Source organism: Rhizobium sp. R693 (genome assembly GCF_002211315.1).
Taxonomy (GTDB): domain Bacteria; phylum Pseudomonadota; class Alphaproteobacteria; order Rhizobiales; family Rhizobiaceae; genus Rhizobium.
The window spans coordinates 336,305-448,380 of sequence record NZ_LOKY01000012.1 but is presented as its reverse complement, the minus strand read 5'-3'; the positions used below and the strand labels follow the sequence as shown (position 1 = coordinate 448,380).

The following is a 112,076-nucleotide window of genomic DNA, read 5'->3' as shown; positions in this document are numbered from 1 at the left end:
TGCAGGCCAAGATGGAGAAGATGCAGGCGGAGATCGCCGAACTCCATGCGGAGGGCAAATCGGGTGGCGGTCTCGTTACCGTCATTCTCAACGGCAAGGGCGAGATGCAGAGCCTGAAGATCGACTCGTCACTGTTCAAGGAAGACGACGTCGAGATTCTCGAAGACCTGATCGTTGCCGCTCACAAGGATGCCAAGGACAAGGCTGAAGCCGCCGCCGCTGAAAAGACCAAGGCGCTGACCGCCGGCCTGCCGATTCCTCCCGGTTTCAAGATGCCGTTCTGATCTCCGGCAGAGATCAAGAGAGAGGTGTCGGCTGCGTCGGCATCGCTTCCGTCACGCAGTAGGGAGGATTGCCGATGACGTTGACCAGTCTATTTGTCTTTGCCTGCGCATTGTTCGTGGCGGCCGGTTCCCCGGGGCCAAGCGTCGCCGCACTCGTCGCCCGCGTGATTTCCAAGGGTGCGCGTGACGTTCTGCCGTTCCTGGCGGCCATGTGGCTCGGCGAAGCAATCTGGCTGACTTGCGCCGTCGCAGGCCTCGCGGCGATTGCCGAAACCTTCCACTACGCCTTCGTTGCCATCAAGTGGCTTGGCGTTTGCTATCTGTTCTACCTCGCCTGGAAGATGTGGTTTGCGTCGCCTGATAGTGAAGGCGAGGCGCTGCCGGATGCGCAGTCGCCGCTGAAGCTCTTTCTGGCTGGTATGACGGTAACGCTCGGCAACCCGAAGATCATGATGTTCTATATGGCGCTACTGCCGTCGATCATCGACATCCACGCCGTGACCGTCGTCGGTTGGGCCGAACTCGTTGCGATGATGTTTCTGGTGCTGATCGTGATCGATATCAGCTGGGCGCTGGCAGCCGCCAAGGCAAGAAGCTTCCTGAAGAGCCGCCGCGCGGTGCGCATGGCCAATCGTGCCAGCGCCGGTACGATGGCCGGCGCTGCTGTCGCAATCGCGATGCGCTAGGCTACCTCTTACCTCTGCGAGATATGCCGCTTGGGGGCTCGTGGCGGAGGTGCCGGTGGCACCCAGGTCAGGATCATATTCGCAACGCCCGCTGCGATATTGAGACCGGACGTGCCCTCAGCCGAGACCGGTTGTAGAGCAATCGAGCCCTCGAATCCCCCGATCAGGACATTGGCCCCAACACCGAGCCCGACCGTCGCATTGGCTGCGACCCCGGAGTAGCTGCCCTGCAGGGCACCGTCGAGCCGGTTGGTCGGTGCGTAGACGAGCCAAATCAATCCGCCGCCGGCGAGAGTCCCGATATCAATGCCAAACTTGGTGATCGTGCCGGTATAGTGTTCGCTCGGTCGATCAGGGGAGGACGGTGTGAATATGCAGTTGAGCGTCCGCTTGGAGCCGATGATGACACCGAATCCCGGAGAAATATCACAGCCCAGCGAGCCAACTTTGACGCGGGCTGCCGCCGGCGTTGCTGATAGGAAGGCAGTGGCTGTTGCGGCAATGACTGCCGCCGCGATAAGTCTTGCGATGGACATGCGAGCCTCCTTCGATTTGCACCCCGTGCGTGAAAATCTAGGAGTGTTGTCCTCGTCAGCAAGTGGTAGTGGTCGAAATCCGTCTCAGGGGTAGTTGCGGGGCAGTTTCATCAGTTCGCGACCGATCGCCTTCATAGGCTGGCTGCGCAACACGAGGGATGTTGTTACCGCACCATAGCGCGCTATGCTGTCGACGATGATTTCAAGCTCGGACGGTGAGGGAACCAGGACTTTCAACACGAAGCAGTCCTCTCCGGTCAGCCTCAGAACCTCGATAATCTGCGGCATTTCAGAAAATTGCTTGAGGCAGGCACGAATATGTTCGTGGGTGGTGCGCAGCCGGATTATGGCCATCATGCCCAGCCCGAGTGCCGCCATGTTGATGCGGGCACCGTAACCCTCGATGATGCCTCGCTCTTCCAGGCGTTTCAGCCGCTCGGAGGCGGCCGGTTGTGACAGGCCGACCTTTCGGCCGAGTTCGGAAACGGAGATGCGTCCGTCCGCCTGCATGATCTCGACAATCAGCATGTCGGTGGGGTCAAGTTGCCGGTTCACGAAGCCAGTCATTATTGTTCGCCTTCAATTCATCGGCTGGAGGATATTTTGTCCGATGATTTCCTATGTCCGTTGCCGACTATCTCATGCAGCTTACGCGTCGAGCAACAGGAAGGAATCGATGCGAGATATCATTACCTTGCCCGGCATCGGCGGGTCTGGCGAAGCACACTGGCAATCCCGATGGGAGGCGAGCGATTCTCGCTTACGGCGCTTTTCGCCCTCGAATTGGGATCAGCCAGACCTTGAGGATTGGATTGCAGCGCTGGACCGTGCCGTCGCACAGTCAAAGGCCGAACCGGTTCTCGTCGCTCATAGCCTCTCCTGTCTGCTCGTTGCCCATTGGGTTCGGCGGAGCAAGCATCGCGCCCGTGGCGCTCTGCTGGTCGCTCCCCCGGATCCGTCTTCGCCGGCTTTTCCGTCAGAGGCTGCCGGCTTTGCCAGTCCACCGGCAAGTGCGCTCCCGTTCGCATCCCTTGTCATAGCTAGCAGCGACGACCCTTTCGGCTCGCTCAACCATGCGCGCACCACGGCCAATGGATGGGGCAGCGAATTCATGGACATCGGTGCCCGCGGTCACATCAACGGGACGAGCGGGCTTGGCGAGTGGCCGCAGGGAAGGGCCGCTCTGGCAGCCCTTGAGGCGCGCTTGCGCTAGACCTCTGCCTGCGCTTCCAGGATGTTGCGGAGCTTGTAATGGATCGGAGCCGAGAGATAGCGGTTGCGATCTTGCGTCGCGAGCGTCTTGCCGAATGTCGCGATCATCTCGGGCATCGTGACCTTTTCGCCGCCGTAGGGGAGATGGTCGACTGGCATTCCGGCCGCGATCGCTCCATTTTTCAGAACGCGGCAATAGACGCCCGGTCGCGCCGCTTTGGTGTAGCGCTTGGCGAAGTGCGGGTCGGCCATCCGGGCGGCAAAGGTCGCGCAAGGGATACGAGCGCTGGTGACCTCGAGAACAAGATCGCCGGCTATGAATCGATCACCGACTGAGACGATGCGGTTATCGAGACCGCCGATCACCATGTTCTCTCCGAACGTGCCCGGCTCGACGATTCGTCCCAGTTCCTTCGACCACCACTCGAGCGTCAGCGACCCCTCGAGATAGACGGCCTGGTCGACGCCGCCATGGTGCTTCCGGTTGCAGATTGCATCGCCGACGAGCCCCTCGGCATCGACAAGCACATTGCCGCCGATCGGATGCTTGTAGATGCCCGTCTTGTAGCTCTTGCCGGGCAGGCGCTCGGCACTGCCGATGCAGACGGCGAGGATTTTCATTCGCTCCGCACTCCCAACATGTTTCCGTTTTGGCACCATATGGGCTAATAACCGCTCATGGCAAAGCGAGTCACTGGTCCCGAAATCGAAAAACTGATCCAGCTGCTGGCGAAGGTGCCGGGCCTCGGCCCGCGCTCCGCGCGCCGCGCTGCGCTGCATCTCATCAAGAAAAAGGACCAGCTGCTCGGCCCTTTGTCGAATGCGATGGGCGAGGCCTATGACAAGGTCAAGATCTGCTCGCGTTGCGGCAACGTCGATACGGTGGATCCCTGCACTGTCTGCACGGACGACCGCCGCGACCAGTCTGTCATCATCGTTGTCGAAGATGTTTCCGACCTCTGGGCGCTGGAGCGTGCCGGCGCGCTGAACGCCGCCTATCATGTCCTCGGTGGTACCTTGTCTCCCTTGGATGGGGTTGGACCCGACGACCTCAACATTCGCGGCCTGATCGAGCGCGTCACTGCCGGCGGCATTCGTGAGCTGATCATCGCGGTCAATGCGACTGTCGAGGGGCAAACGACAGCACACTATATAACCGACCAGCTGACCGGGCTGGACGTCAAGATTACGCGCCTTGCCCACGGTGTCCCGGTCGGCGGCGAACTCGACTATCTCGACGAAGGAACGCTGCAGGCGGCGCTCAGGGCACGCACGGCAATCTGGGGGGAAGCATGAGCAAGCGCATTTTCGGCCGCCTTTTGATCGCGACGGCAGCGCTGCTGACGCTGTCATGCGGGCCGGCGCTTTCAGCGTCCAAGCCCGATGTCGAGGCGCAGTTCGAGAAATGGGTGCAGACCGACCTCTGGCCCGAAGCGCAGAAGAACGGCATTTCGGAGCGGGCGTTTCGCGCATCCTTTGCGGGCGTCGAACTCAATTGGGACCTGACTGATCTCGCGCCTCCCGGCTTCCCGCCGCCGAAGCAGCAGAAGCAGACTCAGGCCGAATTTTCATCCCCAGGTCCCTATTTCAATGAGGACCGGTTGGCGCGGCTGGCCGCCACCGGCCGAGGCTTTGCCTCGCAATATGCCTCGGCGCTGAGAAAGATCGAAAGGACCTACGGCGTTCCCGGTTCGATCGTGCTGGCCGTCTGGGGGCGCGAAACGGGGTTCGGTGCCGCCAAGATTCCGAACTCGGCAATCGAAGTGCTGGCGACCAAGGCTTTCATGTCGACGCGCAAGGAAATGTTCCGCACCGAACTTCTTGCTGCCCTGCACATCATCGATCGCGGCGACGCAACGCCGGCTGAATTCAAGGGGTCGTCTGCCGGTGCGCTCGGTCAGCCGCAGTTCATGCCCACCAGCTACCTCAAGTATGCCGTCGATTTCGATGGTGACGGCCATCCCAATATCTGGACGTCTGTACCCGACACACTTGCCTCGATTGCCAACTTCCTGGCCCAGAAGGGCTGGCAGCGCCGTCGTAGCTGGGGCTATGAAGTCACGATTCCCGATCAGGTTTCCTGTGCTCAGGAGGGGCCGGATCTCGCCAAGCCCGTATCGCATTGGGCCTCGCTTGGCATCACGCGCATATCGGGCAAAGCCTTCCCCTCCGACGAAGGCAAGGCATCCGGCATGATGCTCGTCCCGGCGGGCCGCGACGGACCGGAATTCGTGGTCACGCCGAACTTCTACGTGATCAAGGAATACAACAACTCCGATCTTTATGCGCTCTATATCGGCAATCTCGCGGATCGGATCGCCTATGGTTCGGGCGCCTTCCAGGGGCCGTGGGGCGATGTCGGCAAGATGCTGCGTTCCGACGTGGCGGCCATGCAGAAGGCCTTGGAGAAAAAGGGATATGATGTCGGCGGCTCCGACGGGCTGCCGGGCTACAAGACGCGCCGGTCCATTGGCCAGTGGCAGGAAAAGAACGGCATAAAGCCGACCTGTTATCCCGAGGCGTCGATGATCGGCAGGTTGAAGTAAGTCTGGACGGCGCGCTTCAGGCCTTGGTGGCTCGCGACGAACCCCAGCTTCTCGTAGAAGCGGATCGACTCCGTCCGCGATTTGTCGGAGGTCAATTGTACCAGGCCGCAACCGCGCTCGGCGCAGCGCGCCACCGCCCATTCGATGAAATCGGAGCCAAGGCCCGACCCTCGGGCGTCCCTAGCGATGCGCACGCTTTCGATCTGTCCGCGCCACATGCCAGTCCGCGACAGACCGGGAATGAAGGTCAGCTGCAGGCAGCCGACGACGCGATCGCGCTCATTGACGGCGACGGCCAGCAACTGGTTGGGATCGGCCTCGATCGCCGCGAATGCTGCGACATACCTGGCATCCGGCGGATCCGAGACGATCTCGCGCGTCGCTCCTAGATCGTCGTCGGCAAGCAGGTCGATGATATCAGGCAGATCGGAAGAACGGGCAGGGCGAAAGGAACGCATGACTTGCCTCAATGGTGCAGGTCGATCGGCGCCTTGTAGAAGACGTCGTCATTGGGAGGAATAGCCTGACGCTCGATCAGCCGGTGCACCTGCGGTAGGTCCTTGCCGCGGTGGAGATCGCGCAACCGTTCGATGTTTTCCGCATCGGCCTGGGTGCGGCGTTGATTGTGTCTGATGTATTCGACCCAGGTCGGCGTGTGGTAGGTCTCGGTCCATCGGCCTGGCTTTTCGAGGTCGCGCATCAGCGCCCAATTGCGGGCGCCATCGCGAAGGCGAATACGCCGCCGCTCGCCCATCAGTGCCAGAAACTCGCGAACATCCGCATCAGCGATTTCGTAGTCGATCTGGACGACGATCGGGCCGCTGCGTGGCGTAATATCGAGACCGAGCGCCGGTTCGGTGAAGCGGTTCAGCGGGTCGAGGTTGAGTGAGGCAAAGGCCGGCATGGCGAAGCGCAGCCCGACGACGATGCCGAAGAGCATGACAACGGCGGAGATCAGCAGGGCGTTGGAGACACCGTAACGGTCGGCGGCCACGCCCCAGATCCAGCTGCCGCCCGCAATGCCGCCAAAGGTCACCGTCTGATAGAGCGACAGCGCGCGACCGACGACCCAGCGCGGCGTCGACAGCTGCACGATCGTATTAAACAGCGAAAGCGCCAATACCCAGCAAGCGCCCGATATCACCAATCCAGCACAGGTCAGCGCGGCAATCGGGCTGAAGGCGGCGATCGCGGCGCTCAGTGCAAAACCGGCGAAGGAGATACGCACGATCGTTTCGCTCGAAAAGCGTTCGCGCAGCCAATCATTCAGCATCGCGCCGCCGATCGCGCCAATACCAAAGGAGCCGAGCATGAGGCCATAGGTCAACGGGCCGCCGACAACGAGGTTGATCGCCACGATCGGCAGCAAAGCGAGTATCGAGCTGGCACTGATCCCGAAGATGAGACCGCGCAGCAGCACTTTCTGCAGGTTGGGCGACATCGACACATAACGAAGGCCAGCAAACACCGCGCTGCCGAGCGTCTCCCGCGGCAGGGTGGAGGTCGGCAAGCTCGGTTTCCAGCGCATCAGGGCATAGATCAGTGCGAAATAGCTCAGTGTGTTAACGGCAAACGCCGCCGCGGCGCCGGCGGCAGCGACGATGACACCACCGATCGCCGGGCCGACGCTGCGGGTGATGTTGAAGCCGACGCTGTTGAGCGTGACGGCGCCCGGCAGATCCGCACGCGGGACCATATCGCCGACTGAGGCCTGCCAGGACGGATTGTTTAGCGCTGTGCCGCATCCGATCAGAAACGTGAAGAAGAGGAGCAGCCACGGCGAAAGCCAGCCGAAATAGGCCGAGATGCTAAGTAGCGCCGAAACGGCAAGCATGAAGTATTGCGCCGTCAGCATCACCCGGCGCCGGTCGAAGCTGTCGGCAAGGGCGCCAGACACGAGCGAAAAAAGCATGATCGGCAACGCCGTCGATGTCTGCACCAGCGCGACCATATTCTCCGATGCCGTGATGGTCGTCATCATCCAGGCGGCGCCGACCGCCTGGATCAATCCGCCGAAATTCGAGGCGAGGCTTGCAAACCAGATCGTCCGGTAGGTTTCGTGCCGCAACGGCGCCAGTGTCGACGAAGTGTAAGGCACGATCCCTCCCGATGCCGGTCCCTCGAAACCAATATATGGCGCAAGATGCCTCTGGCTAGCGCCGGGGCGCATCCGGAACGTTGGCGACGGAGCTTGCAATTTCGGAAAAACCGGCCTATATGGCTCTCAAATCTTGATCGTTTTGATGAAGAGTGGGCCGCAAGGACCCGCTCTTTTTTATTACCGCGATCACCCAAAATGCATGAAATTGCTAGGAGCGCATCGCTTGTCGGATCCGACGAAAGCAGACAATGAACTTGAGCCGCGGCTGATCACCGAAACCGGTCTCGACCAGCGTCTTGCCGACATTATCGAGCCTGTATTGGTGGATCTCGGGTTTCGCCTGACCCGCGTGCGGATGCTCAATCAGAACGGCGCAACCCTCCAGATCATGGCCGAGCGCAACGACGGAACGATGACTGTGGAGGACTGCGAGGCGGTCTCGATGGCCATTTCTCCGGTTCTGGATGTGGAAGATCCGATCGATCGGGAGTATCATCTCGAGGTGTCTTCGCCGGGTATCGATCGTCCGTTGGTGCGGAAATCGGATTTCACCCGCTGGCAGGGACACCTTTTGAAGTGCGAGACGTCGATCATGATCGGCAGCCGCAAGCGCTTCCGCGGCAAGATCGTGGAGAGCGATGCGGACGGTTTCACGCTCGAGCGTGACCAGGTTGCCTATGGCGAAGAGCAGAAGGTTGTCATCCCTTTCACTGCGCTCAGCGATGCGAAGCTCATTCTGACCGACGATCTGATCCGTGATGCGCTGCGCGCCGACAAGCTGGCGAAGGCAGAGGCCGCGAACCAGAACGAAGCGGAAGACGAAGAATAACCGATCAACTTGTGGCTCCAGGGACGGGAACCCGGGACGTCTAGACGGAGAGAAAAGACAATGGCAGTCAGTGCGAACCGGCTCGAACTTCTGCAGATCGCAGATGCAGTGGCGCGCGAAAAGGTCATCGACCGCGAGATCGTGCTTGCCGCAATGGCGGACGCGATCCAGAAGGCAGCGCGCTCCCGCTACGGCACCGAGTCCAACATCCGCGCCGACATCAACCCGAAGACCGGGGAAATCCGTCTTCAGCGTCTGCTCGAAGTTGTCGACAAGGCTGAAGACTATTCGACCCAGATTCCGCTTGAGCTGGCCCGCGACCGCAACCCGGACGCAGCGCTTGGCGATTTCATTGCCGATCCGCTGCCGCCGATGGATTTCGGCCGTATCGCTGCCCAATCCGCCAAGCAGGTCATCGTCCAGAAGGTTCGCGAAGCCGAGCGTGACCGCCAGTTCGACGAGTTCAAGGACCGCGTCGGCGAAATCGTCAACGGCACCGTCAAGCGCGTCGAATACGGCAACGTCATCGTCGACCTCGGCCGTGGCGAAGGCATCATCCGTCGCGACGAAATGATCCCGCGCGAAAACGTCCGCTATGGCGATCGCGTCCGCGCATACGTATATGATGTTCGTCGTGAACAGCGCGGCCCGCAGATCTTCCTGTCGCGCACGCATCCGCAGTTCATGGTCAAGCTCTTCACCATGGAAGTGCCGGAAATCTACGACGGCATCATCCAGGTGAAGTCGGTTGCCCGCGATCCGGGTTCGCGCGCCAAGATCGCCGTGATCTCGAACGACAGCTCGATCGATCCGGTCGGCGCTTGCGTCGGTATGCGCGGTTCTCGCGTTCAGGCCGTCGTCGGCGAGCTTCAGGGCGAAAAGATCGACATCATTCCGTGGTCGCAGGACCCGGCGACCTTCGTCGTCAACGCCCTGCAGCCGGCTGAAGTCGCCAAGGTTGTTCTCGACGAGGATGCAGAGCGCATTGAAGTCGTGGTTCCCGACGAGCAGCTGTCGCTGGCCATCGGCCGCCGCGGCCAGAACGTCCGCCTGGCATCGCAGCTGACCGGCTGGGATATCGACATCATGACGGAAGCCGAAGAGTCGGAACGCCGTCAGAAAGAATTCAACGAGCGCACCAACCTGTTCATGGATTCGCTCGACGTTGACGAAATGGTCGGTCAGGTTCTGGCCTCGGAAGGTTTTGCGGCAGTCGAAGAGCTTGCCTATGTCGACCTTGACGAAATTGCCTCAATCGACGGTTTTGACGAAGACACGGCACAGGAAATCCAGACGCGTGCCCGCGAATATCTGGAGCGCCTGGAAGCCGAAATGGACGAAAAGCGCAAGGCGCTCGGCGTTTCCGACGAACTGCGCCAGATCGACGGCATGACCGCGCAGATGATGGTCGCGCTCGGCGAAGACAGCATCAAGACGATCGAGGACTTCGCCGGCTGCGCCGCTGACGATCTCGTTGGCTGGAGCGAGCGCAAGAACGGCGAGACCAAGAAATTCGAAGGCCTGTTCTCGAAGTTCGACGTTTCGCGCGTCGAGGCTGAGCAGATGGTCGTCCAGGCTCGCCTCGCGGCTGGCTGGATCACCGAAGAAGACCTCGCCAAGGACGCGGAAGCTGAAGAAGCTCCCGAGGCCGAGCAGGAAGTATAATGTCCGCGCGTGAGCCGACCGTTTCTCCTGAGGACGACGATCTTGCAGGATATGACGTGAATGGTCGCATGTGCATCGTGACGCGCGAAAGCGGATCGCCGGATGAGCTGATCCGCTTCGTTGCCGCTCCGGATGGGACTGTCATCGCCGACCTGAAGCGACAGCTTCCGGGACGCGGCTGCTGGGTCAAGGTCGATCGCTCGTTGGTCGACAAGGCGGTGGCGAAGAAGCTCTTCGCCCGCGCGTTGAAAGCGGATGTGAAGGCGGCAGCCGATCTTGGCCAAGCCGTGGAGACGCTGCTTGGACAGCAGTTGATGCAGATGATGAACATGGCTCGCAAGGCGGGCCAGTTCGTTACGGGTTCCGCGAAAGTGGATGCCGCAGTCAGGAGTGGAGCCGCGATCGCAGTGTTCCACGCAACGAATGCCGCCGAGGATGGCGTGAGAAAGATAGACCAGGCTCGCAAGGCTTGGCATCTCGGAATGGAAACCGAGGAAGAAATACCTTCCTTCCGTCTCTTCTCGGAGGACGAAATGGAAGGGGTGATGGGCCAGAACGCTTTTATCCATGCTGCAGTGCTTGCAGGGCAGGCGGGTGAGGGTGTAGTGAAGCGCGCAAAGATGCTCGAACAGTACCGTAATGGCGGTCAGTCCCGGGCACCGGGCGGCGCTGGCCGGCAAAAACAATGATACGGTCACCGGCATCGGCCGGCTGCTACATCATTGATCGACAGTATTTGAACGACAGGGTCTGATGACGTCATCGCTCCCTGTCCGAAGGAACGGGAACGAATGACCGATAGCAATGACGACAAGACACTGAACGGACCGGGCAAGAAGACTTTGACCCTGAAGCCGTCGGGAATGAGCCAGGGCACCGTGCGCCAGGATATGGGCCGCGGCCGCACCAAGGCGGTCGTTGTCGAGACCCGCAAGCGGCGTCCGATGCGTCCGGAGGACGAGCGCCCGATCACCCCCGTAGGCTCCAGCGCTCCGGTTCGTGCCGAAGCAGCTCCGAGCGTGCACCAGCCGCGCGCGCCGCAGGCGCCACAGCCGCGCATTCAGCCGACGGGCGGCCAGCAGTCGCGTCCGCAGCAGCCTTCTTCTCAGCCTCCGCGTCAGCAGGATCGCCCCCGTCCGGTGGTCCTGAACCATCTGTCGCCTGAGGAAATGGATGCGCGCCGCCGCGCGCTCGCCATGGCACAGGTTCGCGATGCCGAGGATGCGGTTCGCCGCGCCGAGGAAGAAAAGCGCCGCGCCGCGGAAGAAGCCGTACGCCAAGCCGCTGAGGTTGAGGAAGCCAAGCGCCGCGCTGCGGAAGAAGCTGCTGCTCGGGCCGCTGAAGCCGCCGCCGCTCCGACTGCCCCAGCAGCACCTGCTGTTGTCGAGCAACGCACTGAGGCGCCGCGCGTTCAGCCGGCTGCGCCCGTCGCGCGCCGTCCGGATGCTGCGCCATCTCCGGCCGTGGCACGCCCGGCACCTGGCGCAGTTGCGCCGGCTGGACGCGGTCGTCGCGACTCTGACGACGACGATCGCTCTGCGCCGCGTGGCGGCGCGCCGGTTCGTGGTCGTGTCGTTCGTCCCGAGCCCGCAAAGCCGGTGACGACTCGCCCCAAGGGTGAGGAGGATCGTCGCCGCGGAAAGCTGACGATCACGACCGCAAGCGAGGATGAAGACAGTGCACGCGGCCGTTCGCTCTCGGCAATGCGCCGTCGTCAGGAGAAGTTCCGCCGCAGCCAGATGCAGGAAACCCGCGAGAAGATTTCGCGAGAAGTCGTTCTGCCGGAGACCATTACCATCCAGGAACTGTCGCAGCGCATGTCCGAACGCGCGGTCGATGTCATCAAGTACCTGATGAAGGAAGGCCAGATGATGAAGCCGGGCGACGTCATCGACGCCGACCTTGCTGAACTCATCGCTGGCGAATTCGGCCACACAGTCAAGCGCGTTTCTGAATCCGACGTCGAACTTGGCATCTTCAACGTTGCCGACGATGAGGGCGATCGCGTTTCGCGTCCGCCTGTTGTGACCATCATGGGCCACGTCGACCACGGCAAGACCTCGCTGCTCGACGCCATCCGTCATGCCAATGTGGTTGCTGGCGAAGCCGGTGGTATCACGCAGCATATCGGCGCCTATCAGGTCGAGCAGAACGGTCAGAAGATCACCTTCATCGACACCCCCGGCCACGCCGCCTTTACGGCAATGCGTGCCCGCGGTGCGCAGGCGACCGACATCGCGATCCTGGTCGTTGCAGCTGATGACAGCGTCATGCCGCAGACGATTGAATCGATCAACCACGCCAAGGCGGCTGGTGTTCCGATCATCGTGGCGATCAACAAGGTCGACAAGCCGACCGCCGATCCGCAGAAGGTGCGCACGCAGCTCCTGCAGCACGAAGTCTTCGTGGAATCGATGGGCGGTGAAGTTCTTGACGTCGAAGTTTCGGCCAAGACCGGAAAGAACCTCGACAAGCTGCTGGAAGCCATTCTGCTGCAGGCCGAAATCCTGGACCTCAAGGCCAATCCGAACCGCACGGCGGAAGGTACGGTCATCGAAGCCCAGCTCGACCGCGGCCGCGGTTCGGTTGCCACGGTTCTCGTCCAGAACGGTACGCTGAAGCCCGGCCAGATCATCGTCGCTGGTGATGTCTGGGGTCGTGTCCGCGCCCTCGTCAACGACAAGGGCGAACACATGAAGGAAGCCCCGCCGGCCATGCCGGTCGAGGTGCTCGGCCTTTCCGGCACGCCGCAGGCAGGTGACAGGTTCGCCGTCGTTGAAAACGAAGGCCGCGCCCGCGAGATCTCGGAATATCGCCAGCGTCTCGCTCGCGACAAGGCTGCCGCCCGCCATTCGGGCCAGCGCGGCTCGCTGGAACAGATGATGACGCAGCTGCAGTCGGCAGGCGTCAAGGAGTTCCCGCTGGTCATCAAGGGTGACGTGCAGGGTTCGATCGAAGCGATCGCCGGTGCGCTCGAAAAGCTCGGTACGGACGAAGTTCGTGCCCGCATCGTTCACTCGGCTGTCGGCGGTGTAACGGAATCGGATATCTCGCTTGCCGAGGCATCGGGTGCTGCGATCATCGGCTTCAACGTTCGTGCGAATGCACAGGCCCGTACGCTGGCAGAACGCCAGGGCATCGAAATCCGTTACTACAACATCATCTACGATCTGGTGGATGACGTGAAGGCGGCGATGTCGGGTCTGCTCTCGCCGGAGCGCCGCGAAACCTTCCTCGGCAATGCCGAGATCCTCGAGGTGTTCAACATCACGAAGGTCGGCAAGGTCGCGGGTTGCCGTGTTACCGAAGGCAAGGTCGAGCGTGGAGTTGGTGTCCGCCTCGTCCGCGACCACGTCGTCATCCACGAAGGCAAGCTCAAGACGCTCAAGCGCTTCAAGGACGAAGTCTCGGAAGTGCATTCCGGCCAGGAATGCGGTATGGCTTTCGAGAATTACGAAGACATCCGCGCCGGCGACACGATCGAATGCTTCCGCGTCGAGCACATCACCCGTACGCTCTGATCGTGTGATATTGGAAATTTGGACGGGCGCCGGATCAACTGAGGCCGGCGCCCGAACCTTTTGAGGCAAAGAAAAATGGCAACAAGACCAACAACCTCCGCACCTTCGCAGCGTATGCTGCGCGTCGGCGAGCAGGTTCGCGCCGCTATCACGCAGGTTCTGCAGCGTGGCGAAGTGCGCGATGACGTGATCGAGAAGACCGTCATTTCCATCTCCGAAGTCCGCATGTCGCCTGATCTGAAGATCGCGACGGCCTACGTGACGCCGCTCGGTGTAACGGATCATGATGCAGTGATCGCTGCGCTGAACCGCAATGCGAAATACATCCGTGGCCGCCTTGGCCCGCAGCTTCGGCAGATGAAATACATGCCGGATATCCGCTTCCGCGACGATACGAGCTTCGACAATTACAAGAAGATCGACGAGTTGCTGCGCTCACCCGAGGTGAGCCGCGATCTCGACCACGGCGATACCGAAGAAGAATAGTAGAAGAGACTGATGTCCAAACCACGTAAACCGAAGGGCCGCCCGATCTCGGGCTGGCTGATCCTCGACAAGCCGGTCGATTTCGGCTCCACCGAAGCTGTTTCCAAGATCAAGTGGCTGTTCAAGGCGCAGAAATGCGGTCACGCCGGCACGCTCGACCCGCTGGCCTCGGGCATGCTGCCGATCGCGCTTGGTGATGCGACGAAGACCGTTCCCTACGTGATGGACGGCCGCAAGATCTACGAATTCACCGTAACCTGGGGTGAGGAGCGCGCAACCGACGATCTCGAGGGCGATGTAACGCAGAGCTCCGACAAGCGCCCGAGCGAACAGCAGATCCGCGACCTCCTGCCAAAATACACCGGCGTCATCAGTCAGGTGCCGCCGCAGTTTTCGGCAATCAAGATCGCGGGCGAGCGGGCCTACGATCTGGCGCGCGATGGCGAGGCGGTGGAAATCCCCTCCCGTGAGGTCGAGATCTTCCGCCTGACGCTGTTGTCATGCCAGGACGCCAATACGGCGCATTTCGAAGTCGAATGCGGCAAGGGCACCTATGTACGCGCGTTGGCGCGCGATTTCGGCCGCGAACTCGGCTGCTACGGCCACATCTCGGGCCTGCGCCGCAGCTTCGTTGCACCGTTTGCCGAAGAAACGATGGTACCGCTTGCCGACCTCGTCGCGCTCGAGGCGATCGAAGACGCCGACGAACGGCTTGCTGCCCTCGATGCCCTGCTGATCGACACCAGCGAAGCGCTCTCCTCGCTGCCGCATCTCGTCGTCAATGACGACCAGGCACATCGTCTGAAGATGGGCAACCCGATCCTCGTGCGCGGTCGCGACGCACCGGTTGCCGAAAGCGAAGCCTATGCTACGTCTCGCGGCAAACTGGTTGCGATCGGCGAGATCGGCCAAGGTGAGTTCCGCCCGAAACGCGTCTTTGGCTGAGCTTCTATAAACTTCTGGTTTTGGCTCGCTCTAGCGCCGGCAAAACCATAGATGGCAGTTGTCAGCCTTTGGCATTGAGATATGTTTCCCTGATCCGGGCCGTGGAGCCCTTTGGATCAGGGAGACAGTCATGGGCAGACTTGCAGCCGGCATCCTGATGTTCTTCTCGGCGGTTTTGATGGCCGCGAGCGCTTGCTCGGCAGAGCGCTGGGCAACGTTGCCAGCCTTCCCGCCAATGCCGACAGCAAAGACGAGCGGCATGGCACCCGTCAACGACATCAAGATGTATTACGCCGAGTATGGTGAGGGCGATCCGATCCTGTTCATCCATGGTGGGCTCGGTAGCGCGGACGTCTGGGGCTATCAGGTGGCTGAGTTCGCGAAGGATCATCGGGTAATCGTGGCTGACAGCCGCGGACACGGCCGCTCGACGCGCAGTAAGCAGCCGTTCGGCTATGACCTGATGACGTCGGATTATGTCGCTTTGCTGGACTATCTGAAGCTCGACAAGGTGACCCTGGTCGGCTGGTCTGATGGCGGCATCATCGGCATCGACATGGCGATGAAGAACCCTGAGAAGCTGACGCGCGTGATCGCGCAGGCGGCGAACGTCACGACCGACGGCTTAAAGGCCGACGTTATGACCAACGAGACCTTCAGCAATTACATCAATGCCGCCGGCGAGACTTACAAAAAACTCTCGCCGACACCGAACGAATATGATGCCTTCGTTACCGAGATCTCGGCGATGTGGGCGAGCCAGCCGGCCTGGACTGCCGACGACCTTGGCAAGATCAAGGTACCCGTCACCTTGACGATCGGCGACCACGACGAGGCAATCAAGCTCGACCATACCGAGATGATGGCCAAACAAATTCCGGGATCGAAGCTGGTGATCCTCAAGGACGCGAGCCACTTCGCCATGCTGCAGGACCCAGAGGGCTACAATGCCATGATCCGGGATGCGATGGCCGGAAAGTGACGAATCGGCGATCTGTGGCATACCTCTTTCCATTGCAGCGCATTTGGTTTATACGCAGCGCCAGCAATCGGGCTCGGCCCGAATGCATTCGCGGCCGAAGCTGGACGACATCCCGGCTTTTGGCGACCTAATCTCCTCTCATAGAAAGGAACATCCGATGTCGATTACTGCTGAGCGCAAGACGGCTCTCATCAAGGAATACGCAACGTTCGAAGGCGACACCGGTTCTCCGGAAGTTCAGGTTGCCATCCTGACCGAGCGTATCAACAACCTGACCGGCCACTTCAAGGACCACAAGAAGGATAACCATTCCCGCCGTGGTCTGCTGACGATGGTTTCCAGCCGCCGCTCGCTTCTTGACTACCTCAAGAAGAAGGACGAAGGCCGCTACACCAAGCTGATCGGCAGCCTGGGTATCCGCCGCTAATGATTTTTCGGCGGGCGCTCCCCCTTGGGACGCCCGCCGGATTTTTTCGGGGAACCTTTCCCCACCCGCCGCTCATGGCGATTGCCCGGCAGACCCGGATGGGCCGGTTCTGCCAAACCAACCGTTGACCTGTCATGGGGCAGGATTGCCGGATGCTTTCGGCCAGAGCTCGAGGAGCTTTGGCCCGGTCTCTTCCGGGGCCGTCGATGTAAAGCCTCCCGTTGTCTTGCCCATGATGCGTCACACCGATTGCGGTTGACCGTGCGCCGTGCCTTGGAAGGCGGGGCGCATGTTCCCGCATTGAAGGACAAGACATATGTTCGATACTCATAGTGTGGAAATCGAGTGGGCAGGCCGCCCGCTGAAGCTCGAAACTGGCAAGATCGCCCGCCAGGCCGATGGCGCCGTTCTCGCGACTTACGGCGAAACAGTGGTTCTCGCCACCGTCGTTTCCGCCAAGGCACCGAAGCCGGGCCAGGACTTCTTCCCGCTGACCGTCAACTACCAGGAAAAGACCTACGCAGCCGGCAAGATTCCCGGTGGCTACTTCAAGCGTGAAGGCCGTCCGAGCGAAAACGAAACCCTCGTTTCCCGCCTGATTGACCGCCCGATCCGCCCGCTCTTCCCGGAAGGCTACAAGAACGACACCCAGGTCGTCGTCACCGTCATCCAGCATGACCTCGAAAACAACCCCGACATCCTTTCGATGGTTGCGACCTCGGCGGCACTCACCCTTTCGGGTGTTCCCTTCATGGGCCCGGTCGGTGGCGCCCGCGTCGGCTACATCAACGGTGAATACGTTCTCAACCCGCATCTCGACGAGATGGACGAGTCGGTTCTCGACCTCGTTGTAGCAGGTACGCACGACGCCGTTCTGATGGTTGAATCCGAAGCCAAGGAACTGAATGAAGAAGTCATGCTCGGCGCCGTCATGTTCGGCCACCGCGGCTTCCAGCCGGTTCTCGACGCGATCATCAAGCTCGCCGAAGTGGCTGCCAAGGAACCGCGCGACTTCCAGCCGGAAGACTATTCGGAACTCGAAGGCGAAATGCTGAAGCATTTCGAAGCCGAGCTGCGCACCGCCTACAAGAACACGCAGAAGGCCGAGCGCTACGCTGCCGTCGACGCCGTCAAGGCGAAGGTCAAGGCGCACTTCCTTCCGGAAGAAGGCGAAGCCAAGTACACGGCCGAAGAAGTCGGCGCGATCTTCAAGCACCTGCAGGCAAAGATCGTTCGCTGGAACATTCTCGACACCAAGAGCCGTATCGACGGTCGTGACCTCGAAACCGTTCGTCCGATCGTCTCGGAAGTCGGCCTCCTGCCGCGCACCCACGGTTCGGCGCTCTTCACCCGCGGTGAAACGCAGGCGATCGTCGTTGCCACGCTCGGCACCGGCGAAGACGAACAGTACGTTGACAGCCTCACGGGCATGTACAAGGAGCGCTTCCTGCTCCATTACAACTTCCCGCCCTACTCCGTTGGTGAAACCGGCCGCATGGGCTCCCCAGGCCGCCGCGAAATCGGTCACGGCAAGCTCGCATGGCGCGCTATCCACCCGATGCTGCCGTCGGCTGAGCAGTTCCCCTATACGCTGCGCGTTGTCTCAGAAATCACCGAGTCGAACGGCTCGTCCTCGATGGCAACCGTCTGCGGTACCTCGCTCGCTCTCATGGACGCCGGCGTTCCGCTTGCGAAGCCAGTTGCCGGTATCGCCATGGGTCTGATCCTCGAAGGCGATCGCTTCGCCGTTCTCTCCGACATCCTCGGCGACGAAGACCACCTCGGCGACATGGACTTCAAGGTCGCCGGTACCGCTGACGGCATCACTTCGCTGCAGATGGACATCAAGATCGCCGGTATCACCGAAGAGATCATGAAGGTCGCGCTCAGCCAGGCAAAGGGCGGTCGTGCCCACATCCTCGGCGAAATGGCCAAGGCCATCACCGAGAGCCGTGGCCAGCTCGGCGAATTCGCACCGCGCATCGAAGTCATGAACATCCCGGTCGACAAGATCCGCGAAGTTATCGGCTCCGGCGGAAAGGTCATCCGCGAAATCGTCGAAAAGACCGGCGCCAAGATCAACATCGAAGACGACGGCACGGTTAAGATCGCTTCCTCGTCCGGCAAGGAAATCGAAGCGGCCCGCAAGTGGATCCACTCGATCGTTGCTGAGCCGGAAGTTGGTCAGATCTACGAAGGTACGGTCGTCAAGACCGCCGACTTCGGCGCATTCGTCAACTTCTTCGGCGCCCGGGACGGCCTCGTCCACATCTCGCAGCTCGCTTCCGAGCGTGTTGCCAAGACGCAGGACGTCGTCAAGGAAGGCCAGAAGGTCTGGGTCAAGCTCCTCGGCTTCGACGAGCGCGGCAAGGTCCGCCTGTCGATGAAGGTTGTCGACCAGGCAACCGGCCAGGAACTCCCGGCTGCCGAAAAGTCCGAAAAGAAGAAGGAAGATGCGGCTGAGTAAGCAGCGCCTTTCAACTCGTTCGAGGGCGTGGGAGTTTTCCCGCGCCCTTTTTGTATCCGAAGGTGAGAAGAGATCATGAGCCGCGAAACCCTGAAGACCCTGTTCCATCCCTTTGCCAGCGGCACCGTCGACGCGCCCGGCGAGGGCGAGCGTGTGCTCTTTCTGGGCGCCGAGGCAGGCTTCGCAGTGCCGGAGGGCTTTGCCGCCTCGCTGAGCGCCGTACAGGGCCTCCGGCCGCTGTACCGGCAGCTTCTCTCCCAACGCATCGAAACCACGCCTGAGATTGAAGGCGAGGACTACGATGCCGCCTTGGTCCTCTGCAACAAGCACAAGGGCGAGAACGAGGCCAACATCGCTGCCGCGCTTCAGCGTGTAAAGGTCGGTGGCCTGATCGTCATCGCCGGCGGCAAGGAGGATGGCATCCAGTCGCTCCGCAAGCGCATGGAGGGTTTCGGCTTCGACATCGAGCATATGCCGAAATATCACGGCGTTGCGTTGTGGTTCGCGCGGCCGGCCGATCTCAGCGAGATTGTCGGCAAGTTCGCCAAGCCACCCGTTCGCGTCGATGGCCGCTTCCTGGCCGCGGCTGGCATGTTCTCGCACGACCGCGTCGATGATGGCTCGGAATTGCTCGCCTCGCGCCTGCCTGCCGATTTCACCGGCGACGTCGCCGATTTCGGTGCTGGTTGGGGGTATCTCTCCGTCGAATTGGCAGAGCGGTCTCCCGGCGTCAGCCGTCTTGACCTCTACGAAGCCAACTACGCCGCTCTGGAAGCGGCAAAGGCCAATCTGGAGGAGAACTGCCCTGACGTGCCTGCGCGCTTCTTCTGGCACGATCTGGCCGGCGAACCGGTGAAGGACAAGTACGATCTCGTCATCATGAATCCGCCCTTCCACGAAGGCCATGCGGCAGAGCCGTCGCTCGGCCAGGCGATGATCAAGACGGCCGCGTCGGTGCTGCGTGGCGGCGGTCGCCTGCTGTTGGTTGCCAATCGTGGCTTGCCTTATGAGCCGGTGCTCGCTGCGAACTTCAAGGAAAGCGGAGAGACCTGCCGCAATGCCCGCTTCAAGGTGCTTTGGGCGAAGAAGTAGGCTGCCGACATAGGCAGCCTTGGGGGATCTGCTAGACTTGCTGCAGATGGAGAGACAACAGGGGGAGAGACATGGAGACGGAAGCCAACAAGACGCTCGTAAGGGCCTATGTTGAGGCATTCAATCGCTTCGACATGGCCGCACTGCGCGAGCTGTTTGCCGCCGATGCGCGGATTTACGGTGTTCTGGGGTATGGCGGTCTCGATGACGTCGAGCCCATCTGGCGCGAGCTTCACGAGGGTATGAACATAAACCTCGAGATCCTCGATATCGCCGCCGAGGGAGCGAATGTCGTGGTTCGCTATCGGGAAAGCGGGCGCTATTCCGGTTTCTTTCGCGGTCTCGTGGGTCATGACCCGACCGGCAAAAGCTACGAAGTCACTGCAATGGAATGGTTCGTGGTCGAGAACGGAAAGATTGCGACTCGCTGGGGCGCCAGGGATTCGGCGGCCATCTTGCGGCAGGTCACGCATCCCTAGCGGATGCATCTTGAAAAAAAGCCGGGCTCGTCATCAAGCCCGGCTTTCAGTGTCTATTCCACGTCTGCCTTGCGTAGCGTCTCGAGCGCCGGCATCGAGGTAATGTTGAAGCCGGCATCGACGAAGTGGATTTCGCCGGTGACGCCTGCTGCCATGTCGGAGAGCAGGTAGAGGGCCGAATTACCGACGTGATCGATGGTCACGGTCTTGCGCAGCGGCGAGTTCTGCTGGTTCCACGACAGAATGGCGCGGGCGTCAGAGATACCGGCGCCAGCCAGCGTGCGAATCGGGCCGGCGGAGATCGCGTTGACGCGAATACCACGCGGGCCGTAGTCGGCGGCCAGATAGCGCACGGAGGCCTCGAGAGCGGCCTTGGCAACGCCCATGACGTTGTAGTTCGGGATGACGCGCGTCGAGCCGTTATAGGTCAGCGTCAGCATCGATCCGCCTTCGTTCATCAGAGGCGCGCAGCGCTTGGCGATCTCGGTGAAGGAGAAACAGGAGATGACCATCGTGCGGCTGAAGTTGTCGCGCGTGGTGTCGGCGTAAAGGCCCTTGAGCTCGTTCTTGTCGGAGAAACCGATGGCGTGAACGATGAAGTCGAGCGCGCCCCAGCGTTCCTTGATCGCTTCAACTGTGGCATCGACGGAGGCAATGTCCTCGACATCGCAAGGCAGAACGAATTCGGATCCGACTTCGGCGGCCAGCGGCTTGACTCGCTTGCCGAGCGCATCGCCCTGATAGGTAAAGGCGAGTTCGGCACCCTGCGCTGCCAGCGCCTTCGAAATTCCCCAGGCGATGGAATGGTTGTTCGCGACACCCATGATGAGGCCGCGTTTACCCTGCATAATTCCCGTCATATTGTTATCCGTTATAGCGCTGGAAGACGAGCGTGGCGTTGGTGCCGCCAAAGCCGAAGGAGTTGGAAAGCGCAATGTCGATCTTGGCATCGTCGATGCGCTTGCGAACGATCGGAACACCGTCGAATTCCGGGTCGAGCTCGGTGATGTGGGCGCTTTCGCCGATGAAGCCGGCCTGCATCATCAGCAGCGAGTAAATCGATTCCTGCACGCCGGCTGCGCCCAGCGAGTGGCCCGTCAGCGACTTGGTCGACTGGATGTGCGGGATCTTGTCGCCGAAGACTTCGCGGATTGCACCAATTTCCTTGCTGTCGCCAACAGGGGTGGAGGTGCCGTGCGTATTGATATAGTCGACATCGCCCTTAACGGTGGCGAGCGCCTGACGCATGCAGCGGATCGCGCCTTCGCCCGATGGAGCGACCATGTCGTAACCATCGGAGGTCGCGCCGTAGCCGACGATCTCGGCGTAAATCTTTGCCCCGCGCGCCTTGGCACGCTCCAGTTCTTCCAGCACGAGCACGCCCGCGCCGCCGGCGATGACGAAGCCGTCGCGGCTGACATCATAGGCACGCGAAGCCGTGTTAGGCGTGTCGTTGTATTTGGAGGACATGGCGCCCATGGCGTCGAAGAGGTTCGACATCGTCCAGTCGAGGTCTTCGTGGCCGCCAGCGAACATCACGTCCTGCTTGCCCCACTGGATCATCTCGGCGGCATTGCCGATGCAGTGTGCCGAGGTCGAGCAGGCCGACGAGATCGAGTAGTTGACGCCGTGGATCTTGAACCAGGTCGCGAGCGTTGCCGATGCCGTCGAAGACATCGCCTTCGGGACGGCAAACGGGCCGATGCGCTTCGGGCTGTTGTTCTTAATGGTAATCTCGGCCGCTTCGATCAGCGTGCGCGTCGACGGGCCGCCAGAGCCCATGATGATGCCGGTGCGCTCGTTGTTGCTGATGTCGCTCTCTTCGAGGCCGGAATCGGCGATCGCCTGCTTCATCGCAACGTGGTTCCAGGCACCGCCCTGCGACAGGAAGCGCATGGCGCGGCGATCGACCAGATCAGTCGGATCCAGCGTCGGGCGACCCCATACCTGGCATTTGAAGCCGTGCTCGGCAAAATCGTTGGAGAAGGAAATGCCGGACTTGGCATCGCGCAGCGAGGCAGTGACCTCGGCGGCATCATTGCCGATCGAGGAAACAACGCCCAGACCCGTGACAACTACCCGTCTCATGTGTTTCGACCTTTTCGTTTTTTCTAACTTGGAAACCGGGCAAAGATGCCCGGTGCAATCAGGCTTCTTTGTCCTTGGACAGGCCGACGCGCAGGTCGGTGGCCTGGTAGATGGTTTCGCCGTCGGCCTTCAGCCAGCCATCGGCGGTGCCGAGAACCAGGCGGCCGCGCATGACGCGCTTGAAATCGATGCCGTACTCGAGCAGCTTCGTCGTCGGGCGGATCATGCCCTTGAACTTCACTTCGCCTGTCGAAAGCGCCATGCCGCGCCCGGGCTCGCCCAGCCAGCCGAGGAAGAAGCCAGTCAGCTGCCACATGCCATCAAGGCCAAGGCAGCCTGGCATGATCGGGTTGCCGGCGAAGTGGCACGGGAAATACCAGTCGTCTGGCTTCACGTCGTACTCGGCGCGGATGTAGCCCTTGTCGAAGGCACCGCCGGTTTCGGAAATGTCAGTAATGCGATGAACCATCAACATCGGCGGGAGGGGAAGCTGCGCGTTGCCCGGACCGAACAGTTCGCCGCGGCCGCAGGCCAGAATTTCCTCGTAGTTGAAGCTGGATTGTTTCGTCGCCATGAAAACTCTAATTCCCCCCGCAACTGTGCCGATGGATGTGAACGTTTAGTCCAAGTTCAGCAGAAAATGAAGCATAAGCATGACTGAGCTTCACCCACCTTCGGAGGACCGACTGCGCGCCTTATTTGGTGGTCGCATACAGGAAGGCCAAGCCCCCGGCCAGCACTAATTGCGCCAAAAGCCCGATTTTGCGGCGCTTTCGCACTCTTTGTCCCCATTGAAACTATTGAAACGCTTTTGCGCAAAAGTTATATGGCTAATGAAACCTGATTGCTTGACGCTAGATTAACCGGAGTTTGTCGGATGGTGGCAGAGGCCCCGCTTACCATTGAGGCACGGCTGAGACACGCCGGCCTGCGTCCGACGCGCCAGCGCGTCGCACTCGGTGACCTGCTCTTTGCCAAAGGCGATCGGCATCTGACGGTTGAAGAACTCCATGAGGAGGCCGTGCAAGCGGGCGTGCCGGTGTCGCTGGCGACCGTCTACAACACGCTCCACCAGTTCACCGAAGCCGGCATGATCCGCGTTCTCGCCGTCGAAAGCGCCAAGACCTATTTCGACACCAACGTCTCCGACCATCACCACTTCTTCATCGAAGGCGAAAATGATGTGCTCGATATTCCGGTCAGCAATCTGACCATCGGCAATCTTCCGGAGCCGCCGGAAGGTCTCGAAATCGCGCATGTCGACGTGGTGATCCGCCTGCGCGCCAAGCGGCGCTGATTTCACATCACATCGTCAGGGTGCCGGCCGGGCTTGGCCTTGTACGTCGGAAATGTCCAGCCGAAGTACAGCGCGCCGCCACGCACGAGGAATGCCGCAAGGACACCGACTGCGGAGGCTGCGTAGAGCGGCAGATTAAGTGCATTCGCAGCCGTAAAGATGCTACCGCCGACCAATGCTGCCGTGATGTAGATTTCCGGCCGCAGCAACACGGACGGCTCATTGGCCAAGAGATCGCGGAGGATGCCGCCGAAGGTCGCCGTCAATGTCCCGGTAACGATGCCGATCGTCGGTGAGCCGGTAGCGGCAAGACCCTTCGCCGCACCCATTACGCAATAGGCGGAGAGCCCGACGGCATCCAGCCAGATCAGTAAGCGATAGCGCGACTCGACAAGGTGGGCGGTAAAGAACACCAGGACGCCAACGGCGCAGCAAACGATGACGTAAGTCGGGTTCAGAACCCAGAATACCGGCACGCGTCCAAGAATAATGTCGCGTACCGTGCCGCCGCCGGTGCCGGTGACGATCGCAAAGAAGAGAAAGCCGATCAGGTCGAGCTGCTTGCGCGACGCCGCGAGCGCGCCGGTCGCCGCAAAGAGCGCAACGCCGGCATAATCAACGTAGACGAACGGCGACATGCAGTCCTCCAGAACCGACGAGTATCTTTCCGAAATATGAATCACGGCGGCAAGGGCGGCGCAAGGCGGATCAGCCAAACTGTGCGGCCAACAGCGTCCTTATTCGACCAAAAGAGAAACCCTCGTGAAAACGCTTCTGATCGCTTTGAACATTGCCGCGCTACTCGCCGTACCAGTTGCGGCCTTTGCCCAGCAGTCGCTTATCTCGGACCCGGAGATTTATGAGAAGAAGCACTTTCAGGAACAGTGCACCAAGGCCGAGTTTTCGGATGGCTACGTCATCCGCCAGGATATCAACAACGATGGCTTGGTCGACGCCGTCGTCAATGAGGGCGAGTTGACCTGCGACGGCGAGAAGGGGCCGCAGTGCAATGACGACGGCTGCACCTACAATTTCTATCTGCAGGTGGCCGAGGGCGGCTATTTCATGATCGCGACCGCCCAGATCTATGGCTACGACTTCGTGAAGCGCTTCGGCAACATGGTGCTGGCGATGAAAATGCACCCGCGCTTCTGCGATCGCCCGGATGCCGACAAGACGAAAGAGCCCTGCATCGTCACGGCCCGCGTGCGCGGCACCAAGTTCGTGACGATCTCCAAGAAATAGCGCGTTCAGCCAGGATAGAGCTCCGAGGTGCGACCGGCGAGATAGTAGCCGACAAGACCGAACCACTCGCGGATCGCTGTTGCGAGGTTCTGGGAATTTCGGCTCGGCTGCGTGAAATCGAGGCCAAGACCCTCTCGTCCGTCGGTCCGATAATCTGTCGGCCAGGGCACGATGTCGATACCAAGCTTGCGGAAAATACCGACCGACCGCGGCATATGATAGCCTGAGGTGATCAGCAGGCAGTTCGAGAGGCCATGGCTCACCAGGAGTTCCTTGGTGTTCATCGCGTTTTCGAACGTCGTCCGTGACGTCGTTTCCTTAACCAGGCGTTCCCTGCCGATGCCGAACATCGGGAAGAAGCGCGCCGATATCACCGCGTCGCCTTCATAGATTCCGGAAATCGAACCATCACCTCCTGAAATCAAGATTCGCGCCTGCGGAAATTTCTGTGCCAGCCGCAGCGCCTCGACGAAGCGATCAGCGCCGGCATTGAACTCGACGCCGTGTCGGGCGGTATTCACCTCGTTCTCGAAAGCGCCGCCCAACACGATCATGCATTGCAGGTTTGCCGGATCCTGCGGTTTCATAAACCGATCCTCGAGACCTTGCAGAAGGTAGTTGCCGGCAGTCGTGTAGAGCGTGATGAACAGGATGAGGCCCGCAATCGCGGACGAAACGAGGCTTGTCGCACGCCAGCGGACAAGGCCCGCCAGCACGGCAAGCACGACGAAAAGAAAAGCGAGCGACAATGGTTGCCCAAACAGCCAGACGAGCTTTGAAAAGAGAAACAAGGATGCCTTCCTTCCGCGGTTTTCCGCGCACCCGTTATCTGATTCGGTGGGGTTCTATTGTGACCGTGACTTCATATGCGCTGGCGAACGTGGCGCGGCGTTAAACCGGCTTTGGGTGCGTTTGGGAATCAACAGGGCGGCGAGCGCAACCAGCATCGCAAAAACGGCAATCAGCCACAGCGCCGCCGCCCCCGCGATCTGTGTCAGCAGCGCCCCAACGATAGCCCCAGCCAGCATGCCGGCCCAAGGCACGATCTGGATGGTCCAGTCCATTCGCCTGTCGCCGATGATCCAGCGTCCAAGACCGCGTCCGAAACGTGAAAGTGCCCCTGTGACATAGGTCAGCCCGATCGGCAGCCCTTCGATCTGCTCGACCGCCGCGTTCACCATCCCCATCGAGGCAACGATGAGATAGAAGCGCGGCATTTCCACACTCTCGCCCATCATAAGCGAGGCGGTTGCCAGCGCGATGCTGACGCATGACAGTACGGCGAAGGTGCGCCGGTCCGAGAAATGCGCGATCACGATGCCGACGGCGTTGCCAAGCACGAAGACCATGATCGCCGAGAGAAGAATGGCTGCATGCCGCAGGTTGCCCTCTCCGAGCGACAGGGCTGCACGTGTCGTGTTGCCCGTCATGAACGAGACGAAGTCCCCTGTCAGTGAAAGGCCGGTCGCATCGGTCATCCCGGCCAGAAAGGAGATCGCGCCGGCAAGCGTCAGGCCCGTTGCGGTTCTGCGCGTATGGATAAGCCGCCGCCGTCTTTCTCGCGTCATTAAAATCAAGGCTCCAGTCCGCCGGAAAAGCCGGCGTCGACACACATAGCCGCTGTTGCTAAAAAATTGGCAAAGCATCGGCAAGCGAAGCGCCGTGGCAGCCGACTCTTCAGTTGATCGTGACGGTCGATATCGCCAAATCCGGCCAGGCGGGCGCTAAGACACAAATGTTCGATGCAATAAGAAAGCACTATATATTCGGAAGATATGGTGGAGCTAAGCGGGATCGAACCGCTGACCTCTTGCATGCCATGCAAGCGCTCTCCCAGCTGAGCTATAGCCCCATCAAGGCGGTCCGGCGAGCCGGTCCTGGGATGCTTCGCGAAGGCTTGCCTCGCGGAGTGGCGGCTTATTACTTCCGGTTTTTGGAGATAGCAAGCCAAAAAAATCGGCCCGGCGAAATTTTCTCGTCCGGGCCGAGACTTAATCCGATCAGACTTCGTCTTCGTCGCCGGTGACGCCGATGATGTCGCTCATGTCGTCATCGTCGTCGTCTTCGTCGGCTTCCAGGAAGGTGTCGTCGTCGTCGCCTTCGATTTCGACGTCGTCGTCGCCCATATCAGGAATGTCGTCGCCGGATGCGCCTTCATCGGCGTCCTCGAGCGAAACCATTTCGACTTCCGTGTTTTCCGTATCGACTTCCGCCACTTCCTCTTCATCCTGGGCTTCGGCCGCTGCGGCAGCGGAGGTTTCCTCGAAGAAGGAGAGGGGATAGGACTTGCCTGTATAAGGAGAAACAATCGGATCCCGGTTCAGGTCGTAGAACTTCTTGCCGGTTTCCGGATCGGTACGCTTCGTTCCAAGTTCAGCTTTCGCCACTGTAAGCCTCGTGAGAATGGCCGAATCAAGATTCGGCAAATGCCGTGAAAACCGGCGTTCTATTCGGAATTTATAAGCCGGTCCCCATAATCGTTGCAGCACGGCATGTCAAAGCCAAACTTCACGCATCGCTCATGCGCGACGGATGACCGGCGCCGCCGTTTGTGGTACTGAGCCGGCGATTGTTCATTTGCAGGGCAGATCGGCATGTCGCCGGCTGCCGGAATGGGTGCGAGACAATGTACCAGCCGCCGCATTTTCGTGAGGAAGACCTGAGCGTCCAGCACGCCTTGATCCGGGCGCATCCGCTCGGCTTGCTGATCACTGCGGGTGCCTCGGGCCTGATGGCGAATTCGATTCCTTTCCATCTGGATGCCGCGGCCTCCCAGAAGGGTACGCTGCGCCTTCACCTCGCCAAGGCCAATCCGCAGTGGCGCGATATCGAGGCCGGCGCCGACGTGCTGGCCGTCTTCCAGGGCGCCGATGCCTACATCACGCCATCCTGGTACCAGACGAAACAGGAGACCGGCAAAGTCGTGCCGACCTGGAACTACGCGATCGTGCAGGTGAGGGGCAAGGCACGTGTCATCGACGACGCGGCCTGGCTGCTTCAGCAGATCAACGCGATCACGACGCAACAGGAAGGGCCACGCGCTAGGCCCTGGGCAGTCGGCGATGCGCCGGATGATTTCATCCGCGCGCAGATGAAGGGCATCATCGGCGTCGAAATCGAGATTGCCGCGATCGAAGGGAAGTGGAAGGTAAGCCAGAACCGACCGGTTGCCGATCGCGAGGGCGTTGCTGCTGGCCTCGGCGAAGACGCCGGGCAGGCGGATATGGTCGATCTCGTCCGCCGCTACGGCGGACTGGCGGAAAAATGAACGGACAGATGACCTCAAGACACTTTACCATTGCCATCGATGGACCGGCGGCCGCCGGCAAGGGAACACTTTCGCGCCGCATCGCGGAGACCTACGGATTTCATCATCTCGATACGGGCCTCACTTATCGCGCCACCGCAAAGGCCTTGCTCGACGCTGGCCTGACGCTCGACGATGAGGCGGTGGCGGAAAAGATGGCTCGCGAGGTTGAATTGGCCGGTCTCGATCGCGATATACTCTCGAAACACGAGATCGGCGAGGCGGCCTCGAAGATCGCGGTTATGGCCGCAGTGCGGCGTGCACTGGTGGAGGCGCAGCGGCGGTTTTCGGAAAAGGCGCCGGGAACGGTGCTCGACGGCCGCGATATCGGCACCGTTGTCTGCCCGGCTGCGCCGGTGAAGCTCTATGTAACGGCACGTCCCGAGGTTCGGGCGAAGCGCCGCTATGACGAAATAACAGGCAAGGGAGGAATTGCCGATTTCGATGCCATTTTCGAGGACGTCAAGCGCCGCGACGAACGCGACATGGGACGGGCCGACAGCCCTTTGAAACCAGCCGAAGACGCGCACTTGCTTGATACGTCGGAAATGAGTATAGAGGCCGCGTTTCAAGCTGCGAAATCGATCATCGATGCAGCGTTGAGCCGAAATACCTAATTCGAGCGATTTGCCCAAGCTTTGCCTGGGTCGCTTTCGAAGACTAAGCCTGAAATTCCGTCCAAGCGCCGGATTGCTTCCCGACAGGAAGCGGACTGGGTTCAGGCCCGTTCAACACGAACCAACCGGCGCATACGTATCCGGATTCGGATATGCAGGAGATTACATGTCAGTAGCTACTCCCTCTCGCGAAGATTTCGCGGCCCTTCTCGAAGAGTCCTTTGCCAAGCACGACCTGGCTGAAGGCTATGTCACCAAGGGCATCGTAACGGCAATCGAGAAGGACTCTGCCGTTGTCGACGTCGGCCTCAAGGTCGAAGGTCGCATCCTACTCAAGGAATTCGGCGCCAAGGCCAAGGACGGCTCGCTCAAGGTCGGCGACGAAGTCGAAGTTTACGTTGAGCGCATCGAAAACGCTCTCGGCGAAGCTGTTCTGTCGCGCGAGAAGGCTCGCCGCGAAGAAAGCTGGATCAAGCTCGAAGCCAAGTTCGAAGCCGGTGAGCGCGTTGAAGGCGTTATCTTCAACCAGGTCAAGGGCGGCTTCACGGTTGACCTCGACGGCGCGATCGCCTTCCTGCCGCGTTCGCAGGTCGACATCCGTCCGATCCGCGACGTCACCCCGCTGATGCACAACCCGCAGCCCTTCGAAATCCTCAAGATGGACAAGCGCCGCGGCAACATCGTCGTATCGCGTCGTACGGTTTTGGAAGAATCCCGTGCCGAGCAGCGTTCTGAAATCGTTCAGAACCTCGAAGAAGGCCAGGTTGTTGACGGCGTCGTCAAGAACATCACCGACTACGGTGCGTTCGTTGACCTCGGCGGCATCGACGGCCTGCTGCACGTCACCGACATGGCATGGCGCCGTGTGAACCATCCGTCGGAAATCCTGTCCATTGGCCAGCAGGTCAAGGTTCAGATCATCCGCATCAACCAGGAAACCCACCGCATCTCGCTCGGCATGAAGCAGCTCGAGTCGGATCCGTGGGATGGTATCCAGGCCAAGTATCCGGAAGGCAAGAAGATTTCCGGTACCGTCACGAACATCACCGACTACGGTGCGTTCGTCGAGCTGGAGCCGGGCATCGAAGGCCTGATCCACATCTCGGAGATGTCCTGGACCAAGAAGAACGTACACCCCGGCAAGATCCTGTCCACGAGCCAGGAAGTCGAAGTCGTCGTTCTCGAAGTCGATCCGTCCAAGCGTCGTATTTCGCTCGGCCTCAAGCAGACCCTGGAAAATCCGTGGGCGGCATTCGCTCGCAGCCATCCGGCTGGCACTGAAGTCGAAGGCGAAGTCAAGAACAAGACCGAATTCGGCCTGTTCATTGGCCTCGACGGCGATGTTGACGGCATGGTGCACCTCTCTGACCTCGACTGGAACCGTCCGGGCGAACAGGTCATCGAAGAATACAACAAGGGCGATGTCGTTAAGGCTGTCGTTCTCGATGTAGACGTCGAAAAGGAGCGCATCTCGCTCGGCATCAAGCAGCTCGGCAAGGACGCTGTCGGCGAAGCTGCTGCTTCGGGCGACTTGCGCAAGAATGCAGTCGTTTCCTGCGAAGTTATCGCAGTCAACGACGGCGGCATCGAAGTGAAGCTCGTCGACCACGAAGACATCACCTCGTTCATCCGCCGTGCAGACCTGTCGCGCGACCGCGACGAGCAGCGTCCGGAACGCTTCTCGGTTGGCCAGGTTGTTGACGCCCGCGTCACCAACTTCTCCAAGAAGGACCGCAAGATCATGCTGTCCATCAAGGCGCTGGAAATCGCAGAAGAGAAGGAAGCTGTTGCTCAGTTCGGTTCGTCCGACAGCGGCGCTTCGCTCGGCGACATCCTCGGCGCGGCTCTGAAGAACCGCGGCGGCGAATAATCGTCAGCCTCAGGCTTGAAGACTAAAAGAACCCGCCGGAGTGATCCGGCGGGTTCTTTGCATTTGTGCTGTCCATGCAAGTGTGGCTGGCTATTCCCAGTCGACCTTGCGCCGGTAGAGCATATAGGCCTCGTCCGCATTTGCAGCCATCGGCAGCGGCGGCGCCGGTCGGTGAGGCGGTATTCCCGCCTTGATCTGACTTTCCCGGGAGGTCAGAGCCTCTGCGACTTCGTCGTCGGTGGCGAGACCCGTTCCTTCCTCCTCCGACGGTTCGCCGTGCTGCTCCGCATCTTGCTCCGACGGCTCGCCGCCATTGTGGTCTTCGCGGTACATCTCGCGGGCACCGCTATCGTCAACCTCGTCCTTTGAGAATTCGTAGGGCTGCATCGCGTAGGGTACGCCCTCGACAATCTTCATCAGCACCGGCACATAGGTTTCGTCGATGGCCTGCTGCACGATCAGCGGGCCCTGGACTTCCGGAGCCTGATGTTTTTTCGCGGTTGCGATAGCTGCTTCGCCTGCCGGCTGTTCTGCCACGAGCGGTGACTGGCGTGCCATGCCTTCCGGCAGGGGCAGCGCGCGATCAGGCAGTGCAGTCAATTCCTCCGGCAGATCGGCCAGGATCGTCTCATCGAGGATGATGTCGATTTCGACTGCCGGATCCGGTTCGGCTGCCTCGAGCAGTGATTCCGTTTCCTGGTCCTGAATAATTGTCACGATCAGTTTCGTTGTATCGTCCGACAGGGATGCAGGTATCGCCGCCCAACTCTTCGGAATGATGGGATCGCCCTTGGATACCGTTCCGTTCGTGTCTGCGTGCATGGTTTCATGGGCCGCCTCGGCCTTTTCGCTGGACGCCACGCTCTCCAGCAAGACTTCGCCGAGCTCGGGGAGCGCTTCTTCGCCGGTCGCCTCGACAGCCGCTTCGGCGATTGGCCTGTCGGTGGAGACAGATCCTTTGATGAGTTGGACGGGCTCGCCATCTGCATTGAGATACGCGGCGGCAACGAGCGCCGTCCGCGGTTGCGGAGCTTCCGGCTCCTGCCTCGCCGTAACCGGAGCCCGCGCCGCGTCAGCAAGATTGTCCCGATGGATGCTGATTTCGGTCCGCTGCTCCTGGCGCACCGGCGAGGCATCGTTCTGGCCGTAGGAGCGAACGACGGCGCGGGCAGCCAGATCGCGATCCTTGTAACGAATGGTTTCGAGATAGGTGGCGATGCGGGCGGCTTCCGGTCCGGCCGGGTTTCGCAGTGCCTCGGCGAGCAACCGAAGCGGGACTGCATGGCCTTGCATTGCAAGCTGACGCTCTACCTGTTCGATTTTCGCCGACGGCAATTTCTGAATCGCGGCCGCCAGACGGGAGGCAAAGGCCAGATCGGTTTCATCTTCCTCCCGCGGGATTGAAAGCACCTCGCTGGTCGCATTGAGGACATCAAGAAGGGCGTCGACCATGCGTGCACGCACGGCCAGCAGCAGGATGTTGAGTTTGCCGGCAACGGAGGAATTAAGATCCGCGCCCTGGATCTGGTGGACCGGAGCAACGGTGCTGGCAGCGCGCACGAGGCCGTCAGTGCTCACGGCGGCCGTCTGCCCCTGGGAAGATAAACTTGCATTTGACGCTGCACGAACCGGAACCAACATGTCATGCTCCTTCTTTCGTAAAGTGCGATGAAAGCAGGTTACAAGAAGGCCGCGCTCATCCGGCCCGTCGCATTCCCCGGCAGTTCCTTGCTGCGCGACGTGACGCTCCATTGCGCCGTCGAATGCATAAAAATTGGTAAACAATTTAACGACGCGGCGGTTAACGAATCGCTAATGGCCGGTGCGCGGTTGGGCCGTACCCCCGGTCCTGTCTGTCCAAAATCCAGAAATGTCTCAGCTATGCGCGAAGATGTCGGCTTCTTCCCAGCCGAGCAGGTCGAGCTTGGCCCGTGTCGGAAGGAATTGGAAGCAGGCATTGGCGTGATCCATGCGACCGTCGCGCACCAGCCGTTCAGTCAGCTTGTCACGCAACGCATGCAGGTAGAGGACGTCGGAGGCGGCGTACTCCAGCTGGGCTTGCGACAGAGTTGCTGCCGCCCAGTCGGAAGACTGCTGCGCCTTGGAAATATCGACCTCAAGCATTTCCTTGAGATTATCCTTGAGGCCGTGCCGATCGGTGTAGGTGCGGCAAAGGCGCGAGGCAATCTTCGTGCAGAACACCGGCTGGGCGGTGACTCCGAACGTATGGAACAGAACCGCGATGTCGAAGCGGCCGTAGTGGAAGATCTTCTGGCGGGAAGGATCCGCCAGCATCGCAACCAGGTTCGGTGCGTCTTTCTGGCCGGCAGCGATGCGGATGACATCAGCCGAACCGTCGCCCGGCGAGAGTTGGACGACGCAAAGCCTGTCCCGGCGCGGCACGAGGCCGAGCGTTTCGGTATCGATCGCAATGGCTCCGGTGTAGCGCGCAGCATCCGCCGCGGAGATATCACCTTCATGGTAACGTATGGTGGCTGCCATCGATCTCGTCTCTCACTCAAACTGTCACTTGTGGCGCTATAGCGCAAAGTCACCGCAGACGATACCGCCAAGGTTTCAGAATGTCGGCGGCGTATTGATCCAGAGGACGATAGTTTCGCCGTCGTGACGGTTGCGCCAGGAATGGTAGCGGCGGCTCTCGAAGTAGAGCGAATCGCCCGGCCCAAGGTCGAAGAATTGATCGGAATCTAGCACCAGTTCCAGCCGCCCGGAGAGCACGTGCATAAACTCCTCGCCCTCGTGGCGATAGGCGCCTTCGCTTGCCGCGCCGGGCGCGAGCACGAAACGGTGGCAATCCATCATCGTGCGCCCTTCGGCCAGAAGCTGGACGGTAACACCGGGCGTCGTTTCCGGCCATGTGCGCCAGGCGCCGGCACGAACGACCGCAGGCACGTCGTCGCGTTCCTCCCCGGACAGGCGAGAAACCGTGGTGCCGTAATATTCGGCGAGGTCGTGCAGCGTCTTGAAGCTCACCCCCTGGGACGTGCGCTCCAGAGTCGACAGCGTCGAGGCAGCAAGGCCGATGTCGCCCGCGACCTGATCCAGCGTCTTACCCGCGCCATGGCGCAGGCTGCGCAGCCGCCGTCCGAGATCCGAAGCTGTTTCCGAGCTTTCCGACGGTTCCTCGCTTTCCAGCGCCTCGCGAATGGCCGCCGGATTGAGTCCGCGCTCGGTTCGATACCAGGCTATCTTCTTGATTCGCGCGACGTCTTCGGTGCTGTATTGCCGGTGTCCGGTGTCCGAGCGGTCCGGAACGACAAGCCCCTGGCTTTCCCAAAGACGCAAGGTGGATGCGGAAACGCCCGCCGATTTTGCCGCCTCCGCTACCTTGTAGCGCACGGGCGTCCCATTGTTCATAAGCCAAATATTCCCGGTTCGTTTGTCTTCTTGAGGCCGTCTCCGGCCTTCTTTTCTTGAGTCGACCATCGCCGAAAACGGCCACGGTTTGAAGCGGAAAATGCCGCTTGCTTTCTTGCAGGAAAAATGTAGGAGTTTTGTACATATCTTGCAGAAGTTATGCAAGATCGTTTTCAACTCATTCCAAAGCGCAGGAACGCACCGATGACCGCGACCACTCTTACAGACCGGAAGAATGCTGCCATTTCGCGCGGCGTTGGCATGACCACGCAGATCTATGCCGATCGCGCAGAGAACGCCGAAATCTGGGACAAGGAAGGTCGCCGCTATATCGATTTCGCGGCAGGTATCGCCGTTCTCAACACCGGTCATCGCCACCCGCGCGTGATCGCTGCCGTCAAGGAACAGCTTGATCACTTCACCCATACCTGCCATCAGGTCGTCCCCTACGAAAGCTACGTACATCTTGCCGAGCGCCTGAATGCGCTGACGCCCGGCAATTTCGAGAAGAAGACGATCTTCGTCACGACGGGCGCCGAAGCCGTCGAGAATGCCGTGAAAATCGCGCGTGCCGCGACCGGTCGCTCCGCCGTCATCGCCTTTGGCGGCGGGTTCCATGGCCGCACCTTCATGGGCATGGCGCTGACAGGCAAGGTCGTTCCCTACAAGGTCGGTTTCGGCGCAATGCCGGGCGATGTCTTCCACGTTCCGTTCCCGGTCGAACTCCATGGCGTGACGCCGGATCAGTCGCTCGGCGCGCTGAAGAAGCTGTTTGCCGCCGATGTCGATCCGCAGCGCGTCGCCGCCATCATCATCGAGCCGGTCCAGGGCGAGGGTGGTTTCTACTCGGCCCCGGCCTCCTTCATGAAGGCGCTGCGCGAGATCTGCGACCAGCATGGCATCCTGCTGATCGCCGATGAGGTCCAGACCGGCTTTGCCCGGACCGGCAAGCTGTTTGCGATGGATCATCACGAGGTCGCGCCCGACATGATGACAATGGCCAAGAGCCTCGCCGGCGGCTTCCCGCTCGCAGCCGTCACCGGTCGCGCCGAGATCATGGATGCGCCGGGACCGGGCGGTCTTGGCGGCACCTATGGCGGCAATCCGCTCGGCATCGCGGCCGCTCATGCGGTTCTTGACGTCATCAAGGATGAGGATCTCTGCAACCGTGCCAATCAGCTTGGCAGCCGGCTCAAGCAGCGACTGGAATCGCTTCGCGAAAGAGCGCCCGAGATCGTCGACATCCGCGGTCCGGGCTTCATGAACGCCGTCGAATTCAACGACAAGACGACGAAGCTGCCGAGCGCCGAATTCGCCAACAAGGTGCGCCTGATCGCGCTGGAGAAGGGCCTGATCCTTCTGACCTGCGGTGTGCACGGAAACGTCATCCGTTTCCTCGCCCCGATCACGATTCAGGACAGCGTATTCGGCGAAGCGCTCGACATTCTGGAAGCCTCGATCCTCGAGGCAAGCGGCAAGTAAGGCGATAACCTCTTTGCCTGGAGTTACATGACATGGCATTCACGACTGCACTGACAAAACACGTTTCCTTCTCCTCGCCTTTCCTGCGCGACGCCGGTTACATTAACGGTATCTGGACGGCTGGTGGGGCGACCAAGACCTTCGACGTCCTCAATCCTGCTACCGGTGAGGTTCTCGCCTCATTGCCCGACATGGGCGCTGCCGAAACGCGGGAAGCAATCGATGCCGCCTATGCCGCGCAGCCGGCCTGGGCGGCCCGTCCCGCCAAGGAACGCGCCGGAATCCTGCGTAAGTGGTTCGATCTGATGGTCGCCCATGCCGACGAGCTGGCGGCGATCCTGACGGCTGAAATGGGCAAGCCCTTCGCGGAGGCTCGCGGCGAAATTCTTTACGCCGCAGCCTATGTCGAATGGTATGCGGAGGAAGCCAAGCGTATCTATGGCGAAACGATCCCCGCGCCCTCGAACGACAAGCGCATGATCGTCATCAAGCAGCCCGTTGGTGTCGTTGGCACCATCACGCCCTGGAATTTCCCGGCCGCGATGATCACCCGCAAGATCGCTCCGGCGCTCGCCGTTGGCTGCACCGTCGTTTCCAAGCCGGCCGAACAGACGCCGCTGTCGGCGCTGGCGCTTGCCGTTCTCGCCGAGCAGGCTGGTATTCCCGCCGGCGTCTTTAACGTCATCGTTGGCGAAGACGGCGCGGCGATCGGCAAGGAACTCTGTGGCAACGACAAGGTGCGAAAGATCAGCTTCACCGGCTCGACGGAGGTTGGCCGCATCCTGATGCGCCAGTGCGCCGATCAGATCAAGAAGATCAGCCTCGAACTCGGCGGCAATGCGCCCTTCATCGTCTTCGACGATGCGGATCTCGACGCTGCAGTCGAAGGCGCTCTGGCGTCGAAGTACCGCAATGCCGGCCAGACCTGTGTCTGCGCCAACCGCCTCTACGTGCAATCCGGCGTCTACGATGCCTTTGCCGCCAAGCTCGCCGCGAAGGTGGGAGAAATGTCCGTCGGCGACGGCTTCAAGGCTGGCGTGACGATCGGCCCGTTGATCGATGAGCAGGGACTGGCGAAGGTGGAAAGCCACGTCGCGGATGCGGTGTCGAAGGGCGCGAGGATCGTCACGGGCGGCAAGCGCATCGAGGGTGCAGGCACCTTCTTCACGCCAACAGTGCTCACCGGTGTTACCCGCGAGATGACGGTCGCGCGCGAAGAGACCTTCGGTCCGGTCGCCCCGCTCTTCCGTTTCGATACTGTGGAAGATGTGATCGCGCAGGCCAACGACACCGAGTTTGGCCTCGCCGCCTACTTCTTCGCCGGCGACCTGAAGAAGGTCTGGCGTGTCGCCGAGGCGCTGGAATACGGCATGGTCGGCATCAACACTGGCCTGATGTCGGCGGAAACGGCGCCATTCGGAGGCATCAAGCAATCCGGCCTTGGCCGCGAAGGCTCGCGTCACGGCGCCGACGACTATCTCGAGATGAAATATCTCTGCATGGGCAATGTCTGATCGCTGGATCGCTCACGCCTTGAAAATCAACGGGATCGCTGGCAACGGCGGTCCCGTTTTCTTTTGGCCAGCAAAACGGGCCTATGATTCCTCGGCGGCTGGCTGCCAGTCCGGCAGCGGGAAGACCCGGTCATAGGCCCAGTTGAAGACGAAGGCGTAGACCACATAGAAAAGCGCGAAGGATAGGTCCATCATCAGCGCTTGAACGACACTGATCCCAAGGTACCAGGCGATCATCGGCAGAAGCGCCAAAAGCAATCCCGTCTCGAACATCACGGCATGCAACAGGCGCATTGCGACACTCTTTTGCGTGCCGCCGGTCAGACGCTTAATCAGGTGATCGAAGCCGAGATTGTAGATGTAGTTCCAAACCGTCGCCAGCGTCGCGCCGGCAACGCCGACCACGCCGATATCGGCCATGGGCATGCCGAAGGCGAGTGCCCCGAGCGGCGTGACGAGCGCTAATCCGATGATTTCGAAGCTGATGGCGTGACGGATACGATCCGCGGTCTTCCGCATGATTACCCCAATGGGAATATTCGGGTCGTCCCGAGTTGATGCCCATGGAGGGGGAGGTCGTCCTCACGCCCCTTTTTAATAGGCATTCCGGCTGCCAAGAACAAGGGTGGGAGCTTTGCTTAGTAGTGCGGCGGCCGTGTAATTGCCGGGGCTTCCAGCGATTGCTCCTCAAGCGACAAAAACCGCTCCGTCAGCCTATCGAGCTTGGCGCGCGTTTGCTCAACGACCTTCCATTGTTCGGCCAGCTGGTCGGACAACTCTTCGATCGTCTTTGCCTGGTGAGCGACGATTTCCTCGAGCTTCGTCACGCGGCTTGTCTCTTCGGACATGGAACCTCCTTGCCGCAAGCGGCCAATTTCGTCCGCATCTGAAAAGCGGAAATAGTTCGCGCGGTCAATCGTTTCGAGGGTTGAACGGAGCGATTCGCGAAAGCGAACTGTTTGGTTACTAAAAGCCCTTGCCGCGTCCCGTCTTGTGGGGTAGGCCGATAGCTCTCAGGAGGAATTCTAGATGGATGTTGGAAACGGCTTTCTTCATCCGGACCGGCTCTTTCCGGCCGATCCGGCAACACGCACGATCGCGCGGGATCTTTACGAGATGGTTCGCGCGCTGCCGATCGTAAGCCCGCACGGGCATACCGAGCCGTCATGGTTTGCCGACGACAAGCCGTTCGAGGATGCCTCCTCGCTGCTCGTCATTCCGGATCACTATCTCTTCCGTATGTTGCATAGCGTCGGCGTCAAGCTCGATGATCTCGGCGTTCCGCGCCTCGACGGCAAGCCGGTCGCCAAGGGACGCGACATCTGGCGCGCTTTCGCCGCGCAGTACCATCTCTTCCGCGGCACGCCCTCCAGCCTCTGGGTTGATCACGCGATGTCGGCCGTTCTCGGCTGCGAAGAGCCGCTAACGCCTGAAAATGCGGATGCGCTTTACGACCATATCAATGCTCAGCTGGCGCTGCCGGAATTCCGCCCGCGTGCCCTGCACAGGCGTTTCGATATCGAGACGATCGCGACGACCGAAGGCGCGCTCGACCCGCTGGTGCACCACCAGAAGATGGCGCAAGACGGCTGGATCGGCCGCGTCCGTACCACCTATCGGCCAGACAGCGTCACCGACCCGGATGCCGTCGGCTTCCGCGAAAACCTCGTTCGGCTCGGCGAATTGACCGATTGCGACGTGACGAAGTGGGGTGGGCTGATCGATGCCCACCGCAAGCGCCGTGCCTATTTCCGCCAATTCGGCGCGACCGCCACCGACCATGGGGTCCCGACGGCCTTCACCGCGGACCTGCCGCTGGCCGACAAGCAGCGCCTGCTCGACAAGGCGTACAAGGGCACGCTGAGCGCCGACGAAGCGGAGCTTTTCCGTGGCCAGATGCTGACCGAGATGGCCGGGCTTTCGGCCGAAGACGGCATGACGATGCAGATCCATGCCGGGTCGCGCCGCAACACCGATCGCGAACTGTTCCAGACCCGCGGTCCGAACATGGGTGCGGATATCCCGACACCGACCGATTGGGTTGGCGGACTTTCCGCCATGCTCGCAAAATACGGCCATGCGCCGGGCCTGCACGTGCTACTGTTCACGCTCGACGAGACGAGCTATGCGCGCGAGTTGGCGCCGATGGCCGGCCATTGGCCATGCCTGATGATCGGTCCGCCCTGGTGGTTCCACGACAGCCCGAACGGCATCCGCCGCTATCTCGATCAGGTGGTCGAGACGGCGGGATTCGCCAATCTGGCGGGCTTCAACGACGATACGCGCGCGCTTCTGTCGATCCCGGCCCGCCACGATGTCTGGCGCCGCGAAGTCTGCCGGTTCCTGGCGCAGTTCGTGAGCGAACACCGCATGTCGCGCAAGGAAGCCGAGATCGTCGCCGGCGAACTCTCTTATGGAAACGCAAAGAAGGCATACAAGCTGTGACCGAACGTCTGACGAGCCTTTCCGGCCTCGCGCCGACAGCCAAGCTTCCCGGCTACGATCGCAAGGCATTGAAGACGGGTATCCTGCATCTCGGTCCGGGCGCCTTCTTTCGCGCCCACTTCGCGCCCTTCACAGATGCCGCGATTGCGGCAGCCGGCGGCGACTGGGGCATCGAGGTCGCAAGCCTGCGCACGGCCGATGTTGCCGATCACCTGAACGAGCAGAACGGGCTCTATACGATGCTCGTGCGCGACACCTCGGGCACGACGGCGCATGTCATCGGCCCGATCCTGCGCGCCCATGTGGCGACCCGCAATCCCGGCGATCTCCTTGCCCGGCTTGAGGATCCCGCGATCAAGATCGTCAGTCTGACGGTCACCGAGAAGGCTTACGGCTTCGACTCCGCGACAGGCGGGCTCGACTTGAAGCACCCAGATATTGCCGCCGACCTTGCCAACCGCCATGCGCCCCGCGGCGTTATCGGCTATCTCGTCGAAGGTCTTGCGCGCCGCCGCGCCAAGGGTATCGCACCGTTCACACCGCTCAGCTGCGATAACCTGCCGAGCAACGGCGCCGTATTGAAGCGGCTCGTGCTCGAGTTTGCCGCTCGCATCGATCCGGAACTGAGGCAGTGGATCGAGGAGAATGTACCCTTCCCATCGACCATGGTCGATCGCATCACGCCGGCAAGCACGGATGCTACCTATCGCGATGCCGAAAGGCTCACGGGCCGGCAGGATCTGGCGGCGATCGAGACCGAACCCTTCACGCAATGGGTGATCGAGGATCACTTCGCCAACGGCCGCCCGGAATGGGAAAAGGCCGGCGCGCTGATGGTCGAGGAAGTCTCGGCTTACGAAAAGATGAAGCTGCGGATGCTGAACGGCGCGCATTCGCTGCTCGCCTATCTAGGTTACATAGGCGGCTATGAATTCATCCGCGACGTCATGGATGATACCGGCCTTGCAGCTCTGGCACGCCGTCACATGAATGCGGCCGCCGCCACGCTCGATCCCGTTCCGGGCATCGATCTTGATGCCTATGCCGACGAGTTGATCGCACGCTTCGCAAACAAGGCGATTGCCCACCGCACCTATCAGATCGCCATGGATGGCACGCAAAAGCTGCCGCAGCGTCTTCTGGAGCCTGCGACCGAGGCTTTGACGCATGGCGCGAAGGCTGAGACCTACGCGATCGCGGTGGCTGCGTGGATGCGCTACGCCCTTGGCGTTGACAGGAAAGGCGAAAACTACGAATTGCGCGATCCCCGAGCGGTGGAAATTGCCGCATTGCTGGCCAATGTGCCGCGCAATGGCGGCGCCGTGTCGAAGGCCCTGTTCGGGTTACCAGGCCTTTTCCCGGCAGCGCTGACCGGCAACGTAGCCTGGACGGAGGATGTGGTAAACAAGCTGGAAATCCTGATCCAGGACAACAAGCTGCCGCTGTTTTGACAAGGGTGCTGCGATGAGAAGGATCGTCGCAGCATGGATTTTCGAGGCACGCGATTGGCGCATCCGCGGTGATAATCCGTTTCGGCGGGGGTGCCCTCCAACGCGTCGTCCCTGTGCTTGTCAAAGGGATCGAACACACCCAAGCCCTCAGGCTCCGGAGGCTCTTTTTCGCGGCTTGTAAATCATTCACCGCGCCGACGCGCGGTGGCTGGATTTTTATGAAAAGCACAGGAACGAGGGCCCAAGGCGCGATGCGCGCTTGATCAGGCCTTCACCCTCACCATCTCCGGATCGTACAACGGTTTCAGCGAGACCCGGCAGGGGACACGCTCGCGAGCCACGTCGAGTTCGTAGCGGCCTGACAGAACGAAGTCTTCGCTTACGCCTTCCACATTGCGCACATAGCCGTAGCCGATCGACTTGCCGACCGTGTAGCCGAAGCCGCCGCTGGAGAGCCAGCCGATGCGCTTGCCGTCGCGGTAGATCGTCTCGCGGCCGAGCAGCACGACATTGGGATCATCGGGCACGAAGCAGGCCAGCATCTTCTTGACGCCTGACGCGAGCTGCTGTTCGATCGCTTCGCGGCCCCGAAACGGCGTGTTCTTTCTCGTCTTCACGGCCCAGCCAAGCCCGGCTTCGATGGGCGTATGGTCCGGGCCGATATCCGAACCCCAGGCGCGATAGCCCTTCTCAAGGCGGCAGCTTTCGATGGCGCGGTAGCCGGCATTGGTGAGCTGCAGCGGAGCACCCGCCGCCATCAAGGCGTCATAAACAGTCGTTGCGTATTCGATCGGCACATGCAGCTCGTAGCCGAGTTCCCCGACATAGGTGATGCGCAGCGCCCGAACGGGGCAGCCGGCGATACCGATGGTCTTGATGCGGCCGAACGGGAATGCGGCATTGGAAACGTTGCTGTTTGTGACCTTCTCGAGCACTGCGCGCGCATTCGGCCCCATCAGCGAAAGGACGGAATAGGCGGAGGTGACGTCGACGAGCTCCGCGTGCATCCCGTCAGGAATATTGCGTGCGATCCAATCGAAGTCATGCGTCGCGAAACCGGTGCCGGTCACGATGTAATACTCGTCGTCGGCCACGCGCGCGCAGGTGAGATCGCATTCGATACCGCCCTTGTCGTTTAGCATCTGCGTGTAGACGAGCGAGCCGACCGGTTTTGCTACATCGTTGGAGGCGATCCACGAAAGCGCAGCCTCGGCATCGCGCCCCTTCAACACGAATTTGGCGAAAGACGTCTGATCGAAGATCACGGCGGCTTCACGCACGGCCTTGTGCTCGCGCCCGACGGCCTCGAACCAATTCTGGCGATCGTAGGTGTAGATATCCTTCGGCTCCTCGTTGGCGAAGAGATCGGCAAACCAGTTCGGCCGCTCCCATCCAAGCTTTTCGCCGAAACAGGCGCCCTGCGCCTTCAGACCGTCGTAGAGCGGCGATTTGCGGCACGGCCGACCGCTGGAATACTCCTCGAAGGGGAAGGCCAGCGTGTAGTGCTTGCCGTAGGCCTCAAGTGTGCGGGTACGCACCCAGTCCGTATCGAAGTGCGGGCGGCCGAAGCGGCGGATATCGACCGGCCAGAGATCGTAGGGCGGCTCGCCCTTGGCAACCCATTCGGCGAGCGCCATGCCGGCGCCGCCACCGGACGCGATACCGAAGGCGTTGAAGCCGGCGCCGACGAAGAAGTTCTTCAGCTCCGGCGCTTCGCCGAGAATGAAGTTGCCATCGGGCGTGAAGCTCTCCGGCCCGTTCAGCAGCTGCTTGACGCCGACGTTCTCCAGCGCCGGAACTCGGCCAAGCGCCTGCTCCATGATCTGTTCGAAATGATCGAAATTGCTGTCGAGCAGCGTGTAGTGGAAGCCCTCGGGAATACCATCCTTCGCCCATGCGATCGGGTTCGGCTCGTAGCCGCCCATGACGATGCCGCCGACCTCTTCCTTGTAGTAGGTCAGCCGGTCGGGGTCGCGCAGCGTCGGCAGGTTCGAGGGAACACCAAAAGACTCGGTGATGATATACTGGTGCTCGACGGAGACGAGCGGCACATTGACGCCGAAGCGGGCGGCAAAGGCTCGCGTCCACTGCCCGGCGCAGACGACGACGCGTTCACATTCGATCCGTCCATGCTCGGTGATGACAGCGCGGATCCGACCCTTTTCGATCTCGAGGTCGATCACCTCGGTATCCTCGAAGATCGAAACGCCGGACATGCGGGCGCCTCTGGCAAGTGCCTGGGTGATGTCCGACGGGTTGGCCTGGCCATCGGTCGGTAGGTAGGCGGCGCCGACGAGGTCATCGATTGTCATCAGCGGCCAGAGATCGAAAGCCTCCTGCGGCGTCAGCAGCTGCATGTCGAGCCCGAAGGATTGCGCCGTCGTCGCCTGCCGCTTGACCTCGGTCCAGCGCTCCTCGTTGCAGGCAAGGCGCAGGCCGCCATTCATCTTCCAGCCGGTCCCGAGTCCTGTCTCGGCTTCGAGCTTCTTGTAGAGATCGACGGAATAGCCGAGCAGTTGCGTGATGTTGGCGCTGGTGCGCAACTGGCCGACGAGGCCGGCCGCATGGAAGGTCGTACCCGAAGTCAGTTTCTTGCGCTCGAGCAGCACCGTATCCGTCCAGCCGAGCTTGCCGAGATGATAAACCGTCGAGCAGCCGATGATCCCGCCGCCGATGACGACCGCCTTGGCGGTCTTTGGCAATTCCTTCGTCATACTATCGATCCTGTTCAAAAGCGTCATAGGCGCGCTCGAAGCGCGCTAAGTTCTCGGCCGTATAGCCGGCGTAGTCGAAGTCGATGATGGAGTGGATTTCGGAGACCATGCTCCATAATGTCTCGCGCAGCAGCGACGCGCATTTCATGGCCTGGTAGCGCCGCCAGAGATCAGCACTCAGCGGCATCCGGTAGTAGGCCTCGAGCATGGATCGCTCGGTCGCCTCGGAAAACTCGCTGTTGGAGGCAAGGCCGCCCAGATCGAAAAGCGGTGTGTTGAACCCCGCATAGTCCCAGTCGATCAGCCACAGGCGCTTGCCGTCATCGAGGAAGTTGGCGGCCAGCATGTCGTTGTGGCCGAAGGCGATTTCGAACGGGCCGCCCGCGGCCTCCAACGTTTCGGCCTTGGCGAGTAGATCCGGGAAAAGCCGGCGATAGGCGCTGTTTGCGGCCTCCAGATTGGCGATGTAATCGCGAATGACATGGAATACCCAGAAGATCGCCGCCGCACCGCGAAATTCGCGGGCGATGTCATGATGGCAGGCCCGCACCAGCGGGATGACGCGCTCCAACATCTCGGGGCGTCGAATGTCCTCGGGGGAGAGCGCCTTCGACTCGATATAGTCGAGGACGAGCACACCGGGCGCGTGATGAATGACTTCAGGCGAAAGCCCAGCAGCATGTGCAGCCTGGCTTGCGGCAAGCTCGTTCTGCCGGCTGATGTGGTGGACCGGGATATCTTCTCCGAGCCGGACAACGCGTCGAACCGTGCGATCCCGCACCAGATAGTTCCGATTGGTAATGCCGCCGGTAATAGGCACAATTTCGATCGGACCCTGCCATATGCCAAGCGCATGAATCCGATCTTCAGGCGTCACGCTTTTCCCCTTCGCGGCCTATCCTATTGAAATCATGGCCAGAGCGGGATCAGCTGTCAAGCGCGCTAGATGGCGGCGCCTGATGCGTCAAAGACGTGACACCGCGCCGGGTCGAAGGACGCTTTCACGTTCGTTCCGCGTTCGACCTTCTGCTGTCCGTCGAGCGCAATCGTCAACTGCTGTCCGTCCGGGGTCTTCGCATAGAGCATGGTGGCGCCGCCAAGGTTCTCGACGAGGTCGATGTTGACAGTCGCAAGCGTGATGCCGCTATTTTCGAGTACGGAAAGATGTTCCGGACGGATGCCGAAGGTGATGGTCTGGCCGGCTTCGGCCTTCAGCCGCCGCGGCAGGCGAACGGCGTTGCCGCAGACGTTGATGATCGTCTCGGCCTCACCGACCTGCTCGACCCTCGCCTGCAGGAAGTTCATCTTCGGGCTGCCGATAAAGCCCGCCACGAAGCGGTTGGCGGGATTGTTGTAGAGGTCGAGCGGCGCTCCGACCTGTTCGATGCGGCCGGAGTTCAGCACCACGATCTTGTCGGCCATGGTCATGGCCTCCACCTGGTCGTGGGTGACGTAGATCATGGTGTTGCCGAGGCTGCGATGCAGGCGGGAGATCTCGACGCGCATCTGCACGCGCAGTTCCGCGTCGAGGTTGGAGAGCGGCTCGTCGAAGAGGAAGATGCGCGGCTCGCGCACGATCGCGCGGCCGATCGCTACGCGTTGGCGCTGACCGCCGGAGAGCGCCTTCGGCTTGCGTTCCAGCAGCTTCTCGATCTGCAGGATTTCGGCGGCGCGCTTCACCTTCGGCTGGATCTCGGCCTTCTTGTAGCCGGCGGTCTCAAGCCCGAAGGCAAGGTTCTTGTAAACCGACATATGCGGGTAGAGCGCATAGGATTGGAAGACCATTGCGATGCCGCGCTTGGCCGGCGCAACTTCGTTCATCCGCTCGTTGTCGAGCAGAAGCGCGCCGCCGGTGATCTCCTCAAGGCCTGCGATCATACGCAGCAGCGTGGACTTGCCGCAGCCCGAGGGGCCGACAAAGACCGCGAACTCGCCGGGATCGATCTTCAGGTCGATGCCGTGGATAACATCAAGGGCGCCGTAGCGCTTTTCGACCTTCTGGAGAACGACGCTTGTTGCCATGATCTCAGGATCCTCCCTGGTCCGTTACTTCGTGCGAGCACGCCAATCGGCGTACTTCGGGCTGTCCGATCCGATCGGCAGGATGACTTCGTTGCCGGTATCGGACGATTGATAGATCGCGGTGACGAGTTCCAGCGCGCGGCGCGCGTCCCTTGTCGTCACCGGTAGCGGCCCGTTGCCGCTGAGATAGGCATGGAAATGCTCCATCTGAGTGGTGAAACGCGGCGCCACCGGCTGCCAGTCGCCGATGACGGCGTCGATGCGCGCCTGAACCTCGTCATTGGCGGCGATGATCTTCCACGGATCCTTGCCCGGCGAATAGGGCTCGTGGTTGCTCTCGAAGGTGACGTTCTCGAAATGCAGCCGCAGGCGGCTTATCTGCTCCTGCGAACCAAGCGTGCACGAGAGCGATACGAAGGCGCCATTCTGCATCAAAAGGCTGGCGGAGGCGCAGTCCTCGACCTCGATATCGTTGACCCGGGTGGCGACGCGGCCGAAGACCTTCGAAACCGGGCCCATCAGATGCAGCAGCATGTCATGCAGATGCAGCGCGTGCGTCACCAGCACACCGCCGAGCTCGGTCGCCCATTTGCCGCGCCACGGCACGGAATAGTATTCGGGCGTGCGCAGCCAAAATGTCTCCACCGAGCCCATATAGGGCTTGCCTGCGATACCGGCCTCAATGATCCGCTTCGCCTTCTCGATGCCGTCGCCGTAGCGATACTGGAAGATCGGCATCAGCGTTCCCTTGGCTGCCTTCTCCGCCTGCATGATCGTGTCGACCCCGGAAAGTGAGCCGGTCAGCGGCTTCTCGCAGATGACATGCTTGCCCACTGCCAGCGCCGCGACCACCTGCTCCAGGTGAATGCCGGGCGGCGTGCAGATGTCGACGATGTCGACGCTCTCGTCATCAAGCACATCGGCAAACGAGGTCGTGCGCTTGGCGATGTCGAACTCGTCGCCGATCTCGCGCAGCCGCTCTTCGTTGAGGTCGCAGATCGCCACGACCTTGAACTTTTCCGGATGCGGCAGGTAGCCTTCGACGATGTGGGAACGGCCGATGCCGCAGCCAACGATCGCAACTCTCTTGATACTCATTGATCTATATCCGTAACTGCATCAGCGCTTCATGCCGGTCGTGGCGATGCCTTCGATCAGCAGCCGCTGGAAGAACAGGAAGAACAGGAACACCGGCACCAGCGTCAGCGTCGACATGGCAAACAGCCCACCCCAGTCCGATGCGCTGGTCGAGTCGACGAAGGTGCGCAGACCGAGCTGGATCGTATAGGTGTTCATGTCGTTCAAGTAGATCAGCGGGCCGAAGAAGTCGTCCCAGGTCCAGATGAAGGAGAAGATCGCGGCGGTCGCGAGAACCGGTAGCGACAATGGCAGCATGATCTTCCAATAGATGCGCCAGGCACTGCAGCCGTCCATCATCGCGGCTTCGTCGAGTTCGCGCGGAATGCCGCGGAAGAACTGCACCATCAGGAAGATGAAGAAGGCGTCGCTTGCCAGGAATTTCGGCACCACGAGCGGCAGGATGGTGTTGACCCAGCCGAGATTGAGAAACAGCACATACTGCGGAATGAGCGTCACGTGATACGGGATCATCAGCGTGCCGAGCATGATTGCGAACCAGAAGTTCCGGCCGGCAAAACGCAGGCGTGCAAAGGCATAGGCTGCGAGCGAACAGGCGACGACATTGCCGATGACAGTCAGCACCGAGATAACGAGCGAGTTCCAGAAGAACCGGCCGAAGGTGATGTCGAGCCCTGTCCACCCGCGCAAATAGGACGAGAAATCGATCGACGACGGAATAAGCGAGGTCGATGAGAAGATCTCGTTTTCCGGGCGGACCGAGGCCGAGACCATCCACAGCAGCGGATAGAGCATCAGCAACGAGCCGAGGATCAGCAGCGTATGGATCGCAATTGACGCCGGAAGGCTGCGCTTGGTGATATCGGAAGGTGGTGCCGCAGCAGCTGATGTGATCCCGTTAGTCATCGTAGTGCACCCAGTAACGCGAGGTCAGGAAGGAAAACGCCGTGAAGATCGCGATGATCAGCACGAGAATCCAAGCGAGCGCCGAGGCGTAGCCCATACGGAAGTTTCCGAAAGCCTCCTGATAGAGATAGAGCGTGTAGAACAGCGTCGAGTTGATCGGTCCGCCGGTGCCGCCGGAGATGATGAAGGCCGGCGTGAAAGCCTTGAAGGCATCGATCGTCTGAACGACGGCGTTAAAGAAGATAACAGGCGTCAAAAGCGGCAGCGTGATCTTGTAGAATTGCCGGAACTTGGACGCGCCGTCGAGGCTGGCGGCCTCATACATGTCGGTCGGAATCTGGCGCAGACCGGCAAGGAAGATGATCATCGGCGAACCGAACTGCCAGACACTCAGCGCCACCAGCGTGTAGATCGAATAGCTCGGATGCGAGATCCAGCTCGGTCCCTCGATGCCAAAATGGGCAAGCGCGGCATTAACGAGGCCATCGCCGGCGAAGAGTTGTCGCCAGAGGACAGCGATCGCCACGCTACCGCCGAGCAGTGACGGCAGGTAGAAGATCGCGCGGTAGAGCGGCAGTCCGCGGACGCCTTTGTTGAGGGCCATCGCGACCAGCAGCGCGAAGGTCAGCTTGAAGGGCACCGACAGAACCACATAAGTCAACGTGACCCTCATTGCCGCGGCAAACTTGGGGTCGGCGGTTGCGATGCGCACGTAGTTTGCCGCTCCCACCCACTCGGCCGACCGGATCATGTCGAAATCCGTGAACGAGAGGTAGAGCGAGATGACGGCCGGTCCGAGCGTCAGCCCGAAGAAGCCGATCAGCCACGGCAGAAGGAAGAGATAGCCGGGGGCATTGGCGGCCCAGAGGCGTTTGAAACGCCCCTCGGCCGCCGCCCCGTATTTACTCTTGATTGCGTCCGGGGCGGTCGTGCGCATCACATCACTCATCCGCGTCAGCCTTTGGCGAGAATGCGGCTGATCTCGTCGACCAGTTGCTTGCCGCCATCGGCGGGGGAAAGCTGACCAAATGCGACTTGCTCAGCGATGGTGCGTAGCATCACCTGGCCCTCGCCAGCGCCCGAGGGCGGCGGCGGCGGCAGCTTGCCGGCAAGGTCACCCAAGCCGCTGACATAGGCGAGGGGGATCTTGCCTGTCGCATCGAGCTTGGCTGCCACGACGTCGCGCATCGCCTTCGATTCCGGAATGCCGCGTTCGACATCGAGCGCCAGAGCCGCATCGGGGTTGGTGACGAAGAAATTGACGTAATCGACGGCCTGGTCGACGACCTTCGACTGCGCGGATACCGAGAAGAACATCGAAGGCTTGCGGTAGTGGCCGCCCTTCGAATCCGGCTTGATGCGTGGGTAGTTGTTCAGTGCTAGCTTGTCCTTGCTCATGGCCTGGAAGCCCACGAACTGGTTGCTGTGCGCGTAGTCGGCAGCCGCCTTGCCGAGCGTGACGGGGCTCGTGTCGATCGTGTCCTTGTTGAGAGCCTGAACGTCCGGCGGTACGCAGGCCTTGGCCTCGCGGAACTTGCTCCACATATCGAACCATTCGGAAGCCTCTTCGGCGCCGAAGGCGATCTTGGAATCGGCTGAGTAGAGCGCCTTGCCGCGCTGGCGCAGATAGTTTTCCAGCAAAGGTTCGTTGCCGCTGCCGTCGGCGAAACCATAAAAGCCCTTGCGCTTGCCGGCCTTGGTGATCTCGGCACCGATCTTGCCGAATTCCTCCCAGGTGGTGGCCTGCGTCGGCAGATCGACACCGGCTTCCTGGAACGCGACGGTATTCAGCACCGTTGATGCGGCGTTTGCGCCGAGGCTGACACCATAGAAGTGCCCGTCAACACTGCCGCCCTCGATCTGCGCCGGATCGAAATCGCCGAGATTGAGCTTGGCAGGCATGTAGGACTCAAGTGGAGCAAGTGCGCCGCGGCGCGCATACTCGACGATGTAGCGATAATCCATCTGGATGACGTCGGGCGCATTGCGGCCGGCGACCTGGGTCGCCAGGCGCGGCCAGTAGTCTGCCCATCCCAGGAATTCGCCGGTGATCGACGTTCCCGGATTCTTCGTCTGATAGAGCTGCGAAACCTTGTTGGTACGGTCGGCGCGCGGCTGCGAACCCCACCACAGAAGCCGCAGGCGGGTATCGGCGGCAAATGCCTTCGAACCCAGTGCGGACATCGAAAGAAGTGTTGCTCCCCCCGCCATGAAATTACGTCTGCTTACGCGTAGTGTCATCTGTTCTCCTCCTCCCTTGGGGAACGCCTCCACACGTTCCTTGCTGGTTTCTCTTGCAACAAATAACTAATTGGTTACAAGCTATGGAGAAGCATTGAGGCTGTCAAGCGCTGATATGATAGTGCTCCTCATGCTTCTCGTTTTTTACAATTCGTTCGCAACGTACTATGAGCGCAATGGGGAAATAAGAAAGGTGGGCCGATGGAAGGCGCCGGCGGAAGTGGGGAAAAGAAGCGAGTGAGGCGCCAGTCGCCCGAGCGTGTCTTGCAGCGCGATCCGGAACGGACGCGTGCGGCAATCCTCGAGGCGGCGACCAAGGAGTTTGCCGAAAACGGCATGGGCGGGGCTCGTGTCGATGCGATCGCCGAGCGCGCCGGTACAAACAAGCGGATGCTCTACCACTATTTCGGCGACAAGGAGCAACTCTATCTCAAGGTGCTCGAGGAGGCCTATGTCGGCATTCGCACGGCCGAGCGCGAGCTCAATATCGGTGATCGCACGCCGCAGGAAGGTATTGGCGAGCTGGCGCTGTTCACCTGGCGCTATTTTCTCAAGCATCCGGAATTCCTCAGCCTGCTCGGGACCGAAAACCTTCATCGCGCCCGCTGGCTGCGCCAATCCGTCCGGCTCAAGGAACTGCATTCGCATTTGATCGGGGAGCTTGCCGAGGTGCTCGAGCGCGGCAAGAAGGCCGGTGTCTTTATTGCCAGCGCCGATCCGCTGAATGTCTACCTGACGATTGCCTCGCTCGGATACTTCTACCTCTCCAACCAATATACGCTTTCGACGATCTTCGGCCGTGATCTGGTCGAACCGGGAAATCTCGACGCCTGGGAGCGGCACATCGTCCACGTCACCCTCGCGTCGATTACTGCCTGACTTGCGAAATTCGCGATCGGCTATTGACAGTGGATGGCGTCTGCCATCAGGTAACTATTTAGTTACAGCCTGATATGGACCGCTAGTTGGGGAGCCGCGACGTGTTGGGCACCGGACCAATTTTCGTTTCATGACGCATGAAGGAGGATCATACGATGGAGAAACGTCGCTTTGCCTTGATCGGAACGGGAAACCGCGGCACCACCATGTGGGGCAAGGAACTGCTTGCCGGCTGGCGCGAGCATGTGGATCTCGTTGCGATCGTCGACACCAATTCGCTGCGTGCCGAACGGGCCCGCACGATGATCGGCAGCAATGCGCCGATCTATGAGAATATCGACGCCATGCTCGCCGAACAGCAGGTCGATCTCGTCATCGTCTGTACGCCTGATCACACCCATGACGATATCGTCGTTCGTGCGCTCGAAGCCGGCATCGACGTCATCACGGAAAAGCCGATGACCACGGCAGTCGACAAGATCCGTCGCATCCTCGACGCCGAAAAGCGCACAGGCAAGCGCGTCGATGTCTCCTTCAACTATCGCTATGCGCCGACGGCCGCCAAGATCAAGGAACTGCTGAACGCTGGTGAGATTGGCCGCGTCACCTCGGTCGACTTCCACTGGTACCTCGACACCAAGCACGGCGCGGACTATTTCCGCCGCTGGCATGCCTATGCGGAAAATTCCGGCAGTCTTTTCGTGCATAAGGCGACGCACCACTTCGATCTCCTGAACTGGTATCTCGACAGCGATCCGGATGCCGTCACCTCCTTTGCAGATCTGCAGAATTACGGCCGCAAGGGGCCGTTCCGCGGCCCGCGCTGCAAGCTCTGTCCGCACACCGGCGAGTGTGATTACTATCTCGACCTAGAAGCCGATCCTTTTCTCGACTCGCTTTACGAAGATCCTTCGAAGATCGACGGCTATTTCCGCGACGGCTGCGTCTACCGCGAGGATATCGATATCCCCGACACGATGGTCGTCAGCATCCGTTACAAGAACAATGTCCATGTCTCCTATTCGCTAAACACCTTCCAGCCGATCGAAGGCCACCACATCGCGTTCAACGGCACGCGTGGGCGAATCGAGTTGCGCCAATACGAGAAGCAGCCCTGGGAAACGCCTGACGAGGACACCATCCTGCTCGTGCGCAATTTCCCGAAGGACAAGCCCGCAGTCGAACGCATCGTCGTGCCGCATTCGGCGGGCGGCCACTACGGCGGCGACAACCGCATGCGCAACATGATCTTCAAGCAGGGTATGGAAGACAAGCTCGGTCAACGTGCCGGCACGCGCGCGGGCGCCATGTCCGTGCTGTGCGGCATTGCCGCTTTAACAAGTTCGCGCACCGGCAAGGTCGTGAAGATCTCCGACCTGATGCCGGAGATTGTCGCAGGCAGTGCGCCGGCCGGTTTGAAAGCCGGCTAAGCGATAAGTGCCAGATCGCGGCGCAGGATCTGAAAGAGGAGCGGTTCGCCTTTGATGAACCGCTCTATTTCATCGACTGCCATGTCTCCAAGCCGCCCGCGCTCCAATCCGACGGCGCCGGCGATGTGCGGTGTCAGGAAGACATTCGGCAGATCGTAAAAGGCCGACATCGGCTCCGGTATTTCCGGCTCGGTGACGTCGATGACCGCGTCGATCCGTCCGGTGGCAAGCGTCTTCAGCAGTGCCGTCTCGTCGACCAGGGAGCCGCGTGCCGTGTTGATCAATGTCGCGCCGTCCTTCATCAGCGACAGCTCTTCGGCTCCAATCATATGACGCGTTGACGGCAATGATGGCGCGTGCAGGCTGACAATATCCGATTGCTTCATGAGCGTGATCAGATCGACCTTCTCTGTTCCAAGGCCGATCGCCTCACCGGGATCGATCGTGGGATCGAAGAGAAGCACGCGGTATCCAAAGGGCCGCAGTCGTTCGATGACGCGCCGACCGATGCGTGACGCTCCGACAATACCGACCGTTCGGCGATAGTTGCCGATCGCCAGCCGCTGCATCGCGTGTGTCCGGTCGCGATTGCGATCCGCCACATAGAGGTCGCGGAAACGGAACACCTGCTTGCCGGCAAAGATGATTGCCGCAAGCGTGAACTCCGCAACCGGAACGGAGTTCGCCTCGGCCGCATGGGTCACGGCAATGCCGGCATCGAATATCTGTTCGTCGACAATTCCTTTCACGGTTCCGGCCGCATGCGCAATCAGCCGCAGGCGTGGAGCAGCCGCAATAACCTCCCGCCCGACATAGGGCGAGCCCCAACCGGTAACCAGCACCTCCGTCTCGGCGAGAATGCGCTTGGCCCGGTCGCTGTCGAAGCACTCGAGCGGTTCGGGGTCGAGCACGCGTCCGACTTCGCAGAGCCGACGCAGGGCGTCAGGCGAGAGAACATGTTCGGTGCGCGAAGGCTGCATCGCAAGCGCGATCGAGGGGTGCTTCATGGCATCTGCCCCGGCGCCTCGATGGCACTGACGTTGATCCCTGCTTTTGCGACAAGCGCTTCGAGTTCGCCAGTATCAGGGGCTTTCGGCGGGCGGGTCCAGGCACCAGCCAGGGTGCCGGTGTCGTTTGCAGCGAGGACAGCACTCATCAGCATCGTCTGGCCTGCCGGTATCTTGCCACGCAATTGCGGCACAAGCGTCTTGGCGACGATCATGTTGGTATTCGGCGGCGCCTTCTGCGTCAGGCCCGTGCGCGCCACCTTCGAGCCGATGTCGAGAATGCCGCTGAAGTCGTCTTCGCCGATCGCATAGGCGCTCGAGCCCTCAGCGACCAGTGTGTCGAGTTCGAAATCACGGCGCGCGATCGCAAAGCCGCCTTCCGCCGTCTGTAGCGGTCGCGGGGTGTTGATGCGGTGAATACGGATGTGCCAGGGGGCTGCGGGTACCAGCCAGGTTTCGACATCCACATCCGGGAACGGCGACCACTTGGAGTAAAGAACCTCACCCGCAAGCTTGGCTTCCCGGTTGGTCTCGCGAACGCGGTAGTGCAGGCCATCGTCGCTGAAGGCGAGGGCAGAATCAAAGGCTGCGCCAGCGAAGTTGCGCTCGTCGGACTCGACGCTGAATCCATAGCGGCTGGAATAGGCGAATTTCGCGTATTTCTCTGTGCCGAACCGCATTTGCAGGTTCTCCTGGCCGGAGGAAAGCGCGACGACATCGCCACGATCACGCATCAGCACCATGCCGGGATGGCGCTGCGGCAGGACGCTGGCCGATTCAACCGGTGGCGCTTCCGCGGCTGTCCAGAAGGGATGATCCTCGGCGAGCGCAAGCGGCAGGAATGCTTTGAAGGCCCAGTAGGGCGAACCGGCCGAATTGTAGTTCTCCGACATCAGCAGGTTGGGATAGCCGAACCCGATCGACAGAATGCCGTCGCGATTGGTCATCGGCTTATCCTTCCACCAGCGCAGGTGCTGAAGGCACAGGCTCTTGATCTCGCCCCAGGGCAACGCTTCAAGATCGGCAAAGGCAAGCGCCGACCAGAAGCCGGCGCAAGCGAAGCGATAGGTCAGGCTGCGGCCAAACGGGATGGTCGCCCCATCGGCGCCGAACCAGTGCCTGAAGTCGTTTGCAAAGAGGTGGGCGCGTTCGCGGTAACGCCGTGCATAGTCGTCATCCACGAGCTTGGAATAGATCAGGCCGTAGAAGTGCATGGCGAACGGAATGTAGTGATCGATCCGGCGGACGTTGCCGTCACGGTACCAGCCGTCGCCAATATAGAAGCCCTCAAGTTCTTCGAGATATTGCTTGGTCAGGCTGCGATCGAAATTGGCGCCGACGCGGTCGAGCGCGATGTCGACGAAGATGCGGAAGAATTTCCAGTTGTTGTCGGCATAGTCGAACTGCCGCGCATGCTTGAGATAGGCGACGACGTTGTCGCGCGCCTTTCCGCCAAGCGGCTCCCAGACCCTTTCCGGCACGAGCGCCAGAGCAAAACCGAGCGCCGCGAGCTCGACCATGCGCTGGTCGCGGCCGTTGACCGTTCCCCAATATTCCGGATGCTTTGGATCCGTGCCGTTAGCAATGCCCTCGGCAAAACGATGCCATTCGGCAAAGTCGCCACCGCCGGCACCGAAGGGTGCCAGCCCCCAGAGCGGCCGCGCAAAGCCCTCGAGATCCGCTGCAGCGCGGTCGAAATGCGCAGCGGCGCCGTCGAGCCGGACGCGGGCATTGCCTGCGGAAAAGTAGGGGAGTAGCGGATCGAAGAGGTCGCGAAGCGCGCGTGCCATGTCCTTACGCGTCTTCAGCGGATTGGTGGCAAGCGGATTTGCACTGGCGGGATCATAGGTCATCGGCATTGCTCATGTCAGGAGTTCGGGACGGTGCCGCCGGCAATTGGGACAACGGCATGGCAAATCTGGCGGGCAGGGGCGGTGCGATCCTTGAAACGCGCAACCATGAGACTGACAGCCTCCCTGCCGAGCGCCACGCGGTCGACGCGCATGGTCGACAGCGGCGGGTTGGTCATCAGCGCGCAGGGAAGGTCATCAAAGCCGACGATGGCGAAATCCTCAGGCACCCGCAGTCCAGCCTCGGTCACTGCTTCCAGAACGCCGACGGCAATGAAGTCGTTCATGCAGAAAGCGGCAGTGAAGCCAGCGTTCTTAGCAAGCACGCCAGCCGTCAGCTCATGCGCCTCGTGTGTTGCGCTGCCCTTGAAAGCCATCGACACAAGATGCCCTTCGGCACCGTCGACCTCGGCAATTGCTGCCTTGAAGCCCCGCACGCGCTCGCGGATGGTGTTTCGGTGCGAGCCCGTCAGATGCAGAATCTTGCGATGGCCGGCATTCAAAAGGCGGGTTGTCGCTTCATATGCGCCGAAAAAGTTCGAGGGCGAAACGCCGTCGATCTTCAATTGCGGATCGGTGCCGTTGACCAGTACCGTTGGTATCGCTGCGTCCTCGAACCAGGCGCGCAACTCGGCGCTCGGATCGATTCCGACCAGAAACAAACCACCGGCGCCGGCCGTCTGCATATACTCGTGAACCACGTCGGGTGTTGCCCTGTGCTCGCGGATCAGCCGCACCTCGAAGGGGAGACCGGCGTCGAGGGCGCCGGCGCGCAACCCTTCGACGATTCCTTCGTAGAAGACGCTAAGCCCGCCTGTGACCCCGTCGCTTGCAATCAAGGCGAGGGCGCCGCGCAGCGCGCCGCTTGCGGTGCGCGCAGAGTAACCGTTTTCGGCCGCCACCTTGAGAATATGCTGGCGCACGCTTTCGCTGATGCCGGGCTCGTTTGCGAGCACGCGCGATACGGTCGATACAGATACGCCGGCCATGGTCGCAATGTCGGCCTGTCTCAGTTTTTTCGTCTTGATCTCATTCATACGAAGAAGATTATGCAAATTATGCAAATTTGCAAGAAAAGATAATTTGTTGCATTGAAAATTTTTTTGCGTAATCTACCCCGCATAAGCCCAATGAGCCGTTGGAGGACGGCGGGCGATGAAAGAGGAGGATGAAAATGCAGGTCAATCGCCGTTCATTTCTGATGGGTTCGGCCGGCGTCGCTGCCGGGCTAGCCTTCGGTGCCGGAAGCGCAATTCCCGCCTTTGCGGAAGACGCCAAGCTGCGCGCCATGTGGTGGGGCTCAAACGATCGCGCCAAGCGCACGCTCGATGTCGCGAAGCTCTATGAAAGCAAGAACGCAGGCGTATCGATCGTCGGCGAGTCGCTGAGCGGCGATGGCTACTGGACGAAGCTGTCGACGCAGATGGCCGGTCGCGCGATTGCGGACGTGTTCCAACTCGAGCCGGGAACGATCTCGGACTACTCAAAGCGCGGCGCCTGCCTGGCGCTGGACGAGTTCGTGCCCACGACATTGAAGGTCGATTCCTTCGGCAAGGACGTACTGAAGCTGACAACGGTGGATGGCAAGCTCTACGGCGTCGGTCTCGGCCTCAACTCTTTCGCACTGTTCTTCGACCAGACTGCTTTTGACAAAGCGGGCATCCCCGTACCGACCGCGGATCTAACCTGGGATGAGTACGCCAAGCTCGCGGTCGAACTGACGAAGGCCGGTGGCAAGGATAACTACTGGGGCGGTCCTTACGGTGCACGCTACGCTTACGTATTCGATGCATGGCTGCGCCAGCGCGGCAAGAGCCTCTATGCCGACGGCAAGCTCGGCTTCAATGTTGACGACGCAACGGCCTGGTTCACCTACTGGGAAGACCTGCGGAAGAAAGGCGGCACGGTTGCAGCTGATGTTCAGACGCTGGACCAGAACACGATCGACACGAACTGCCTCGCGCTTGGCAAGTCAGCCATGGGCATGGCGTATTCCAACCAGCTCGTCGGCTATCAGCTGATCTCCAAGAACAAGCTGGCAATCACACTCCTACCGCGCGAGAAGAAAGGTGGCCCGTCCGGCCACTACTATCGCCCGGCTCTGATCTGGAGCATCGGCGCGACGACAAAGAACGGCGTGGCTGCGGCCAAGTTCATCGACTTCTTCGTCAACGATGTGGACGCTGGCAAGATCCTTGGCGTCGAGCGCGGCGTGCCGATGTCGCCTGTCGTGCGCGAGGCGATTCTCCCCCATCTCAATCCGACCGAACAGGACACTGTGAAGTACATCAACCTGCTGAAAGATCAGGTCGGCGAGTATCCGGCGCCTGCCCCGCTCGGCTCGACGCAGTTCGACCAGCGCGTCTTCCGTCCGATCGCCGATGAGCTCGCATTCGAGCGCACAACGCCTGCGGAGGCAGCGGCACGTCTCCTGGAAGAAGGCAAGGCGACGATCAAGGGCTGATTGCACCCTACATCGCTTAAGTTTTGGATCGCGGCGGGCGTCAGTCTGCCGCGATTTTCTTTGTTGCCGGTCGTTCTCGATGCCTCGATGACAATTGTATGATTTTTGCGTGAGAAAACCTTTTCTCACTTGACGATGAAGATGGGAAAAGCTTTTCTCATCCACAAATGAGGAGGAGCGCGGTGAACATCGCGGGAGGAAAAAGAGGCCGGATCACCATCCACGACGTCGCGGCGGCGGCGGGCGTCAGCATTTCCACCGCCTCGAAGGCGCTAAACGAAACCGGCCGCATGAGCGCCGAAACCCGGGAGCGGGTAAAGCGCATCGCCGGCGAAGTCGGTTTTCGTCCGAACGCGCTCGCCCGCGGTCTGCTGAGCAAGCGCAGTTTCACGATCGGGCTTTTGACCAACGATACGTATGGGCGCTTCACGCTGCCTGTGATGGCCGGCATTTCCGAAGCGCTCGTCGATCACGGTGTGTCGGTCTTTCTTTGTGCAATCGAAGATGATCCAGCACTTGGCCAGACCCATGTCGATGCCATGTTGGAAAAGCAGGTGGATGGGATCATAGCCACCGGAAAGCGACTGGACCGGCAGCTTCCGGTCGATCTGTCGAACCTGCACGTGCCTGTCGTCTACGCGTTCACGGAAGGGACGCCTGCAAGCGTCACCTTCAGCTCCGATGACGCGCAGGGTGCGCGGTTGGCGGTGGAATGGCTGGTGAAAATGGGCCGTCGGCGGATTGCCCATGTGACTGGGCCTGAGAGCTTCTTCTCAGTTCGCGAGCGCGCCGACGCCTATCGCGAGGTGATCGGTGGGGAAGGGCTCGTCAGGTTTGGGCATTGGGCGGAATCCTGGGGCCACGAAGCCGTCGCGGAGATCTGGAACGGAGAGGGTGAAAAGCCGGACGCGATCTTCTGCGGCAACGATCAGATTGCCCGTGGCGCGGTGGATGCGCTGCGCGAGCGCGGTATTCGGGTGCCTGAGGATGTTTCCGTGGTCGGTTTCGACAATTGGGAGATTGTCGCTGACCAGACGCGGCCGCCGCTCACTTCCGTCGATATGGAGTTGAAGGAACTGGGGCGCCAGGCCGGGTTGACGGTCCTGGCGCTGGCGGAGGGTCGCCCGGTGGAACCGGGTGTCAGGAAATTGCCGTGCCGGCTTGTGGTGCGGCAGTCATGCGGGGCCCAAAGCCCCAAGAGATGAGGAACCGGCGCTAAGGAGTGCGCCAATTTGGGAGGAGTGCCATGATTAAGCGTCTGTTGGCTGCGACAAGCGTTGCCACCCTATGCCTGGTGTCCGGAGCATCGGCCGCCGAAAAGGTCGAAATGTGGGTTCGCACAGGTATCGGCGAGTCCTTCAAGAAGGTTGTCGAAGCCTACAACTCCAGCCACGAGAACCAGGTTGTCGCGACCGAAGTGCCGTTCTCGGAACTTGTCCAGAAATACGCAACCGCCATCGCTGGTGGCCAGGCGCCGGATGCGTTGTCGATGGACCTTATCTACAACCCGGCTTTTGCCGCTGCGGGACAGTTGGAAGATCTGACGGACTGGGCAAAGAAGCTGCCCTATTTCAACTCGCTGTCGCCGTCGCATGTGCGCCTCGGCACCTATCAGGATCGCGTCTACGGCCTGCCGTTGTCGGTCGAAACCTCGGTCTTTGCCTGGAACAAGGACCTCTACAAGAAGGCAGGTCTCGATCCTGAAAAGGCGCCCGCGACCTGGGAGGAAATCACCGCCAACGCCGAGAAGATCCGCAAGCTCGGTGATGACACCTACGGCTTCTATTTCTCCGGCGGCGGCTGCGGCGGCTGCATGATCTTCACGTTCACGCCACTCACCTGGGGTGCAGGCGCCGATATCCTGTCGGCTGACGGCAAGACGGCGACGCTCGACACCCCGCAGATGCGCAAGGCGGTCGATTACTATCGCGACATGGTGAAGAAGGACCTCGTTCCGGCGAGCGCTGCCAGCGACAACGGCGCCAACTTCCTGACCTTCACCAACGGCAAGATCGGCCAGCAGAGTCTCGGCGCCTTTGCAATCGGCACGCTCGTCACCGAGCATCCCGACATCAACTTCGGCGTGACCCTCATTCCGGGCGTTGACGGCAAGCCTTCTTCGTTTGCCGGCGGTGACAACTTCGTCATCACCAAGGGCACCAAGAAGATCGACGCCGTGAAGGAATTCCTCGAATACATCTATTCGATGGACGGCCAGAAAGTCATGGCGAAGTACGGCAGCCTGCCGACCCGCGGTGATATCGCCGACAAGGTGCTCGAGGGGCTCGATCCGCGGATGCAGGTCGGCTTGAAGGCCATTTCGGTCGCCAAAACGCCCTACACGCTGCAGTTCAACGATCTGATCAACAGCGCCAACGGTCCGTGGGCGACCTTCACTAACGCCGCCATCTTCGGTGACGATGTCGACGGTGCCTTCAAGAACGCGCAGTCGGAGATGCAGTCTATCATCGACAGCGGCCAGTAATCTCCCAAGGCCGTGGCCGGAGGATGGTGGCAGTCCTCCGGCCGATTTTATCAGGAATGATGCGGAGTGTTTCGATGACCGTGACGGGTCGAAAGCAGACAGCATGCGTGCGCAGACGTGCCCCACGACCGGAATGGACGGGCCTTCTCTATATCGCTCCGGCGATGCTTTTGGTGATCGTGTTCTTCGTGCTGCCGGTGGGCTTCACCGCCTGGATGAGCCTTCACAACTGGCCGCTGATGGGGGCCCAGCGCTGGATCGGCTTCAACAACTATCTCCGCATGTTCAATGACGGCCGCTTCGTCGCGGCGCTGAACTTCACGGCCTATTATACGGTTATCGTGACGATCCTGATCTTCGCGGTCGCCTTTCCGCTTGCGCTTTTTGTCGAGCGGCAGCGGGCCTTCGTCAGCACTTATCGCACCGTTATCTTTCTACCCGTCGTCGTCGGTCTGGCGTCGGCGTCGCTATTGTGGGTGTGGCTCGCCAATGTCGACAGCGGTTTCATCGGTCCCGCCCTGAAGGCACTCGGACTGGTCGAGAAGAGCCCCAATCTGCTTGCTACCTTCGACAGCGCGTTCCTGACGATCTGCGTCATGGTCGTGTGGAAGATAGCCGGCTTTACAATGATCATCCTGCTGACAGGCCTACAGGCGATTCCGACCGATCTGACCGAGGCGGCCGTCGTCGATGGCGCCAACTGGTGGCAGCGCTTCCGCTTTCTGACGCTGCCGCTGATGCGCCGCACGATCGCGCTTGCGCTGATCATTTCCGTGACCGGCTCGATTCTCGCTTTCGATCAGTTCTACATCATGACCTCTGGCGGACCGCAAAACCGAATGATCTCCGTCGTCTACTACATCTTCAACCAGTCGTTCGTGTCCTTCAATCTAGGATACGGCGCGGCCCTCTCCATTGCACTTCTGGCCATTCTCGTGGTCATCAGCGTTGTGCAGCTCTGGCTGCTGCGTGTCGGGGAGGAGCGCTGATGAGCCTCGTCACTGGTCGCAAGCGAAGCCGTGTTATCCGTGCGCAGGCCGCCTATCACGGCACGGGTATAGCCATCGCCATCTTCTTTCTCGCTCCGTTTGTTATCACCCTGCTCGCCTCGCTCCGGCATGGCACGGAGGCGCGGCTGCCGCCGCTGCCGCCATGGCCGACGAGCGGCATCAGCTTCGATTCCTATCGCTCGCTCGACAGTTTCGGTGCCGGCATTTTGCAGCACACCCTCAATTCGCTCATCGTGTCCGTTGCGACAGTGGTGCTGACCGTGGTCATCAGCCTGCTCGCCGGCTACGGTTTCTCGCGCTATCGTTTCCCGATGAAGAACGTCTTCTTCATCCTGATCATCGCGACGCTGATGATCCCCTTCCAGTCGATCCTGACGCCACTCTTCATCATCCTCGCCAAGCTCGGGCTCAACAATTCACTGTTCGGTTTGACGCTGGTCTATGTGACCCTGCAACTGCCGTTCTCGGTGTTCATGATGCGTAACGCCTTCGACGCGGTGCCGAAGGAGATCGAGGAAGCAGCCCGTATCGACGGCGCCCATGACCTGAAGATGCTTGTGTTGGTCCTGCTGCCGCTCGTGCTGCCGGGGGTCGCGACGGTGGCAATCTTTGCCTTCCTCAACGCCTGGAACGAATTCCTGGCTGCGCTCGTGCTGCTTTCCAGCAACGAGAAATACACGCTGCCCGTCCTGATGATGGCCGTGCGCGCCGGTCGTCTGGGCGCGATCAACTGGGGCGCCGTGCAGGCGGGTGTCGCCGTCATGACGATCCCCTGCCTCATCGTTTTCCTGCTTCTGCAACGCTACTACATGCGCGGGCTCATGGCCGGCGCAGTGAAATGACTTTTGAAGAAAGATGGATCAAGCCATGAACAAGTTGAAAAGAGACCGCCAGTTTCGTCCGCTTCCCGTGCCTGATGTCGATGTGCATGGCCTGTTCGGGGAGCGCCAGGACGCGATCTGCGACGGCACCGCTGAAACGCTGCTCGACCGCTGCGTCGAAGCGGGCATGCTGCAGGCGATCGACGTCACCAAGCCGAGTCCCGGCGTTGTCATCCCGATCGGTCCCTGGGGTGGCTCGACGCAGATGTTCTGGGACAGCGACCTCGGCAAGTCGATTGAGACGGTTGCCTATTCGCTCTATCGCCGCGCCAATCCCGCACTGGAAGCCCGCGTCGATGCCATCGTCGACATGTACGAAAAGCTGCAGGACAAGGACGGCTATGTGAACGCCTGGTTCCAACGAGTTCAGCCCGACCGCCGCTGGACCAACCTGCGCGATCATCATGAACTTTATTGCGCCGGTCACCTGATGGAAGGTGCGGTTGCCTACTATCAGGCCACCGGCAAGCGCAAGTTGCTCGATATCATGTGCCGCTTTGCCGATTACATGATTACCGTTTTCGGCCACGGCCCAGGCAAGATGCCGGGCTATTGCGGCCACGAGGAAATTGAGCTGGCACTGGTCAAGCTTGCGCGTGCGACCGGTGAGAAGAAGTATCTGGACCTTGCCAAGTTCTTTGTGGACGAGCGTGGCACGGAGCCGCATTTCTTCACCGAAGAAGCGATCCGCGATGGCCGCAGTGCAGCCGACTTCCATCAGAAGACTTATGAATACGGCCAGGCGCATCAGCCGGTTCGCGAGCAGAAGAAGGTCGTCGGCCACGCCGTTCGCGCCATGTATCTCTATTCCGGCATGGCCGACATCGCGACCGAATACAATGATGACAGCCTGACCGGCGCCCTCGAAACCCTCTGGGACGACCTGACGACCAAGCAGATGTATGTCACCGGCGGCATCGGGCCGGCCGCCGCCAACGAGGGCTTCACCGACTATTATGATCTGCCGAACGAAAGCGCGTATGCCGAGACCTGCGCCTCCGTCGGCCTGGTCTTTTGGGCAAACCGCATGCTCGGACGCGGCCCGAACCGCCGCTATGCCGACATCATGGAGCAGGCGCTTTATAACGGCGCAATGGCCGGCCTCTCGCTCGACGGCAAGACGTTCTTTTACGAGAACCCGCTGGAAAGCGCCGGCAAGCACCACCGCTGGATCTGGCACCATTGCCCCTGCTGCCCGCCGAATATCGCCCGCCTGCTCGCCTCGATCGGCTCCTATATGTATGGGGTCGCGGACGACGAAATTGCCGTCCATCTCTACGGCGAAGGCAAGGCCCGGTTCAAGATTGCCGGCACGGATGTCGAGCTGACCCAGAAGACCCGCTACCCCTGGCATGGCGCGGTTCACTTCGACATCAAGGCAAGCAAGTCGGCGCGGTTTGCCGTTTCGCTGCGCATTCCTGAATGGGCAAATGGTGCTACGCTTGCGGTCAATGGTGAGCCGATCAGCATTGGCTCTGTCGACGTCGATGGCTACGCCCGCATCGGGCGCGAATGGCGCGATGGCGACAAGATCGACCTCAACATCCCACTGGAAACGCGCGCGCTCTGGGCAAACCCACTGGTGCGTCAAGATGCCGGCCGCACCGCCCTGATGCGCGGCCCTCTCGTCTATTGCGTCGAGGCGACGGACAACGGCGCGGGCCTGAACGGGATCCGGCTTGGCGAGGACATATCGGTGAAGACGGCGGAGATCGCCGAGCTCGGCGGTGCGGTCGCGCTCGATATTCCTGTAACCAAGGATGAATCGGATTGGGGAGCGACGCTCTATCGAACCAAGCCGCCGGCTGCCGAGAAGGGGACCGCGCGCTTTGTGCCCTATCATCTGTGGGACAACCGCGCGCCGGGCGAAATGCTCGTCTGGATACGCTCCGCCACTTAATTCTGGCTAGGGCATGTCAGGTCGCCGACTTACGCGTCGGCGACCACCGCCTTGGGCAGTGATCGCGCTTCGGCGCGGATCATGCGCACCCAGTTGCGGCCGATGGTAAGGCCGGCGGCATCTGATGCCGCGGCATGGGCAGCGGCCAGCGCCGGGTAGCGTTCATGCCAGCCCGGCTCCATCTCCTCGATCGATTCCGCAAATTCGCCCTTCCAGCTATCGATGACAGATGCGCTGGCCTCGAAATGGAACTGGGTGCCGTAGGCCGCGCGCCCGATACGAAACGCCTGGTTCTGCGTGAGCTCGCTGACTGCAAGCCGCGTCGCGCCCTGCGGCAGCGTGAAGGTGTCGCTATGCCACTGGAATGTCTTGAAATCGTCTGTGAGCCCCGATAGCAACGGATCCGCCTGCCCATCCTCTGACTTGGCGACCGAGTGCCAGCCAAACTCCAATCCGGCATTCAGGTGGTTTTGCGCACCGTAGGCGCGCGCCAGGATCTGCGCCCCGAGGCAGATGCCGAGCACCGCCTTGTCGGCCTCCGTGAAATCCCGCATCAATTGTGCAAGCGCCGGCAGGTAGGGATAGTTCGCGTCGTCGATCGCATTCTGTTCGCCGCCGAGCACCACGAGCGCGTCGTGATCAGCAATGCTTGTCGGCAGCTTGCCGTCGATCCACGGATGGAAGCGCTCGATCTCGGCGTTCGCCTCCAAAAGCGCCGTCCCGAGCGACCCGAGCGGCGTGCTCTTCATGTTCTCGATGACGGCAACCCGCATCAGCGTCTCCTGTCCGATCTTTAACCAGGAGAGGAACACCAAGCGCTTCGTCATTGCAATATGGATTGCGGAAGGACACTGCAGTTCTTAAATCGGGATGACGAAAGGAAGCCCTGCCATGAGCGACAAGAAAGCCCGCGTGACGATCCTCTACTGCACCCAATGCAACTGGCTGCTGCGCGCCGGCTGGATGGCGCAGGAGCTTCTGCAGACCTTCACCGACAGCATCGGCGAGGTGGCGCTCATTCCTGGTACCGGCGGCAACTTCGAAATACGCGTCGATGATGCGCTGATCTGGGAGCGCAAGCGTGACGGTGGCTTTCCCGGTCCGAAGGAGTTGAAGCAGCGCGTCCGCGACATCATCGAACCCGGCCGGGACCTCGGCCACGTCGATCGCGCCTCGCTGGAAAGCTGAGCCTAGTCGTAAGGTGAATTGCAGGTCTTGTAGATGCCTTCGTAGGTCAGGAACCGGTCGGTCTTCGGATTGTAGGTCCGATACTGATTGCGGCACCAATCGACGTGGAATTGTCGTCCTTGCGTCTTCGGCTGCACCGTGCGCACTGGCGGCGGATCGTAATAAAGCGGTGCCGGCCCCCGTGCGCCTGGCCGATAGTAGGTCGGGCCGGTGGCCGTCGGCGGTCGATAGTTGGGCTGGACGTAGGACGGGCGGAACGATTGCACCGGCCCGAAGGTAAAGCAGCCGCGCGCATCGCACATGGTCGACCCCACACGGACGATGTCCGATTGGCCGGTGGCGGATGAAAAGGCGCCAAGCGGCATCGCAAAAGCCGCACAGGGCAGCAGTGAGAAGAGCGCAATCAGGCAGAGGTTGTGAAGGCCGGGCATTTAGACGATCCTTTCTTACTGCACATATAGGGCGGATTGTGTCGATCGCTACCGCCGCCTCAGATTGCACCGTCGTCAGCATGCACCGGCATCAACGAGTTTTTTGCTGCCTGTCAGGAAAACTTCAAAAACCCTGTTGACAGCAAGGTGCCGCGCCCGTACATGGCTCTCCGTCGCCCAGATGGCGGAATTGGTAGACGCGCAGGTTTCAGGTACCTGTGCCGCGAGGCGTGGAGGTTCGAGTCCTCTTCTGGGCACCATTTCCTTTTGATCACTGCCAGGATCAAATACTCAAGTCTTCCCAAGAAGTTGCGCATTTAATACCTTGTAACAAAGGTTCGCAGCAATGCGCCTGGGCTTGGCAAGCCCGATGATCTCCAAAGGCTCTTCAAAAGCGAATACCTGCCACATGGCTCTGCCGCAAAAATCTTGCTGATGTCCGAAAGAGCGCCGAAGATTTCAGCGAGATTTCTGATGAGCGATTTCAAGTGGTGCCCTTTCGAGGTGAGGTGATTTTGTGGGCGGTGCGGTGGTATTGCCGTTATTGGTCCTTCGTTACTCCTAACTCTGGCATTGACGAAATCTCGAAGGCTGCGAGGAGGGTTGGTAAGGGGAACGCCCTGCGCCTGTGCTGGCGATCGTTGCGCATCTCGACGACCGGACGCTGACGGTTCGCGTTTGCCGATCACCCACACGCCGCCTGACAATGGAGAAGATGCGATCGAAATTCCGCCGGCGACGAAGCGACAGCTCCGGCTCGACGACGAGCGTTCCTGGATCGTCCTGACCGAGAGCAACCGCTTTGTTTGGCCGGGGCAGGATATCCGACCGGTCGATGGCGGGATGGGGTATATCGGGCTTTGCCGCCGGCGCGTCGGTGAGGTAAAGCGCCGCTTCGTCGAACTGGCACGATCGCAACGGGGCTGCTCCTCGCATATTTGCTTTTGAATCATTCACTTCCGATAAGAGGTACTTATCGAAAGCGAGGGGTCCCGGAAACTGGAGTTCGGGGTCCGATCACAAACCTGCCGTGCTTCAGGTGAGTTTAGCGAGGATATCGTCGACGACACTTGGGACGGTATTCGCCGTGTCGATATTATTGCCGGCAGGAAGATGCTCCCGGTTACGATGGTAGCGGAGTACCAGCTCCCGCTCGGCCGGCTCGAAGCCCGGCTCATTCGGCCGCCCATCTAGTCGTCGGTTCAACGTCTCAACGTCGATGTCGAGTACGAAAACCTCATCGAACAGGTCCAGGAATTTGTGAAAATTGCGCGAACCGCCACAAAAGAACGTGGCAGGATGGGTGGTGTCGGCAGCGATAGCTCGGACCTTGTCGACAGACCAGATCCAGTGAGTGTATCCCCAAGCGATGCGGTCTGCCCCTTCGGGTGGTCCTGCGAGCGCCTGGCCTGTCTCGGGGTCGCCGACATAGGCCAAAACGCGGTCACCATGGACGACATGGTAGCCCCGCCGCTCCAGTTCGGTAGCGACTGACGTCTTTCCAGTACCCGAGCCGCCTTCGATTAGATAGTTCTTGATGCCCATGGGCCCTTTTTATCACGGCCTTCAATCCGGTGAGAAGACACTCTGCCTGGGTGTGCTCCGTCAACGAGCTCACCTGATAAAGGTTAGCATTCGGTACATTCGGATTAAGGGTGAACGTCTGGCGGGAACGCGCCCCATGTCGGCCCTAGAGGGAGGCTTCGCACCTTCCTGGACGCAGACCTTGCTGTCGATCACACCCGCACTGGCTATTGCTCATCCTCCGTGCAAATGGCGGCAACAGGTTCAAGATCGGACACATGCACCCGTCATTGTATGATCCCGGCATTGCGTAGCCCCTCCAAGACGAGCTCGAAATGGGCGGGGTTCTTGAAAGGCAAGACTTTGCGACGGTATTCCAATGAATAGTCGGGATTGACGCGCAACACCTCTTGCCACCTCGCGCGAGCCTCTTCGAAACGGCCGAGGTGTCCGTAACAGGCGGCCAGAAGCGCGCGCGAGACATCGGTGACGGGGTTGCGGCTCACGCGCTGCAGCAACAGTTCGACGGCCTCTTCGTACCTTCGCAGTTGAAACAAGGCCAAGGCCTGAAAGTGGAGAACGACATCCGGAAAGTACGGGTTCAGGACCCTCGCCCGATCGAAATAGGCGAGTGCCTCCTCGGATCTGCCTGAATAGATTAGTGCCTCGCCGAGGCTGACCTGCCCTTCGGCGAAGTTCGGATTGAGGACTATCGCACGCAAGGCCTCGCTGATGGCTCTATCGTGCTGTCGCGAGTAAAGCTTGACCACACTCAGTGCCCAGTGGGCCACGGGATCGCTATCATCCCGCGCTACCGCCAGCGTCGCAGCCTCTTCGGCTTGCTCGATAGAGCGTTGCGGCGACTCGCTCCACCGGTTCAGGTAGTCGAGCCCGTGGGTAAGGGCGAGGAAGGCGTGCGCTGAGGCGAAGTTCGGGTCCAGTTCGACGGCATGTTGCAAAAGGTCGCGGGCGTCTCTGTTCGTTTGCTTGGTCAGCCGGTGCCACAGCTCCCTGCCACGCAAGAAGCAGTCATACGCCTCAGGGTGCCGGGTCTGCCCCGGCGCCAGTCTTTGCCGATCGCCCTCTGTCAGATTGACCGCCAGCGCGCCGACGATCTGCTGCGTGACATCGTCCTGAACCGCGAATATGTCGGTGAGCTCGCGATCGAACCGCTCCGCCCACAGATGCCCGCCGGTGGTTGCGTCGATGAGCTGCGCGGTGATGCGTACCCTGTTCCCCGATTTGCGTACGCTGCCCTCAAGTACATGCCGCACGCCGAGCTTCGTGCCCACCTCCTGCACCTGGACGTTCTTGCCCTTGAAAGTGAACGACGAATTGCGGGCGATGACGAAGAGTTGCGACAGCTTCGAAAGCGCCGTGATGATGTCTTCCGAGATGCCGTCGGCGAAGTAATCCTGTTCGGCGTCACCGCTCATGTTGGCGAAGGGCAGGACGGCGATCGACAGCTTCGGCGAGGCTGCAGTCGCCGGTTGACTCGTCGCGAATTCCGAGGTTGCGACTGCCTTGGTCCGGGCGCTGCCGACTTGCAGCGAATAGACCCGGATCGGCTCGGCGATGTTCTTGAGTTGCGTGTTGCCGAGATCGCTGACCGAGAGGTCAAGCCTCGCTTTGACTTGGCGATAGGCATCCTCGGACAGGCAGATCGCGCCCGCTGCTGCGACGCCCTCCAATCGCGAGGCGATGTTGACGCCGTCGCCCATCAGATCGCCGTCGCTTTCCTCGACGACGTCGCCCAAATGGATGCCGATCCGGAACTCGATGCGACGGTCCTGCGGCACGCCGTCATTGCGCTCCACCATACCGTTCTGCACCTCAAGGGCGCAGCGCACGGCGTCCACCACGCTGCGGAACTCGACCAGCGCACCATCGCCGGTGCGCTTCACCACCCGGCCATGGTGCACGGCGATCGTCGGATCGATGAGATCGCTGCGCAATGCCCGCAACCTCGCCAGGGTGCGGTCCTCGTCGGCGCCGGCAAGTCGGCTGTACCCAACCACGTCCGCGGCCAGGATTGCAGCCAGCTTTCGGGTCTCGCTCATGGCGCCGTCTCCTCACTTCCACGATAGCAGGGAGACAGAAGGCGAGAAAGAACTTTGAGCCGCTGCTCGGAGCGATCTTGGTTGAGATCGTGTTGGCCATGGTTCATGTGGACGCAGCCGAGTGTAGCCCCACGCAATTGACTGCCGCACATCATCACTGCCGACGAGATTGCAGCGGGCGCCAGCGCTCAACGTAAATTGGCAACAGCAACGTTTCTCAACACCGCACAGAGCGCGGCGGCCAGCCTGTCGACCTGATCCGGCAGCAGCCCGGCGATATTGATGCGGCCGCTTGCCGTGCCGTAGACGCCGAATTCCTCGCGAAGCCTGGTCATCTGATGGCTGTCGAGGGGCAGCAGCGAAAACATGCCTTTCTGCCGGCACAGCGCCTGGAACTTGGCGGGTGCCCCGTGTTCGCGGAGTGCTGCGCCGAGGTCGCGGCGAATCCCAGCGACCCGACGGCGGCTGATCTCCAGTTCCGCAAGCCATGCCCGAGGGTTTTCGAACAGGGCGGCGGCAATGGCGGCGCCGTGCTCAGGCGGCATGGAGTAGCTGGCGCGCGCTATTCGCTCCAGCGTGGCGCGGATGTTTGAGAGCGGCTTGCTGTCGGGCGCAATCACCATAGCCGCGCCGGTCCGCTCGCAATAGAGGCCCATGTTCTTCGAGCAGCTCGCGGCGACGAGAAGAGTGTCAAGCGCGCCGGCCAGCAGCCTGAGGCCCGCCGCGTCTTCCTCTACACCATCGCCGAAGCCCTGATAGGCCATGTCGACCATCGGTGTAAGGCCTTTGTCCTTGCAGAAGGCTGCGATCCGGCGCCACTGCTCAAGCGACGGATCCACGCCCGTGGGATTGTGGCAGCAACCATGTAGGATGACCACGTCGCCCTTTCGAGCCTCATCGAGGTCGGCGAAAGCGGCTTCGATATCGAGCCCCGTGTCGTTTTCCTGCCAGCGGAACGACTTCACCTGCAGTCCTGCCGCGGTCATGATCGGGCGATGGTTCACATAGCCGGGATTGGTATTCCACATGGTCGCGTCCGGCGAAACAAGGGCGATGAAATCGGCGAGCACCCTGAGCGCACCCGTCCCGCCGACTGTCTGGATGGTGCATTGACGCCCGAGCGTCTCGGTGTCTGCCCCCAGAAGGAACGCGGAAATTCCCTCGTTGAAAGCCATGTTCCCGGACAGGGCCCTGTACGACTTGGACGCGGCTGCGGAAGCAAGGCGGGCCTCGGCCTCCTGAACGGCGCACATCACCGGCGTCTCCCCCGACGCATCGCGATAGACGCCGACGACGAGATCTATCTTGTCCGCACGGCGATCATGCCGGAACGAACGGATCAGGGCCCACAACGGATCGGGTTCGGCGATTGGCAGAGCGGCAAGCATTCGTTCCTCCATAGGGCCTGATTTAGCGACGGTTTGCGAGGATCACGCCAGTGGTGATAACGGCAATGCCGGCCGCGGTTGCCACGGTGAGCGGCTCGCCAAGCACCGGGATCGCAAGCAGGCTGGCCAGCGCCGGTGCGAGCGAGCCGATGGTCGCGCTTCTGGCTGCACCCAGCCGGGAGATGGCAAACGCATAGCCGACGGTCGAGACAAGGCCGACGCCGAGCCCCTGGACCAGGATGAAAGGCAGGGCCTGATGCAACGTGAATTGCCCGACATGCGTCGTGGCGACACCGGCGAAGAGCATGGCAATCAGAACGACGAGCGAGCACACCGACAGCAGCAGTCCGTTGCCGATAGCATCGACGCCGGTTCGCTTGAGACCGATCGTGTAAGCGCCCCAGACAAGGCTTGCGATCAGGAGCAGGCCGACGCCGCGCAACATTTCGGCGGTGATGGCATACCGTTGTCCGGCAACGATGCCGAAGACACCTGCAAGGATCAGCGCAAGCGGCAGCCACTGCTTCCTCGGCACGCCCCGACGCTCGATGAGGGCGGTCAGCACGGCCACCGAGAGAGGGGTGGTTCCCGCAATCAGGGCGCCGACATAAGCCGCCGACGTCGTCCGCGCTCCTGCCGAGACGATCAGGAAGAAGGGCACGCCGCCGAGCAATACCAGAGCCGCGTCCCTCGGCCGAACTTTCATCAGCGCAGCAAGCCTCTGCGGTATCGCCGGCAGGAGAGCGACGATCGGGATCGCGAAGCGGATGACAGCGACATCGGCGGGGGCGAGCGGCGATGCGCCCATGGCCCGCATGGTCAGCGCGAAGCCCGCCCAGATCAGCACCACGACGGAGAGAACGAGATAACCGACCGTCGTCGGAGAAAGCAATCCGTTCCTGGATTGATGGAAATCTGACGTGATGTCGGTCATTGCGGGCCTCTTGGTTTCAATGACATCGACAATATGCTTCTCCGCGTATCGATTTCTTGCTATTTCAGTGGCGTAGACCACGAGGTTTGGCAGAATCTGCTAGCAATGGGGCGAAAATGGACGAAAAGGACAGGCAGATCATTTGGGCGCTGCAAGGAGAGGGCCGGCTTTCCAACCAGGAGCTCTCCGAAAAGGTTGCGCTCTCGCCGTCGCCCTGCTTGAGGCGGCTCCGCCTTCTCGAAGAGGCCAAGATCATCAAGGGTTATACGGCGATCGTCGACGAGGAGGCCTATGGCCTGCCGATCACGGCCTTCGTCCGGATCAGGCTCGAGCGTCATTCCGAAGCCTCCGTCGCGGCCTTCGAACGCAAGGTGCGGATGATCGACAATATCCAGGATTGCTATGTAATGACCGGCGAAGCCGACTATCTCCTCAGGGTCCTGGTCGAAAGCCTCAAGGACTACGAGCAGTTCGTCCGGCATCAGTTGCACAGCATCGAAGGCATTGCTGCGATCGATACGAGCTTTGCCTACGGAACGGTCAAGAGAGCATCAGTCTTTCCCAAGCTCTGACCAAATCCCGAGGCACCGCAAACGATCTCTTGATCGGGATCGGCAGGCGGACAGTTCACTGCGTGATCCGGCTCGGCCCATGGCGCGAATGACACATTGAACGTGACAACCCGAAGGCGGGCGGTTCACGTCGACGAGGAAATCGCGCGAACCGTCCGTCGCCTCCTTGATTTTCCCGACGCGGTCGACCTGGCCGAATTGAGGGAACGCGCGAACTGGTAATTCCGTGCACACCATACATCGCAGCCTACATGCTAATGGCGGATCGGATACGCATTCTTTGTATTTTGCATGGCGCCCAGATTTGGCCCTTCGAGTTCGGGGACGAGTAAGCGCGCCATCGGCGTATGCGACCGAAGACCTCTTGCGCTTTTGCCATCGGCAGTAGAGAATCTTGCGCATTGCGGTATTGGTAATTGCAGAACACAAAGGGCAGATTGCCTTGATCATTCCTGAACAGCTCGATCATCTCCCCGACAAGAAGCGCCGTGAGCTTGCCCGCGTCGTTGAGATCATCTTCGAGGAGTTCGAGGACGCCCAGAAGCACAAGCTGTCGGACAAGGCCCGCGCCGGCCGCATCCTGAAACTGATCCTGTTTGGCAGCTATTCGCGCGGCGACTGGGTTGAGGATCGTGACAGCGGCTATCGTTCCGATTACGATCTGCTGGCCGTCGTCAACGTCGAGAGCTTCGCCGAGGAGAACGACGTCTGGCAGACGATCGACGATCGGCTGACACGGGAGTTCGCCGTCACCGGCCATCTTAAGACACCGGCCAAGGTGATTGCCCATAGCCTCGCCGACGTCAACGACAAGCTTTCGCGCGGACTGCCGTTCTTCATGGACATCGCCCGTGACGGGATCGTGCTCTATGAAACGCCCGGCCATCCGCTGGCCGCGCCGAAACCGCTGACACCGGAGGCGGCTCGCGTGGAAGCGCAGCGGCATTTCGAGCAGTGGTTCCAGCTATCGGCAGACGCACTCAAAGTTGCTGAATTTAGTCTCTCCAACGACATCTGGCGTCACGGCGCCTTCATGCTGCATCAGGCGACGGAGGAAGCGTATCATTGCGCCCTCCTCGTGCTCACGCTCTACTCCCCGAAGTCGCATCGGCTGAGTGTGCTTCGCACGCATGCCGAACGGGTCGAGCCGCGGCTGATCGAAGCATGGCCGCGCGACAGCAAGTTTGCCAGGCGCTGCTTTACCCGGCTCGACCGCGCTTATGTCGACGCCCGCTATTCGCCGCATTACGAGATCACGAGCGAGGAGCTGGCCTGGCTGGTCGAGCGGATCAAGGTGCTGCAGTCTCTCGTCAAGGATCTCTGTGAAGCGCGCCTGCGCCGTTAAAGCGCCTCACGACGAGGCCCTAGGACGACGGCGGCGTTGCCGGCAGATGGGCTCACCGCCGGATAGGATTGTGAGCTGCTATCCCGCTCCCTCGCTGTCGATGCAATCCAGTCTTTGCGGAGCCGTTGTCCAGCGGGTCTTATGCCGTAAACCAGCAGCCACGCGGCCGAGAGTTGCCAAGTGAAAGCCGCTCCACAGCTTCCTGTTTCTTCCCCGAAAGGACACTACCAGCGCAGGTAACGACGTCCAATCAGGCTGCCGATTGCTGTCACGGCCGCGATTGCAATCGTGTACCAGGTTGCGACGAAAAGCGGGCTGTCGTCCGGGCAATGCCAGGCGTAGAGCGCCGCCGCGATGCCGCCTGCCGCAAGGCCGGCTGCCGCGCCCGCGAGCGAGGGGCGTTTCGGTGCGCCGTTTCGCAAGGCGAGCATGAAGCCTGCCAACGGCGCCAGCGACAACAGCGGAATGAACATCAGGCAGAAGCGGGCATTGTTGCCGACAAGGCTCGTTTCCCAGGCAGCAGACGGGATCACGTTCATCTCTGCTGTAACCGCTGCGATCAGGAGCGCAAGCGGCAGCAGCAGCGCTGCGACGCTTGCCTTCATCGCAACACCGGGACGGCCGATGCGGAACACGACGATGCAGGCAGTCACGGCAAGCACGAGGGTGAAGCCGATCTTGAAGAGCACTCGCGCGGTTTCGAAGATGCTCCACATGTCGTGACGGATACCGATCGTCGACAAAAGAATGCCGCCTGACAGGACAACGCCAGCGACGAGCGCGAGGGCAAGAACGCGCCCCAACCGGGTGCGAACCGGAGCATCTTGCGCCAAAAGGTTGATCAGGTCATTCGTCTTCACGTGTTTCACTCCGATAAAGGGCCGCCAGCGACTTCAGCGCACGATGCAGTGCGACGCGCACGGCCCCTTCAGTCATTTTCAGCCGCTCGGCTGTTTCGCGCACGCCGGCGCCTTGCAGCGATATCGAACGGACAATGTCACGCTGGGGATCCTTCAAACGCTCCAGCAGGTGATCGGCATCCAGTCGATCCATGGCATCAGTCTGCTCCTCGGCCTCCAGCGTGTCGATTACGTCTTCCACCGGTACGTTCACATGCCGCCCGCGACGGCGAAGGCTATCGATCAGCTTGTTGCGCACGATGGCCGATAGCCACGGGCCGATCGGGCGCGACGGATCCCAGCTGCCGCGCTTAAGATGGACCGCAAGCAGCACCTCCTGCACCACGTCCTCGGCCTCGCTTGCCGGGGCGCCAAGCTGGTCACATCGCCTGCGGGCCATGGCGCGCAGATGCGGCGTGACGGCGGCGAGAAAGCGGTGATAGGCCAGCGTATCGCCCTTGAGAGCGTCACGCATCCACTCCGCCCACTCCTCTTCACGCGTCGAATGCCTCACCCGCATTATCCTCTACGGATTGTCACACGTTTTTGTTACCGGCGTCGGACACGATTTTTCGATCCGGCCGGAAAGCTTTGGTTCGCAAGCGTTTTCTCTCGCAATCGAGGGCGCGGCAAGATGGGGCCGCGCAAAAAAATCACGACGGCGGCTGTAACAACCGGCCGGATGCCTCCGTAGACCCCAGTGCAAGCCAATCACGGCTTGTCCTTCAAACGGAGATGGACCCATGAAAAACAGCATCATCGCCTTGGCTCTCGCAGGTTCGCTGGCTTCTGCGCTTGCAACGATTAATGCACCGGTAGCTTCGGCCGCCGACTCCAAGGAAAAGTGCTACGGTGTGGCTCTCAAGGGCCAGAACGACTGCGCTGCCGGCAAGCATGATTGTGCCGGCAAGTCGACCATGAGCTACGACAAGGCTTCCTTCAAGCTCGTCCCCACCGGCACTTGCACGTCGATGAAAACCCCGAAGGGCCACGGCTCGCTGATGCCGGCCTGATTGCTCGCCGACATCACTCAGCTTCAAGGACCGGAGATCATCATGTCCAATATTTCAGCAACCGTCTTTGCCGCTTCGGTGGCGACCGCCTTGTCCCTGATCGGCACCGTAGAAGTTTCCGCTGCCGATACCTCGAAGGAGAAGTGCTATGGAATCGCCCTCAAAGGGCAAAACGACTGCGCGGCCGGGCCTGGCACGACATGCGCGGGCACATCCAAGGTCGACTTTCAACAGAACTCCTGGAAGCTCGTTCCCACGGGTACGTGCGTTTCGATGAAGACGCCGAACGGCCACGGCTCGCTGACGCAAGGTCCAGCTCCGGCCTGACCTGACGCCGATCAATCGACAGCGACACGGGTGGTTCGTGTCGCTGTCCTAACGAAGTCTGGGAGATCAGCCATGAAGCCGTCCAAACTGCCGCGCCGCGCTGGCGTGGGTTTCAAGCCGGAACACTTCACCAGTATTAACGCCCGCCGCCAGCCGATCGGCTTCTTCGAAGTACACGCCGAAAATTACATGGGAGCGGGTGGCCCGCCGCACGCGCAGTTGGGTCGGCTGAGAGAAGATTACGCATTGTCGGTCCACGGCGTCGGCCTGTCGATCGGATCGATGCAGCCGCTCGACCGGGATCATCTTAGCCGCGTGAAGGCGCTCTGCGATCGCTACGAGCCTGAGAGCTTTTCCGAGCATCTCGCCTGGTCGACGCATGACGATGTCTTTTTGAACGATCTGCTCCCCTTGCCCTACACTGAGACGACGCTTGCGCGCGTTGTCGAACATATCGACGAAGTACAAAGCGTGCTGAAGCGGCAGATGCTGCTCGAAAACCCGGCGACCTACCTGCTCTTCGAAGAGAGCACCATCGAGGAGACGGCCTTCCTCGAAGAAATTGCGCGTCGCACCGGCTGCGGTCTCCTCCTGGACGTCAACAACGTCTTTGTCGCCTCCACCAACCATCACACGAGCCCTTTCGACTACCTGTCCCGCTTCCCGGTTAAACGGGTGCGCGAAATCCACTTGAGCGGCCACTCCGAAACCGTCGATGAACTCGGCGCTACGCTGCTGATCGATTCACACGATACCCCCGTCAAAGATCCCGTCTGGGCGCTTTACGAGGAGCTGGTTGCCCGAACCGGGCCCATCGCAAGCCTCGTCGAATGGGACAATGACGTGCCGGATTGGCCAGTGCTGCGGGCCGAGGCCGAGGCTGCGGATGCAATCTTGCGCCGGGCCGCCGATCGCCGTGCGGCATAGGAGCGCGACCATGTCTCTCTCCACACAGACGATGTTCGCACAGGCTCTGACAACGCCCGAGACAGGCATCCCGCAAGGTCTCGCCGCATGGAGCGGAGGGACATGCGAGCGTCGCTTCAATGTCTATCGCAACAATGTCACCGTCGGATTGCTGGGTGCGCTCGCTTCCCGCTTTCCGGTTGCGGAGAAAATCGTTGGCGAAGGGTTCTTTGCGGCGATGGCATCCGAATTCGTTCGCCATCACCCACCGCGCTCGCCGCTGCTTTTGTCCTACGGGGACGAGTTTGCGGAATTCGTGGCGTCGTTCGAGCCGGCAGCGGCCGTCGCATACCTGCCGGATGTCATTCGCCTCGAACGTGCGCGCAGCCGGGCCTACCATGCCGCCGATGCGACACCGCTGGACCCCAATAGCCTGGCCACAACCGATCCGGCGAAGCTCGGGGATCTCGTTTTCGACCCACATCCGGCGATGTCAGTCTTGCGTTCGCCTCATCCGGTGGTGACGATCTGGGCGATGAACGCCGGCGAGATCGAACTCGGGCCGGTTGAAGGCTGGTGCGGCGAAGATGCGCTGATCGTGCGAGCTCATCTGAGCGTCGAGGTTCACCGGCTGCCGCCTGGTGGCGCCGCCTTTATCGAAGCACTTGCAACAGGCATGTCGCTTGCCGGTTCGGTCGCGGCGGCAAGCGCTGCGGCTCCTGCGTTCGACCTCTCAGCCAATCTCGCCGGTGCCCTACAAACAGGCGCATTCCGTTCCGTTCGCTAACTCACGTCTGGAGACACGGCCATGTATGATGAAATCACGATGAACCACATGCGGAGGCCGACGAACCCGCAGAAGCTCTACCGCATGCTGCGGCTGCTCGATCATATCCCACACGACTTCATCGCTCTTATCTCCCGTCTGTCGATCGGGGCCGTCTTCTGGCAATCCGGCCAGACAAAGGTCGAAGGCTGGCATGTCACCGACAACGCAGTCTACCTGTTCGAGAATGAATACAAGTTGCCGTTCGTCGATCCCTGGATTGCTGCCCATCTGGCGGCATTTGCCGAACACTTCTTCCCACTGTTGCTGGTGATCGGTCTGGCAAGCCGCCTTTCCGCCCTTGCCCTTCTTGGGATGACACTGGTGATCGAATTGTTCGTCTACCCCGGTGCCTGGCCGACACATGGCACCTGGGCCGTCTGCTTCCTCGTGATCATTGCCGGGGGGCCGGGGAGACTATCGATCGACCACATGATCGCGCGCCAGTTTAGCGACGCCGCCCGATAGCTCAGCGGACCGGCTGATAGTGTCCGCGAAGCGGCACCTGTGTCCCGACGCTCTCCAGGCCGTCACGATCGCAGACATAGACGAGGGTCGGCAGGCCGCCGGTACGGAAAATCTTGTCGTATCCGCGGCGAAGCGGCCGCGTTTCCGTCCGGCAGTTATATTGTTCCTCGTCCTTCGGCTCCGGCTTCGCCCTGACGCCCGGCAGGTTCGCGTAGGGATATGCCGATTGAGCCTGAGCTTCTCCGGCGCGCCGCCAGTCCGTGGCGAAGCTCGCTGCTGGTGCCATGCCTGCGCCAACTGCCACGACCATCAACAACATTCTTGCGAATCGCATTCTGTCGCCTCGCCGGATCTGGAGCTCGTCATCTCGCATCGATGTAAGCGCGCCGGCAATCGTTATCAAGCAAGCGCATCCGTCTGTCGACGCCCATCTCGCAAACGTGACTTTGCCGAAGCAGGATCCTTGCCTGGCGCTATCACGGCGGGGATACGCGTCTTGACGGCGCAAGCGGAACGGAGTTTTGCGCGCGCTGCCGTAAGTTGATTGCGACGGGGAGACGCCAGCAGCTTGCAAGCTTCTGACGGTTTTCCTTGCAAATAGTTGCACGAATGAAGGCGCGGCTCTCTATCCGCCGCTTTCGGTTTGATTTAAGCAGGCCGGCCAGCAGGTGCCGCAAGAAGGACCAAACAGATGACGAGCTATGTATTGACGGTGACGTGCAAGTCGACGCGCGGGATCGTGGCGGCGATTGCGAACTACCTGGCGGAGCAGGGTTGCAACATCATCGACTCGTCGCAGTTCGATGACCTCGATACCGGCAAATTCTTCACCCGCGTCAGCTTCATTTCAGAAGAAGGCGTCGGTCTTGCGGCGCTGAAGGAAGGCTTCAAGCCGGTCGCCGAGACATTCGAAATGGACGCCGAAATCCATGATGGCGCCAGCCGCATGAAGGTGCTCCTGATGGTGTCGCGCTTTGGCCACTGTTTGAATGACCTGCTCTACCGTTGGAAAATCGGCGCGCTGCCGATCGAGATTGTCGGCGTGGTCTCCAATCATTTCGATTATCAGAAGGTCGTGGTGAACCACGATATTCCGTTCCACCACATCAAGGTGACAAAGGAAAACAAGCCGCAGGCGGAGGCCCAGCTCCTCGACCTCGTGGATCAGACCGGCACCGAACTGATCGTACTTGCCCGCTACATGCAGGTGCTTTCCGACGCGATGTGCCGCAAGATGTCGGGCCGGATCATCAACATCCATCACTCCTTCCTGCCGAGCTTCAAGGGTGCCAACCCCTACAAGCAGGCCTACGATCGCGGCGTGAAGCTGATTGGCGCCACGGCTCATTATGTGACGGCCGACCTCGACGAAGGTCCGATCATCGAGCAGGATACGGCCCGCATCACCCACGCCCAAAGCGCCGACGATTACGTCTCCATCGGCCGCGATGTGGAGAGCCAGGTTCTGGCCCGCGCCATCCATGCGCATATCCACCGCCGCGTTTTCCTGAATGGCAACCGCACGATCGTGTTTCCGGCAAGCCCGGGGAGCTACGCCTCCGAGCGCATGGGCTGATCGCTGACAGCGGCTATGCCGTTGAACGAATGAGATCTCCTCGCTTGCCGGTGGCACGGATTCGATTATCTGCTTAGTCTGCAAAATCGAATCATGCCGCGGGGGATGCCATGACTGACGAGACGCTTGCCGATCGCGCGACGTTGCCACGCCCTGACGTGACGGCCGCCGAAGCCGGCGACATCGTCCAGTCACGCTATGGCTTGTCGGGAGCGATCACCGAGCTCGGCAGCCAACAGGATCGCAATTATCGTCTAGATACCGACGAGCGGCGCTATGTCCTGAAAATCTGCCACGTCGCCTACCAGACACTGGAGCTCGAGGCGCAGAACGCGGCCATCCACCACCTCAGTATGAAGGAGGGTGCACCGCGCGTCCCGCGGGTCATCCCGTCGACCGACGGTCAGGACATCATCGCCGTCACTGTCCGTGATCAGACCTATCAGGTTCGGCTGCTGGAATATCTGGAAGGCGAGGGGCTCACCCATCGCAGGTATTTGCCAAGGGAGTCGGTCGCAGCACTTGGCGCGCTGTGCGCACGCCTGGCACAGTCGCTCGCCGACTTCACCCACCCTGGTCTCGATCGCAGCCTGCAATGGGATTTGCGCCGTGCCGGTCCAGTTGCCGTGCAGCTATTGTCGGCGATCACCGACAGCGCCGCGCGCGATCGCATCGCCAAGACGATGGTATCGGCCGTTCGGCGAATCCAGCCCCTGGCGCCGTCCTTGCGTCTGCAAGCCGTGCATCACGATGTGACCGGCGACAATGTCGTCAGCCGTCGCGACGATCGTGGCCATCTGGTTCCGGATGGTGTCATCGATTTCGGCGACATAATCCGCGGCTGGCTGATCGGGGACCTGGCGGTCACCTGCGCCTCGCTTCTGCATCAGGCGGACGGTGATCCGCTCTACATTCTTCCTGCTGTAAAGGCCTATCACGAGGTCTACCCGCTCACCAAAGAGGAGTTGCGCGCCCTTTGGCCGCTCGTCGTTGCCCGCGCCGTCATTCTTGTCGCCAGCAGCGAACAGCAGATCTCGATCGATCCCGACAACGACTATGTTCTGGGCAACCTCGAGCTGGAGCGCCGCATATTCGATACGGCGGTGTCCGTGCCGTTCGAATTGATGGAGATCGCTGTCCTCAAGGCAGTCGGCATGGAAACGGCCGCCCTGACGACAGAGGACTGGCATCCCTTGTTGCCGGAGATCGACCCGGCGACCATTTCCTTCGTCGATCTCGGCGTCCAGAGTCCGTATTTTGCCGCAGGCAACTGGTCGCAGGCCGACATGGATTGGCGCCTGCTTGCCCGCGCGGCGGCAGAAACCGGCACCGCGGCGACGCGCTATGGCGAATACCGATTGTCGCGCGCGAAACTTCGCAGCGCCAGCCCGTCTTCAACCTTCACACTGCATTGCGACATTTGCCTCGCAGGCGGCAGCGTGATTGCCGCTCCATTCGCCGGCAAGGCCAGTTGGAAGAACCACCATTTCATTCTGGCAGGCGAGGGCGTGAGCCTTCATCTCGACGGAATTGAGCCGTCGTTGCAGGATGAGGCGGAAGTCGAAGCCGGGCAGTCGATTGGGGCAGTCTCTGGCGAAGACGGTTCTCTCGGTGGATTGCGCGTGCAGCTCTCCACCCTCAAGGGCGAGCAACCGCCTTTGTTTTGCACCCCGCAGGAAGCGGTCGCCTGGTCGCAACTATGCCCGTCGCCGGCCGCCCTCCTCGGCCCCGACGTGAATGCGCCGAAGCCGGTGTCCGACGAATTGTACGCGCTCAGGCAGGCCCATCTCGCTAAGCCGCAGAAGAACTACTACGAGGCGCCACCGCAGATGGAGCGTGGCTGGAAGGAGCACATGTTCGATGTCGAGGGGCGCGCCTATCTCGACATGCTCAATAACGTCACTACTCTTGGTCACGGCCACCCTCGTCTCGCCGAGGCGATCAGCGAGCAATGGTTAAGGCTGAATACCAATTCACGTTTTCACTATGCCGCCATTGCGGAGTTTTCTGAGCGCCTTGCCTCCCTTGCCCCGGAAGGGCTGGACGCGGTGTTCCTCGTCAACAGCGGATCGGAGGCCAACGACCTTGCCCTGCGGCTCGCCTCCGCGCATACCGGTTCCAGGCATATGCTCAGCCTTCTCGAGGCCTATCACGGCTGGTCGGTCGCAAGCGACGCCGTTTCCACGTCGATTGCCGACAATCCGCAGGCGCTGACGACGCGACCCGCCTGGGTGCATGCCGTTCTCTCGCCGAACACCTATCGCGGCGCCTTCCGTGGTTCAGATTCGACTGCCGGCTATCTGCAAGCGGTGTTCGAGGCGCTTGAAGCCATCGACGCGAAAGGCGAGGGGTTGGCCGGCTTCATCGCCGAATCGGTTTACGGGAATGCCGGTGGCATATCGCTGCCCGAGGGCTATCTCGCGGCCGTCTATGGGCAGGTGCGGGCTCGTGGCGGGGTCTGCATCGCCGACGAGGTGCAGGTCGGTTATGGACGGCTTGGGCACCATTTCTGGGGCTTCGAGCAACAGGGCGTCGTCCCCGATATCGTCACGATCGCCAAGGGCATGGGGAACGGCCATCCACTCGGTGCTGTGATCACCACCAGAGCCATCGCCGAATCACTGGAGAAGGAAGGGTATTTCTTCTCGTCCACCGGCGGCAGTCCGGTCAGCTGCGTGGCGGGCATGACCGTGCTCGATATCATGGCCGAGGAAAGGCTGCAGGAGAACGCGCGCGATGTCGGCGATCATCTCAAGGGCCGCATGGTCGCATTGATCGAGCACCATCCGATCGTCGGCGCGGTGCATGGCAGCGGGCTCTATCTCGGCCTCGAGCTCGTCCGCGATAAAACGACGCTGGAACCAGCGACAGAAGAGACCGCGGCAATCTGCAGCCGGCTCCTTGATCTCGGTGTCCTGATGCAGCCGACCGGTGATCACCTGAACGTGTTGAAGATCAAGCCTCCCCTCTGCCTCACCGCCGAGAGCGCCGATTTCTTCGTCGACATGCTCGAAAAGGTGCTTTCTGAGGGATGGTAGGCAGCCGTGTATGCGGCGTTAACCATTTCGGTCATTTCGCGACTTCGCATTTTTAATCAAATGCCCCATTGCCGGAATCACCGGCACTTCCTATGTCTGCTCCCGTGATCGAAAGAGAGCTTCGGACTGTCACGCGGATTGCACAAAGACTTGATAGGGTTCTTTCAGTCAATTCGAGTGTGATGGAATGAAATTTTCCGAATGGTCGATATTTTGACATGTTTCGGAATATGTTTCTGATGGGCTGCCAGTTATAGTCTACAAATTAAGTAGATTAATAGCGCAGTCATCGCCGGCCCCGGAAAGCCAGGGCCTCAAGCAAGCGCAACGCCAGAGAAAGGAACGAGACATGACTGACATCGATACTCTCGCCAATTTCCTTGGGCGATTCGTGCTTGGCAATGACCGTCCGGGCGCCCTCTCCCGCCCGAACTGTCGAATGTGACCTTCGTCCACCCTTAACGGAATCAGACAAGTCAATTCGCCATCGCCAGCGCATACCGCGCGGCAGGAGTTCTACGCATGAAAAAAGAAGTAATCGAGTACGCAGGCGTTCCCGTCGGGATCGTCATCCCGGATGAGAACCGGTTGAAGTTCATCGCAGTGAAGTTTCATGTTCACGATCTGGACGAGCAACATTTCAGCTCGCCGGCGGAAGTGAAGCTCGCCATCCATGATCTGATGACCCGCCGTCACCCGAAGCCCATCCATGCCTAAAGGCATGAGGCACGGCCTAACCAGCCCTGACAGATTTCGGACCGGTCTTACCCAAAGGTGAGGCCGGTCTTGTCTTTTGATCGCCGTTGCCGTCCTATCGCGCGCACCTGCAGAAATAAGGATGGCGCGCGTGCTCAATCTGATCACCGACATTGAAGGCGTCTTGGTCGGAAACGCGACGGATTTGAAGCTCGGCTCAGGCGTGACCGTAATCGTCTTCGACGAGCCTGCTACCGCCTCCGGCGCGGTGCTGGGCGGCGCTCCCGGCGGTCGCGATACCGCCCTTCTCGATCCGTCGATGACGGTCGGTGCTGTCGATGCCTTCGTGCTCTCCGGCGGCTCGGCTTTCGGTCTCGACGCAGCAGGCGGCGTCCAGGCGGGCCTGCGGGACGCCGGTCGAGGCTTTCCCGTTGGCGATGTGAAGGTGCCGATCGTTCCCCAGGCAATCCTGATGGACCTTCTCAACGGTGGTGACAAAGACTGGGGTCTGCAGTCGCCCTATCGCGACATGGGCTATGAAGCTTTCAAGAAAGCAGCCAGGGGGCGCTTCGCCCTCGGGACCGTTGGCGCGGGCGCGGGGGCGATCACGGCGACCTTCAAAGGCGGGCTCGGTTCGGCAAGTGCCGAAACCAGCACCGGCCTGAAGATCGCCGCGATCGTTGCCGTCAATGCGCTCGGTTCGGCGACGGTGGGCGAGGGGCCGCATTTCTGGTCAGCACCGTTCGAGCAGAATGCAGAGTTTGGCGGCCTCGGCTTGCCCTCTCTGATCTTAGACGCCGACACCCGCATGCGGCTGAAGGGCGCAAACACCACGGCGACCACGATCGGGGCCATTGTCACCGATGCCGAGTTGACAAAGCAGGAGGCTCATCGCCTGGCGATCATGGCCCATGATGGCTTCGCGCGCGCCCTGCTGCCGGCTCATCTGCCGCTTGATGGCGACACGGTCTTTGCAGCCTCTACGGGCAAAAGGCCGCGGCCGGATCTTTCCGCCTTTCTGGAGCTTTGCCATTTCGCGACGACCGTGATGGCCCGCGCCATCGCACGTGGAGTCTACGAGGCCACCGCACTTCCGGTCGCTGGTGCGCAACAAGCTTGGCGAGACCGCTACCCGGATCGCGCAAGATCGCCTAAACAGGGCGATATTGCCTGAAGCGGCGGAGACCATGACATGCAAATCCGTGCCCTGATGTACTTCGACGAGCTGGTGCGCACCAACTCCATGCGCCAGGCTGCGGAAAATCTGAACGTCGCGCCGACGGCGATCAGCCGGCAGATCGAGAACCTTGAATATCACTTCGGCGCGCCGCTTGTGGAACGCAGTGCCCGCGGGGTAAAACTGACGGCGGCAGGCGAGTTGCTCGCGGCCCGTGCCGGACGGACGCTCCGCGAACTTGATCACGTCGGCCAGCTCATCGAAGACCTGAAGGGGTTGCAGCGCGGCAAGGTCAGCATCTATGCGAACGGCGCAACCGTCGCCAATCTGCTTGCTCCGGCGCTGGCGGAGTTCAGCCTGAAATATCCGAAGCTGCGCTTCGAGGTCGCGATTACCAGCGCTCGGCAGGCGATCGAAGCGGTCAACGGCGCAGAAGCCGATATTGCCGTAACGCTGTTCGCACCACCGCTCTCCGGTACGAAAGTACGGCTACGTTCGGAAATCGCCTATGACCTGATCGTTTCCCCAGCACATGCGGCTGCGGATCGGTCAGAGATCGCTTTGAAGGATATCGCCGACTACCCCCTGGCGCTTCCCGACCAGTCTTTCGGTTTCCGTCAGGCTTTCGATGCACGCATCGAAAAGGATGGCCTCGATGTCGAGCCCGTGTTCGTCGCTAGTTCGCTCGAAATGCTCAAGGAGCTGGTTCTGAGCGGTGCCGCAGTGACCCTGTTGCCGGCATTGACCGTCCGTCGCGAGATCGAGGCAGGCCAGCTCCGCGCCATTCCCCTGGCCGGCAAAAATGCGATACGCACCTATGTCGATCTCTGCGTCGCGCCGGACCGTCAGCTTTCCTTTGCGGCGACAAAACTGGTCGATTTTATCGAGCGGTTCATGCGGGAGCGCGCGGAAACAAGCTTGAAGCCAAAAGACTAGCCCCCGTGGACTTGCTCAGAGGATGCCTTCGAGTGTAGCACTTTCGGCTACACTGAGAACACATAATCGCCATTGTGTGTGCACTCCGAGAATGACACCTTAGCTTTCAAAGGTCGTCGCCACGTCGGCGGCCAGACAGGGGAACAGAATGATGAAGGTTTCGCTCGCGCCGTCGGCGCGGCTGGTTCGGCGCCTCTATCTCGGCGCGGCCGCTTCGGTCGGCCTCGTTTTGCTGGGACTTACCCCGGCTGAAGCCGCCAAGACCACACTGACCCTTGGTATGACGGTGGAGCCGACCGGCCTTGATCCGACGATCGCAGCCCCTGTTGCGATCGGTCAGGTCACTTGGCAGAACGTTTTCGAAGGCCTCGTAACGATCGACGAGGCCGGCAAGATAAAGCCGCAGCTCGCCAAAAGCTGGGAGGTCTCTCCAGACGGTCTCACCTATACGTTCAAGCTGCAGACCGGCGTTAAATTCCATGACGGCGAAGCTTTCGATTCCGTCGCAGCGAAATTCACGCTTGATCGCGCCCGCGGTGCCGACTCGATAAACCCGCAAAAGCGCTTCTTCGCTTCGATCGCTTCCATCGAGACGCCCGACCCTGAGACGCTGGTCCTCAAACTCTCCACGCCGACTGGCAGCCTCCTCTATTGGCTCGGCTGGCCGGCCTCCGTCATGGTAGGCCCGAAGTCTGCGGCCGCGGATAAGACGACGCCTGTTGGCACCGGGCCATTCAAGTTCGTGAACTGGGCGAAGGGCGACAAGGTCGAGCTTAAGAAGAACGCCGACTACTGGAACAAGGACGTCGCGGTAAAGCTCGACAAAGTGACCTTCCGCTTCATCGCCGACCCGCAGGCCCAGGCCGCGGCGTTGAAGTCGGGCGACGTCGACGCCATTCCCGAGTTCGCGGCTCCCGAGTTGATGAATTCGTTTGACGGCGACGCCAAGCTTGCGACCAAGATCGGCAACACCGAGCTCAAGGTCGTGGCCGGCATGAACAACGCCAAGAAGCCGTTCGACGACAAGCGCGTGCGTCAGGCGCTGATGATGGCGATCGATCGGAAGACAGTCGTCGACGGCGCATGGTCAGGCCTTGGCACGCCAATCGGCAGCCACTACACGCCAAACGACCCCGGCTATCTCGATCTCACAGGCGTATTGCCGTATGATCCCGAAAAGGCCAAGGCGCTGCTGGCCGAAGCCGGCTACCCCAATGGTTTCACCTTCACGATCAAGTCGCCGCAAATGGCCTATGCGCCGCGGAGCGCGCAGGTCATGCAGGCGATGTTCGCCGAAATCGGCGTGACGATGAACATCGAGCCGACCGAGTTCCCGGCCAAGTGGGTGCAGGATGTCATGAAGGATCGCGCCTATGAGATGACGATCGTTGCGCACGCCGAACCGCTCGACATCGACATCTACGCCCGTGATCCGTACTACTTCAATTACAAGAATCCGGCTTTCAACGAACTGATGAAGAAGGTGCAGGAAACGGCGGATCCGACGGCGCAAGGGAAGATCTACGGCGAGGCTCAGAAGATTCTGGCCGAGGACGTACCGGCGCTCTATCTCTTCGTCATGCCCAAATTGGGCGTCTGGGACAAGAAATTGAAGGGCCTCTGGGAGAACGAACCGATTCCCTCGAACGTCCTCACCAACGTCTCCTGGGAAGACTGATTGCGGATGAGTGACATGGTGAGGCGGCGAATTAAACCGGACGTGAAATGATAACGCTTCTGTCCCGTCGCCTCGCTGGTCTCATCGTTACGCTTGCTGTCGTTTCCTTGCTCATCTTCGTCGTGATGGACCTGTTGCCGGGCGATCAGGCCTCCATCATGCTTGGCACCTCGGCCTCGCCGGAAACGCTCGCAACCCTTCGCCACGATCTTGGCCTCGATCAGCCGCTCCTTTGGCGCTATGGCGAGTGGCTCGCTGGCGTATTCCGGGGCAATCTCGGTCAATCCTATACCTATGGCGTGCCGGTGGCCGGGCTGATCCTTGAGAGGCTGGCGGTCACGCTGCCGCTGGCGCTGATGGCGATCGCACTCTCCGTCGCCATCGCCATTCCGCTGGGCGTGCTTGCGGCGGCGCATCGCGGTGGGCTGGCGGATGCAGCAGCCTCGATATTTTCGCAGATCGGCATTGCCGTTCCCGGTTTCTGGGTGGCGCTGTTGCTGATCATGCTCTTCTCGACGGCACTCGGCTGGATGCCGGCCGGAGGCTTCCCGGGGTGGGATGCCGGCATTTGGCCCGCTCTTAAGGCGCTCGTTATGCCAGCGGTAGCGCTTGCCTTGCCGCAAGCCGCAGTCCTGACGCGCGTAACGCGTTCTGCCGTCCTCGAAACCCTGCACGAGGATTTCACCCGAACGGCGCTCGCAAAGGGACTGTCGAAGCGGCGGGTCCTGTGGCGCCATTCGGTGCCGAATGCGCTTGTTCCCGTCCTGACGATCCTCGGCCTGCAGTTCACCTTCCTGGTTGCGGGCGCGGTTCTTGTCGAAAACGTCTTCAACCTTCCGGGCCTCGGCCGCCTTGCCTATCAGGCGCTGTCGCAACGCGACATCATCGTCATGCAGGATGTCGTGCTGTTCTTCGCCGCGCTTGTCATCGTCATGAATTTCATCGTCGATCTCTCCTATCTGGCGATCGACCCGCGCTTGCGCAAAGGCGTCTGACATGGCGCCTATCGTCTCCGATCAAATGAGGGTTCGGCGCCGGCGATTTGAAATTAGCCGGAGAACGAATCTGATGGTCGGCGGCGGTATCATCGCGTTCCTGGTCGCCGTCGCGCTGCTGTCGCTGGTCTGGACACCGCTGCCGCCGGCGAAGATGCAGATCATTCACAAGCTGCAGCCGCCTCTTGCATTCGGCGTTCTAGGCACTGACCAGTTCGGCCGCGATATTCTCTCGATGCTGATGGTCGGTTGCTGGAACTCCCTGTCGATCGCCATTGCCGCCGTCGCGATCGGCGGAACACTCGGTTCCGTCGCCGGCATCGCGGCGGCGGCCGTTCGAGGGCCGGTCGAGGCTCTGCTGATGCGTGCCTGTGATGTTGTCTTCGCCCTGCCGCCGATCCTCTCGGCCATGATGCTGGGGGCTTTTCTGGGCCCGGGCCGGCTTACCGCTATCATCGCCATTGCGACCTTCATGATTCCCGTCTTTGCCCGCGTCACGCTGGCGACAGGCCTCCAGGCCTGGAGCCGGGACTATGTGCTCGCGGCCCGTGCAATCGGAAATAGCCGCTTCACGATCTCCGTCCGCCATGTGCTGCCGAACATCATGAGCCAGATCATTGTCCAGGCGACGATTCAGCTGGGGTTGGCGGTGCTGACGGAGGCTGGGCTCAGTTTCCTTGGCCTCGGGATCGCGCCACCCGCGCCGACATGGGGCCGCATGCTTGCCGACGCACAAACCTACTTGGCGGTTGCGCCATGGCTGGCAATCCTGCCCGGCCTCGCCATCGCACTCTGCGTCTTCGGCTTCAACATGCTCGGCGACGGTCTGCGCGACATGCTCGATCCTCGCGAGGTGAACCGCCGTTAGTCTTCGAAACCACAGGCCCGGATGACAACGCAATGTCCGAAACCGACTTAACGATCCGCGAACTGAGGCAGCGCTTCGCTGATCGAAGCCTGTCCCCGCTCGAATACTGGCTGGCGTTGGAACGGCACATCGAGGCGTGGGAGCCTATAATCTGCGCCCTTTACGCCTATGATCCGGAGGCGGCGCGCAAGCAGGCACAAGCGTCGACCGACCGCTGGGTGAGGGGCGCGACATTTGGCGTGCTCGATGGCATCCCGGCAACGCTGAAGGAGCTTATCGCGACCAAGGGGCAGCCAGTGCCGCTCGGGACCAGAGCCACCGAATTGGCGCCTGCGACAGAGGATGCTCCTGCGGCGGCCAGATTGCGCGAGGACGGCGCGGTGCTCTTTGCGAAGACGACGTGCCCGGACTACGGGATGCTCTCCTCGGGCCTTTCGAGCTTCCATCATCTGAGCCGCAATCCCTGGGATACGTCACAGAACCCTGGAGGTTCGAGCGCAGGCGCCTCGGCGGCCGCGGCCGCGGGTTACGGACCCCTGCACATCGGTACCGATATCGGTGGATCGGTGCGGCTGCCGGCTGGCTGGACAGGGACCTTCGGCTTCAAGCCGAGCCACGGCCGCATTCCGGTCGATCCGTTCTATGTCGGTCGCTGCGCCGGACCGATGACGCGGACCGTCGAGGATGCCGCCTATGCAATGGCGACGCTCTCGCGTCCGGACTGGCGCGACGGCACCAGCCTGCCCCCGAACGATATCGACTGGATGGACCTCAAGACTGATCTCCGCGGTCTGAAGATTGGGTTGATGCTCGATGCCGGATGTGGCCTTGCCGTCGACGACGAGGTGCGTGCGGCGGTCGAGGCGGCTGGTCAGCGATTTGAAGATGCGGGCGCAATTGTCATACCGGTTCCGCACGTTATGACGCGGGCAATGCTCGACGGACTGGACACATTCTGGCGTTCTCGCTTCTGGGGCGATATCGAGCACTTGAGCGCCGAGCGTCGAAGCAAGATTCTGCCCTACATCTACGCATGGGCAAAGGGCGGCGCCTCCATCAGCGGCGCCGATGCCGTCAGGGGCTTCAATCAGACAATCGAGATGCGCAAAAGCTGCGGCAGACTGTTCACGAGGGTCGATGCCGTACTTTCACCGACCAATCCTATCGTTTCCTATCCGGCGGAATGGGCTTCGCCGACGAACGATCCCGCACGTCCCTTCGAGCACATCTGCTTCACGGTGCCATGGAACATGTCGGAGCAGCCCGCCGCATCGATCAATTGCGGTTTCTCGCGATCGGGAATGCCGATCGGCTTGCAGATCGTCGGTCCGCGCTTCGATGATATGCTTGTGCTGAGGTTGTCGAAGGCTTTTGAGACCTGGACAGGCGGGGTGAGGTCATGGCCGACGCCGCCGGTCAGATGACCGGGCGGCGATAGCCGGTCGGCTGCTCGTACAGCCAGCCGATGCGCTTGATGGCATCCTCGAAGTTTTCGCGGGCAACGGTCATCGTATGGCCGTTGGCGTGAATGATTGTCTCCGGGTTCTCCAGGATCGCAACGTGACCCTTCCAGAAAACCAGGTCGCCACGGCAAAGTTCGGATCGGTCGATCGGCACGCCAAGGGTTGCCGACTGCATGTCGGTGTCGCGCGGCGCGCTTCGCCCCGTCATCAGCATCGAAAGCTGCACAAGGCTGGAACAATCGATGCCAAGTCCGGAGCGGCCGCCCCAGAGATAGGGGGTCTCAAGGAACCGGGTTGCGACGTCGACATAGTCCCCGCCTTCGCCAGCCCCGATCGGCTGCAGGTGCTTGGCAAAGATCGCCGTCCCATCTTCCAGCATCGCATAGCGGTTGCCGCGCGTTTCGGCTTCCCCGACGATCCGGACCCTGCTGCCCATGGACAGGATGCTCTTGTAGGGGTTGCGCAGCTCGGCCTCGAGATAGAGAAACGTCCGCTGAACCGTGACGATATGCGTGGGCTCAACCAGCGCGTCCGAAAGGGCAGTTTCCGGCAGATAGCCGACATAGTCGTCCGAAGCAGCCTTGACCCAGCACCAGCCGTCTTTGCGCTCGAACACGGTGACGTCCTCGCCCAGCAGTAGTTCGGTATCGATTCCCTTGGTCAGATCAGGCGCGGGTCGCAATCCAATGACCGGCACGGTGACACGGCCCGGCGTGCCAGAAACGAACCGCAGGGCTTCCACACGTCCTTCCAGCCCCGCCTCGGCAAGATCCGGTCGGTAGGCATGCAGGCGGCGATCAAGCATCGTCATCATATCCCCTTCACGGCGTCAGGCGGCGACCTTTGTCGCGCACCAGATCGCCAAGCTTTTCCAGATAGAGCGCGCCTCCGACGGTGCGCTTTATCACGACGTTTCGCCGGTCGCGTTCGTCGCGCACACGGTCGACCAGACCCATTTCTCCCATCGTATCCAGTGCCCGGGTGATCACGGGCTTGGTCACGTTGAGCGTCGCCGCCAGGCCGCGTACGGTATGCGGCGGCGGCACGAGATAGATATGCAGCAGGATCGCCATTTGGCGCAACGTCAAATCGCGATCGTCGAGCCTCACCTGATCGAGCGTCACACCATGCCACAGGCCCAGCGCCTGCGAAGCCGTCAGTTCGATCGGCATGGGTCCTCCGGAAACTCGTTACGCCCGCGTTCCATTTTCCGGCAGTGCACTGTGCAACGCAATGGGGCGGCAGGTTTTGCCGCCCGTCACGGTGAATAAAATTCTAACGATCGCCGCTTAGCGCACGCTCTGCCGGATGTGATGGTAGAGCGCACGAATTGCCTGCGCCTCGCCGCCGCCGGGGGAGTGCGGCCGTTCGGAAGGCGCCCAGCCGTAGATATCGAAATGCGCCCAGCTCGTGGTGTTGGAGACGAAGCGCTTGAGGAACAGGGCAGCGGTAATTGCACCGGCCATGCCGCCCGCCGGTGCGTTGGTGATGTCGGCGAACTTGGCGCGAATATCCTTTTCATAGCCGGCATAGAGCGGCAGCCGCCACAGGGGATCATCCGTCTCGAGGCTTGCTTCGGTCAGGTCCTGGGCAAGCTCGGCGTCGTCGGTGAAGAAGGGCGGCAGGTCGGGACCGAGTGCCACGCGGGCCGCACCCGTCAGCGTCGCCATGTCAATCAGGAGGTCGGGCGCATCCTCATCCGCATAGGCAAGCGCGTCGGCGAGGATCAACCGGCCTTCCGCGTCGGTATTGTCGATCTGCACCGTCAGCCCCTTGCGGCTCCGGTAGATGTCACCCGGACGGAAGGCATTGGACGAGATCGAGTTTTCGACGACGGGAACGATCAACCTGAGATCGACCTTGAGCTTGGCGTCCATGATCATCAGTGCCAGGCCCATGACGTTTGCCGCGCCGCCCATGTCCTTCTTCATCAGCAGCATCGAGGACGCCGGCTTGATGTCGAGGCCGCCGGTATCGAAGCAGACGCCCTTGCCGACGAGTGTGATCTTGCGGTGCCCCTTCTTGCCCCAACGCAATTCGAGCAGACGTGGCGCGTCCGCGCTGGCACGGCCGACGGTATGAACGAGCGGGAAGTTCTGGCGCAGGTCGTCGCCGCTGACGACATTGATTTCGGCCTTATAGTGTGCCGCCAGACCGCGGAAGGCTGCTTCCAGTTCGTTCGGCCCCATGTCGTTCGTCGGCGTATTGATCAGGTCGCGTGCCAGGAAAACCCCCGCCAGCTGCCGCTTGATATCCGCGCCGTCAGCATCGCGCGGGATCATCAGCGTCGGAGCCGAAGACTTCTCCGATTTGTAACGGTCGAAGCGGTAGCTGCCGAGGCCGAAGCCGAGCGAGAGGCGGTTTGCCGTCAGCGGCGCCGTTTCGATATGCCAGTCGCCGGCCGGCAGCGTACGCGCAAGCTTGCCCGTGATGTAGGGTTGTTCAGACGGGTTGGTGCCGAGCCCGAACAGCGCGCCACCAAGATGACCGTCCTCCGTTGGGATCAGCAGCATCGAGCCGCTCTCGGCCTTGTAGCCCGCCTTCCTGGCCCAATCGAGCGCGATCGGATCGATCGTACCGGTTTCGATATGCGCGGGGGTGACGGCAAAGATCGGCAGGGTCGAGCCGCCCTTGCTGTTGAAGGGGGTGGGTCTCTCGATGAACTGATAAGGTGCCATGAGTATCCTTTGGGGCGTCCGGGAATCGCGTCTTAACGGTCCGTTAGGGTTAACAGACTATTGCTGGAGTGAAGATTGCGTCAAAGCCTTTCCCTGTTTTCGCTTTGAGGTCAGACGCCGATTTCGGATCTCATTTCGGATCTCAGGGACGCACGATGCCTGCTTCGGCCAATACTCTGATCAAAACCCGTATTTTTCAGGGCGTCGCGACCGCGCTCGTCGTCCTTTCACTTGCCGGCTGCACGACGACCAAGGACCGGATGACGACGGGATCCATACCGAAACCCACCAAGCCGGCCGAAACAATGAACGAAGCCGAGCTGCGCAGCTCGACTGAGAGCATTGGGCAGGCCTATGAGAAGAACCCCCGCGATGCCGTCAACGGCGTGAACTATGCGAACCTGTTGCGCATGCAAGGCCGCGACGCCCAGGCGCTTGCGGTCATGCAGCAGGTTGCCATTGCCAACCCGACCGATCGAACCGTCCTGGCGGCCTACGGAAAGGCTCAGGCTGCCGCCGGGCAATTGCAGCAGGCGCTCGATACAATCGGTCGCGCTCAAACCCCTGATCGTCCCGACTGGAAGCTCACATCGGCGGAGGGCGCGATCCTCGATCAGCTCGGCCGCTCCACCGAGGCGCGACAGCGTTATCGTGAAGCGCTCGATATCCAGCCGGGCGAGGCATCGATCCTGTCCAACCTCGGCATGTCCTATGTGCTGACCGGCGACCTGCGGACAGCCGAGACCTATTTGCGCCAGGCGGCAGGCCAGCCCACGGCCGACAGCCGGGTCCGCCAGAATCTCGCACTGGTTATCGGTCTTCAGGGCCGGTTCCCCGAGGCGGAGAAGATTGCGCGCGCAGAGCTTTCGCAGCAGCAGGCCGATGCCAACGTCGCCTATCTGCGCTCGATGCTGTCGCAACAGAATTCCTGGCAGAAGCTTGCGGCCAAGGATAGCGGCAGCAGCGCCCCCACCAGCACCAACTGATCTCTAGCGGCCGGCCAGTCCCGATGCGACCAGCTGTGCGCCAAGACCGGCCATGACCGTACCGGCCAGGCGATCGATCCATGTCTTCGCAGCGAGGTATAGCCGTCTCGGATGTTTTGCGGAGAATGCGAGCGCCACGACCGTGTACCAGCCGGCTTCTACGGCAAAGACGCCGATCGGCACTGCGAAGATAAGCCCGAGTGGAACCGTCTTCGGCAGCAAAGCTGCAAAGATGCTTGCGTAGACGACGATCGTCTTTGGGTTGCTGACCTGTGTTAGGAGGGCGGTGGTAAAGCTTCGCGGGAGCGCGCGACGATCGCTGCCCGCATCGCCGACGTGGATCGGCTCTCGCGCCCCGCGCCAGATCTTCAGGGCGATGTAGACGAGATAGGCTCCGCCAGCCACCTTCAGAGCCAGATAGAGCCATTCGAATTGTGAGAGCAGCGCGGTCAGCCCCGCCAGCGCCAACACGCTGAAGGCAACGCCGCCAACGCCCATCCCAAGCGCCGCCGCAAGCCCGTCGAGACGTGAACGCGACATCGCAATACGTGAAACGAGAACAAAACTTGGGCCTGGGCTCATCGCCCCGATAGAAAGAGCAGCGATGATACTCAGGAAGATGCTCAGGGACGACATCAACGGCTCCTGCCGGCTTATGGAGATGCCGCAAAACCTATGCGTAATGCTTAGAGATGACCAGCCCCCGCGGACATGGAAGCCTAGAAGCGATCGGCCACCTGGATGCCGGCCGGGCCAAGAATAACGGCGACGAGAACTGGAAGGAAGAACAGGATCATCGGCACCGTAAGCTTCGGCGGAAGTGCGGCGGCCTTCTTCTCGGCCTCGTTCATGCGTTCGTCGCGGCCTTCCTGTGCCAGCACGCGCAGCGCCTGCGAAATCGGTGTGCCGTAGCGATCGGCCTGGATCAGCGCCTGGGTGACCGATTGCACCAATGGGATCTGCGTGCGCAGGCCGAGGTTCTCCAGCGCAACACGCCGATCGGGAAGGAACGAAAGCTCGGCCGTCGTCAGGATCATTTCTTCCGCTAGCGGCGGAGACGCCTCGCCAAGTTCTTCTGAGACACGACGCATGGCTGCCTCGATCGAGATACCTGACTCGACGCAGATCAGCATCAGGTCGAGCGCGTCGGGCCAGGCACGCTTGATGGAGTGCTGGCGCTTCGACATCCGATTGGAGATGAAGATATTCGGCGCATAGAAGCCCACATAGGCAACGCCAAGCGTCAGCAGAAATCGCATCATCGTTGGTTTGTCGGCCAGATGATTGAGACCGAAGACCCAGAAGATGGCAAGGCCGAAGAACAGGAATGGCAGCAGGAAGCGCGCCACGAGGAACATATTCAGCGCATTTTCCGAGCGGAACCCGGCAGCGCGGAGTTTGTTCATGGTGTTTTCGTCGACCAGTGCCTCGCGAAGGTTGAACTTCTCGACGATCTGGCGGACAGAACGGTTGTTCTGTGTGCGAAGCGAGCCTTTTCCCGCTGCGTCGGCGTTCATGCGCGCACGTTCGCGGGCACGGATCTGTTCGCGTTCCGTGGAAACAGCCTTCATGCGCTTGTTGAGGTCTCCACGTTCGAAGAAAGGAATGGCGACGGTATATAGGCTGGCGAATACAGCGATCGCCACCAGCACCGCGATCAGCATGGCGGGGTCTGTCAGTTTAGCGGCGAGATCAGATGACACGGCCCGTCCTCCATCAGATGTCGAAATTGACCATGTTGCGCATGACGAAAATGCCGATCGACATCCAGACCGCTGAGGCGCCCATGATCAGATGGCCACGCGGGTCGGTGAACAGGATCAGCATGTATTGAGGGGATGTCAGATAGACGAGTGTCGCAACGATGAACGGCAGAGCGCCGATGATGACGGCAGAGGCCTTGGCTTCCATCGACAGCGCCTTGACCTTCGCCTTCATTTTCTTTCTGTCGCGCAACACCTTGGCGAGGTTGCCGATAGCCTCCGAGAGGTTGCCGCCGGCCTGTGACTGGATCGCGATGACGATCGCAAAGAAGCTCACTTCCTGTAGAGGCATGTAATTGCTCATACGCGCGCAGGCATCCGGTACGCTGAGACCCACCTGCTGCGATTCGACCACACGGCGAAACTCGCTCTTGACGGGATCCTTGCCCTCGTTGGCAATGAGCCGAATGGCGTCGTTCAAAGGCAGGCCAGACTTGATCGAGCGCACGATGACATCGAGCGCATTCGGAAACTCGTCGAGGAACTTGTTTTGACGCCGCTTGATCAGAAAGCCAATCACCCAGCGCGGCAGCCCAACCCCGGCAATGATGGGCAGGCCGAGCACGACCATGACAGGGGCGTCGGCCAGGAATGCGAAGAACATCAGGATAACGGCGAAAATCGCGCTGAACATGTAAAACCGCCCGGGTGTTATCCGCAGGCCGGCCTGCGTCAGTCTCGACTTCAACGACAGCTTCTTCTTGGTGTTTTCCTGCTGGCGCTTCTCAAGATCCTTCAAATTATCCTGCACCGACTTGCGGCGCTTCGACAGTTCCTGGACGCGGTCACGGGCCGCCTTGACGCTGGCCTTGTCTGCCTCGGCCGAAACGACACGGTTAACGCGGTGTGCCGATTTCTTCTCGGTCTCGATCTGCGCGAAGAGAAGGCCATAGCAAACGGCACCGGCCGCGACGGCGGCAAGCACGACAATGGCCAACACGACAGGATCGAACCCGAACATCAAACTAATCCTTAGACTTGGCTTCCATTTCGTCGAGGGCGGCGGCAAGGCGCTTTTCTTCGTTGAAGTAGCGTGCGCGGTCCCAGAAATGCGGCTTGCCGATGCCGGTCGACTTGTGCCTTCCGATCAGGCGGCCGGACGCGTCTTCGCCCTCGATTTCGTAGCGCATCAGGTCCTGGGTGATGATGACGTCGCCTTCCATCCCGATCACTTCGGTAATCTGCGTGATGCGACGCGATCCATCGCGCAGGCGCGCCGCCTGGACGATGATATCGATCGAACCCGAGATGATTTCGCGCACGGTCTTTGCCGGCAGCGTGAAACCGCCCATTGCGATCATCGACTCGATACGGCTGAGGCATTCGCGTGGCGAGTTTGAGTGGATCGTGCCCATGGAGCCGTCGTGACCGGTGTTCATTGCTTGCAGCAGGTCAAAAACCTCCGGTCCGCGCACTTCGCCGACGATGATCCGTTCCGGTCGCATGCGTAGGCAGTTCTTGACGAGATCGCGCATGGTGATCTCGCCTTCGCCTTCGATGTTTGGTGGGCGGGTTTCCAGGCGCACCACATGCGGCTGCTGCAGCTGCAGTTCGGCCGTGTCTTCGCAGGTGATGACGCGCTCGTCTGTGTCGATGTAGCGGGTGAGGCAGTTGAGCAGCGTCGTCTTGCCCGAGCCGGTGCCGCCCGAAATGACGACGTTGCAGCGGACGCGGCCGATGATCTGGAGCAGCGTCGCACCTTCCGGCGTGATGGCGCCGAAGCGAACGAGCTGCTCGAGGTTCAGCTTGTCCTTCTTGAACTTGCGGATCGTGAGTGCCGGTCCGTCGATGGCGAGCGGTGGCGCGATGACGTTGACACGAGAACCGTCGGGCAGACGGGCGTCGCAGATTGGGCTTGATTCATCGACGCGACGGCCAACCTGGCTAACGATACGCTGGCAGATCGACAGCAGCTGCGAATTGTCGCGGAAGCGGATTTCGGATTCGATGGTCTTGCCGCCGACCTCGATGAAGGTCTGACCGGCACCGTTGACCATGATGTCGGCGATGTCGTCTCTGGCCAGCAGTGGCTCGAGCGGACCGTAGCCGAGAACATCGTTACAGATATCTTCGAGCAGTTCTTCCTGCTCGGAGATCGACATCGCGAAGTTCTTGATCGTGATGATGTCGTTGACGATGTCGCGGATTTCTTCGCGCGCACTTTCTCCGTCGAGCTTGGCAAGCTGCGAAAGATCGATCGTATCGATTAGCGCGGAAAAGACTTGCGCTTTCGTGTCGTAGTATTCGTCCGTACGGGTTGGGCGCTTGCGCTGAGGCGTCTGCATCGGTGGCGGCGAAACCTGCTGGCGCGAAGGCTCACGCTGCGGTTCGACCAGAACCGCAGGGGCAGACGGAGAGGGCTGCTGAACCGGCGGAGGCGGCGCGGTCGTGCCGCCTGCCTTGCCAAAACCCTCGTTTCCGCGTTTTCCGAACATGCCTTATTCCAATCCGATCTTGGCGGGCGTCACTTGCGCTTCAGCAGGCCCAGCAATCTGCCCTTGCGTGCTTTCTTGAGGGCAATCCGCCCGGTCACGATGTGCGATATCTGCGAGAATGTTTCCGCCGTTGGCGACTTTGCATCCATTTCCGAAATCATGCGGCCGCTATTGGCCGCATTGCCGAAGAGGTTGGCATCAAAGGGGATGATTGCGATCGGGTCGGTTTCCAGCGGTTCGCAGAAATCGGACGGGCTGATCTCCGGCCGTTTCGTCATGCCGACCTGGTTAAGGATGAGATGTGGCATCTTGTCGTTGGGCCGCATCTTTCTGAGTGCGTCCATCATGTTCTTGGCGTTGCGCAAGTTGGCAAGATCGGGGGACGCGCAGATGACGACCTCGTCGACACTACCTAGCACTGATCGCGTCCACTCCGACCAAGCGTGCGGCACGTCGAGGACAGTGATAGGCGCGTTGCGCTGAAGGACATCGAGGACAGGCTGGAATGCCTGTGGTTCGAAATCATAGGCGCGGTCGAGAAGGGAAGGGGCCGCAAGCAGCGACAGGTGCTCGGAGCACTTCGTCAGCAAGCGATCGAGAAATACTTCATCCAGACGGTCGGGCGCATAGACGGCCTCGGCGATACCCTGGGTCGGGTCCTGGTCAAAGTCGATATTGGCCGTGCCATAAGGCAGATCGAGATCGGCCAGGATCGTTTCGGTCGAAAACAGGTTGGAGATGCCGAAAGCGCAATTGTGGGCGATCGTCGAGGCGCCGACGCCGCCCTTGGCGCCGATGAAGGCGATGCTGCGGCCAAGCGGTTCCGCATCCGGGTCAACGAAGATCGTCGCCATTGCCGCCATGATGTCCGGCATGGCGACGGGCTGGACCATATATTCGGAAATCCCATTGCGTACGAGTTCGCGGTAAAGCGGGATGTCGTTGTAGTAGCCGACGATGATGACCTTGGTGGAAGGGTCGCAAACGGCGGCAAGCGGCGCCAGCTCGCTGAGCAGGCTCGCAGCTCCCGCCTTGGTTTCGAGAATGATCAGATTTGGCGTTGGTGCTGTCGTAAACATGTTCGCGGCGGCCGCAATGCCGCCGCTGGTGATCCGCAAGCCGACCTTGGACATACGGCGGTCATGGCTGCAGCGCTCCATGACCCGCTGCAATTCTTCGCTCTCGCAGAAGGCGTGGACCGAGATGCGAGGAAGTGGGCGCATGTTCTCGAGTTCGGCCATGCGAATGGCATCCTCGGCGTAGCGCAGCTCCGTCGTATTCTTGATCTCGTATTCGACTGTACTCATCGTTCGGTCCTAAACTGATCAGAAGGTGCTGGAGCTGCTGCTGAGGTCTTCGATCGTGCTTGTCGTTTCGCGATACTCTTTAATCGCGGCGTTACGACGGGTCGCATCGATCGGGGTCATGCCGCGAGGCGCAATCAGGTCTTCAGGGTTCGCTATCTGGGCGGCCAGGTTGTTTTGCGTTGCGCAGCCGAAATTGTAGTAATTCTGGTTGTTGAAATCGTTGATCATGTCTCTCGGCCACTGACCGCACTGCGAGGTCATCGCCGTCGTTCCGACGAAGGTCAGGCGGATCGGAGCCGCGTCTCCAGCACCGTTGGCCGCGTAGGTGCTGTTGACGATCTTGGAGCTCGCGATGCCGCGGGCCGACAGTTCGGCGCGCACCTGACCGCGCAGCTGGCGGGCGGCTGCTGCATTGGGCGACCCTTCGGGCGTCAGCAAGTAGACCGGTCCGGTGGCCCTCGAGGTGTAGTTCTGCGCGAAGCCACGGATCATGTCGCGCTGGGCGATGTTGAGGCGGCGGTCCGTCGAAGCGACAGGGATATCGACCGACTGCTCGGCTTCGGCAACCACGATCGGGTGGCGCTGACGATAATCGTCGGGAATGCCGCCGGTCGTCAGTTCGTCGTGGGAGGCGCAGCCGGAAAGAAGCGCGGCCGCCACGGCGACTACGCTCAGCAGTGATCTCGAAAGGCGAGTTTCATGCGCAGTGCGCTGTTTGTGGGCCATCTGCTGATCTCTGTGTTGGGCCATTGTTGATTCTGCCGCGGTCATTTGTAGATGAACCCGATGGAGCCATGGAATTGGGCGTCGGCAACGGGCGTTTCGCGGCCGCCGTAAACCTTGTTGACGCGATTGAGCAGGAAAGCCGAAGCATCGTTTTCCGGGCTGAAGTTGTCGTCCGGACGGTTGAGCTGATTGCGAGCAACCGGGCGCACGAGATAGGGCGTTGCGATGATCACCAGCTCGGTTTCGTCGCGCTCGACCGTGCGCTGCCGGAACAGCGTGCCAAGCAGCGGGATCTTGTTGACCCCGGGCGTACCATTCGAAGTCTGCGAAACGTTGTCGCGGATCAGGCCGGCAAGCGCGATCGAGCCGCCGGAGGGAAGCTCGACGGAGGTCTCCGCAGAGCGGCGTTGATAGGTTGGCGTCGATCCGGACACCGAAGGTGCGGGCTCCGAGACGTTCGTCTTGATCTCCAGGCTGATGCGGCCCGAGGAAAGCACGACAGGCTTGAAGGCGAGATTGATGCCGTAGTTATAGGGAACGATCGTGACGTTGCCGTCACTATCGGTCGTCGAATAGAGTACTTGGCCGCCGGAATTGAAGGTTGCTGCCTGGCCGGAAATGGCAGTCAGGGTCGGCTCCGCCAGCGTCTTGACCACCTTGGCCTGCTCAAGTGCGTTCAGATAGGTCGAAATGTCGTATTTTCCGATCGAGCTCTTGAAGAGGGCGGCTAGACCGCCACCCACGACCGCGGTAGCGCTATCAGCGCTAGGGGAGCCCAGCTGGGCGACCGAAAGACCCCCCGAATTCGAAACCAGATTGTCGAAGCCGAGCTGCTTCAAAACCTCACGACGAACTTCGGCGATGGTGACCTTCAACGTCACCTGATCTTCGCCTTGGATCTGCAGAAGGTTGACCACCTGCGAAACCTGGCGGCCTTCGGCAAACAGTGCCACGGAGCTGTCTCCGCCGGAACCGGTCGCGGTTTCCGTACGTGTCGTGGCCTCGCCGCCTTTCAAGAACACTTGTGCCAGATCCGCGGCCTGGGCTGCATCCTGCGGCGTGCGAACCGTACCCGTTAGCACGATGTTGTCCGAGACGATCTCGACCTTGATGCAGGAGTCGGGGATGAAGCGCCGCAAATTAGCTTCCAGGCCCGCGACGTCGCGCTCGATCGCGATATCTAGACTGACGATCTGCTGGCCGTCGGCGCCGAAAATGAAAATGTTCGTCTGCCCTACGGTCTTGCCGAAGAGATAGATACGCCGCGAGCTACGAGTGACTGCGTCGGCCATGGAAGGGTCCGACACGAGGATATCGTGAGCATCGACGGGCAGATCGACGACGATCGCCTTCTTCAAGCCGAGTTTCAAGCTGCGATGAGCACCGGGACCCGTCTGGGTTATCGTCACCATACCGTCGGAATTGGCCCATGCTGCACTCGGGCCGAAGACCGGGGCGAAAGCGCCCGGCACAGCGCCGGTAAACCCGATCGCAAAGGACAAGCACCCTGCCGTCAAGGGCTTCATATGGCGCTTCAGATTGCCCATTCCCATTTCCTTTACTCAGCCTTCGGCGCGCTGCTGCTGTCTGTAACGATAGAGCCTGATTTGATGACTTGGACGAGGGCGTTGCCGTTGTCGCCGCTGAGCAGGTAGTCCGCGGCGCTGGTATCCTGCTCCTCAGCGTCGGCGACGGAGCGCAATGCCAACGACAGCCGGTCGGCCATTTGCTGGGCAACGGCCAGTACCTTGGTCTGGTCGGGGGTCAGCTCCAGCGTTGCCGTGGTGCCGACCACGGCTTTGGAGCCATCTTCCTTTTCCTGGATCTGCTGGTCGATCGCGAGCACGCGCACATTGCTGAGCACGGTCTCGGTCAGATATTTGTCGGCTTCCTTGGACTTGCGGACCATGATGACGTCGACGCGGTCGTTCGGCAGGATGAAGCCGCCGGCACCTGTCGCAACCGAGATTTCGGTTGCGACTGCACGTTTCCCGGAGGGCAGCAGCGAGGACATGATGCGGCTGTTCGAGTCGGCGATCTTTTCCGCGCGGATCGGTTCGCCCTCGAAGATCGGAAGGCGAACGACGGCGCCCTGCATGTCTTTCAGAGCATCGGGCTTGTCGGATTCGGTGATAAAGCCCTGGACGACGCCACTCTGCGGCCATCCCATCCAGTGAACCGCTTTGTCATCCAATCTGGCGCCGACCGGCAGATTGGCGCTGGAGACGAGCACGTTGACAGTCGGCTCCTTCTCGACGACCGACTGAACCTGGGTGACGACGGAACCACGGCCCGCGAGGCTCATCGCCAGCACACCGGCAAGGCCGGCTGCCACGACGGCCACTCCAAGTATCATAAGGCGGGCGGGTTTCATCGAACGTTCCTCGGGGATTCGCGCTATTCGCCCCGGAGAATGGCCCGCAATTGGTATAATTATGGTTAATGAAAGGCTTCGAGTTTAGGTTAACTGAGAATTAACTTGCCGTTACTTCAGTCCTTCAAGTGCTGCCAGGAAAAGCGGCGAAGAGGGAAAGGCCATAAACCCGCCGATCGCGATCGCAATGCCATAGGGGATCTTCTTGGCCATGAGAATAGAGTTTGGCACCGGCAATCCGACGGCAAGGATCAAGTTGGCTTGTGCGCGGATCATGAGGATCAGCAGCGTCGCGGCGCCACCGATCAAGCTGACATAGACAAGGAATTCGAAGAGAGAAGAGTTGAGGCCGAACCATAGTGAGACAGCAGTCAACAGCTTCGCGTCGCCGCCACCCATCACGTTCAACGCGAAGAGTGCAAAACAGGCGGCGAAGACAGCGGCGCCTGCAGCCACGTGCGCGCCGATCGCGGCAAGTGGCAAACCCATTGACAATACGATAGGAAAAAATGCGGCAACAAGAATGACCGAGACCCTGTTCGGGATTGTCATTGTCAAAAGATCCGACAACGCTGCGATAGTCAGGCAGAGCGGGAAAATCAAGAAAACTGTGGCCGCGGTCATGCTCAGTATCTCCTGCAAAAAAAAGGCTCACGGTGCCATTGGTCCGTGAGCCCCTAAGAACAAAATGCGTACCTAGTACGGTCAATCAGGTCGGCGTCTTGCTGCTGATCGTGTTGGACAGGTTGTTGAACATGATGTTCAGTTTGCTGCCCAGTGCAGTTGCGCCGGTGATGAGCGCGACGGAGATCAGCGCTGCGATCAGGCCGTATTCAATTGCGGTCGCGCCGGATTCGTCCTTCAGAAAACGGCTAACAAGCTTGGTCATGGTAACTCCTAACTCCAGTTGATGTTCAGCACGTCCGCCAACTGTTGCCGTTGATCGGATTGCCACAATTTAGCGCGGCCCTATTTCCATCAACTTAAAGAGTAGAGTTACTGCTTCGTAAACGCCGACCAACACTTGAGAACGGTAAGTATCCGCTTGCGTCATTGTTTAGAATTTTAGGAAAAAGTTCGTGTGCCGTTTCGTAGTTGAGACCAGGGAAACTTGGGAGTGTCCCGCCGATAGTTCAAAATGGCGCCCAAATAGGCCTCCGTTTATGCAAAGGTTGTCTCCAAATGGCGCGCCAAATCAGGATTGCGGACGCAACAGAAATGGAATTAAAGCTTCATTCACCAATTTTTCTCATGCTGTTTCGTAAAATCGCCGTAACTCTTGAGAGAGAATCAAAATGTTGCCGAGTGGCAAGAGGATTATCCTGGCCAGCTTTCTTGCCGCCGTCGGCTTTAGCGAATCCGCGCTCGCGCAGCAGGATGTTCTGCGGGTCTATATGGACCAGGCGCGCGTTCTGAAGCTCGATCGCCCGGTGAGCAAGGTGATCGTCGGCAATGCCAAGGTTGCGGATGCGACCGTCGCCGATGCAAAAACGATCGTGCTGACCGGACGCAGCTTCGGAACAACCAACCTTGTGCTGCTCGACGTCGACGGCAATGCAATTCTGGACGAAAGCATCCTGGTGTCGATCGACGAAGCAAACACCGTCCGTGTGTTTCGACAAACGGAGCGCTCGGTCCTTTCCTGCACGCCCAATTGCGAACAGCATAGCCAGCAAGGAACCGAAGCTGCGGCGGCAGCTCAATAGTCAGCCGCCATCTCTCGTTCGTCAGCCTTCCGTTAAACTTCTGATCCGGCTTGAAACGGAAAATCAACGATCGCGCCTTACAAAGGTGTAGTCGTCGCTGTCCCCGGATGCATGCCATGAAGGAAGTGGATCAAGTCGCGGACGCAGCCTCCCGCCGCCATAAGCGGAAAGGGCTGCGATTAACCGCCTTTGCGCGCTCCCGTGACGGGGCGGCCGCTATCGAATTCGCGCTCCTTGCCATACCCTATTTCATGGTGGTCTTTGCGATCATCGAGACATTCGTCGCCTTTGCAGGCGAGGAACTCTTGTCCAATGCGGTCGATACCATGAGCCGCAAGATGCGAACCGGACAGATCACGCCGGCAAACACGGATGTGACGGCGTTCAGAACGGCGTTATGTAATGAGATTTCGATCCTGATCGCATGCTCTTCAACGGAAGTGGCCACTCCCAGCAAGCTCTTCATCGACGTCCAGAACTTCTCCACATTTGCGGCTATTCCGGCCACCATACCCAGAACGTCGACCGACACCTATGCGGACATCAAGACATCGGACTTCAAATATCTGCCGGGAGGCTCCGGGACGATCAACATGGTCCGCGCCTATTACCGCTGGCAGGTCATAACCGACCTGATCAGGCCTTACATCACGAACGTCCGCCCGACCGATGGGTCGTCATCATATTTTCTGATGGTCGCCACGACGGCGTTCCAGAATGAGCAGTACCCATAATGGCAGGTCGTGGCGTACTGATCCGGCTTCATCAACTCGCAAGACGCTTCACCGGCGACCGGCAGGGCGTCGGCGCGATCGAGTTCGCCATCCTGTTCCCGATCCTGGTGATGCTCTACATCGGTGCGTTCGAGATCACGATCGGCCTCAGCATGAGCAAGCGGGCAAGCCGCGCAGCCGGCATGATCACGGATATCGTGACGCAGCAGAAAAGCGTAACCAAGGCCTGGCTTGCCGATATGCCCTCGGTCGCCTCCGCAGTGTTCGTGCCATATGGTTCGACCGGCCTTACGATCAAGATCACCGGAATTTCTCTCGACAGTGCCGCAAATCCGACGGTGGCATGGTCGTGGGCGCAGGATGGCAGTCGTCCCTACGTCGTGAATTCCGCCACGACGGTGCCGACCGATATGAAGAAGGCCGATATCTTTCTGGTTCGGACCGAACTGAGCATCCCTTATAAGCTGTTCCTGTTTGCACCCAACCTGGTGCCGAATGACAGCACGATCACCATCAGCCGCAGTTACTTCTATCTCCCCCGTGTGGACAGCTCCGTTGCCTGCAGCGATTGCTGACGCCCCGAGCTCGTTTGCCAAGTCCGCTCTGCCGTTATAAGGCTTGCGGAGCGGACCGCGATGGGCGGGCCGACGAATTTCTGTCGCTGGGTGGAGCATGGCGCGAGCCTTTCTTTTTGTTCTGGATTCATTTGGTGTCGGCGGGGCACCGGATGCGGCTGCCTATGGTGACGAGGGCGCCGATACGCTGGGACACATCGCGGAATTCTGTGCGGCAGGTGCTGGCGATCGCGAGGGGTTGCGCTCCGGCCCCCTGCAGCTTCCGAACATGTCGGCTCTTGGTCTGGTCCATCTCGCGAAGGCGGCGTCTGGCCGCTTCCCGGCCGGGATGCCGGTGCCGGAGAAGGTCTACGCGATGTTCGGCTCAGCGATCGAAGTCTCGCGCGGCAAGGATACTCCGTCCGGCCATTGGGAGATCGCGGGGACGCCGGTGACATTCGACTGGGGTTATTTTCCGACTGAAGGCGACGCCTTCCCACAGCCACTCGTCGAGGCGCTCTGCAGGGCGGCCGAGGTTCCGGGGATTCTCGGCAATTGCCACGCCTCCGGCACGGATATCATTGCCCGGCTTGGCGAAGAGCATATCCGGACCGGGAAACCGATCTGCTACACCTCGTCCGACTCCGTCTTCCAGGTTGCCGCACACGAGACGCATTTCGGCCTCGACAGGCTGATGACCTTCTGCACGATCGCCCGCGCCCTGCTGGACCACTATAACATCGGCCGCGTTATCGCCCGGCCATTTGTCGGGGAAACCGCTTCCAAGTTTCAGCGGACCGGAAACCGGCGCGATTTTTCAGTGCCGCCGCCGGAGCCGACACTGCTTGACCGGTTGGTCAAGGAAGGCCGCAAGGTCCATGCCATTGGCAAGATCGGTGATATCTTTGCGCATAAGGGGGTATCCCGGGTGGTCAAGGCGAATGGCAATGAAGCGTTGATGGACGCCAGCCTTGCGGCCATGGATACTGCCGAGGATGGCGACCTGGTTTTCACAAACTTTGTCGATTTCGACATGGTCTATGGCCATCGTCGGGATGTAGCGGGCTATGCCGCAGCACTCGAGGCCTTTGACGCCAGGCTGCCGGAAGTTGGCGGCAAGCTGAAGCCTGGCGACCTCGTCATCCTGACTGCCGATCACGGCTGCGACCCGACGTGGCGTGGCACGGATCATACACGCGAGCGCGTACCGATCATTGCCTACGGGCCAGGACTGCGTTCTCGCGATATCGGCATACGCGCCACTTACGCGGACATCGGCGAGACGATCGCCCGCCATTTGCGCATCCCGATGGGGGCGCATGGGAGAAGTTTTCTATGACATCGCATTTGAAGAAGGTCGAGTTGCATTGCCATCTGGAAGGGGCAGCGCCACCGGCGCTGACCTTGGCGCAGGCCCGGAAATACAACATCGACATCGGCCGTTACCTGGCCGATGGTACGTATGTCTGGCATGATTTCGCAAGTTTTCTGGAATGCTACGACAAGGTCTCCGAGGTCTACAAGACTGAGGAGGACTATGCGTTGCTGACGGAGACCTATCTTGAGGAGCTCGCCGCGATCGGAACGATCTACAGCGAGCTGATCGTATCTCCTGATCACGGCAAGCGGATCGGGCTTGGTGCCGATGCTTACATCGAGGGTGTGTGCGAAGGTATTCTCCGTGCCAAGGCAAAATGTGGCATCGAAGCGCGCTTGATTGTTACGGGAGAGCGTCATTTCGGCCCGGAAAGCGTCATTGGCGCCGCCGAGTACGCGGCCAAGGCAAAGAATCCCCTTATTACCGGCTTCAATCTCGCCGGCGAGGAACGGATGGGGCGGGTTGCCGACTACGCGCGTGCGTTTGACATCGCACGCGATGCGGGGCTTGGCCTCACCATCCACGCGGGCGAAGTGTGCGGAGCCTTCAGCGTCGCCGATGCGCTCGACATCGTCCGGCCCTCGCGCGTCGGTCATGGCGTGCGAGCAATCGAGGACATGGATCTTGTCAAGCGGCTCGCTGATCTCGGAACGGTGCTGGAAGTGTGTCCCGGCTCCAATATCGCGCTGAAGGTCTTTCCGGATTTCTCATTGCACCCGCTGCGAAAACTAAAAGAAGCCGGCGTACGCGTGACGATCAGTTCGGATGACCCGCCGTTCTTTCACACGTCGCTGAAGCGTGAATACGAGCTGGCCGCCGATGCCTTTGGCTTCAGCGACGCCGCAATTGATGAGATGACGCGAACCGGTATTGCGGCAGCCTTCGTCGACGAGGCGACACGCCAAGCGCTTTTTGCCCGGATGTGATCGACCCGCCCTGGGGATCGGCGTTGCAAAATGGCCTCCGCTCTTGCGGTGAAGGCAATTTCCATGGAAGAAACATCCGATAAGAACAACGATGGAAAGGGCTCGGCCATGGACGGCGTAACGGTCATCGATCACCCGCTTGTGCAGCACAAACTCACGATCATGCGGCGCAAGGAGACATCGACCGGAAGTTTCCGTCGGCTCCTGCGCGAAATCTCGACGCTGCTCTGCTACGAAGTGACCCGCGATCTGGAGCTTACGATGGAGACCATCGAGACGCCCCTGCAGACGATGGAATCGCCGATCCTCGAAGGCAAGAAGCTTGTCTTCGCCTCGATCCTGCGCGCCGGCAACGGTCTTCTCGAAGGCATGCTGGATCTCGTGCCGTCGGCGCGCGTGTCGCATATCGGCGTCTACCGCGACCACGAAACGCTGCAGCCTGTCGAATATTACTTCAAGGCGCCGGAGGATGTCGCCGAGCGCCTGATCATCGTCGTCGATCCCATGCTTGCCACCGGCAATTCCTCGATTGCCGCGATCGACAAGCTCAAGGAGCGGGGCGCGCGCAACATCCGCTTCCTCTGCCTCCTGGCCGCACCCGAGGGCATCAGGAACTTCCGTGAAGCGCATCCGGATGTTCCCGTATTTACGGCGTCGATCGACAGCCATCTGAACGAGAAGGGCTACATCGTGCCCGGCCTCGGTGATGCCGGCGATCGCATGTACGGCACGAAATAATTCACAATCCGTTTACCCAATCGATGCAGTTGATGGCCCGGACAAGCTTGCCGGGCCATTTGCTTTGCCGGCATTAGCAACTTGTCAGCAATTATGGCGTAGCACCTGTAAGCATGGCCACGCATGACGCGGGGTTTATACAGGAAGGATTTCTGTCCCGATGCTCGTGCGTACCGTCATTTTTGCAAGCGTCGCTGCGGTGCTTGCAACACAGATACCCACCCTCGTGGGAAAGCGTAGCAGCGAAGCGGTCACGTCGGCCAACTTCGTCACCGGCGCCGCCGAAGAGCTGCCTGCCGCGACCGCCAATGGCGGCACAATGCGCCTGCAGGCCGATGCCCAGGGACACTATTCCGGAGACTTCAGAATCAACGGTCGACAGGTGCAGGGTCTGATCGACACCGGTGCAACTTATGTCGCTCTCAACGAGAGCTTCGCCCGACGGCTCGGCTTTACCGGCAACCAGCTTGATTTCCGCTACTCGGTCAACACCGCCAACGGGACCACAAAGGCTGCGCACGTGATGCTGGATCGGGTCGAAATCGGCGGTATCCGCGTTCGCGACGTAGAGGCCTTCGTCCTGAAGGATGAAGCCCTTTCCTCCACCCTTGTCGGGATGAGTTTCCTCAAGAAGCTTGCCTCCTATTCCGTTGCAGACGGATCCCTCAGTTTGAAACAATAGGCGTCAGGACGTCGGCGACCGATCGGTGCTTCTTGCCTCATCGGCGGTCCGCGCACTCTCCCTTGTGCCGGAGACAATGATCTCCAGGACCTCGTGCTCGTCCGTGTTCTTGACGTAGCGGTCGCCCACATACTCGCCGCGCTTGAGAACCATGACGCGATCGCCGACGGCAAAAATGTCGACCAGACGATGCGAGATAATGATCTGGGCAACGCCTTGCTTCTTCAGCTCCAGCATGGTTTCCAGCAGCCGCTCGGTGGCCATTACCGAAAGGTTGGCAGTCGGCTCGTCGAGGATCACGACGCGCGGCTCAAATGAGATCGCGCGGGCGATCGCCACGGATTGCTGTCGGCCACCCGACAGGCTCTCGACCTTCTGATAGACGGAATTCACGTCGACCTTGAGCCGTTTCAGAACGCTGTCCGCCTCGGCATACATCTTCCGCCGGTCGATGAACGGGCCCCTGAGCGGCCAGCGGCCAAGAAAGATGTTCTGGCCGACATCCATGTTCCCGCAGAGCGCGAAGTCCTGATAGATCATCTCGATTCCGGCATCGCGGCTCTCGTGCGGGCTCTTGAAGTATACCGGTTGCCCGGCAACCAGGATTTCGCCGGAATCGCGCTGATAGGCGCCGGTTAGGATCTTCATCAGCGTCGACTTGCCGGCCGAATTGTCCCCGACCAGGCCGAGGATCTCGCCGGGATAGAGTACGAGATCGACCTTGCGGAGTGCTTGCACGGCGCCGAACGCCTTTTCGATGCCCCGCATTTCCACGATCGGCTGTAAGGGCTGCGCGTCAGCCATGGAGGCGTTCTCCGGTTGGGACAGCCGCCGCGAAACGGGCCCGCAGGCGCGCGAAGAGATTGGCCTGGCGCACCCAAATGTCGATCAGCACTGCCACGATGAGGATGACCCCAATGAAGACATTGATCCAGTGCTGCGGCATGCTGAAGCCCTGGACATTGAGCTGCAGGAGCGCGCGAACGAGCGTGATCACGGCCGCACCGGCAAGTGAGCCGATCATCGTGCCGTAACCGCCGAAGATCGATCCGCCGCCGATGATGACGGAGGCAATGGCATCAAGCTCTCGGAACTGGCCGGCAACCGGGTTGAAGCTACGAAAGTAAGCAACGTTGATAATGCCGGCCATGGTCGCGCAGAGCGCTGCCAGCATCAGCGAGATGAAACGCACGCGGTTGGTGTTGATGCCGGCGTAAGCGGCTGCGCGGACGTTGCCGCCAGCGGCGCAGACCTTCAGTCCAAATGATGTGTAGGCGAGCACGATGCCGGCGACGAGGGCAACGAAGAACATGAAGATCGTCTGGATGCTGACGACCTCGGCTAGCGTGCGGATGATGCCTGACGGCAGCAAAAGGCCGAAATGCAGGAGAACGTCGTTCAGTTTGCGGCCAAGCAGATTGTAGCCTTCGGGCCAGCCGGTCAGTTGCTGGCCGGCGACAAACCAGGCGGCGAGGCCTCTGGCAATGTAGAACATGCCGAGCGTAGCGATGAAGGCCGGCAGCTTGAAGCCGACCGTGACGACGGCATTGACGAGGCCAGCAGCTGTCCCGGCAAGCAGGCCCATTGCCACCGCGGTGAGTGGATCGGCGCCCAGTACCTTCAGGAAATAGGCGGCGGTGCTGCCGGCAAGCGCAAGCACGGCCCCGACGGAGAGATCGATATCCCCGGCAGCAATGACATAGGTAAGCCCGACGGTGATCAGGGCCAGTTCCGTGTAGTTCAGCAGGATCGCAAAGGTGTTGGGCAGGTTCCACCAGTAGTCCGGCCTCAGCGCCAGGCCGGTGAGCCAGAGTACCATAGTCAGGATGATGGCCAGCGCGTCACGCCGCGCGAGGAATTTACCGAGCCCCGTGGCCGAGAGCGCCAGGTCGGTCGCCATCGCCCCTTTGGTCTGGACACCTTCCAGGGCCACGCCGCCGGTCTCGTAGGCCGGCGGCGGCGGTTGGCTGCGGAGCCAGGCCCAGAACCGGGCAGCGATCTGGCGTCGAATGAGGAAGGGCTCGATAAGAACGGCCGTGACAAGAAGCAGGCCCAGGAAAACCAGTACGGCACCGGCAGGCAAGGTGAACCTGGCGCCCACGGCAACGTTCTCTCCATCGATAACGACGGTCCGCGTGATCGGCCAGCCTTCACGCAACACCTTGTCGATCAGCACAACGACTGCTGCGCCAAGGCAAGACCCGAACACCCGCCCACGCCCGCCGAGGATCGATGCACCGCCGATGACGACAGATGCGATAACGGTAAGTTCCCAACTGACGCCGTAAAGAGGAGTGACACCCTTGTCCTGCGCCGCTGCCAGGAGAGCAGAAAGCGTCGCACAAAGTGACGAGAGCAGATAGGCGCGAATGCGCACCCACCGCGTATTGATGCCCGCATAGGCAGCAGCCTGCTCGTTGCCGCCGGTCGCGAAGGTCTCATAGCCCCAGCGGGTCTTCGCAAGCACATAGGCACCGACAACGGCGACCACGAGGAAGATCGCGATCTGGTTATTGAAACCGAAGGCGTTGATCTCTCCGAGATGAAAGAAGAACGGATAGTCTTTCGCCTTGCCGGAATAGTAGATTGCCTGACCGTGTGTAAGCGCGAGAACGAAGCCGCGACCGATGAAAAGCATCGTCAGCGTTGCGATGAAGGCAGGCACTCTGAGGATCGTTACTAGGATGCCGTTGAGGAGGCCAATTGCTGTGCCAAGCAGCAAACAGAAGATCGCGGACCCGATGACGCCGAAGTCGAGAACGTTCGATGCGAACAGCCTGGCAAAAACCACGGCGATCAGGCCGTAGGTGGAGCCGACAGAAAGATCGAGATCCTTATTGGCGATGACAAAGGTCATGCCGACCGCGATGATCCCGACGCGGGATGTATCGCGAAAAAGTGCGTGAAGAGCCTCCGTAGACCCAAAAAAGGCGGGATTGACG

General features: G+C 60.8%; 110 protein-coding genes, 2 tRNA genes and 1 pseudogene (2 of these 113 running past the window's edge). 61 read left to right on the top strand and 52 right to left on the bottom strand.

Going from position 1 to position 112,076, the window contains the following annotated elements; all coding sequences use genetic code 11:
* Window positions 1-284, top strand: the 3' portion of a protein-coding gene (locus tag ATY79_RS14130) for a YbaB/EbfC family nucleoid-associated protein (protein ID WP_088692576.1). The gene continues 40 nt to the left of window position 1, outside the view; the window shows 284 of its 324 coding nt (coding positions 41-324); the start codon falls outside the window, past its left edge; the stop codon is at window positions 282-284.
* Between the two features lie 74 nt (window positions 285-358).
* On the top strand, window positions 359-970 hold the full coding sequence (locus ATY79_RS14125; protein WP_088692575.1) for a LysE family translocator: 612 nt from the start codon (window positions 359-361) through the stop codon (window positions 968-970).
* An 8-nt stretch (window positions 971-978) separates the two neighbouring features.
* Here ATY79_RS14125 and ATY79_RS14120 read toward each other — a convergent pair whose 3' ends face one another.
* Both ATY79_RS14120 and ATY79_RS14115 read right to left on the bottom strand, forming a co-directional pair.
* Entirely contained in the window at window positions 979-1,506 is a 528-nt protein-coding gene (locus ATY79_RS14120; protein WP_088704174.1) for a DUF992 domain-containing protein, read from the bottom strand.
* A gap of 84 nt (window positions 1,507-1,590) precedes the next feature.
* Entirely contained in the window at window positions 1,591-2,073 is a 483-nt protein-coding gene (locus tag ATY79_RS14115; protein ID WP_088692573.1) for an Lrp/AsnC family transcriptional regulator, read from the bottom strand.
* A 109-nt stretch (window positions 2,074-2,182) separates the two neighbouring features.
* On the opposite strand from ATY79_RS14115, the gene ATY79_RS14110 reads away from it, so the two are divergent.
* Window positions 2,183-2,719 carry an alpha/beta fold hydrolase gene (locus ATY79_RS14110; protein WP_088692572.1) on the top strand — a complete coding sequence of 179 codons (537 nt, stop codon included), beginning with the start codon at window positions 2,183-2,185 and terminating at the stop codon, window positions 2,717-2,719.
* Here ATY79_RS14110 and ATY79_RS14105 read toward each other — a convergent pair.
* Window positions 2,716-3,339, bottom strand: a complete 624-nt coding sequence (locus tag ATY79_RS14105; protein ID WP_088704173.1) for an MOSC domain-containing protein — start codon at window positions 3,337-3,339, stop codon at window positions 2,716-2,718. The genes ATY79_RS14110 and ATY79_RS14105 overlap by 4 nt on opposite strands.
* A 57-nt stretch (window positions 3,340-3,396) precedes the next feature.
* Here ATY79_RS14105 and recR point away from each other — a divergent pair, with 57 nt between their 5' ends.
* Window positions 3,397-4,014 carry a recombination mediator RecR gene (recR, locus tag ATY79_RS14100; RefSeq protein ID WP_088704172.1) on the top strand — a complete coding sequence of 206 codons (618 nt, stop codon included), beginning with the start codon at window positions 3,397-3,399 and terminating at the stop codon, window positions 4,012-4,014.
* Entirely contained in the window at window positions 4,011-5,264 is a 1,254-nt protein-coding gene (locus tag ATY79_RS14095) for a lytic murein transglycosylase (RefSeq protein WP_088692569.1), read from the top strand. Before recR ends, ATY79_RS14095 begins: the two co-directional genes overlap by 4 nt.
* Here the strand turns inward: ATY79_RS14095 and ATY79_RS14090 are convergent.
* Both ATY79_RS14090 and ATY79_RS14085 read right to left on the bottom strand, forming a co-directional pair.
* Complete coding sequence (locus ATY79_RS14090; RefSeq protein ID WP_088692568.1) at window positions 5,228-5,722, bottom strand: GNAT family N-acetyltransferase; 495 nt, start codon at window positions 5,720-5,722, stop codon at window positions 5,228-5,230. The two genes, ATY79_RS14095 and ATY79_RS14090, sit on opposite strands and share 37 nt — an antisense overlap.
* Window positions 5,723-5,730: 8 nt before the next feature.
* Window positions 5,731-7,362 (bottom strand): MFS transporter, encoded by a 1,632-nt coding sequence (locus ATY79_RS14085; RefSeq protein ID WP_088692567.1) that lies wholly within the window; start codon window positions 7,360-7,362, stop codon window positions 5,731-5,733.
* A 226-nt stretch (window positions 7,363-7,588) separates the two neighbouring features.
* Between ATY79_RS14085 and rimP the strand changes: the two genes are divergently transcribed.
* The 11 genes from rimP to ATY79_RS14030 all read left to right on the top strand — a co-directional run bounded on the left by rimP (window position 7,589) and on the right by ATY79_RS14030 (window position 20,258).
* Window positions 7,589-8,194 carry a ribosome maturation factor RimP gene (rimP, locus tag ATY79_RS14080; RefSeq protein WP_088692566.1) on the top strand — a complete coding sequence of 202 codons (606 nt, stop codon included), beginning with the start codon at window positions 7,589-7,591 and terminating at the stop codon, window positions 8,192-8,194.
* Window positions 8,195-8,254: 60 nt separating this feature from the next.
* Window positions 8,255-9,859, top strand: a complete 1,605-nt coding sequence (gene nusA, locus ATY79_RS14075) for a transcription termination factor NusA (RefSeq protein ID WP_088704171.1) — start codon at window positions 8,255-8,257, stop codon at window positions 9,857-9,859.
* Window positions 9,859-10,548, top strand: a complete 690-nt coding sequence (locus ATY79_RS14070) for an RNA-binding protein (RefSeq protein WP_088704170.1) — start codon at window positions 9,859-9,861, stop codon at window positions 10,546-10,548. Before nusA ends, ATY79_RS14070 begins: the two co-directional genes overlap by 1 nt.
* A gap of 102 nt (window positions 10,549-10,650) precedes the next feature.
* A complete protein-coding gene (gene infB / locus ATY79_RS14065; RefSeq protein ID WP_088692563.1) occupies window positions 10,651-13,380 on the top strand; it encodes a translation initiation factor IF-2 in 2,730 nt (909 codons plus the stop codon).
* 75 nt (window positions 13,381-13,455) lie between these two features.
* The gene (gene rbfA, locus ATY79_RS14060; RefSeq protein WP_088704169.1) at window positions 13,456-13,866 is read left to right on the top strand and encodes a 30S ribosome-binding factor RbfA; all 411 of its coding nucleotides are present in this window, start codon (window positions 13,456-13,458) and stop codon (window positions 13,864-13,866) included.
* 12 nt (window positions 13,867-13,878) lie between these two features.
* Entirely contained in the window at window positions 13,879-14,811 is a 933-nt protein-coding gene (gene truB / locus ATY79_RS14055; protein WP_088692561.1) for a tRNA pseudouridine(55) synthase TruB, read from the top strand.
* 130 nt (window positions 14,812-14,941) lie between these two features.
* Window positions 14,942-15,793 (top strand): alpha/beta hydrolase, encoded by an 852-nt coding sequence (locus tag ATY79_RS14050; protein WP_088704168.1) that lies wholly within the window; start codon window positions 14,942-14,944, stop codon window positions 15,791-15,793.
* 157 nt (window positions 15,794-15,950) lie between these two features.
* Window positions 15,951-16,220, top strand: coding sequence for a 30S ribosomal protein S15 (rpsO, locus tag ATY79_RS14045; RefSeq protein ID WP_016552226.1), 270 nt, complete (start codon window positions 15,951-15,953; stop codon window positions 16,218-16,220).
* A 316-nt stretch (window positions 16,221-16,536) separates the two neighbouring features.
* Window positions 16,537-18,687, top strand: coding sequence for a polyribonucleotide nucleotidyltransferase (gene pnp / locus ATY79_RS14040; RefSeq protein WP_088692559.1), 2,151 nt, complete (start codon window positions 16,537-16,539; stop codon window positions 18,685-18,687).
* Window positions 18,688-18,762: 75 nt separating this feature from the next.
* Window positions 18,763-19,779 carry a class I SAM-dependent methyltransferase gene (locus tag ATY79_RS14035; protein ID WP_088692558.1) on the top strand — a complete coding sequence of 339 codons (1,017 nt, stop codon included), beginning with the start codon at window positions 18,763-18,765 and terminating at the stop codon, window positions 19,777-19,779.
* Between the two features lie 71 nt (window positions 19,780-19,850).
* Window positions 19,851-20,258, top strand: a complete 408-nt coding sequence (locus ATY79_RS14030) for an ester cyclase (RefSeq protein ID WP_088704167.1) — start codon at window positions 19,851-19,853, stop codon at window positions 20,256-20,258.
* Window positions 20,259-20,311: 53 nt separating this feature from the next.
* Here the strand turns inward: ATY79_RS14030 and fabI are convergent, their stop codons facing one another.
* Genes fabI through fabA form a run of 3 tightly spaced genes read right to left on the bottom strand, consistent with a single transcriptional unit; the run spans window position 20,312 to window position 22,920 of the window.
* Window positions 20,312-21,118, bottom strand: a complete 807-nt coding sequence (fabI, locus tag ATY79_RS14025; RefSeq protein ID WP_088692556.1) for an enoyl-ACP reductase FabI — start codon at window positions 21,116-21,118, stop codon at window positions 20,312-20,314.
* A 4-nt stretch (window positions 21,119-21,122) separates the two neighbouring features.
* Window positions 21,123-22,346, bottom strand: a complete 1,224-nt coding sequence (gene fabB, locus ATY79_RS14020) for a beta-ketoacyl-ACP synthase I (protein ID WP_088692555.1) — start codon at window positions 22,344-22,346, stop codon at window positions 21,123-21,125.
* Window positions 22,347-22,404: 58 nt separating this feature from the next.
* Window positions 22,405-22,920, bottom strand: a complete 516-nt coding sequence (fabA, locus tag ATY79_RS14015) for a 3-hydroxyacyl-[acyl-carrier-protein] dehydratase FabA (protein ID WP_007528973.1) — start codon at window positions 22,918-22,920, stop codon at window positions 22,405-22,407.
* A gap of 303 nt (window positions 22,921-23,223) precedes the next feature.
* Between fabA and irrA the strand changes: the two genes are divergently transcribed.
* Window positions 23,224-23,643: an iron response transcriptional regulator IrrA gene (irrA, locus tag ATY79_RS14010; protein ID WP_088692554.1), complete on the top strand. Its 420-nt coding sequence runs from the start codon at window positions 23,224-23,226 to the stop codon at window positions 23,641-23,643.
* 2 nt (window positions 23,644-23,645) lie between these two features.
* On the opposite strand, the gene ATY79_RS14005 is transcribed toward irrA, so the two are convergent.
* Entirely contained in the window at window positions 23,646-24,281 is a 636-nt protein-coding gene (locus tag ATY79_RS14005) for a trimeric intracellular cation channel family protein (protein ID WP_088692553.1), read from the bottom strand.
* Between the two features lie 124 nt (window positions 24,282-24,405).
* Here ATY79_RS14005 and ATY79_RS14000 point away from each other — a divergent pair, with 124 nt between their 5' ends.
* Window positions 24,406-24,888, top strand: coding sequence for a hypothetical protein (locus ATY79_RS14000; protein ID WP_088692552.1), 483 nt, complete (start codon window positions 24,406-24,408; stop codon window positions 24,886-24,888).
* Window positions 24,889-24,893: 5 nt separating this feature from the next.
* Here ATY79_RS14000 and ATY79_RS13995 read toward each other — a convergent pair whose 3' ends face one another.
* The 4 genes from ATY79_RS13995 to ATY79_RS13980 form a co-directional block, all read right to left on the bottom strand.
* Window positions 24,894-25,679, bottom strand: a complete 786-nt coding sequence (locus ATY79_RS13995; protein ID WP_088704166.1) for a YdcF family protein — start codon at window positions 25,677-25,679, stop codon at window positions 24,894-24,896.
* A 54-nt stretch (window positions 25,680-25,733) separates the two neighbouring features.
* Window positions 25,734-26,456, bottom strand: a complete 723-nt coding sequence (locus ATY79_RS13990; protein WP_088704165.1) for a YoaK family protein — start codon at window positions 26,454-26,456, stop codon at window positions 25,734-25,736.
* Window positions 26,457-26,664: 208 nt separating this feature from the next.
* Window positions 26,665-26,740, bottom strand: a tRNA-Ala gene (locus tag ATY79_RS13985).
* Between the two features lie 148 nt (window positions 26,741-26,888).
* The gene (locus ATY79_RS13980) at window positions 26,889-27,275 is read right to left on the bottom strand and encodes a TIGR02300 family protein (protein WP_007528983.1); all 387 of its coding nucleotides are present in this window, start codon (window positions 27,273-27,275) and stop codon (window positions 26,889-26,891) included.
* A gap of 239 nt (window positions 27,276-27,514) precedes the next feature.
* Here ATY79_RS13980 and ATY79_RS13975 point away from each other — a divergent pair, with 239 nt between their 5' ends.
* The 3 genes from ATY79_RS13975 to rpsA all read left to right on the top strand — a co-directional run bounded on the left by ATY79_RS13975 (window position 27,515) and on the right by rpsA (window position 30,682).
* Window positions 27,515-28,156 carry an FMN-binding negative transcriptional regulator gene (locus ATY79_RS13975; RefSeq protein ID WP_088704164.1) on the top strand — a complete coding sequence of 214 codons (642 nt, stop codon included), beginning with the start codon at window positions 27,515-27,517 and terminating at the stop codon, window positions 28,154-28,156.
* Between the two features lie 8 nt (window positions 28,157-28,164).
* Entirely contained in the window at window positions 28,165-28,812 is a 648-nt protein-coding gene (gene cmk, locus ATY79_RS13970; protein WP_189638019.1) for a (d)CMP kinase, read from the top strand.
* A gap of 166 nt (window positions 28,813-28,978) precedes the next feature.
* On the top strand, window positions 28,979-30,682 hold the full coding sequence (gene rpsA, locus ATY79_RS13965; protein WP_088692545.1) for a 30S ribosomal protein S1: 1,704 nt from the start codon (window positions 28,979-28,981) through the stop codon (window positions 30,680-30,682).
* Between the two features lie 90 nt (window positions 30,683-30,772).
* Here the strand turns inward: rpsA and ATY79_RS13960 are convergent, their stop codons facing one another.
* The 3 genes from ATY79_RS13960 to ATY79_RS13950 all read right to left on the bottom strand — a co-directional run bounded on the left by ATY79_RS13960 (window position 30,773) and on the right by ATY79_RS13950 (window position 34,060).
* Entirely contained in the window at window positions 30,773-32,260 is a 1,488-nt protein-coding gene (locus tag ATY79_RS13960) for a hypothetical protein (protein ID WP_245312376.1), read from the bottom strand.
* 297 nt (window positions 32,261-32,557) lie between these two features.
* A complete protein-coding gene (locus tag ATY79_RS13955) occupies window positions 32,558-33,184 on the bottom strand; it encodes a ribonuclease D (RefSeq protein ID WP_088692543.1) in 627 nt (208 codons plus the stop codon).
* 75 nt (window positions 33,185-33,259) lie between these two features.
* Complete coding sequence (locus ATY79_RS13950; protein WP_088704161.1) at window positions 33,260-34,060, bottom strand: MerR family transcriptional regulator; 801 nt, start codon at window positions 34,058-34,060, stop codon at window positions 33,260-33,262.
* A 204-nt stretch (window positions 34,061-34,264) separates the two neighbouring features.
* Between ATY79_RS13950 and ATY79_RS13945 the strand changes: the two genes are divergently transcribed.
* Together ATY79_RS13945 and ATY79_RS13940 are read left to right on the top strand one after the other, a co-directional pair.
* Window positions 34,265-35,542, top strand: coding sequence for a 4-aminobutyrate--2-oxoglutarate transaminase (locus ATY79_RS13945; RefSeq protein WP_088704204.1), 1,278 nt, complete (start codon window positions 34,265-34,267; stop codon window positions 35,540-35,542).
* Between the two features lie 32 nt (window positions 35,543-35,574).
* On the top strand, window positions 35,575-37,056 hold the full coding sequence (locus ATY79_RS13940; RefSeq protein WP_088704160.1) for an NAD-dependent succinate-semialdehyde dehydrogenase: 1,482 nt from the start codon (window positions 35,575-35,577) through the stop codon (window positions 37,054-37,056).
* 81 nt (window positions 37,057-37,137) lie between these two features.
* Here ATY79_RS13940 and ATY79_RS13935 read toward each other — a convergent pair whose 3' ends face one another.
* Together ATY79_RS13935 and ATY79_RS13930 are read right to left on the bottom strand one after the other, a co-directional pair.
* The gene (locus ATY79_RS13935) at window positions 37,138-37,575 is read right to left on the bottom strand and encodes a PACE efflux transporter (protein WP_088704159.1); all 438 of its coding nucleotides are present in this window, start codon (window positions 37,573-37,575) and stop codon (window positions 37,138-37,140) included.
* Window positions 37,576-37,694: 119 nt separating this feature from the next.
* Entirely contained in the window at window positions 37,695-37,904 is a 210-nt protein-coding gene (locus tag ATY79_RS13930; RefSeq protein WP_088704158.1) for a SlyX family protein, read from the bottom strand.
* A gap of 181 nt (window positions 37,905-38,085) precedes the next feature.
* Between ATY79_RS13930 and uxaC the strand changes: the two genes are divergently transcribed.
* Window positions 38,086-39,501 carry a glucuronate isomerase gene (gene uxaC / locus ATY79_RS13925; RefSeq protein ID WP_088704157.1) on the top strand — a complete coding sequence of 472 codons (1,416 nt, stop codon included), beginning with the start codon at window positions 38,086-38,088 and terminating at the stop codon, window positions 39,499-39,501.
* Window positions 39,498-40,952, top strand: a complete 1,455-nt coding sequence (locus tag ATY79_RS13920; protein ID WP_088692538.1) for a mannitol dehydrogenase family protein — start codon at window positions 39,498-39,500, stop codon at window positions 40,950-40,952. Before uxaC ends, ATY79_RS13920 begins: the two co-directional genes overlap by 4 nt.
* A gap of 263 nt (window positions 40,953-41,215) precedes the next feature.
* On the opposite strand, the gene ATY79_RS13915 is transcribed toward ATY79_RS13920, so the two are convergent.
* From ATY79_RS13915 to ATY79_RS13885, 7 genes are all read right to left on the bottom strand, one after another.
* Window positions 41,216-43,666: an FAD-dependent oxidoreductase gene (locus ATY79_RS13915; RefSeq protein ID WP_088704156.1), complete on the bottom strand. Its 2,451-nt coding sequence runs from the start codon at window positions 43,664-43,666 to the stop codon at window positions 41,216-41,218.
* A gap of 1 nt (window position 43,667) precedes the next feature.
* Window positions 43,668-44,543, bottom strand: a complete 876-nt coding sequence (locus tag ATY79_RS13910; protein WP_088704155.1) for a phosphotransferase — start codon at window positions 44,541-44,543, stop codon at window positions 43,668-43,670.
* A 65-nt stretch (window positions 44,544-44,608) separates the two neighbouring features.
* Window positions 44,609-45,688, bottom strand: coding sequence for a sn-glycerol-3-phosphate ABC transporter ATP-binding protein UgpC (gene ugpC / locus ATY79_RS13905; protein WP_088692535.1), 1,080 nt, complete (start codon window positions 45,686-45,688; stop codon window positions 44,609-44,611).
* A 24-nt stretch (window positions 45,689-45,712) separates the two neighbouring features.
* Entirely contained in the window at window positions 45,713-46,786 is a 1,074-nt protein-coding gene (locus tag ATY79_RS13900) for a Gfo/Idh/MocA family oxidoreductase (RefSeq protein WP_088692534.1), read from the bottom strand.
* Window positions 46,787-46,807: 21 nt separating this feature from the next.
* On the bottom strand, window positions 46,808-47,692 hold the full coding sequence (locus tag ATY79_RS13895) for a carbohydrate ABC transporter permease (protein WP_088692533.1): 885 nt from the start codon (window positions 47,690-47,692) through the stop codon (window positions 46,808-46,810).
* The gene (locus ATY79_RS13890) at window positions 47,685-48,641 is read right to left on the bottom strand and encodes a sugar ABC transporter permease (protein ID WP_088692532.1); all 957 of its coding nucleotides are present in this window, start codon (window positions 48,639-48,641) and stop codon (window positions 47,685-47,687) included. The genes ATY79_RS13895 and ATY79_RS13890 overlap by 8 nt, the downstream gene beginning before the upstream one ends.
* A 5-nt stretch (window positions 48,642-48,646) precedes the next feature.
* Window positions 48,647-49,933, bottom strand: coding sequence for an ABC transporter substrate-binding protein (locus tag ATY79_RS13885; protein WP_088704154.1), 1,287 nt, complete (start codon window positions 49,931-49,933; stop codon window positions 48,647-48,649).
* A gap of 201 nt (window positions 49,934-50,134) precedes the next feature.
* Between ATY79_RS13885 and ATY79_RS13880 the strand changes: the two genes are divergently transcribed.
* Entirely contained in the window at window positions 50,135-50,812 is a 678-nt protein-coding gene (locus ATY79_RS13880; protein WP_088692530.1) for a TetR/AcrR family transcriptional regulator, read from the top strand.
* 155 nt (window positions 50,813-50,967) lie between these two features.
* Window positions 50,968-52,242, top strand: coding sequence for a Gfo/Idh/MocA family oxidoreductase (locus tag ATY79_RS13875; RefSeq protein ID WP_088704153.1), 1,275 nt, complete (start codon window positions 50,968-50,970; stop codon window positions 52,240-52,242).
* Here ATY79_RS13875 and ATY79_RS13870 read toward each other — a convergent pair.
* The 3 genes from ATY79_RS13870 to ATY79_RS13860 are packed head-to-tail and all read right to left on the bottom strand — an operon-like array spanning window position 52,239 to window position 56,136.
* Window positions 52,239-53,249 carry a hydroxyacid dehydrogenase gene (locus tag ATY79_RS13870; protein ID WP_088692528.1) on the bottom strand — a complete coding sequence of 337 codons (1,011 nt, stop codon included), beginning with the start codon at window positions 53,247-53,249 and terminating at the stop codon, window positions 52,239-52,241. The genes ATY79_RS13875 and ATY79_RS13870 overlap by 4 nt on opposite strands.
* The gene (locus ATY79_RS13865) at window positions 53,246-55,102 is read right to left on the bottom strand and encodes a DUF2264 domain-containing protein (RefSeq protein WP_088704152.1); all 1,857 of its coding nucleotides are present in this window, start codon (window positions 55,100-55,102) and stop codon (window positions 53,246-53,248) included. The genes ATY79_RS13870 and ATY79_RS13865 overlap by 4 nt, the downstream gene beginning before the upstream one ends.
* Window positions 55,103-55,116: 14 nt before the next feature.
* Complete coding sequence (locus ATY79_RS13860; RefSeq protein WP_088692526.1) at window positions 55,117-56,136, bottom strand: LacI family DNA-binding transcriptional regulator; 1,020 nt, start codon at window positions 56,134-56,136, stop codon at window positions 55,117-55,119.
* A gap of 137 nt (window positions 56,137-56,273) precedes the next feature.
* Between ATY79_RS13860 and ATY79_RS13855 the strand changes: the two genes are divergently transcribed.
* The 6 genes from ATY79_RS13855 (at window position 56,274) to ATY79_RS13830 (ending at window position 63,839) form a co-directional block, all read left to right on the top strand.
* A complete protein-coding gene (locus ATY79_RS13855) occupies window positions 56,274-57,563 on the top strand; it encodes an ABC transporter substrate-binding protein (protein WP_088704203.1) in 1,290 nt (429 codons plus the stop codon).
* A gap of 182 nt (window positions 57,564-57,745) precedes the next feature.
* Window positions 57,746-58,768, top strand: a complete 1,023-nt coding sequence (locus tag ATY79_RS13850; RefSeq protein WP_088704151.1) for a LacI family DNA-binding transcriptional regulator — start codon at window positions 57,746-57,748, stop codon at window positions 58,766-58,768.
* Between the two features lie 41 nt (window positions 58,769-58,809).
* Complete coding sequence (locus ATY79_RS13845) at window positions 58,810-60,048, top strand: sugar ABC transporter substrate-binding protein (protein ID WP_088692523.1); 1,239 nt, start codon at window positions 58,810-58,812, stop codon at window positions 60,046-60,048.
* Window positions 60,049-60,122: 74 nt separating this feature from the next.
* Window positions 60,123-61,037: a sugar ABC transporter permease gene (locus ATY79_RS13840; protein ID WP_088692626.1), complete on the top strand. Its 915-nt coding sequence runs from the start codon at window positions 60,123-60,125 to the stop codon at window positions 61,035-61,037.
* Window positions 61,037-61,900: a carbohydrate ABC transporter permease gene (locus ATY79_RS13835; RefSeq protein WP_088692522.1), complete on the top strand. Its 864-nt coding sequence runs from the start codon at window positions 61,037-61,039 to the stop codon at window positions 61,898-61,900. The genes ATY79_RS13840 and ATY79_RS13835 overlap by 1 nt, the downstream gene beginning before the upstream one ends.
* 25 nt (window positions 61,901-61,925) lie before the next feature.
* Complete coding sequence (locus ATY79_RS13830) at window positions 61,926-63,839, top strand: beta-L-arabinofuranosidase domain-containing protein (RefSeq protein WP_088704202.1); 1,914 nt, start codon at window positions 61,926-61,928, stop codon at window positions 63,837-63,839.
* A 29-nt stretch (window positions 63,840-63,868) separates the two neighbouring features.
* Here ATY79_RS13830 and ATY79_RS13825 read toward each other — a convergent pair whose 3' ends face one another.
* Window positions 63,869-64,612, bottom strand: coding sequence for a type 1 glutamine amidotransferase (locus ATY79_RS13825; RefSeq protein ID WP_088704150.1), 744 nt, complete (start codon window positions 64,610-64,612; stop codon window positions 63,869-63,871).
* Between the two features lie 118 nt (window positions 64,613-64,730).
* Here ATY79_RS13825 and ATY79_RS13820 point away from each other — a divergent pair, with 118 nt between their 5' ends.
* Window positions 64,731-65,027, top strand: coding sequence for a SelT/SelW/SelH family protein (locus ATY79_RS13820; RefSeq protein WP_088704149.1), 297 nt, complete (start codon window positions 64,731-64,733; stop codon window positions 65,025-65,027).
* A gap of 2 nt (window positions 65,028-65,029) precedes the next feature.
* Here ATY79_RS13820 and ATY79_RS13815 read toward each other — a convergent pair whose 3' ends face one another.
* A complete protein-coding gene (locus ATY79_RS13815) occupies window positions 65,030-65,392 on the bottom strand; it encodes a BA14K family protein (protein ID WP_245306826.1) in 363 nt (120 codons plus the stop codon).
* A gap of 241 nt (window positions 65,393-65,633) precedes the next feature.
* On the opposite strand from ATY79_RS13815, the gene ATY79_RS13810 reads away from it, so the two are divergent.
* Together ATY79_RS13810 and ATY79_RS31965 are read left to right on the top strand one after the other, a co-directional pair.
* Window positions 65,634-65,718 (top strand) — tRNA-Leu (locus ATY79_RS13810).
* A gap of 418 nt (window positions 65,719-66,136) precedes the next feature.
* Window positions 66,137-66,406, top strand: coding sequence for a hypothetical protein (locus ATY79_RS31965; protein WP_348627567.1), 270 nt, complete (start codon window positions 66,137-66,139; stop codon window positions 66,404-66,406).
* A gap of 87 nt (window positions 66,407-66,493) precedes the next feature.
* Here ATY79_RS31965 and ATY79_RS13800 read toward each other — a convergent pair whose 3' ends face one another.
* The 4 genes from ATY79_RS13800 to ATY79_RS13785 all read right to left on the bottom strand — a co-directional run bounded on the left by ATY79_RS13800 (window position 66,494) and on the right by ATY79_RS13785 (window position 71,364).
* Entirely contained in the window at window positions 66,494-67,003 is a 510-nt protein-coding gene (locus ATY79_RS13800) for a nucleoside kinase (RefSeq protein WP_088704147.1), read from the bottom strand.
* 266 nt (window positions 67,004-67,269) lie between these two features.
* Window positions 67,270-69,042, bottom strand: coding sequence for an adenylate/guanylate cyclase domain-containing protein (locus ATY79_RS13795; protein ID WP_088704146.1), 1,773 nt, complete (start codon window positions 69,040-69,042; stop codon window positions 67,270-67,272).
* A 188-nt stretch (window positions 69,043-69,230) separates the two neighbouring features.
* Window positions 69,231-70,430, bottom strand: a complete 1,200-nt coding sequence (locus tag ATY79_RS13790) for an aromatic amino acid transaminase (RefSeq protein WP_088704145.1) — start codon at window positions 70,428-70,430, stop codon at window positions 69,231-69,233.
* Between the two features lie 22 nt (window positions 70,431-70,452).
* Complete coding sequence (locus ATY79_RS13785; protein ID WP_088690941.1) at window positions 70,453-71,364, bottom strand: DMT family transporter; 912 nt, start codon at window positions 71,362-71,364, stop codon at window positions 70,453-70,455.
* A gap of 116 nt (window positions 71,365-71,480) precedes the next feature.
* On the opposite strand from ATY79_RS13785, the gene ATY79_RS13780 reads away from it, so the two are divergent.
* From ATY79_RS13780 to ATY79_RS13770, 3 genes and pseudogenes are all read left to right on the top strand, one after another.
* Window positions 71,481-71,936, top strand: a complete 456-nt coding sequence (locus tag ATY79_RS13780; protein WP_088690942.1) for an Lrp/AsnC family transcriptional regulator — start codon at window positions 71,481-71,483, stop codon at window positions 71,934-71,936.
* A 95-nt stretch (window positions 71,937-72,031) separates the two neighbouring features.
* Window positions 72,032-72,268 (top strand): annotated as a pseudogene (locus tag ATY79_RS31540) (type II toxin-antitoxin system RelE/ParE family toxin).
* Window positions 72,269-72,378: 110 nt separating this feature from the next.
* A complete protein-coding gene (locus ATY79_RS13770) occupies window positions 72,379-73,281 on the top strand; it encodes a HEPN domain-containing protein (RefSeq protein ID WP_088704201.1) in 903 nt (300 codons plus the stop codon).
* Window positions 73,282-73,505: 224 nt separating this feature from the next.
* Here ATY79_RS13770 and ATY79_RS13765 read toward each other — a convergent pair whose 3' ends face one another.
* Both ATY79_RS13765 and ATY79_RS13760 read right to left on the bottom strand, forming a co-directional pair.
* Window positions 73,506-74,141, bottom strand: coding sequence for a DUF1109 domain-containing protein (locus tag ATY79_RS13765; protein ID WP_088704144.1), 636 nt, complete (start codon window positions 74,139-74,141; stop codon window positions 73,506-73,508).
* Entirely contained in the window at window positions 74,128-74,694 is a 567-nt protein-coding gene (locus tag ATY79_RS13760) for a sigma-70 family RNA polymerase sigma factor (protein ID WP_088690945.1), read from the bottom strand. The genes ATY79_RS13765 and ATY79_RS13760 overlap by 14 nt, the downstream gene beginning before the upstream one ends.
* Window positions 74,695-74,923: 229 nt before the next feature.
* On the opposite strand from ATY79_RS13760, the gene ATY79_RS13755 reads away from it, so the two are divergent.
* From ATY79_RS13755 to ATY79_RS13735, 5 genes are all read left to right on the top strand, one after another.
* On the top strand, window positions 74,924-75,193 hold the full coding sequence (locus tag ATY79_RS13755) for a DUF2282 domain-containing protein (protein WP_088690946.1): 270 nt from the start codon (window positions 74,924-74,926) through the stop codon (window positions 75,191-75,193).
* Between the two features lie 42 nt (window positions 75,194-75,235).
* Complete coding sequence (locus tag ATY79_RS13750) at window positions 75,236-75,520, top strand: DUF2282 domain-containing protein (protein ID WP_088691472.1); 285 nt, start codon at window positions 75,236-75,238, stop codon at window positions 75,518-75,520.
* Between the two features lie 72 nt (window positions 75,521-75,592).
* Complete coding sequence (locus ATY79_RS13745; RefSeq protein WP_088690947.1) at window positions 75,593-76,447, top strand: DUF692 domain-containing protein; 855 nt, start codon at window positions 75,593-75,595, stop codon at window positions 76,445-76,447.
* Between the two features lie 10 nt (window positions 76,448-76,457).
* A complete protein-coding gene (locus tag ATY79_RS13740; RefSeq protein WP_088690948.1) occupies window positions 76,458-77,213 on the top strand; it encodes a DNA-binding domain-containing protein in 756 nt (251 codons plus the stop codon).
* Between the two features lie 21 nt (window positions 77,214-77,234).
* Complete coding sequence (locus ATY79_RS13735; RefSeq protein ID WP_088690949.1) at window positions 77,235-77,720, top strand: DoxX family protein; 486 nt, start codon at window positions 77,235-77,237, stop codon at window positions 77,718-77,720.
* A gap of 1 nt (window position 77,721) precedes the next feature.
* On the opposite strand, the gene ATY79_RS13730 is transcribed toward ATY79_RS13735, so the two are convergent.
* A complete protein-coding gene (locus ATY79_RS13730; protein ID WP_088690950.1) occupies window positions 77,722-78,054 on the bottom strand; it encodes a hypothetical protein in 333 nt (110 codons plus the stop codon).
* A gap of 357 nt (window positions 78,055-78,411) precedes the next feature.
* Between ATY79_RS13730 and purU the strand changes: the two genes are divergently transcribed.
* The 9 genes from purU to ATY79_RS13685 all read left to right on the top strand — a co-directional run bounded on the left by purU (window position 78,412) and on the right by ATY79_RS13685 (window position 90,108).
* Complete coding sequence (gene purU, locus ATY79_RS13725; RefSeq protein ID WP_088690951.1) at window positions 78,412-79,296, top strand: formyltetrahydrofolate deformylase; 885 nt, start codon at window positions 78,412-78,414, stop codon at window positions 79,294-79,296.
* 110 nt (window positions 79,297-79,406) lie between these two features.
* Window positions 79,407-82,334 (top strand): aminotransferase, encoded by a 2,928-nt coding sequence (locus tag ATY79_RS13720; protein WP_088704143.1) that lies wholly within the window; start codon window positions 79,407-79,409, stop codon window positions 82,332-82,334.
* Window positions 82,335-82,856: 522 nt separating this feature from the next.
* Window positions 82,857-83,051, top strand: coding sequence for a hypothetical protein (locus ATY79_RS13715; protein ID WP_007529092.1), 195 nt, complete (start codon window positions 82,857-82,859; stop codon window positions 83,049-83,051).
* A 121-nt stretch (window positions 83,052-83,172) separates the two neighbouring features.
* Window positions 83,173-84,204 (top strand): P1 family peptidase, encoded by a 1,032-nt coding sequence (locus tag ATY79_RS13710; RefSeq protein WP_088704142.1) that lies wholly within the window; start codon window positions 83,173-83,175, stop codon window positions 84,202-84,204.
* Window positions 84,205-84,222: 18 nt separating this feature from the next.
* On the top strand, window positions 84,223-85,143 hold the full coding sequence (locus ATY79_RS13705; RefSeq protein WP_088690954.1) for a LysR family transcriptional regulator: 921 nt from the start codon (window positions 84,223-84,225) through the stop codon (window positions 85,141-85,143).
* A gap of 148 nt (window positions 85,144-85,291) precedes the next feature.
* Window positions 85,292-86,821 (top strand): ABC transporter substrate-binding protein, encoded by a 1,530-nt coding sequence (locus ATY79_RS13700; RefSeq protein ID WP_088690955.1) that lies wholly within the window; start codon window positions 85,292-85,294, stop codon window positions 86,819-86,821.
* A gap of 47 nt (window positions 86,822-86,868) precedes the next feature.
* Window positions 86,869-87,816 (top strand): ABC transporter permease, encoded by a 948-nt coding sequence (locus tag ATY79_RS13695; RefSeq protein ID WP_088704141.1) that lies wholly within the window; start codon window positions 86,869-86,871, stop codon window positions 87,814-87,816.
* 1 nt (window position 87,817) lies between these two features.
* Window positions 87,818-88,684, top strand: coding sequence for an ABC transporter permease (locus ATY79_RS13690; protein WP_088704140.1), 867 nt, complete (start codon window positions 87,818-87,820; stop codon window positions 88,682-88,684).
* Between the two features lie 32 nt (window positions 88,685-88,716).
* Window positions 88,717-90,108, top strand: a complete 1,392-nt coding sequence (locus tag ATY79_RS13685; protein WP_088704139.1) for an amidase — start codon at window positions 88,717-88,719, stop codon at window positions 90,106-90,108.
* On the opposite strand, the gene ATY79_RS13680 is transcribed toward ATY79_RS13685, so the two are convergent.
* The 3 genes from ATY79_RS13680 to ATY79_RS13670 all read right to left on the bottom strand — a co-directional run bounded on the left by ATY79_RS13680 (window position 90,101) and on the right by ATY79_RS13670 (window position 92,825).
* Window positions 90,101-90,958 (bottom strand): NlpC/P60 family protein, encoded by an 858-nt coding sequence (locus ATY79_RS13680; protein WP_088691473.1) that lies wholly within the window; start codon window positions 90,956-90,958, stop codon window positions 90,101-90,103. The two genes, ATY79_RS13685 and ATY79_RS13680, sit on opposite strands and share 8 nt — an antisense overlap.
* 10 nt (window positions 90,959-90,968) lie before the next feature.
* Window positions 90,969-91,319, bottom strand: a complete 351-nt coding sequence (locus ATY79_RS13675) for a MarR family winged helix-turn-helix transcriptional regulator (protein WP_088690959.1) — start codon at window positions 91,317-91,319, stop codon at window positions 90,969-90,971.
* Window positions 91,320-91,436: 117 nt separating this feature from the next.
* Window positions 91,437-92,825 carry a M17 family metallopeptidase gene (locus tag ATY79_RS13670; RefSeq protein WP_088690960.1) on the bottom strand — a complete coding sequence of 463 codons (1,389 nt, stop codon included), beginning with the start codon at window positions 92,823-92,825 and terminating at the stop codon, window positions 91,437-91,439.
* A gap of 155 nt (window positions 92,826-92,980) precedes the next feature.
* Between ATY79_RS13670 and ATY79_RS13665 the strand changes: the two genes are divergently transcribed.
* Window positions 92,981-93,811 (top strand): tetratricopeptide repeat protein, encoded by an 831-nt coding sequence (locus ATY79_RS13665; protein ID WP_088704138.1) that lies wholly within the window; start codon window positions 92,981-92,983, stop codon window positions 93,809-93,811.
* A gap of 3 nt (window positions 93,812-93,814) precedes the next feature.
* Here the strand turns inward: ATY79_RS13665 and ATY79_RS13660 are convergent, their stop codons facing one another.
* From ATY79_RS13660 to ATY79_RS13615, 10 genes are all read right to left on the bottom strand, one after another.
* On the bottom strand, window positions 93,815-94,447 hold the full coding sequence (locus ATY79_RS13660; protein ID WP_088690962.1) for a LysE family translocator: 633 nt from the start codon (window positions 94,445-94,447) through the stop codon (window positions 93,815-93,817).
* Between the two features lie 83 nt (window positions 94,448-94,530).
* On the bottom strand, window positions 94,531-95,514 hold the full coding sequence (locus ATY79_RS13655) for a type II secretion system F family protein (RefSeq protein WP_088690963.1): 984 nt from the start codon (window positions 95,512-95,514) through the stop codon (window positions 94,531-94,533).
* Window positions 95,515-95,527: 13 nt separating this feature from the next.
* Entirely contained in the window at window positions 95,528-96,535 is a 1,008-nt protein-coding gene (locus ATY79_RS13650) for a type II secretion system F family protein (protein ID WP_088690964.1), read from the bottom strand.
* A 4-nt stretch (window positions 96,536-96,539) separates the two neighbouring features.
* Complete coding sequence (locus ATY79_RS13645; protein WP_088690965.1) at window positions 96,540-98,009, bottom strand: CpaF family protein; 1,470 nt, start codon at window positions 98,007-98,009, stop codon at window positions 96,540-96,542.
* A gap of 29 nt (window positions 98,010-98,038) precedes the next feature.
* Window positions 98,039-99,316: a CtpF protein gene (locus tag ATY79_RS13640; RefSeq protein WP_088704137.1), complete on the bottom strand. Its 1,278-nt coding sequence runs from the start codon at window positions 99,314-99,316 to the stop codon at window positions 98,039-98,041.
* A gap of 18 nt (window positions 99,317-99,334) precedes the next feature.
* Window positions 99,335-100,087 (bottom strand): CpaD family pilus assembly protein, encoded by a 753-nt coding sequence (locus ATY79_RS13635; RefSeq protein ID WP_088704136.1) that lies wholly within the window; start codon window positions 100,085-100,087, stop codon window positions 99,335-99,337.
* Window positions 100,084-101,595, bottom strand: coding sequence for a type II and III secretion system protein family protein (locus ATY79_RS13630; RefSeq protein ID WP_189637070.1), 1,512 nt, complete (start codon window positions 101,593-101,595; stop codon window positions 100,084-100,086). The genes ATY79_RS13635 and ATY79_RS13630 overlap by 4 nt, the downstream gene beginning before the upstream one ends.
* Before the next feature lie 5 nt (window positions 101,596-101,600).
* Window positions 101,601-102,416, bottom strand: a complete 816-nt coding sequence (cpaB, locus tag ATY79_RS13625) for a Flp pilus assembly protein CpaB (protein ID WP_088690969.1) — start codon at window positions 102,414-102,416, stop codon at window positions 101,601-101,603.
* 111 nt (window positions 102,417-102,527) lie between these two features.
* Window positions 102,528-103,040 carry a prepilin peptidase gene (locus ATY79_RS13620; protein ID WP_088704135.1) on the bottom strand — a complete coding sequence of 171 codons (513 nt, stop codon included), beginning with the start codon at window positions 103,038-103,040 and terminating at the stop codon, window positions 102,528-102,530.
* Between the two features lie 85 nt (window positions 103,041-103,125).
* Window positions 103,126-103,305 (bottom strand): Flp family type IVb pilin, encoded by a 180-nt coding sequence (locus ATY79_RS13615; protein ID WP_088690971.1) that lies wholly within the window; start codon window positions 103,303-103,305, stop codon window positions 103,126-103,128.
* 406 nt (window positions 103,306-103,711) lie between these two features.
* Here ATY79_RS13615 and ATY79_RS13610 point away from each other — a divergent pair, with 406 nt between their 5' ends.
* The 7 genes from ATY79_RS13610 to ATY79_RS13580 all read left to right on the top strand — a co-directional run bounded on the left by ATY79_RS13610 (window position 103,712) and on the right by ATY79_RS13580 (window position 109,134).
* A complete protein-coding gene (locus ATY79_RS13610; protein ID WP_088690972.1) occupies window positions 103,712-104,122 on the top strand; it encodes a pilus assembly protein N-terminal domain-containing protein in 411 nt (136 codons plus the stop codon).
* Window positions 104,123-104,238: 116 nt separating this feature from the next.
* The gene (locus ATY79_RS13605) at window positions 104,239-104,856 is read left to right on the top strand and encodes a TadE/TadG family type IV pilus assembly protein (RefSeq protein WP_088690973.1); all 618 of its coding nucleotides are present in this window, start codon (window positions 104,239-104,241) and stop codon (window positions 104,854-104,856) included.
* Entirely contained in the window at window positions 104,856-105,431 is a 576-nt protein-coding gene (locus ATY79_RS13600) for a TadE/TadG family type IV pilus assembly protein (protein ID WP_088704134.1), read from the top strand. The genes ATY79_RS13605 and ATY79_RS13600 overlap by 1 nt, the downstream gene beginning before the upstream one ends.
* Before the next feature lie 97 nt (window positions 105,432-105,528).
* Window positions 105,529-106,749, top strand: a complete 1,221-nt coding sequence (locus ATY79_RS13595; RefSeq protein WP_088704133.1) for a phosphopentomutase — start codon at window positions 105,529-105,531, stop codon at window positions 106,747-106,749.
* On the top strand, window positions 106,746-107,714 hold the full coding sequence (locus tag ATY79_RS13590; protein ID WP_088690976.1) for an adenosine deaminase: 969 nt from the start codon (window positions 106,746-106,748) through the stop codon (window positions 107,712-107,714). The genes ATY79_RS13595 and ATY79_RS13590 overlap by 4 nt, the downstream gene beginning before the upstream one ends.
* 108 nt (window positions 107,715-107,822) lie before the next feature.
* A complete protein-coding gene (gene upp, locus ATY79_RS13585; protein WP_007529134.1) occupies window positions 107,823-108,452 on the top strand; it encodes a uracil phosphoribosyltransferase in 630 nt (209 codons plus the stop codon).
* Between the two features lie 160 nt (window positions 108,453-108,612).
* Window positions 108,613-109,134, top strand: a complete 522-nt coding sequence (locus ATY79_RS13580; protein WP_088704132.1) for a TIGR02281 family clan AA aspartic protease — start codon at window positions 108,613-108,615, stop codon at window positions 109,132-109,134.
* Between the two features lie 3 nt (window positions 109,135-109,137).
* Here ATY79_RS13580 and ATY79_RS13575 read toward each other — a convergent pair whose 3' ends face one another.
* Window positions 109,138-109,938: an ATP-binding cassette domain-containing protein gene (locus ATY79_RS13575; RefSeq protein WP_088704131.1), complete on the bottom strand. Its 801-nt coding sequence runs from the start codon at window positions 109,936-109,938 to the stop codon at window positions 109,138-109,140.
* Window positions 109,931-112,076, bottom strand: the 3' portion of a protein-coding gene (locus ATY79_RS13570) for an ABC transporter permease (protein WP_088704130.1). Its footprint extends 107 nt past the window's final position; only the last 2,146 of its 2,253 coding nucleotides appear in the window; its start codon lies beyond the right edge, outside the window; it ends in the stop codon at window positions 109,931-109,933. Before ATY79_RS13570 ends, ATY79_RS13575 begins: the two co-directional genes overlap by 8 nt.

What these genes read in the sequence shown, in the direction of transcription:
- upp (WP_007529134.1), top strand. Translation starts at nt 107,823, where the DNA reads ATGGACGGCGTAACGGTCATCGATCACCCGCTTGTGCAGCACAAACTC.
- pnp (WP_088692559.1), top strand. Translation starts at nt 16,537, where the DNA reads ATGTTCGATACTCATAGTGTGGAAATCGAGTGGGCAGGCCGCCCGCTG.
- ATY79_RS13795 (WP_088704146.1), bottom strand. Translation starts at nt 69,042, where the DNA reads ATGAGCGAGACCCGAAAGCTGGCTGCAATCCTGGCCGCGGACGTGGTT.
- ATY79_RS13710 (WP_088704142.1), top strand. Translation starts at nt 83,173, where the DNA reads ATGGCGCGCGTGCTCAATCTGATCACCGACATTGAAGGCGTCTTGGTC.
- ATY79_RS13745 (WP_088690947.1), top strand. Translation starts at nt 75,593, where the DNA reads ATGAAGCCGTCCAAACTGCCGCGCCGCGCTGGCGTGGGTTTCAAGCCG.
- ATY79_RS13695 (WP_088704141.1), top strand. Translation starts at nt 86,869, where the DNA reads ATGATAACGCTTCTGTCCCGTCGCCTCGCTGGTCTCATCGTTACGCTT.
- ATY79_RS13890 (WP_088692532.1), bottom strand. Translation starts at nt 48,641, where the DNA reads ATGAGTGATGTGATGCGCACGACCGCCCCGGACGCAATCAAGAGTAAA.
- ATY79_RS13935 (WP_088704159.1), bottom strand. Translation starts at nt 37,575, where the DNA reads ATGCGGAAGACCGCGGATCGTATCCGTCACGCCATCAGCTTCGAAATC.
- rpsO (WP_016552226.1), top strand. Translation starts at nt 15,951, where the DNA reads ATGTCGATTACTGCTGAGCGCAAGACGGCTCTCATCAAGGAATACGCA.
- purU (WP_088690951.1), top strand. Translation starts at nt 78,412, where the DNA reads ATGACGAGCTATGTATTGACGGTGACGTGCAAGTCGACGCGCGGGATC.
- ATY79_RS14110 (WP_088692572.1), top strand. Translation starts at nt 2,183, where the DNA reads ATGCGAGATATCATTACCTTGCCCGGCATCGGCGGGTCTGGCGAAGCA.
- ATY79_RS14095 (WP_088692569.1), top strand. Translation starts at nt 4,011, where the DNA reads ATGAGCAAGCGCATTTTCGGCCGCCTTTTGATCGCGACGGCAGCGCTG.
- ATY79_RS14115 (WP_088692573.1), bottom strand. Translation starts at nt 2,073, where the DNA reads ATGACTGGCTTCGTGAACCGGCAACTTGACCCCACCGACATGCTGATT.
- ATY79_RS13930 (WP_088704158.1), bottom strand. Translation starts at nt 37,904, where the DNA reads ATGTCCGAAGAGACAAGCCGCGTGACGAAGCTCGAGGAAATCGTCGCT.
- ATY79_RS13885 (WP_088704154.1), bottom strand. Translation starts at nt 49,933, where the DNA reads ATGACACTACGCGTAAGCAGACGTAATTTCATGGCGGGGGGAGCAACA.
- fabI (WP_088692556.1), bottom strand. Translation starts at nt 21,118, where the DNA reads ATGACGGGAATTATGCAGGGTAAACGCGGCCTCATCATGGGTGTCGCG.
- ATY79_RS13900 (WP_088692534.1), bottom strand. Translation starts at nt 46,786, where the DNA reads ATGAGTATCAAGAGAGTTGCGATCGTTGGCTGCGGCATCGGCCGTTCC.
- ATY79_RS13830 (WP_088704202.1), top strand. Translation starts at nt 61,926, where the DNA reads ATGAACAAGTTGAAAAGAGACCGCCAGTTTCGTCCGCTTCCCGTGCCT.
- ugpC (WP_088692535.1), bottom strand. Translation starts at nt 45,688, where the DNA reads ATGGCAACAAGCGTCGTTCTCCAGAAGGTCGAAAAGCGCTACGGCGCC.
- ATY79_RS13660 (WP_088690962.1), bottom strand. Translation starts at nt 94,447, where the DNA reads ATGTCGTCCCTGAGCATCTTCCTGAGTATCATCGCTGCTCTTTCTATC.
- ATY79_RS13750 (WP_088691472.1), top strand. Translation starts at nt 75,236, where the DNA reads ATGTCCAATATTTCAGCAACCGTCTTTGCCGCTTCGGTGGCGACCGCC.
- ATY79_RS14035 (WP_088692558.1), top strand. Translation starts at nt 18,763, where the DNA reads ATGAGCCGCGAAACCCTGAAGACCCTGTTCCATCCCTTTGCCAGCGGC.
- ATY79_RS13790 (WP_088704145.1), bottom strand. Translation starts at nt 70,430, where the DNA reads ATGCTTGCCGCTCTGCCAATCGCCGAACCCGATCCGTTGTGGGCCCTG.
- ATY79_RS13630 (WP_189637070.1), bottom strand. Translation starts at nt 101,595, where the DNA reads ATGGGAATGGGCAATCTGAAGCGCCATATGAAGCCCTTGACGGCAGGG.
- ATY79_RS14105 (WP_088704173.1), bottom strand. Translation starts at nt 3,339, where the DNA reads ATGAAAATCCTCGCCGTCTGCATCGGCAGTGCCGAGCGCCTGCCCGGC.
- ATY79_RS13800 (WP_088704147.1), bottom strand. Translation starts at nt 67,003, where the DNA reads ATGGGCATCAAGAACTATCTAATCGAAGGCGGCTCGGGTACTGGAAAG.
- ATY79_RS13780 (WP_088690942.1), top strand. Translation starts at nt 71,481, where the DNA reads ATGGACGAAAAGGACAGGCAGATCATTTGGGCGCTGCAAGGAGAGGGC.
- truB (WP_088692561.1), top strand. Translation starts at nt 13,879, where the DNA reads ATGTCCAAACCACGTAAACCGAAGGGCCGCCCGATCTCGGGCTGGCTG.
- ATY79_RS13715 (WP_007529092.1), top strand. Translation starts at nt 82,857, where the DNA reads ATGAAAAAAGAAGTAATCGAGTACGCAGGCGTTCCCGTCGGGATCGTC.
- ATY79_RS13680 (WP_088691473.1), bottom strand. Translation starts at nt 90,958, where the DNA reads ATGACGATGCTTGATCGCCGCCTGCATGCCTACCGACCGGATCTTGCC.
- ATY79_RS13605 (WP_088690973.1), top strand. Translation starts at nt 104,239, where the DNA reads ATGAAGGAAGTGGATCAAGTCGCGGACGCAGCCTCCCGCCGCCATAAG.
- ATY79_RS13835 (WP_088692522.1), top strand. Translation starts at nt 61,037, where the DNA reads ATGAGCCTCGTCACTGGTCGCAAGCGAAGCCGTGTTATCCGTGCGCAG.
- ATY79_RS13975 (WP_088704164.1), top strand. Translation starts at nt 27,515, where the DNA reads ATGTACCAGCCGCCGCATTTTCGTGAGGAAGACCTGAGCGTCCAGCAC.
- ATY79_RS13880 (WP_088692530.1), top strand. Translation starts at nt 50,135, where the DNA reads ATGGAAGGCGCCGGCGGAAGTGGGGAAAAGAAGCGAGTGAGGCGCCAG.
- ATY79_RS13915 (WP_088704156.1), bottom strand. Translation starts at nt 43,666, where the DNA reads ATGACGAAGGAATTGCCAAAGACCGCCAAGGCGGTCGTCATCGGCGGC.
- ATY79_RS13635 (WP_088704136.1), bottom strand. Translation starts at nt 100,087, where the DNA reads ATGACCGCGGCAGAATCAACAATGGCCCAACACAGAGATCAGCAGATG.
- ATY79_RS13640 (WP_088704137.1), bottom strand. Translation starts at nt 99,316, where the DNA reads ATGAGTACAGTCGAATACGAGATCAAGAATACGACGGAGCTGCGCTAC.
- ATY79_RS13615 (WP_088690971.1), bottom strand. Translation starts at nt 103,305, where the DNA reads ATGACCAAGCTTGTTAGCCGTTTTCTGAAGGACGAATCCGGCGCGACC.
- ATY79_RS13595 (WP_088704133.1), top strand. Translation starts at nt 105,529, where the DNA reads ATGGCGCGAGCCTTTCTTTTTGTTCTGGATTCATTTGGTGTCGGCGGG.
- ATY79_RS13875 (WP_088704153.1), top strand. Translation starts at nt 50,968, where the DNA reads ATGGAGAAACGTCGCTTTGCCTTGATCGGAACGGGAAACCGCGGCACC.
- ATY79_RS13940 (WP_088704160.1), top strand. Translation starts at nt 35,575, where the DNA reads ATGGCATTCACGACTGCACTGACAAAACACGTTTCCTTCTCCTCGCCT.
- ATY79_RS13820 (WP_088704149.1), top strand. Translation starts at nt 64,731, where the DNA reads ATGAGCGACAAGAAAGCCCGCGTGACGATCCTCTACTGCACCCAATGC.
- ATY79_RS13735 (WP_088690949.1), top strand. Translation starts at nt 77,235, where the DNA reads ATGTATGATGAAATCACGATGAACCACATGCGGAGGCCGACGAACCCG.
- ATY79_RS13870 (WP_088692528.1), bottom strand. Translation starts at nt 53,249, where the DNA reads ATGAAGCACCCCTCGATCGCGCTTGCGATGCAGCCTTCGCGCACCGAA.
- ATY79_RS14125 (WP_088692575.1), top strand. Translation starts at nt 359, where the DNA reads ATGACGTTGACCAGTCTATTTGTCTTTGCCTGCGCATTGTTCGTGGCG.
- cmk (WP_189638019.1), top strand. Translation starts at nt 28,165, where the DNA reads ATGACCTCAAGACACTTTACCATTGCCATCGATGGACCGGCGGCCGCC.
- ATY79_RS13945 (WP_088704204.1), top strand. Translation starts at nt 34,265, where the DNA reads ATGACCGCGACCACTCTTACAGACCGGAAGAATGCTGCCATTTCGCGC.
- ATY79_RS13575 (WP_088704131.1), bottom strand. Translation starts at nt 109,938, where the DNA reads ATGGCTGACGCGCAGCCCTTACAGCCGATCGTGGAAATGCGGGGCATC.
- ATY79_RS13620 (WP_088704135.1), bottom strand. Translation starts at nt 103,040, where the DNA reads ATGACCGCGGCCACAGTTTTCTTGATTTTCCCGCTCTGCCTGACTATC.
- rpsA (WP_088692545.1), top strand. Translation starts at nt 28,979, where the DNA reads ATGTCAGTAGCTACTCCCTCTCGCGAAGATTTCGCGGCCCTTCTCGAA.
- nusA (WP_088704171.1), top strand. Translation starts at nt 8,255, where the DNA reads ATGGCAGTCAGTGCGAACCGGCTCGAACTTCTGCAGATCGCAGATGCA.
- cpaB (WP_088690969.1), bottom strand. Translation starts at nt 102,416, where the DNA reads ATGAAACCCGCCCGCCTTATGATACTTGGAGTGGCCGTCGTGGCAGCC.
- ATY79_RS14070 (WP_088704170.1), top strand. Translation starts at nt 9,859, where the DNA reads ATGTCCGCGCGTGAGCCGACCGTTTCTCCTGAGGACGACGATCTTGCA.
- ATY79_RS13610 (WP_088690972.1), top strand. Translation starts at nt 103,712, where the DNA reads ATGTTGCCGAGTGGCAAGAGGATTATCCTGGCCAGCTTTCTTGCCGCC.
- ATY79_RS14090 (WP_088692568.1), bottom strand. Translation starts at nt 5,722, where the DNA reads ATGCGTTCCTTTCGCCCTGCCCGTTCTTCCGATCTGCCTGATATCATC.
- ATY79_RS13740 (WP_088690948.1), top strand. Translation starts at nt 76,458, where the DNA reads ATGTCTCTCTCCACACAGACGATGTTCGCACAGGCTCTGACAACGCCC.
- ATY79_RS14120 (WP_088704174.1), bottom strand. Translation starts at nt 1,506, where the DNA reads ATGTCCATCGCAAGACTTATCGCGGCGGCAGTCATTGCCGCAACAGCC.
- ATY79_RS13600 (WP_088704134.1), top strand. Translation starts at nt 104,856, where the DNA reads ATGGCAGGTCGTGGCGTACTGATCCGGCTTCATCAACTCGCAAGACGC.
- ATY79_RS13730 (WP_088690950.1), bottom strand. Translation starts at nt 78,054, where the DNA reads ATGCGATTCGCAAGAATGTTGTTGATGGTCGTGGCAGTTGGCGCAGGC.
- ATY79_RS13675 (WP_088690959.1), bottom strand. Translation starts at nt 91,319, where the DNA reads ATGCCGATCGAACTGACGGCTTCGCAGGCGCTGGGCCTGTGGCATGGT.
- ATY79_RS13670 (WP_088690960.1), bottom strand. Translation starts at nt 92,825, where the DNA reads ATGGCACCTTATCAGTTCATCGAGAGACCCACCCCCTTCAACAGCAAG.
- ATY79_RS13755 (WP_088690946.1), top strand. Translation starts at nt 74,924, where the DNA reads ATGAAAAACAGCATCATCGCCTTGGCTCTCGCAGGTTCGCTGGCTTCT.
- ATY79_RS13685 (WP_088704139.1), top strand. Translation starts at nt 88,717, where the DNA reads ATGTCCGAAACCGACTTAACGATCCGCGAACTGAGGCAGCGCTTCGCT.
- ATY79_RS13590 (WP_088690976.1), top strand. Translation starts at nt 106,746, where the DNA reads ATGACATCGCATTTGAAGAAGGTCGAGTTGCATTGCCATCTGGAAGGG.
- ATY79_RS13840 (WP_088692626.1), top strand. Translation starts at nt 60,123, where the DNA reads ATGACCGTGACGGGTCGAAAGCAGACAGCATGCGTGCGCAGACGTGCC.
- ATY79_RS13650 (WP_088690964.1), bottom strand. Translation starts at nt 96,535, where the DNA reads ATGTTCGGGTTCGATCCTGTCGTGTTGGCCATTGTCGTGCTTGCCGCC.
- ATY79_RS13690 (WP_088704140.1), top strand. Translation starts at nt 87,818, where the DNA reads ATGGCGCCTATCGTCTCCGATCAAATGAGGGTTCGGCGCCGGCGATTT.
- infB (WP_088692563.1), top strand. Translation starts at nt 10,651, where the DNA reads ATGACCGATAGCAATGACGACAAGACACTGAACGGACCGGGCAAGAAG.
- ATY79_RS13895 (WP_088692533.1), bottom strand. Translation starts at nt 47,692, where the DNA reads ATGACTAACGGGATCACATCAGCTGCTGCGGCACCACCTTCCGATATC.
- ATY79_RS13855 (WP_088704203.1), top strand. Translation starts at nt 56,274, where the DNA reads ATGCAGGTCAATCGCCGTTCATTTCTGATGGGTTCGGCCGGCGTCGCT.
- ATY79_RS13845 (WP_088692523.1), top strand. Translation starts at nt 58,810, where the DNA reads ATGATTAAGCGTCTGTTGGCTGCGACAAGCGTTGCCACCCTATGCCTG.
- ATY79_RS13955 (WP_088692543.1), bottom strand. Translation starts at nt 33,184, where the DNA reads ATGGCAGCCACCATACGTTACCATGAAGGTGATATCTCCGCGGCGGAT.
- ATY79_RS13580 (WP_088704132.1), top strand. Translation starts at nt 108,613, where the DNA reads ATGCTCGTGCGTACCGTCATTTTTGCAAGCGTCGCTGCGGTGCTTGCA.
- ATY79_RS13825 (WP_088704150.1), bottom strand. Translation starts at nt 64,612, where the DNA reads ATGCGGGTTGCCGTCATCGAGAACATGAAGAGCACGCCGCTCGGGTCG.
- irrA (WP_088692554.1), top strand. Translation starts at nt 23,224, where the DNA reads ATGGTGGCAGAGGCCCCGCTTACCATTGAGGCACGGCTGAGACACGCC.
- ATY79_RS13700 (WP_088690955.1), top strand. Translation starts at nt 85,292, where the DNA reads ATGATGAAGGTTTCGCTCGCGCCGTCGGCGCGGCTGGTTCGGCGCCTC.
- ATY79_RS13815 (WP_245306826.1), bottom strand. Translation starts at nt 65,392, where the DNA reads ATGCCGCTTGGCGCCTTTTCATCCGCCACCGGCCAATCGGACATCGTC.
- fabA (WP_007528973.1), bottom strand. Translation starts at nt 22,920, where the DNA reads ATGGCGACGAAACAATCCAGCTTCAACTACGAGGAAATTCTGGCCTGC.
- ATY79_RS14005 (WP_088692553.1), bottom strand. Translation starts at nt 24,281, where the DNA reads ATGTCGCCGTTCGTCTACGTTGATTATGCCGGCGTTGCGCTCTTTGCG.
- ATY79_RS13645 (WP_088690965.1), bottom strand. Translation starts at nt 98,009, where the DNA reads ATGTTCGGAAAACGCGGAAACGAGGGTTTTGGCAAGGCAGGCGGCACG.
- fabB (WP_088692555.1), bottom strand. Translation starts at nt 22,346, where the DNA reads ATGAGACGGGTAGTTGTCACGGGTCTGGGCGTTGTTTCCTCGATCGGC.
- ATY79_RS13860 (WP_088692526.1), bottom strand. Translation starts at nt 56,136, where the DNA reads ATGAATGAGATCAAGACGAAAAAACTGAGACAGGCCGACATTGCGACC.
- ATY79_RS13865 (WP_088704152.1), bottom strand. Translation starts at nt 55,102, where the DNA reads ATGACCTATGATCCCGCCAGTGCAAATCCGCTTGCCACCAATCCGCTG.
- ATY79_RS14050 (WP_088704168.1), top strand. Translation starts at nt 14,942, where the DNA reads ATGGGCAGACTTGCAGCCGGCATCCTGATGTTCTTCTCGGCGGTTTTG.
- ATY79_RS13950 (WP_088704161.1), bottom strand. Translation starts at nt 34,060, where the DNA reads ATGAACAATGGGACGCCCGTGCGCTACAAGGTAGCGGAGGCGGCAAAA.
- rbfA (WP_088704169.1), top strand. Translation starts at nt 13,456, where the DNA reads ATGGCAACAAGACCAACAACCTCCGCACCTTCGCAGCGTATGCTGCGC.
- ATY79_RS13705 (WP_088690954.1), top strand. Translation starts at nt 84,223, where the DNA reads ATGCAAATCCGTGCCCTGATGTACTTCGACGAGCTGGTGCGCACCAAC.
- ATY79_RS13785 (WP_088690941.1), bottom strand. Translation starts at nt 71,364, where the DNA reads ATGACCGACATCACGTCAGATTTCCATCAATCCAGGAACGGATTGCTT.
- ATY79_RS13720 (WP_088704143.1), top strand. Translation starts at nt 79,407, where the DNA reads ATGACTGACGAGACGCTTGCCGATCGCGCGACGTTGCCACGCCCTGAC.
- ATY79_RS14030 (WP_088704167.1), top strand. Translation starts at nt 19,851, where the DNA reads ATGGAGACGGAAGCCAACAAGACGCTCGTAAGGGCCTATGTTGAGGCA.
- ATY79_RS13990 (WP_088704165.1), bottom strand. Translation starts at nt 26,456, where the DNA reads ATGACGCGAGAAAGACGGCGGCGGCTTATCCATACGCGCAGAACCGCA.
- recR (WP_088704172.1), top strand. Translation starts at nt 3,397, where the DNA reads ATGGCAAAGCGAGTCACTGGTCCCGAAATCGAAAAACTGATCCAGCTG.
- uxaC (WP_088704157.1), top strand. Translation starts at nt 38,086, where the DNA reads ATGGATGTTGGAAACGGCTTTCTTCATCCGGACCGGCTCTTTCCGGCC.
- ATY79_RS13665 (WP_088704138.1), top strand. Translation starts at nt 92,981, where the DNA reads ATGCCTGCTTCGGCCAATACTCTGATCAAAACCCGTATTTTTCAGGGC.